Genomic DNA, 115343 nt, shown 5'->3' with positions numbered 1-115343 from the left:
ACGCGCACCTCACCCCCGTCCCGCAGCACACAGACGTCCTTCGCGCCCAGTTCCATGAGCGCCCGCAGCGCCGCGCCCGCCCTCCGCTTCGAGCGGGCCTCCAGGAACCGGCCGAGCAGGATGAGCGCGACCACCCCGGCGGCCACTTCGAGGTAGATGGCCGACGAGCTCCCCGTACGAGAGACGGTGAGGTCGAAGCCGTGCCGCATGCCCGGCATGCCCGCGTGCCCCCAGAACAGCGCCCACAGGGACCAGCCGAACGCGGCGAGTGTGCCGACCGACACGAGCGTGTCCATGGTGGCCGCGCCGTGCCGCAGGTTCGTCCAGGCGGCCCGGTGGAACGGCAGTCCGCCCCAGACCACGACGGGCGCGGCGAGGGTCAGCGACAGCCACTGCCAGTTGTCGAACTGCAGGGCCGGGATCATCGAGAGCAGGACGACGGGGAGGGCGAGGACGACGGAGACCGTCAACCGCTGCCGCAGGGCGGCGAGTTCGGGATCGTCGGCCGGCTCGGCTGCGGGCGTCTCCTCCAGGGGTGGCGGGGGCTCCTCGGCCGTGTAGCCCGTCTTCACCACGGTGGCGATCAGATCGGCGACCTGTATTCCTTCGGAATACGTGACCTTCGCCTTTTCCGTCGCGTAGTTGACCGTGGCGGAGACGCCGTCCATACGGTTGAGCTTCTTCTCGACGCGGGCCGCGCACGAGGCGCAGGTCATCCCCCCGATCGTGAGCTCGATCTCCTGGAGGGGCTCACGTGTGAGAGCCTCGGCGATGGTGCCGGTCATGTCCGCTCAGGCCTTGCCCACGAGCTCGAAGCCGGCCTCGTCGACGGCGGCGCGCACGGCGTCCTCGTCGAGCGGGGCGGTGGAGACCACGGTGACCTCGCCGGAGGCGGCCACGGCCTTTACGGACGTGACGCCGTCGATCCCGGAGATCTCACTGGAGACGGAACCCTCGCAGTGCCCGCAGCTCATTCCGCTCACCTTGTAGACAGTGGTGACGGTTGTGACGGTGCCGGCAGTGTCGGTCTGGGCTGTCATGGCGTTGCTCCTCATGGAGGCGGATGGGGCCTACGTGACCTCAATCATACCCCTAGGGGGTATGGGTTCGGCAAGAGGTCCGCGACCGGTCCCGGCAGGGGCTCCACAGCGAGGCCGGCCGGCGGTTAGCGTTCGCTGGACGGTGATCTTCCGGATGGGTCCGGTGGGTACGGGCGAACCCCGGGGGACCCGGGTGGAAGGGCGTGGGTGTATGCGTGCGGTGGTGTTCGAGCGGTTCGGGGAGCCGGCCGAGGTGCGGCAGGTCCCGGACCCGGCACCTTCGGAGCACGGGGTCGTGGTGCGCGTCGAGGCCACGGGACTGTGCCGCAGCGACTGGCACGGCTGGCAGGGCCACGACCCGGACATCACGCTCCCGCACGTGCCGGGCCATGAACTGGCCGGAGTCGTGGAGGCGACGGGGGACCGGGTGGGCCGCTGGCGCCCCGGTGACCGCGTCACCGTCCCCTTCGTCTGCGCCTGCGGCACCTGCCCCGCCTGCGCCGCCGGGGACCAGCAGGTGTGTGAGCGGCAGACGCAGCCAGGGTTCACCCACTGGGGGTCGTTCGCCGAGTACGCGGCACTGGAACGGGCGGACGTGAACCTCGTCGCCGTACCGGACGAGCTGTCGTCCGCCACGGCGGCCGCGCTGGGCTGCCGGTTCGCCACGGCGTTCCGGGCGGTGGTGACCCAGGGGCGCGTCGCGCCGGGGGAGTGGGTTGCCGTGCACGGGTGCGGCGGCGTCGGGCTCTCTGCGGTGATGATCGCGGCGGCCTCGGGCGCGCGGGTGGTGGCCGTCGACGTGTCCGCCCGGGCGCTGGACCTCGCCCGGAAATTCGGTGCGGCCGAGTGCGTGGACGCCTCCCGCGTTCCGGACACGGCCCAGGCCGTGCGTGACCTCACGGGCGGCGGCGCCCATGTCTCGCTGGACGCCCTCGGCTCACCCGCCACCTGCGCGGCCTCGGTGAACGGTCTGCGCCGCAGAGGCCGCCACATCCAGGTCGGCCTGCTCCCCTCCGCGACCGGCACCACCCCGGTCCCCATGGCCCGCGTGATCGCCCTCGAACTCGAACTCCTCGGCAGCCACGGCATGGCCGCCCACGCCTACCCGCCGATGCTGGAACTGGTCCGGACGGGCGTCCTGCGCCCCGACCTGCTGGTCACGTCCACGATCTCCCTGGACGCGGTCCCGGCCGCGCTGGAGGCGGTCGGTACGGCAGCGGGCGCCGGGGTGACGGTCATAGACCCGTGGAGCTGAGCGCCCCTGCCTCCGGGCGACCCCGGTGGACGGCCCACTCCGGGGCGAGAACCGCCATCCGCACGGCGTCGATCCACCCGCCGTCCTGCCACAGGGCTTCCCGCTCCACGCCCTCGGCCACGAAGCCGGCCTTCTCGTAGGCGCGCCGGGCCCTCGGATTGTGGACGAAGACCCACAGCGACACACGGTGCAGGCCGAGCCGCTCGAAGGCGTACCCGACGGTCAGCCGCACGGCCTCCGTACCGAGACCGCGGTCGCGTCCTCCGGGGCCGATCAGTATGCGGAAGGTGCAGTTGCGGTTGTGCCGGTCCCAGTCGAAAAGGACGGCCTCACCGACGAGTTCACCGCTCGCCCGGTCGACGACGCCGAGGTCGAGCCGGTCGGTCTGCTCACCGCGGGAGCCGTACCAGGAGCGCAGCCGCTCCTCCTCGAACTCCACCGCCGGGCTGCCGGTCAGCCGGATCACCTCGGGATCGGCCAGAATCCGCGTCATCACCGGGGCGTCCTGCGCGGTGAACGGCCGCAACAGGGCCTTCTCACCGGCGAGGACCGGCTTGACGGAGAAGTCGGCGGCCGGGGCGGAGGGCGTCGTATCGGAGCTCATCCCCGGATTCTCGGCACCGTGCGAATGGGGCGGCAACGGAATAACGGGGTGGCAGCGGAATGACGGGGTGGCAGCGGAACAACGTCCCGCCGTCGGGCCCCGTCACTCGGTCCTGCGCCCCCGGTTGCCGGGGCGGGAGGCCGCCCAGGCCCGTACGGTGTCCGCGTACCAGTACGGTCTTCCGCCCTCCACCTGGTCGGGCGGCGGCAGGAGCCCGTGCTTGCGGTAGGAGCGGACGGTGTCGGGCTGCACCCGGATGTGTGCGGCGATCTCCTTGTACGACCAGAGGCGACGGTCGGCCATCAGGGGCACCTCCTCCTGCGCGCCGGGCGTAGTGCCGGCGATCACCATGCCTGCTGACCGGTCAACGAGGGTGACCGGCCAAGGGGTGATGGCTGTGGAGGAGGTGTGACTCACGGGTCGCGGACATGCGACATCTGTGACAGAGCGATGCCCTTTGTGACACGAGTGATGAATTCGGCAACGACAGAGGCAGCGGCAACGTGCTCTCGCATCAACATGCTCTCGTACCACCGCCCGCAGTGTTACGCGCGTCGCGAGCGGGAGCGCCTATGCCCCGCAGGACCTCAGAAGCGCCCGGGTCCGCTGAGCGATCGGCAGCGGACGGTCCGGCTCGCACGGGTACATGTCCTGCGCCACGATCGCGAACAGATCCACGTCCAGCTTCTGAGCGGCGGCGAGTACGGGCTCCAGCGCGGGCACGCCCGCGGGCGGCTCGCACATCACGCCCTTCGCCACCGCCGGCCCGAACGGGATCTCGTTCGCCCGCACCTCGGCGAGGATCTCCGGGTCCACCTGCTTGAGGTGCAGGTACCCGATCCGCTCCCCGTACGTCTCGATGAGCTTGACGCTGTCGCCCCCGCAGTACGCGTAGTGCCCCGTGTCCAGGCACAGCGAGACGACGGAGGGCTCCGTGCCGTCGAGGAAGCGGCTGACGTTCTCCTCGCTGTCGATGTGGGTGTCCGCGTGCGGGTGCACCACGATCCGCAACCCGTACCGCTCGCGGACCTGACGCCCCAGCCGCTCGGTCAGTTGCGTCAGGTACCGCCACTGCTCGACCGTCAGCGTGTTCGGCTCCAGGACCCTGCCCGTCCTGTCGTCCCGCCAGAAGGAGGGGATGACGACGAGATGGGACCCGCCCATCGCCTGTGTCAGTGCCGCGATCCCAGAGACGTGCGCCCACGTCGACTCCCACACGTCCGGGCCGTGGTGCAGCCCGGTGAACACCGTGCCCGCCGACACCTTCAGGCCACGCTTCGACGTCTCCTCGGCGAGCACGGCCGGGTCGGTCGGCAGGTACCCGTACGGGCCCAGCTCGATCCACTCGTAACCTGCCGCGGCGACCTCGTCGAGGAACCGCTGCCAGGGGACCTGCTGCGGATCGTCGGGGAACCAAACGCCCCAGGAATCCGGGGCTGATCCGATCCGGATGCGGGAAAGTGGGGACTGAGGAGACGGCGACGTCATGGGCGTCAGCGTGAGGGGGCCAGGTGACGCGTGTCAAGGCATGGTCCGAATGTCCGGACAAAATGTTGACAGGGGTCTGTGCGCGAGGCTAGATCTTGGGTCACGAGGCCGGGCGTGGGATGCGTTGCGGTCCCGAGCGGCCCGTGACGTCGGGCCCAGATCGCCTCCGGCGCGGGAGGCCGCTTTGCTTTGGCAGGAGCGAAGTGCGAGCGATGACTCCCCGCCCGCTACGGCCCCGCGCCGGAGGTCCCCGACGTCGGGTGGACGGCGGTTCGCCGCCCGAGAGAACACCTTGCCGGTGCCCGTGAGGCCACCTGGCAGGCAGGCGCACCATTGAGACGTGGGCACGGCGGAGCCGTACCGCAGGTGGTGGATCTGCTTACATCCGGCCCACGTCGAGAACACAGGGGGATGCCGATGACCTCAACGACGAGGCTGACGGTCGCTCAGGCGCTGGTGCGGTTCCTGGCCGTCCAGTACACGGAACGCGACGGCGAGCGGCAGCGGCTGATCGGAGCCACCTGGGGCGTCTTCGGCCACGGCAACGTCGCCGGGCTCGGACAGGCGCTCGTCGAGTACGGCGGCGACATGCCGTACCACCAGGGCCGCAACGAACAGGCCATGGTGCACGCGGCGGTCGGCTACGCGCGTCAGTCGAACCGCCTGTCCACCCACGCCGTCACGACGTCGATCGGGCCGGGCGCCACCAACCTGGTGACCGGCGCCGCGCTCGCCACGATCAACCACCTCCCGGTCCTGCTGCTGCCCGGCGACATCTTCGCCACCCGCCCGGCCGACCCGGTGCTCCAGCAGCTCGAAGTCCCTTACGCCGGCGATGTGTCGGTCAACGACTGCCTGCGCCCGGTGTCGAGGTACTTCGACCGGATCACCCGCCCCGAGGCCCTGATCCCGGCCGCGCTCCAGGCGATGCGGGTGCTGGCGGACCCGGTCGACACCGGTGCCGTGACGCTGGCCCTCCCGCAGGACGTGCAGGCCGAGGCGTACGACTGGCCGCAGGAGTTCTTCGCCGAGCGCACCTGGACGGTGCGCCGCTCGGCCCCCGACACGCGTGAACTGGCCGCCGCGGTCGCGGCGATCCGCCAGGCCCGGCGCCCCCTCATCGTGGCGGGCGGCGGCGTCCACCACAGCCGCGCCGAGGAGGCGCTCGCCGAACTCGCCGACGCCACCCGCATCCCCGTCGCCTCGACCCAGGCGGGCAAGGGCTCCCTGCGCCACGACCATCCGCAGGACGTGGGCGGCATCGGCCACACCGGCACCGCCACCGCCGACGAACTCGCCCGCACCGCCGACCTGGTGATCGGCGTGGGCACGCGCTACACGGACTTCACCACTGCCTCCGGCACCCTGTTCACCGGCGAGGGCGTCCGCTTCCTCAACCTCAACATCGCGCCCTTCGACGGCCACAAGCTCGCCGGGCTCCCGATCGTCGCCGACGCGCGCGCGGGCCTGGAGGAGCTCACCCAGGCCCTCGAACTGCACGACCACCAGGTCGGCGACTCCTACGTCAGCGAGTACACCGACGACAAGCAGCGCTGGGAGTACCGCGTCGACGCCTGCTACGAGTGCGACGAGCCCGACGTCCGGCCCACCCAGCCCCAGGTGCTGGGCCTGCTCGACGAGATCGTCACCGAGGAGGACATCATCGTCAGCGCGGCCGGTTCCCTCCCCGGCGACCTGCACAAACTGTGGCGGACGCGGTCGAGGGACCAGTACCACCTGGAGTACGGCTACTCCTGCATGGGCTACGAGATCCCGGCCGCGATCGGCGTACGCATGGCCGCGCCCGGGCGTCCCGTGTGGGCGCTGGTCGGCGACGGGACGTACCTGATGATGCCGACGGAGCTCGTGACGGCCGTGCAGGAGAACATCCCGGTCAAGGTGCTGATCATCCAGAACCACGGGTACGCCTCCATCGGCGGCCTCTCCGAGTCGGTGGGCGGCGAGCGGTTCGGCACCGCGTACCGCTACCAGTCCGACGACGGCACGTTCACCGGCCCGCCCCTGCCCGTGGACCTCGCGGCCAACGCGGCCAGTCTGGGCATGCGGGTGCTGCGCGCGAAGACGGTGCGCGACCTGCGGGCCGCGCTCGCCGAGGCGCGGGCCGCCGACACCCCCACCTGTGTCCACGTGGAGACCCAGACGGCGGACACGGTGTCGGGCGCGCCCCCGGCCCAGGCCTGGTGGGATGTTCCCGTGGCCGAAACGGCGACGCGATCGTCGGCGGTCAAGGCCCGTGAGCTGTACGAACGACAGGTCTCCACTCGACGCCGCCATCTGTGAGGGACCACTCGCCCCCGCCGCCCCTACCCGTTCCCGTCCCTTCCCTGGGGGCTGCCGCCCCCAGGCTCCCGCTGGTCGGCCTGAACGGCCTCGTCCTCAATCGCCGGACGGGCTGGGGGTGCCTGGCCTCGGCCGAAAACCCCCAGCCGGAAGATCCCGGCCTCAGCCGGAAGATCCCGGCCTCAGCCGGAAGATCCCGGCCTCAGCCGGAGGGTCCCGGCCCCCGGCCGGAGGGTCCCGGCCCCCGGCCGGAAGGCCCCAGCCGCGGCCGGAGGGTCCCGGCCCCCGGCCGGAAGGTCACGGCCCTGGCTGGCAACCCCCGGCCCCGGTCGGCAAAAACCCAGTCCCGCCCTGCACATTCCAGCCCGCCCGCACACTCCAGTCCCGCCCTGCGCATTCCAGCCCCGCCCGCACCCTCCAGTCCCGCCCTGCGCATTCCAGTCCCGCCCTGCGCATTCCAGCCCCGCCCGCACCCTCCAGCCCGCCCGCACCTTCCAGCCCCTTCCGATCCTGCCGCACCCTCCAGCGCCGCCCTCACATTCCAGCCCCTCCGGCGTTTGAGGAGCGGGGGTCCGGGGCTGGCCCCCGAAACGGGGTCCGGGGCGGAGCCCCGAAGAGGGGCCGGGGTGCAGTCCCAAAGCCCTGGGGGTCCAGGGGCGCAGCCCCCTTGGCCGGGGTCGAAGGGGCGGCAGCCCCCGGGGATGGGACGGGTAGGGGCGGCGGGGGCGAGGCAACCCTCCAGCGCGTCCCACCCGGCCCCCATACCGCGATCGCAGTACACGCCGAGGAACCCGTACGCCTGTGGGATGTAGGCCACTTCCAACCGGGGGCGGCCTCGGCTGTCGGTGGGCGCGCTTACCGTTGACGCATGGATCTTCGACTGCCCGCATTGCGAGGCCCGAGGCGCTGGGCGGCGACGGCTGCGGCCGCCGCCGTCGCAGTGCTCGCCGGCACGGGCGTGTGGACGGCCGTCGCCTCGGACGACGCGCCGCAGGTGCACCGGGCCGACAGAGTGATGGCCATGGGCGGCGGGGTGAAGGTCGACACCTCGTACTTCACCGCGGGCTCGGGCCGCCGCCCCGCCGTGCTGCTCGGGCACGGCTTCGGCGGCAGCAAGGACGACGTACGGCAGCAGGCGGAGGACCTCGCCCGCGACGGGTACGCGGTCATGACATGGTCGGCCCGCGGCTTCGGTAAGTCGACCGGGAAGATCGGGCTGAACGACCCGGAGGGCGAAGTCGCCGACGTCTCCCGGCTCATCGACTGGCTGGCGAAGCGGCCCGAGGTCCAGCTCGACAAGAGCGGCGACCCGCGCGTGGGCCTCGCCGGCGCCTCGTACGGCGGCGCGATCTCGCTGCTGGCCGCCGGCTACGACCAGCGGGTCGACGCCATCGCCCCGGCGATCACGTACTGGAACCTGGCGGACGCCCTGTTCCCGAACGGCGTCTTCAAGAAGCTCTGGGCCGGCATCTTCCTCAACACGGGCGGCGGCTGCGACAAGTTCGAGGACCAGCTCTGCACGATGTACGACCGGGTCGCCGAGTCGGGGACACCGGACGCCGAGGCGGTGAAGCTGCTTCAGGAGCGCAGCCCGAGCGCCGTCGGTGAGCGCATCAAGGTGCCCACGCTGCTGATGCAGGGCCAGACGGACTCCCTCTTCCCGCTCGGCCAGGCGGACGCCGCGGCCAAGGCGATCCGCGCGAACGGCGCCCCCGTGGACGTCGACTGGATCGCGGGCGGGCACGACGGCGGCGACATGGAGGCCGACCGGGTGAACGCCCGGGTCGGGGCGTGGTTCGACCGCTACCTCAAGGACGAGTCCGGCGTCGACACCGGCCCCGCCTTCCGCGTCACCCGCACGGGAGGCATCGACTCCACCGACGGAGCCGCCCAGTTGCGGGGCGCGAGCGCGGACACGTACCCCGGGCTGGAGAGCGGCCGGCGGACCGTCGCCCTGAGCGGACGAGAGCAGGAGTTCGCGAACCCGGCGGGCGCCAACCCGCCCGCCGTGTCGGCACTGCCCGGCCTCGGTGGCGCCGGCGGTCTCTCCCAGCTGTCGTCGCTCGGTGTGGGCATCTCCCTCGACTTCCCCGGCCAGTACGCGCGGTTCGAGTCCCGGCCGCTGACGGACGGCCTGCGGATCACCGGGTCGCCCACGGTGACGGTGCACGTGAAGTCCTCCACGGACGACGCGGTGCTCTTCGGGAAGGTGTACGACGTCGGCCCGGACGGCCGGCAGCAGGTGCTGCCCGCACAGCTCGTGGCCCCCGTCCGCGTCGAGGACGCGAAGGAGGGCAAGGACGTCACGCTCACCCTGCCCGCCATCGACCGCGAGATCGAGCAGGGCCACCGGCTCCGCCTGGTCCTGGCCTCCACCGACCTCGGCTACGCGTCACCGGTGGCCCCGGCGACGTACGCCGTGTCCCTGAAGGGCGGTCTGAACGTCCCGACCGCGCCGGGCCTGTCGACCGCGGCGGCGCCCCTGCCGTCGTGGGTGTGGTGGCTGCCGGCGGCGGGTGCCCTGGTCGCGCTGGTACTGCTGCTGACCGGCCGCCGCCGCGGGACCGCCACGCCGGCCGACACGGAGCTGGCCGATGTTCCGCTCCAGATCACCGGCCTGAGCAAGCGGTACGCGGGATCGACCGACCGGTACGCGGTCCGGGACCTGTCCTTCCGCGTGGAGAAGGGCCAGGTACTCGGCCTGCTCGGTCCCAACGGCGCGGGCAAGACGACGACCCTGCGCATGCTGATGGGCCTGATCAAGCCGGACGGCGGCGAGATCCGCGTCTTCGGCCACGCGATCCGGCCGGGCTCCCCGGTGCTGTCCCGTGTCGGTGCCTTCGTCGAGGGCGCGGGCTTCCTGCCGCACCTGTCGGGCCGCGAGAACCTGGAGCTGTACTGGCGGGCCACGGGCCGCCCGTCCGAGGACGCCCACCTGGACGAGGCCCTGGAGATCGCGGGCCTCGGCGACGCCCTGTCCCGCGCGGTCCGCACCTACTCCCAGGGCATGCGCCAGCGCCTCGCGATCGCCCAGGCGATGCTCGGTCTGCCGGACCTCCTCATCCTCGACGAACCGACCAACGGTCTCGACCCGCCACAGATCCGCGCCATGCGCGAGGTCATGATCCGGTACGCGGCCGGCGGGCGTACGGTCATCGTCTCCAGCCATCTCCTGGCCGAGGTCGAGCAGTCCTGCACCCACCTCGTCGTGATGGACCGCGGGCGCCTGGTCCAGGCGGGCCCGGTGGGCGAGATCGTCGGCGCGGGCGACACCCTCCTCGTAGGCCTCGCCGCCGACATCCCCGACCCGCTCGTGGAGAAGGTCGCGGCCCTGCCGGACGTGGAGTCCGCGGTGCGGACGGAGGGCGGGCTGCTGGTCCGGCTGACTCCGGCGGTGACAGTCACGGCGGGTGCCATGGTGTCCGAGGGCGTACCCGAGGGCGCACCCGGCGGCGTCACCGAGCGGAGCGCCTCGCTGCTCGTCGAGCTCGTAAGGCTCGAAGTCCCTGTCGCCTCCCTCGGCGCCCATCGCCGGCTGGAGGACGCCTTCCTCACCCTGATCGGAGGTTCCGCATGAGCACGCTCACCGAGCCGAGCGAGGTGGCCTCCGGCTACCGGGCGGGCCGCACGCTGCCGCTGCGCGTCGAACTCGTACGCCAGCTGAAGCGGCGCCGCACCATGGCCATGGGCGGCATCCTGTTCGCACTGCCGTTCGTGCTGGTCGTCGCGTTCGCCATCGGCGGGAGTCCTGGCGACGACCGCGGCGGCCGGCTGACGCTGATGGACACGGCCACCGCGTCGGGCGGCAACTTCGCCGCGGTGAACCTCTTCGTGTCCGCCGGGTTCCTGCTGGTCATCCCGGTCGCGCTGTTCTGCGGGGACACCGTCGCCTCCGAGGCGAGCTGGTCGTCGCTGCGCTATCTGCTCGCCGCGCCGGTGCCCCGGGCGCGCCTGCTGTGGTCCAAGCTCACCGTGGGCCTCGGCCTCAGTCTGGCCGCGATGATCATGTTGCCGCTCGTGGCGCTGGCCGTGGGCACGGTGGCGTACGGCTGGGGGCCGCTCGCCATACCCACCGGCGGCAGCATCCCCGCGGGCACCGCCGCACAGCGCCTGGTCGTCGTGGTGGCGTACATCTTCGTGTCCCAACTGGTCACGGCAGGGCTCGCGTTCTGGCTTTCCACCAAGACGGACGCGCCCCTCGGCGCGGTCGGCGGCGCGGTCGGACTGACCATCGTGGGGAACGTCCTGGACGCGGTCACCGCCCTCGGCGACTGGCGCGACTTCCTGCCCGCGCACTGGCAGTTCGCGTGGGCGGACGCCGTGCAGCCGATCCCGGAGTGGGGCGGCATGATCCAGGGCACGGCGGTCTCCGTAACATACGCCCTCATACTGTTCGCCCTGGCCTTCCGCGGTTTCGCCCGGAAGGACGTGGTCTCCTAGGTCACCGGAGGATCACCCACCGGTCTCGACGGGCCCCAGCCGTGGCCGCTTCGCAACCCATCCGCAACCCCCCGTGCCGCACGTTCCGGCCCCCTCGCCCGTCACAGTCACAGATGTCGGCGTCAACGGACCAAGGGACCAAGGGACCAACGGACCAAGGGGGGCACGGATGCTGGAGCGGTACCGGGTACGACTCCGGGTACGACGACTGCGCGCCGGGCTGCTGGCGCTCACCGCGGCGGGCGGCCTGCTGCTCACGGGGTGCAGCGGGAGCGACGGCGGCGGCCACGGCTACTCGTCGGACAGCTCGAACAAGCGCGGCGGCTATGCCCCGGGCCCTGCCCCCGCCCCCGCCCCCGCCCCGGACGAGCAGTGGGGCGAGGACACCGGCGAGCAACGGGGCGACACCTCCCGGGAGTTCGCCCCGTCCCCCGACTATCTCTCCACGTTCGCGCTCGACGTCGACACCGCCTCGTACGGCTACGCGCGCCGCACCCTTGCCGAGGGGAACACGCCCGACCCGTCGACGATCCGGCCCGAGGAGTTCGTCAACAGCTTCCGCCAGGACTACCGGCGCCCCGACGGCGATGGCTTCTCCGTGACCGTGGACGGCGCCCGCACGGCCGGCCCCGACAGCGGGGACTGGTCCCTGGTCCGGGTCGGCCTCGCCACCCGGCCGCAGGAGGACGAGAGTGAACGGCCGCCCGCGGCGCTCACGTTCGTCATCGACATCTCCGGCTCCATGGGCGAACCGGGCCGTCTCGACCTGGTCCAGGACGCCCTCGACGTGATGACCGAGCGGCTGCGCGACAACGACTCGGTCGCGCTCGTGACGTTCAGCGACGAGGCCGAGACCGTCCTGCCGATGACCCGCCTCGGCGGACACCGCGACCGCGTCCACGACGCCGTCGACGCACTGGAGCCCACCGACTCGACCAACCTCGGCGCGGGCGTCGAGACCGGGTACGCCACGGCCGTCGAGGGCCGGCGCGAGGGCGCGACGAACCGCGTCGTCCTCCTCTCCGACGCCCTCGCCAACACCGGCGACACCGACGCTGACACGATCCTGGAACGCATCGCCGGCGCCCGCCGCGAGTACGGCATCACCCTCTTCGGCGTCGGCGTGGGCAGCGACTACGGCGACGCCCTGATGGAGCGCCTCGCCGACAAGGGCGACGGTCACACGACGTACGTCTCCACCGAGGACGCGGCCCGCACCCTCTTCAGCGAGGAACTCCCGCGCACCATCGACCTCACGGCGCGCGACGCCAAGGCCCAGGTGGCGTTCGACCCGGAGACGGTCGCCGAGTTCCGCCTCGTCGGCTACGACAACCGCCAGGTCGCCGACGAGGACTTCCGCGACGACCGCGTCGACGGCGGCGAGGTCGGCCCCGGCCACACGGTGACCGCCCTCTACGCCGTCCGCACCCGGCCCGGCGCCTCGGGCCACCTGGCCACGGCGACCGTCCGCTGGCTCGACCCGGACACCCGCACCCCGCACGAGGAGTCGGGCGACCTGGAGGCACGGGCCCTTCACGACGACCTGTGGACCGCACCCGAAGGCCTCCGGGTGGCCGCCGTCGCCGCGTACTTCGCCGACGCCCTCCGCCAGGGCGACAGCCGGAGCGATAGCCGGGGCGCACTCCCCGGACGGCCGTCGCTGCGGCAACTCGCCGACCGGGCCGAGGAGTTGGCGCGGGTCCGCGAGGACAAGGACCTGCACGGCCTCGCGGAGGCGATCGAGGCGGCGAACCCGAGGCACCCGGACTGAGACCGCCCTCCCGCCAGACGGCCGCCCTCCGTCAGACGGCGCCGGGCCGTTGCCCCACGCCGTGCAGCAACGTGTCGGCCACGAGCGCGGCCAGTGATTCCGGGTCCCGCCCCCGCGCGTCGTGCAACGCCTCCCCGATGAGCGCGTAGTACACCTGCCGCGTCCACTCCAGATCGGCGTCCGGGCGGAACAGCCCCTCGCGCTGGGCCCGCCCGAAGAGTTCGAGGCAGCGGGCGTTGACGCCGGCCCAGACGGTACCGGTGGTACAGGCCTGGGCCGCCGGGTGGCCGAGCGCGAAGCTCCACGCGCCCTTGACCCGCAGCACGTTCGCGGTGACCCGGTGCAGCGCCACGAGCGGGGGCGCCGTGTCGGGCCGGGCCTCCTCGATGGCCTCGGCGAGCTGCCGTTCGGCGGACTCGGTGAGCGCCTCCAGCAGCGCCTGACGGTTCGCGAACCGCCGGTGCACCGTCGTCCGGGCCACGCCCGCCGCCTCCGCGATCTGCTCCAGGGTGGCGCCCGGATCGGCCGCGAGCACCCGCTCGGCCGCCTCAAGGATCACCCGCACACTCCGCTCCGCGTCGGCCCGCAACGCCCGGCCCATGGGTGCCTCCATTCCGTCCGCCCACCGCTTCAGCCCGCAGCCTCAGCTCACTGCTTCGGCTCACTGCTTCATCCCACTGCTTCCGCTCAGACGATACGCCTGAGCTCCAGATCAGACAGTATCTGCATCATTTATGTTGCAGTTAATGGAAAAACCGCTACGCTCGTGTGGCAGGTAGCGGCGTCCTCAAGTCGCCTCCAAACCCTCTCCATGTCCTCTCCGTGTCCTCTCCCGAAGGGACCCCCATGCCTCTCGCCCTCGTCACCGGCGCGTCCTTCGGACTCGGCGCCGAGTTCGCCGACCAGCTCGCCGCGCGCGGCCACGACCTGGTCCTCGTCGCGCGTTCCCGCGACCGTCTGGAGGAAACGGCCGAGCGGCTGCGCACGGCGCACGGCGTCCAGGCCCACGTGGTGCCCCAGGACCTCGCCGAACCGGACGCGGCCGACCGAATAGCCCACGAGCTCGCGGCCCGTGGCCTCACCGTCGACGTCCTGGTCAACAACGCCGGCTTCGGCACCTGCGGCCGCTTCGAGGAGATCGACCCCCGCCGTGAGCACGACCAGCTGATGGTGAACGTCGTCGCGCTGGTCGACCTCACCCACGCCCTGCTGCCCGGCATGCTCCACCGCGGCTCGGGCGCCGTCCTCAACGTCGGTTCCACGGCGGGCTATCAGCCGAGCCCGTACTTCGCCGTCTACAGCGCCACCAAGACGTTCGTGCTCAACTTCTCGCTCGCGCTGAGGGAGGAGTACCGCGGCCGTGGCATCAAGGTCACCACCCTGTGCCCAGGCCCGGTGGAGACGCGCTTCTTCGAGACGATCGGCACCCGCCGGGCGGCCGTGGGCGGCAACTTCGCCGCACCCGAACCCGTCGTACGGGCCGCCCTGCGCGCCCTCGACCGCGACCGCGCCTACGTCACCCCCGGCCTGAGCAACCAGATCGTGGCGCATCTGACGCCCAGGCGCCCGCGCACCCTGGTCGCCGCGATCACCAAGCGAATCACCCGCCCGGTGCTGGAGCCGGAACCGGCGACACGGCCCGCCACCACATGACCGGTTACGGAGCGACGTACGGCAGCGCGTCAGCGCAGCCGTGACCGGGAGCCGTCATGGTCGTACGCAAGGACGTCAACGACCCTGGACTAAGGTCCCGGGCTTGCACAACGGGCGCCACCGGCTGTGGTGCTGTGTTTGCGTCCTGTCCCACGCTCCGGTTCGGGAGGTGGGGCTTGGGGAGGTTGACTGCGCCCCGCGTTGCCACAACTCCCGTGCAGGCGGCCTGCTCACCCCGTCCCTCAAGATCCGCCGCCAGGCGGTGACGACGAGGTGCGCGGCGGAGATCGAGGCGCTGTACGAGGGCTGAAGGGTCGAGCAGACGTTTGTCCGGCCGGAAAGCCGGGGCTGATCCGGCCAGTTGATTTTGGCGTGGCATTCGGGTGAATCGCCGAGTACCCGCGCGTTCCGTGGTTTCTTCATTCGACCATCCCTCGTTTACAGCCTGCAGCCCGTGGTGCGAGCCATTCGAACGTGACGGCTCGGTTTCATCCGTCATGGGTGCATGACCGTAAGGAAGGGAAACACGTGAAGGTCAGACAGAGCGCCGCCGTCGCCGGCGCGATCACGGCCATAGGCATGCCCGCCCCGGCCATAGCCGACGCGAAAGCCACGGGCTTCGCAGCCCACTCCGCGGGTTTCCGCGCCGGCAACGTGGTCCGGATTCCGGCTGTGTTCTGGCCGGCCTTGGAGCGTCCTCACGGCGCCGGGGTCGGCCTTTCCCCCTTCTACGAGCAGGAAGACAAAAGACTTTGCGACAGACCCTGAGCAAGGGAATGGTTGCGGCGGCGGCCGCGACGGGCATTCTGTCCCTGTACAACACCTCGGCGCTCGCGGATTCGAGTGCGAAGGGCGCCGCTGAGGGCTCGCCCGGTGTCCTGTCGGGCAACACCGTCCAGGCTGCCGTGAACCTTCCCATCAACGTATGCGGCAACACCGTCGAGATCGTCGGTGTCGGCAACTCGGCCTTCGGCAACTCCTGTGCCAATGAGTCGAATGAGTCCAAGTCCCGCGACGCCTCCCGCCACGGTGCCTCCGAGCGCGACGGCGGCAAGGGAGCGCGCGGTCCGGAATCGGCCGCTCGTCCGGCGTCCCACGGTTCCACGGGAACGAGTGGTACGTCGGGGGAGCGCGGTGCTTCGGAGGAGCGCGCCACGTCGGGCGCGGACAAGCCCTCGGGTGCCTCCGCGGTCGGTGAAACCCGCAACTCTCCCGGGGTCGGCTCCGGCAACCTCGTCCAGGTACCGGTGGACATGCCGGTCAACGTCTGCGGCAACAGGGTGGACGTGGTCGCCCTGCTCAACAGCACGTTCGGCAACAAGTGCGTCAACGACGCACCCCCGAAGGGCCACGCGAACCCGCCCGCGGACCACCCGGACAGCCCGGACGCCCCGGATGCCCCGGACACCCCCACCACTCCTGACACCCCGGAGACCCCGGACAAGCCCCGGCACCAGCCGCCGGGGACCTCCCGTGTGACTCCGCCCGAGCCGCCCACGACCCCCGTGGGCAAGCCCTCCGTCACTCCGCCGGCCATGGCGGAGACCGGCACCGAGGGCGTGCTCGCGGCCTCGGCCGCCAGCGCCGTGCTGATCGCGGGCGGTGCCCTCCTGTACCGGCGGAGCCGAGCGGCCTCCCACCGGTGACGCCACGGGTGCCGGACGCCCCGCGTCCGGCACCCGTTGCCCGCCCGGTCCGTCACTGGCCCCGGACGACGGTCTCCGTTCCGGCCAGCCGGGCCCGGCTCCCGGGCCGCGGAATCCGCGTACCCGGCACCCCCGAGTACAGCCGCCGCCGGACCCCTCGTACCAGCGTTCCCGCCGTGAACGTCGCACCGAGCACGAAGCGCATCGCGGGACCGAAGCCGGAGGCCGTCGTCAGGCCCGCGAGGAACAGTCCCGGCACCGACGACTCGAAGTCCCGCCCGACCGAGGGCGATCCGTCGGCCACGGCCGCAAGGCCTCCGCGTACGTCCTCCGCCAGCAGACCCAGCCGGTCGCAGGTGGCCTTGAACCCGGTGGCCGCGATGACGTGTTCGGTCTCCAGCGTCGCCGGCTCACCGCCCCGGCCCGCCATCTCCAGCCGTACGCGGCCCCCGGACTCGTGCGCGGACGTGATCCGCTGTCCCAGGCGCACCTCGACGACCGGCTCGACCCGGTCCCGTACCCACCAGGCGCCCGCCGGGCCGAGGGCCGTCGCCGCGATGTGCGTGCGCTTGGCCTCCGGGAGACGGTGGAACCAGGCCGGCCGCTCGGAGTAGAGCCAGTTGCGCCAGCCGATGCCCAGGCCGCTCTGCGGTGAGCGGACCGACTGCCACGGCGAGCGCTCCAGGGGCGCGGGAAGACCGTTCCAGACCAGACGTGGGGCTCGCACCAGCACCCGGGTCCGCGTGCCCTGTTCGGCGAGCAACGCGGCAGTCTCCAGAGCCGCCTGGCCGCCGCCGACCACCGTGACGTCCCGGCCCCGGAAGCGGTCGAGGTCACTGTGCTCGCTGCTGTGCGAGACATGCGCCGGCGGCAGGGACCGCAGCGCGGACGGTACTTCGATGAACGGGATGACACCGACGGCCAGTGCCACCGTCTTCGCGCGCAGCGTCTCACCGTCGTCCAGGACGGCCTCGAAGCCGCCGGGGCAGAAGTGGAGGGACTGCACCATCCGTTCGTCGACGGGCGGTACGGCGTGCTGTGCGAACCACAGGCCGTACGAGGCGAACATGTCCACCGGAATCGGCTCGCCGTGCCGGGCCGTGGTGCCCTGCTCAGCGCAGTACACCTCCAGGCGCCACTTGCCCTCCGGGTCGGAGAGGTTGGACGCCCACGGCTCCGACTTCAGGAACATGCCGCTGGGCATGTGGTCCCGCCAGGACGCCATGGGCCGCCCGACGACACGCAGGCTCAGGCCCGCGGCCGCGGCGTGGGCCGCGATGGACAGTCCGTAGGGGCCGGCGCCCACCACCAACAGGTCGTACATCAGAAGTTGCTCGCTCTCTCGTCATCGTTCCGGTAGGTCGGGGCGCCCGTCTGGCGTACGATCCGCACCTCGGGAGCGGGTCGGCGTTCCGACAGGCGACGGACCGCGTGCCGGCACCACAGCGCCCACAGCGCGAGTCCCGGCACGAGGTCGTCCCGGGCGTGCCAGGCGAGTTCGCGCCGGCGGCGCGGACGCAGCGCGGCCAGCGGCGCGTAGTTCTCCACGACGAAGTCCCGGCCGGGCAGCGGGCTGCCGTCCGGGACCGCGCGGTGGGTCAGATCCAGGTGCAGGGCGCGGACGACGTCCACTCCGGCCGTGTCCACGAAGAGCCGGAACTGGGCGCCGGGGCGCGGATTGAAGTCGAGCAGGTGGTACGCGCCCGCGCCGTCCCGGCGGAAGTCGAGGTCGAACACCCCCCGGTAGCCGAGCGCGCTCACCAGCCGCTCGGCCTGCGCCTGCACCTCGGGGTTCGGCGTCCAGCGGCCCACGGTGGTCAGGCCCGCGCCCGCCGGCCAGGCACGCTGCTTGCGACCGGAGCCGCCGCCGCGCACCACGCCGCCGCTGTCGGCGTACCCGTGGAAGAACCAGTCACAGTCCTGCCCGGGCGGCAGAAACGCCTGGAGCAGCAGTCGGCTGCCCGCCTCCTCCGTCCGCCGGAACAGCGCCTGCGCCTCGTCCGCCGAGCGCACCACCTGCGTGCTGCGCAGCCCCGTCCCGACGGGCACCCGCCACGGCCGGCTCCACTTCGCCACCACCGGAAGCCCCAGTTGCCACGCGAAGGCGGCGGCCTGGGCGGCGTTCTCCGGGACCAGCGTCACCGGATGCGGAACGCCCAGGCGCTCGCACGCGGCGGCGAGTTCCGCCTTGTCGGCCACCCGTTCGGCGAGGTCGGCGGGCTGGTCGGGAAGCAGATAGCCGTCCGCGAGTTCCGCGCGCAGCCGGGACACCGCGATGGCGCTCGCGTCGTCCATGGGGATGAGGACGGCGGGCCGGGCGATCCGGGCGGCCAGGCGGCGCAGGACGGCGGCGAACTCGTCGGGGGACGCGCCCGGCGGCGGCGGGGCGTGCGTGGCGGCCACGAAGCGCGACCGGGCGTGCGGACCGGCGGATTCGGCGACCACGTGCACCTCCACACCGGCCCGGCCGAGGGAGCGCACGGCTCCCAGCGTTCCGTGGTGGAAGGGATTCCGGTCGATCCGCAGCACAACTGCGGGGACGCGGGTGTCGAGCAGTGACACGGACGACTTCCTTTCGGGTCGTTCGGGACGGATCACCTGAGCGGGTGAGGGAGCCACCCGTAGGCCGGAGCTTCGGCTGGCGGAGTCCGTATTCATGTGACTGGGTGTCAGTAGGAGAACTGTGAGAAGCGAAGCGGCGGAAGCGAACAGCAGCGGGCGACAGCGCAGGAGCTGCGGAAAGGAGCGTGCATGGGCCCACAGCGACGGCGACCCCGAAGCGGACGGCTGGCGTGCGTCGCCGGTGTGGCCGCGTCGGTCGTGCTCGTCTCGGGACCCGGGAGCGCCGTCGGCGCCGGGCCCGTACCGGGCGGCGACCCTCCGGCATCCGCCCCGGCCGTGCCGGCGGCCCCGGCGGACCGACAGCAGCCGGTCGCGGTGCCGCCCCAGGTGCCGGTGTCATCGACACCGGTCACCCGGGCCGTGCCGCCTGTCCCGGCTGTCCCGCTGATTCGGCCGGTTCCGCTGGCTCCGCCGTTTCCGCCGTTCCCGCCATTCCCGGTCGCCCCGATGGCGCCGATGGTGCCGGGCAACCCCGACCGGCGGGTCCCGGCCTTCGGCGCCTACCTCGACTACGGCTCCCGGGGCGTGGCCGATATCGACCGGTTCAGCGACTGGCTGGGCGGGACCGAGCCGCGCGTGGGGCACACGTATCTGCCGGGCGACCGGTGGCACAACATCGAGGGCGCGCCGAGCTTCCTGGAGGTGTGGGCCGAGTGGCGCCGGCAGAAGGCCGGCCGGATGTTCGTCCTCAACGTGCCCATGATGGAGCGCAACGAGGAGGGCGTCCCCGACGACGAGGTCCGCCGGCTGCTGGGGCGCGGGGCGGCCGGGGAGTTCGACCACCACTTCCGCAGGCTGGCCGAGCGGCTCGTCAGACTGAAGGTGCCGGACACCGTCATCGTGCTCGGCTGGGAAATGAACGGCATCGTGTACACCCATCGCTGCGGGCCGGACCCGGAGAACTGGAAGCGGTACTGGAAGCGGATCGTCACGACGATGCGGTCCGTGCCGGGGCAGAGGTTCAGGTTCGACTGGGCGCCGAACCGCGGCCGGGACGCCGTTCCCTGGACCCAGTGCTACCCGGGGGACGACACGGTCGACATCATCGGCATGGACTCGTACGACCAGCCGAGCGGGCTGCCGTTCGACCAGCAGGTGAAGGAGCCCTACGGGCTCCAGGCACACGTGGACTTCGCGAAGGCCCGCAGGAAGCCCTTCTCGTATCCCGAATGGGGGCTGTTCCGCAACGGTGACAACGCGGAGTACATGAGGGGCATGCTCGCCTGGATGGACCGGCACAGGCCGCTGTACAACACGATCACCGACTACTGCCCGCACGGCGTGTGGCAGTGCGAGGCCAACCCGCAGGCGTCCCAGGTCTACCGTTCCGTGCTCTCCGGCCGCCCCGGCACCGTGCCGGAGCTGCCGCCCGTCGCCCCCACGCCGCCCGTCGACCCGACGCCGGTGCGCCCGCCCCACTGCACGCCGGTGGATCTGGGCGACTGGGTCGAGGACTGGCTCGGCGAGGCGCTCTGCCTGCGCTTCGGCTGGTGGCCGCGCGACGACTGACCCGGGGGCGGCGGGCCGGTCACGGCCCGCCGCCCCGCGTTCCCTGCGACGACGGACCAGCTTTCTGCCCCGGCTGCGAGCGGCCGCGGCGCAAACGGCCGCCGACAACAGCGGTGCCGTACGCCGCCGGGCGAGCAGGAGCCTCTGGTTGACCACGGTTTCCGGGCGCCAGTGGAGCTTGTACGGCTCGCTTCCGCGCAGCAGGCTCAGCACCTGGTGGCCGCCGCCGCTCGCGAGCTCGGCGCAGGCGTGCAGCAGCATCGTGGCGACGTCCGCCTTCCGCTCCCGCAGCCCGGGATGGGCGCCGTACAGATAGCCGCACGCCAACTCCCGCGACAGCAGGGTCACGTCGACGGCCAGGACGTCACCGTCGACACGGAACTCGGTCACCACGGCGTCCCCGGACCTCACCATCGGGCCGACCGAGCGGACCAGGTGCTCGTGGAACCGGGGCCGGATGTGCTCGGCGGTCACGCCGCGGCCCTGCCACTGCAACCGGTGCAGGTCCAGCATCGTGCGCAGGGCCGTGGCCACCTCGTCGTGCGGTACGGCACGCGGCTCGACACCGAGGTGGCCGAGCTTGCGGAGCTTGGCCCGGACACGCTGGGCCCGTGCGGCCGGCAGCCGCGTCAGCAGCTCCTCCATCGGCCAGGCGGGCAGCTCCAGGCACACCGAGTCGGCGACCCGCCGCCGGGGACCGCGCCACAGGTCGTACACGCGCTCCACGGCGGCACCGGGCCGCACCTCGCGGAAGTCGATCAGCGCGGTACGGGCCAGGGCGGACAGCTGCGAGGTCAGTGCCACGGCCCGGAGCGTGCCGGTCACAGCTTTCGCTGCGCGTCGGCGGCGGTGGCCGGGCCCGGCACGGACGCGGCCGGACCGGCGTCGGTCGCGCGCCGGGGGCGGACCAGCAGGAGCAGGCCCCCGAGCAGCCCGCCCACGCTGGCCCCCACCGGGCCCGTCACCGCCGCCGAGGTCGAGGAGGCCTCCATGGGCCGGGTGGCACGCGCGAACTGATGGAGCTTGACGTGTGTGCTGTCCTCGGCGTGGTTCGCGTGCCGTGTCAGGGCGCGCGAGACGGCGTTGGACATGTCGGCGGCCAGGTCGCGGCGCGTGGAGGTGGCCGAGACGGAGACCATGGGCGCGTTCGGCGAGGTCGCCGTCCGTACGCTGTCCCGCAGCGTCGCAACCGGCACTCCGGCCCACACCTGCGCGTCCCCGAGCACCGCGAGCTGCGTGGCCACGCGCCCGTAGGCCTGCGCGAAGCCCAGCGCGGCCTGGGTGTCCGACTGTTTCGAGGGCACGGCGACGACATAGCTCGTGGCCGTGTACGTCGAGGGCCTTACGGCGCCGTACGTGCCGCCGGCCACCCCGCCGAGCACGACGCCGGCCACCAGCAGGCACCAGGCAGGCAGGGCCTTCATACGGGCGAGAGCGGCGGTCGCCGGGGAGGGCCCGGGCGCACCTTCGGTCTTGTCGGCCTTGTCGACGGTGTCGGTCATCGGGTTCCTCCGTGGATACCCCGGCCTTCAGGCCGGGGAGGAAACGGACTTCTGCGGAGCAGGGCAAGAAGCGGAGTTTCGCCCTCGGGGCGAAAGGCCTCAGCGCGAAAGGCCGTAGGCTCGCCGCGCCGGTTCGGGGCGATGATCAAGCCTTGAGCCGGTCTACCGCCGGGCCGGCGGGAAGTCAGGTCTGTGGAGCCTGTGCAAGACCGATGGTTGGTACACCAACCCTGGCCGTTGATTCGGGTCGGCAACGGGCTGTGAAGCAGAAAGCTCAACCTGCGAAGGTTGAATTCCCCTGCTTCAGCTGGGGGAGAAGTCAAGCGGAACTCACTCCCAAGGACGAGGACGGGCTTCCGGAAGGCGGGCTGAGCGGCTCCGGGGGCGTGCCTGAACTTCCCCGGGGTCGCTCCGAGACGGCGGCCGCGTACACGTCCATGAGCTGGGCGGCGCTGCGCGTGATGCAGTAGTGCTGGGCGGCGGCGGGGACGGCCCGGGACCGCGAGCCCCGGGCACGGGCGTCCAGGAGGGCGCGTACGAACGAGTCGGCGTCCCCCGGCACGCGCCGGGAGCCGGGAGCCGTGCCCGGGGCGAGGTCCTCGACCGCCGGGCAGGAGACGTAGAGGACGGGCAGCCCGGCCGCCATGGCCTCCACGACGGCCAGCCCGAAGGCCTCCTCGGCGCTGGGCGAGGCGAGGACGTCCATGGCGGACAGCAGTGACGGCAGATCGGCGCCCGGGGAGCCGCCCGCCGGGCGCTCGCCGGTGAGCAGCACCCGGTCGGCGGTCCCCGCCTGGTGGGCGGCCCGCCGCAGCACGCTCTCCTCCGGGCCGCCACCGACCAGCAACAGCCAGACATCCTCGGGGAGCCGGGCGAGCGCCCGGACGAGGACGTCGAAGCGTTTGCCCGCCGTGAGCCGTCCGACGCCTCCGACGACGTACGCGTCCTCCGGCAGCCCGAGCCGTCTGCGGGTGCGTTCGCGCACCGCGGGGTCGAAGCGGAGGCGGGCCAGATCGATGCCGTTCGGTACGACCTCGATGCGCGGGCCCGGCACGCCCCACCGCCTCAGCCGTTCGGCGACCGTGGGGGAGACGGCGACGGTGGCGTGGCCCAGACGCTCACTGGCGAGGTACAGGGCGCGGACCCCGGCGGAGAGCCGGCGGCCCTCCATCTGTGACGTGCCCAGGGAGTGTTCGGTGGCGACGACGGCCCGCACACCGGCCAGGCGGGCGGCGATCCTGCCGTACACGCAGGCCCGGTACAGGTGTGTGTGCACGAGGTCGTAGCGGCCCGCGCGGATCAGCCGCACCAGGCGGGGCAGGGCCGTGAGGTCGCGGTTGCCGCCCATGCCGAGATGGGTGACGCGCACACCGTCGACGGCGAGGCCGGCGGCGACCGGGCCCGGGGTGGTGAGCGTCACCACATCGCACTCGACCGGCAGATGGCGCAGCAGCAGCCGGAGTTGCTGCTCCGCGCCGCCGACGCCGAGGCCGGTGATGATGTGCAGGGCCTTCACGTCGTCAGGCCCCCTCGACGGGGCGGCGGCGCAGCCGGTGCAGCCGGTGCTTGAGGAAGAGGCGTACGGAGGTGTCGTTCTCCCCGATGTGGATGCGGGGGAGGGCGTGGACGCCGTCCAGCGGGCCGGGGTCGACGGCGCAGGCGTAGCGGTACCCGGCGTCCCGTACGGCGTCCATGGCCCGCCGGTCGAGGGCCCCGTACGGGTAGCAGAAGCCCTGGACGTCGGTGCCGATCAGCTCGGAGAGCAGCGTCCTGCTGTCGGCGACCTCGGCGCGCAGCGTCTCGGTGTCGGCCTTGGTGAGGTCGACGTGGGTGAGTCCGTGCGAGCCGACCTCGATGCCCTCCGTGGCGGCGGCCACCCGGATGCCCTGCTTGCCGAGCAGGCGTTTGCGCGGGCCGAGCGGGTCCCAGGCGTTCTCGCCGTCCAGTCGCCCGGGGAGGACGAAGACGGTGGCCCCGAAGCCGTACTGGCGCAGCAGCGGCAGGGCGAGGTCGACGAAGTCCGCGTACCCGTCGTCGAAGGTGAGCCCCACCAGGTTCCGTCCCTTGCCGCGGGTCCGGGCGGCGAGCAGGTCGGCCATGCTCACCCCGCGCAGCCCCCGGCGGCGCAGCCAGCCCAGCTGCCGGGCGAGGCGGTCGGGGGAGACGGTGAGGCGGTAGGGGTCGTCGGAGGTGTCGCCCACGGAGTGGTACATCGCCACCCACAGGCAGGTGCCGAAAGCGGGTCTGGTGCGGGCGGTCGGCTCGGTCGGTTCAGCGGTTACGGGCATGTGGGAGCCTTCGTGTGACGGAACGGAGTGCGGGTGTGATGCCGCCGGCCCCAGTCCAGGCCAGCGCGACGAAGACGACGGACACGACTGAGCAGCCCAGGGCGAGCCCGAGCACGGGGGAGTCCACGCTGCTCGCGCAGATCAGCCCCGCCGTGCCGGCGAGCACGGCCGCCCGTACGGGCCTGCCGATGCCTGCCACCACCTGCCGGACCCTGATCGGCACCCCCCGGCCGCCCGCGCCGTGCAGCAGGAGCAGGGCCGTGACGGTGATCCCGGCGGCGTTGGCGGCGGCGAGCCCGCACACGCCCCAGCTGCCGGCGGTGAGGGCTCCGATCACGGAGGTCACGAGGATCCCGGCGGCCATCGCGGCGAGCGGATACCAGGTGGGCCGCCGGGACGAGAAGTACGAGCGGATGAGCGCGCCCACCATCGAGTGGCCCAGCAGCCCGAGGGCGTACACGCGCATCACGGCGGCGGTGGCGGCGGTGTCCTGGGCGGTGAACGCACCGCGCTGGAAGAGGAGTCCGGTGATCTGCGGCGCACACGCCACGATCGCCGCCGCGCCGAACAGCACGATGGACGCGACCAGCGTCAGGTCCTTCTCCACCCTCTTGCGCGCCCGCTCGATGTCGCCCTCGGCCAGTGCCTGCGCCACCACCGGGAAGGTGACGGTGCACAGCATCAGCGAGAACGTCATCGGGATCTGGGCCACCTTCTGCGCGTAGTTGAGGTGCGAGATGGCTCCGGCCGGGAGGGTGGAGCCGAGGAAGCGCTCGATGAGCACCTGGGACTGACGGCACAGCGCGAAGAGGAGGACCGTGCTGACGAGCGCGAGTTCCAGCGGGCGCTCCGGCTGTGCCGCCGCCACGGACGCGGTCGACTTCCGCCTCAACTCCCGCAGCAGCGAAGGAAGCTGGGCCAAAATCATCAGCGCGCCGCCCACCGCGACCCCGACCGCCGCCGCACGCACTCCCCAGGCCTTGCCCAGGGCGAACATCGCCGTGATGATTCCCGCGTTGTACGCCACGTAGATCGCCGCGGGTGCCGTGAACCGGCGGTGGGCCCGCAGCGCGGCGCTGCAGTAACCGGCGAGGCCGAAGGTGAACACACAGGTGGCGGTCAGCCGGGTGCAGTGCACGGCGAGCCCGGGATCGGACAGCCCCGGTGCGAGCACCGCCACCACGTACGGAGCTCCGGCGATCAGCAGGGCGGCCACCGCCGCGAAGGCCAGTGACAGCCGGGGCAGCGTGGTGGCGACCAGCGAGCGCACCGGATCGCCGGGGGCGCCCTGCGCGCGGCGGGCCACGGCCACACTGAGCATGGGCACCAGGACGAGGGCCATCCCGTCCTCGATGAGGAGGGTGGCCGCGAACTCCGGGATGGTCCAGGCCACCAGGAAGGCGTCCGTCTCCGAGCCCGCTCCGAACAGGTACGACAACGCCTGGTCGCGGCCGAGGCCCAGCATCGACCCGACGGCCGTGAGCGCGGCGGTGACGAGGGTCGCCCTGGCGAGGAACCGGCCGCTCGGCGGGGCCGCATCCGTGGACTCGGCGGTGGACCGGGCGGCGGGCACCGGCACGGACCCGGGCTCGGGCGCGGCCGCGGCACTGTCGGTCACCCGGGGAGGCGTCGCGGTCATGACGCTGCGGCCCCCTCCGGCTCGGCGGCACCTGCCGCCTTCTGACCGGACGTGCGCGAGGAGAACGCCGTGTCCGCGAGGGCCCACCACGCCACGAGCCCCAGGACCACACCGGTCAGCACGGTCGAGGGCCCGCCGATGTCGGCGTACGCGAAGTCGACCAGCTGCCACACGATCAGCCCGCACGCGACGAGGCCGCAGTCGAGCCCACCGGACCCGCTCGACGGCCCGCCGCCCGTACGCCGTGCCCTCGCCAGCCGCCGCAGGGCGTACACCAGCAGCGCCAGCCAGCTCCCCGCCAGCGCCAGCAACCCGATGAGCCCCTGCTCGCTCAGCACGAGCAGGTACATGTTGTGCGGTGACAGCAGCGGCTGCTTCCGGTACGCGACTCCGGCTCCCGCGGTCTCGCTCCCGGAGGACAGCGCCAGCGAGGCCCGCCCGTCCCGGTACTCGGGGAAGGACTTCAGTCCCACGCCGGTCAGCGGCTGTTCGCGCCACATGTCGACGGCCGCCGCCCACATCGTGTACCGGTCGTTGACCGACTGGTCGGGGGCGTCCGTGACCTGGGTGATGCTGCTCATCCGCTCCTGGAGCAGCGCCGAGCCGATGCCGAGCCCGCCCACGAGGATCACGCCGACGGCGGCGACCGCCGCGAAGATTCCCACGGCCCGCCGCAGCCCCGCCAGCATCACCTGGAGTCCGCACGCGAGGGCCGTGGCGATCCAGGCTCCCCTGCTGAACGACAGCGCGAGCGGCGCCACCAGCGCCACCGCGCACAGCGCGGCAGCCGTCCGCTGCCGGACGGTGCACGGCCCCAGGGCCAGCCCGACCGCGGACACCAGCCCGAACGACACGACCGTCGCCATTCCCATGACGTCCGTGGCCCCGAAGGTGCCCACCGCCCGGATGTCCTCACCCACGTAACTGGCCCCGGTCCCGGTGACGTACTGGTGCACGCCGACGGCCCCCTGCCACAGCCCCAGCCCGACGAACGACCAGGCCAGCAACCGGAAGTCCGCCCGGTCCCGCATGCTCAGCAGAACCGCCGCGGGCACCAGCACGAAGATCTGCAGGTACCGGGTGAGCCCGGTGAGCCCGGCCTCGGGCGTCACGGCCCCGGCCACCCCCACCGCGAGCCCGACGACGGGCAGTCCCAGCACCACCGCGGCCGTCCGGGACAGCGGCCGCCGGCGGTCCCGTACGAGACGGATTCCGCACCACAGCACCAGCAGCCCGGACACGGCGTCGGCCGCGTTCGCCCCGCCCTCGCCGCCGGGGGCGACGGGCAGTGCCAGCATGGCGATCACCGCCACCACCGGCAGGGCGGGCGACGCGGCACGGGGGAGGTACCACCCTGCGCGTGTGGGGCCGAGAGCTTGCGGGAGGGCCACGGCTCAGCTCCCCGTGGGACGGACGAGCGCGACCGCCGTGCGCAGCAGGATGCAGACGTCCTGCCACAGCGACCAGTCGTCGATGTACGCGTTGTCGAACCGTGAGCGGTCCTCGATGGAGGTGTCACCGCGCAGCCCGTGGACCTGGGCGAGGCCCGTGATGCCGGTCCGCATGCGGTGGCGGTCCGCGTAGCCCGGGTGGAGCTCGCTGAACTGGCCGACGAAGTAAGGCCGTTCCGGGCGTGGCCCGACCAGGCTCATGTCGCCGCGCAGGACGTTCCACAACTGGAGCAGCTCGTCCAGGGACGTCCTGCGCAGGAAGCGGCAGAACCAGCGCATCTCGTGCTCGTTCGCCACGCTCCAGCGGGTCGCGGCCTCGTGAGCGTCGGCCGGGCGGTGCGTGCGGAACTTCAGCAGCGTGAACGTCCGCCCGCCCTTGCCGATCCGCTCCTGCCGGAACACCACTCCGGGCCCCTCGCTCAGTCGCAGGACCACGGCGGTGGTGAGCAACAGCGGGCTGACCAGAAGCAGCAGCGCACCGGAGACGGCGATGTCCAGCGCCCGCTTGTGCAGGCCCTCATGACGTTCCGTCAACTGCAGTCGACGGCAGGTGAATCCGGCGAGGCGCTCACCGCCCCGGTCGTACGACGGCGACTCCGCGTCCACCTGCCACAGCGCGCACCCGGCGGCGGCCAGGGCCGCGAGCAACGGCCCGTGTTCGGTGCGGGGGCCCACGACGAGGACGGCCTGGACGCCGTTCTGGACGATCGCCCGCCGCACCTCCTCGTCGGTGGTGAGCACCGGCAGCCCCTCGTCCCCGGTCGGCTGGCCGGCGACCACGCCCACCGGCCGCAGCCCGCAGCCGGGGTGGCGCAGGAACGCGGCGGCCACGCGTTGCGCGGTCGCCGCGGGCCCGATCACCAGAGCCGCACCGGGCCTGCGCAGCAGCGCCCGGCGCCGCTGCCAGTGCACCGCGCCCCGGCCCGCGCAACTCGCCGCCGACTGCAGGGCGCAGCCGAGGACGAGGGTGCCGGCGGACAGCACATGGTCCGGGGAGTACGCCGCCACCGCCGCCGCGAGCACGGCCCAGCCGACGGCGATCCGCGCGCAGACGGCGGGCAGTTCGTCCAGCACCGCGGGCACGGCGGGCGGCCGGTACAGCAGGGCCCGCGCGTTCAGGCACACGACGGCCAGCAGTATCCCGGCCACCAGCAGCGGGCGCCACGGTGTCCCGGCGTCGGTGAGCGCGAGGGCGACGAGGAGCGCCGCGCCCGCGTCCACCGCGAGCAGCGCCAGCCGCGCGAGGTGCCTCCGCAGGGCGGGGCGTCGCGTGGCCGGGAACCGGGGCCTACCGGTGGTTCCGCGCGGAGTGATGACCGAGACAGTCGAGGATCCGTACTCCCTTGGCTGTCCGCCGGGGGAGGGAACGGTACTTTCCGCAGTCACGAGTGGATGGACTCCCTGTACTCGGTGGTTTCCCCGCAGGGGGTGTGCTCGACGGACGCGGAGCGCGGCGCGTGACCGGAGAGGGCCGCGCCTTCGCCTTTCGCACCGCTTCCGTCGCCCAGCAGTTCGAGGTAGACGTCCGTCACGGCACCCGCCGTGTGCCGCACGTCGTGGTTGGTCAGAATGTGACGGCGCCCCAGATGGCCGAGGGACTCGCGCAGCGGCGGGTCGAGCAGCAGCCGGGTCACCGTGCGGGCCAGCGCCGTCGGATCCTCGGCGGGCACGGGTTCCTGACCCGACGGAAGGCTCTCGCGGGCCCCGTCCACATCGGTGGCCACGACGGGCCTGCCGCACGCCATGGCCTCCAGCGGCGCCAGCGCCATGCCCTCCCAGCGGGACGGCAGGACCACGAGATCGGCGGCCTGGTACCAGGGCACGGCGTCATCGGCGGCGCCGGCGAACAGCACGCCGTCGGGGGCGAGCGCCCGCAGCGCCTCGGCGTCCGGCCCGTCGCCGACCAGCACGAGGCGGGCCCCCGGCACCTGCCGGACGACCGACCGCCACGCCGCCAGCAGGATGTCCTGCCCCTTCTGCCGGCACAGCCGCCCCACGCACACGACCAGGGGGGTGTCCGCACCGATCCCGGAGAGCAGCGGAATCCCGGCCCGTACGGCACCGAGCGCCGCGGGACGGAAGCGCCCCGGATCGACTCCGTTCGCGATCACCCGCCACCGGGCCCGTACTCCGGCCCGCTCCCCGGTGACCCGCTCGGCCTCGCTCACGCACACCACCCGGTCGGCCCAGCGGGCGCCCCACCGTTCCCACCTGAGGGCGAGTGAGGCGGTGACCCCGCCGACGGCCTCGAACGACCAGGCGTGCGGCTGGAACACGGTCGGGATGCGCCCGCGTACGGCGAGCCGCGCGGCCAGTCCCGCCTTGGCGCTGTGCGCGTGCACCAGGTCGGGCCGTACGTCCGCGAGCACGTGCCGCAGGTTCCGTACCTCCTGCACGAGCGTGGGCCCCGGCGAACGCGTCGCCTGCCAGTGGCGGACGTCCGCGCCGAGGACCTTCAGGCCGGAGGCGAGACCACCGTCCGGGCAGGCGACGGTGACGTGCAGTCCGTCGTCGAGTTGGGCCCGCATCAGGTCCGTCACGACCCGGGCCACCCCGCCGTCCACGGGCTGGGTGATGTGCAGGATGCGCGAAGGAGCGGCCGACGGAGACAGGTTCATGGGGGTTCCTTGCTGACGGACACGGTGCGGGACGGTGTGCGTCACGACCTGGCGTCCACGGCGACGAAGAGGGCTCCGACCCAGGCGGGGGCCCGTCGCGAGGCGATCCGGAACGTCAGCCGGTCACCGCCGCGCCGGATTCCCTCACGCAGATCGAGGACGTCGGAGTCGTAGCCGAACGTGTTCGGGTGGGCGGGAGCACGGTCCGGGCCGGCCCCGCCGAACTCGCTGATCGTCGAGTTCAGAACGTCGTCCTGGGGGTTGGCCGCGTCGCCCAGCGCGGTCTCGCCCTGGCCGCCGGCGGCCACGGTGAACGCGTCGCCCGGAGAGCCGCGGTCCCCGTTGTAGGCGACCAGGCCGACCCGCCCGCCCGCGCCCTCCGGGTACGCCATCTCCGACATCCGGACCTCCTGGTCCCGGTCGGCGGTGAGGGCGTCGAAGCCGTCCCAGATCGCCAGGTGCCGCAGCGGCTCCGACTCCTTCTCATACGCCACCACCAGCGTCCAGCCGCCCCAGGTGCCGGCCGCCGAGCGGCCCCTGGCCACGTTGATCTGCGCCACGGTGTAGAGCCCCGGACCGGTGGACCGCACCAGCGACGTGACGTCCGCGGAGGCCTGGAAGGCGTCCGCGCCGTGCTCCGCCTGGTGTCCGACCACCGAGTCCGCGAGCACCTCCTTGTACGCGCCGCCGGACTCCGCGATGAGCACCCGCCCGTTGTCCTCCGGCGGCTTCTGCTCCCCGACACGCAGGTTGCCGCCCCAGTACAGACGCGCGTACGTCACGCGCGCCTCCTTGGGCAGACGGAGCTCGCCGTGGCTGGAGTTGTAGGTGTTCGGGTCGCTGTCGACATCGACGTAGGTCATCTCGAAGTCGCCGTTCGCCGCCGCGCGGCCGTCGCGGGCGCCGGTACACGACGACGCGGCCGTTTCGCAGGTGACGGACGAGTTGGCCGCGCGTACGATCCCGCCGTGCTGCACCGCGCGGTAGCGCTGGGTGAACGGGATGCTGCGGGCCTCCGGCGCGGGCGGTGCGGCCGGCGCGGCAGCCGTGGAGCTGCCGGGTGCCCACATCGCCGTGAGGACGAGGACGCCCACAGCCGCACGGGGAAACAGCGGACCCAGGGAATGGCGCATGACCGGCGGTGCCCTTTCGGAACGGGTGACGGTGGCAGCAGCGGCACGCGTGCGGAGTGTCCGTGCTGAGGACTGCGTCGGGCGGTTCGCAACTCTAGTCACCAACCGGACAAAGACGGTGATATTCGATGAAAACTAATAAGTGTGTCGGAATCGTGAAACATGAAAATCCTTGGCTTCCCACGGGGGAGGGGCGGCCGGTGCCGTTCCGCCGAACGGGGACCGGGTCGCGGTAGGCCTGACGTATCGTCTGATCAGGCAGGACGCGGCGACCGAGGGAAGCGCGGGAGCGCCGGACGCGCGTGATCGGTTGCGGGAAGCCGTGAGCGCTTTCACGGTGGGCTCAAGACTTCAGCGCCCGCCGAAGGGAAGACCCATGCCTGCTCTGTCCGCACGGCACATCGCGTCCAGCGCGCTGTGCGCCGCCCTCCTGGTCGGGATCACCGGCCCCGCCGCAGTGGCGGCCGACTCGGCCCGCGAGCGCGGCCCTGCGGCGTCGGCCAATGCGTGGCTCTACCGTGAGGACGCGCTTCTCACGGAAGTCAGAAAGATCAACGGTGGCGAACTCGCCCCGGTCGCCGACCTGCTGGACGCCGTGCTCAAGGCGGACGACGGCCGACTGCCTCCCGACGAGGCCAGGAGACTGGGAGATGCCGCGAAGCGCGCACTGACCGAGGCGACCGCCAAGGCTCCGGCCCTCACGGCCACCCCGACGGCGACGGCCCCGACGACGAGTGTGCTGCCGCAGGCCCCCTCCGCCTCCGCGAGCGACGAACTGGACGCTGTGGGCGATGTGCTGGACGACGCGCTGGACCAGGTGCAGGACGTGCTGGACGACGTCATGGAGGCCGTCGACGAGCTCCTGGAGGGACTCACCTCCGGTACCGGCGACGTGCTTCCGCAGGCGGGCGACCTGCTGACCGCGCTGCAGGAGCTCGTCAAGGGGCTGCTCGGAAACGGCCTGGAAGGCGTGACCTCGTCCGATCCGGCGGTGTCCAGCACGCAGACATCGACATCGACGTCGACATCCACCGCGACACCTCCGGCATCGCCCGTCACACTCCCCGTGATCACGCCACTGCTGGAGGGGCTGCTGTCAATCCTGTGAGCGCCGTACGGTACGGCTCGTGCTGTCCAGTCGTGCTGTCCAGTCGTGGTGCCGGCTCCCTGGGCCGGCACCACGACTGCTGTTCTTCCAGCGATTGTCCCGGCATCCCGGTATCTCCGTCTTTCCCGTTCGCGGGGCCCGGTTTTCGGAGATCTCATATGAGGAATCCGTAATTTCCGGCACTCCGGTTTCCGCCCCGGCCAGGGATCGTTAGGCACGGCGACAGAATTCCCCTCCGGCGGCCTGCGTCGCCGAAGAAAGGAACATGATGAAGTCCCTGAAGGCTGCTGCCGCCGTCGTTACCGGATCCCTGCTCGCCGCCGGTGCAGCCACACCCGCGTTGGCCGCCACCGCTCCCGAGCAGGCGCCCACCTACAGCGCTCCCGACCAGGCGCCGGCCGGCTTCAGTGCTCCGGCCCAGGCCAACAGCGCTCCGGCTCAGGCACCTGTCGGCAACAGTGCTCCGGCTCAGGCGCCCGCCGCCAACAGTGCTCCGGCCCAGGCGCCTGCCGGCAACGCCGCTCCGGCTCAGGCGCCCACGGGTTACAGCGCTCCGGCTCAGGCGTCGGCCGCCGCCAACCCGGCTCCGGCTCAGGCGCCCGCTGCCAACCCGGCTCCGGCTCCGGCGTCCACGGGTTACAACGCCCAGGCCCAGACCAGTGCTCCGGCCGTGGCCAGTGCTCCGGCGCAGGCTCCGGCTGCCAACCCGGCTCCGGCTCAGGCGCCGGCTGCCAACCCGGCTCCGGCTCAGGCTCCGGCCGCCAACCCCGCCCCTGCCCAGGCGCCGATCGCCGGGAGCGTCCCCGACCTGGCGACCACCGACCTCAGCGGCGGCCTGACCACCCGTGTCCCCAGCGGCCTGACCGGTGGGGCCCAGGGCTCGCTGATCCCCACGGCGAAGGAGGCCGCGGCCGCGCTGAACGAGGCCAAGCCGGTGCACGGCAACCTGTGGATGTAGGGCTGAGCCCCGCAGTTCGGAGGGACGGCCCTCGGTGAGTTTCGAGGGCCGTCCCTCCGTATGTGCGGCCGGTGATGCCGGTCCGTGACGGATGCCGGTCCGTGACGTGGGTTCAGGTCCGTGAGGTGGGTTCATGGGGAAAGCCCCGGCGCTCGGAGTGCCGGGGCTTTCGGGGCGTGACGACAGACGTCAGCGGACGTGGCGCGCCTTCTTGGAGGACTTCTTCTCGTCCTTCTTCTCGTCCTTCTTCTCGTCGCCGTTCTTGCAGACGTTGCCGACGTTCGGGTTGAGAGCGCCGACCACGGTGACGGTGTTGTTGCACACGTTGATCGGCATTTCGATCACGGCCTGCACCACATTGCCGGACAGGACGCCGGGCGAGCCGATCGCCGCGCCCTTGGCGCTGGCGTCCGCCGTGGCGAGACCCGCCCCGCTGAGCACCACGGCACCCGTGCCGAGAGCAACAGCGCCAACCTTCGCGATGCGAGACATCACGTTCTCCTTATTGACTCGGTAAGTGCGGCAGCAGTACGCGCGACCGCACTGCCCGTTCAACGCGGCGACTCCGGACGAGTCACGACGATTGTGACCGGATCACCCTTTTGTACAGATCCTCGCGCGCGGTCGGCTCGACGTGATGCCGCGCTCGGCCACCTCGATACCTGCACAGAAGTTCCACAGCGCGCCCTTTCTCAGGAAACCGACGCGAGTTGGGCGTTTCATCCGATAAAAGTCATAACCGTCACCTACAGTCAACGACTGTGAGTGATCAGCCCGTCGCGGGCTGTGTCCACGTAAGGAACGGAGAGGTAATGCGCAAGTACCAGAAGGCCGCAGTCGTCGTGGCCATGCTCGGCAGCGTCAGCTTCCTGGGTGCCGGTGTCGCCACCGCGGGCGGGGACGGCAAGGTCAAGATCGACAACAAGCAGAACCAGGCGTGCAGCCAGAACGACTTCGAGCAGGGTCTCATCAACGTCGACGACGTCAACGTCAACGTCGGCGCCCTTATCGGCCTCGCCAACCAGGACAACAGTGAGCGTGAGTCCCTGCATTGCACCCAGATCGGCAAGTGATCGCCGCTCAGGTGATCTAGTGCCGCATCGGGGCGCCTCTGCCCTGTGCTGACATGACGCGCCGTTCGGATGCCCATCCGGACGGCGCGGTGTCGTTGTTCGCAGGGCGGTTGGCCGGACGTGGCCGCCCGCACTCGGCCGCCCGGTGTATGTGTACCGGCGCCACGACGTGCATTTTTTCAGGAAACTTACGCGATTGGGCGTTTCGCCTGTCAAAAGCCGCATAGCTGACTTACTTTAGCCACTGTCGGTGACCGGCCCATCGCGGGCTGTGTCTATCTGAGAACGGAGAGGTAATGCGCAAGTACCAGAAGGCCGCAGTCGTCGTGGCCATGCTCGGTAGCGTCAGCTTCCTGGGTGCCGGTGTCGGTCACGCTGCGGGCGGGGACGGCAAGGTCAAGATCGACAACAAGCAGAACCAGTCCTGCGAGCAGAACGAGGACACGCAGGGTCTCGTGAACGTCGACGACGTCAACGTCAACGTCGCCGCCATCCTCGGCCTCGCCAACCAGGACAACAGCGAGCGTAAGTCGCTGTCCTGCACGCAGGTCTTCTCTCTCGGCAAGAAGTGATCACTGATCAGGTGATCTAGGTAGTACTCGGGGCCCGGACCAGGTGTTCGGGCCCCGAGTTCTGTTCCGGTAAAGGAGAAGGTAGATGCTCAACTCGAAGAAGGTCGTGGTGGCAGTGGCGGCGGGACTCCTGGGGGGTTCCGCTCTGGTCGGTGGCGGTGCTGTCCAGGCCTTCGCCGCTGATGGCACCGGCAGGTGCGTCGACGACGGTCGGGGTCACGTTCGCTGCGAGGACGTGATCAAGCGTGATGCCCTCCCCGACTCGTACGAAAGCATTCAGGTCGTCAACAACTCGACGCAGAACTGCCCGCCTTCAAGCAGCGGGGCTACCTGTGTCAGTGACGTCGCCAAGTCCGGCAAGAAGTCCTGACGCCTCGTTGGTCGACGGGGTGCGGACGCCTCGTGGGTGCGCGTGTGGTGGTACGGCAATGCCACGACAATATCTTTTTTCAAGAAACTTACGTGATTGGGCGTTTCGCCCGTCAACTGCCGTAAACGGCACCTACAGTGATCGACTGTCAGTGACTGGTCCATCGCGGACTGTGTTTGCTTGAGAACGGAGAGGTAATGCGCAAGTACCAGAAGGCCGCAGTCATCGTGGCCATGCTCAGCAGCGTCAGCTTCCTGGGCGCCGGTGTCGGTCACGCTGCTGACGGGGACGCCAAGGTCAAGATCGACAACAAGCAGAACCAGTCCTGCGAGCAGAACGAAAAGAAGCAGGGACTCATCAACATCGACGACATCAACGTCAACCTCGCGATCCTCGGCATCGCCAACCAGGACAACAGCGAGCGCGAGTCGCTGACCTGCACGCAGCTCAACGACATCAAGTGATCGCTGATCACGTGATCTAGGCAGGGCTCGGGGCTCGGACCAGGTGTCCGAGCCCCGGGACCTGCCCCTGGTTTTTGCCGGTCCAAGTGTCCGGAACGACTCCGCCGTCCAGTCACGGGGGGTTGACCGTAAAGGAAAAGGTAGATGCTCAACTCGAAGAAGATCGCGGCGGTAGCGGCAGCGGGACTCCTGGGGAGCTTTGCTCTGGTCGGTGGCGGTGCCGTCCAGGCCTTCGCCGCTGATGGCGCCGGCAGGTGCGTCGAGGATGGTAACGGCCAGGTTCGCTGCGTGGACCAGGGCAAGTACAAGGTCACCACCGACAAGGCCGGAAACGTCACCGTCGTCAACAACTCGTCGCAGACCTGCCCGACTTCGCAGAGCCAGGTCAGCTGCGTCAGCGATGTCGTCGTCCCTGGCAAGAACTGACGTCCGACCGCGTAAGTCCTCCCCTCCCCGCAGCAGAGGATGGCCGGGACCCGATACCGGGTCCCGGCCATCCTTGTTCGTCCACCGGCCCGGAGGCGAAGCGGGCAACAGGTCTTTCATATGAATTCCAGGAACTTGGTCAGGGAGGGTTTCCATGGCAACCGGCCATTCGTTGGCCATGGCGAAGTGAGGCCGGGCATGCGATGCCTGGGAACTGAATTCCCCTCTGGTGACCGCGTGTTGCCGAAGAAAGGAACCCATATGAAGCAGCTGAAGGTTGCCGCCGTCCTTGCCGGATCCCTCGTCGTCGCCGGTGCCGCTTCGCCCGCGTTCGCCGCTCAGCCCGCGGACGTGGCGCTGCCGCTCAATGGCCTCAGCAACACGGCTGCCCAGGCCAAGAAAGGCACCGGCGCCCTCCCGGCCGGCGGCCGGACCAAGCACGGCAAGGGCGTGGCCAACCTGTCTCAGATCGTGCCCGGTGGCCTCCTGAAGGGGCTCCCGGTCGTCAAGTAGCGGTTCCGCCCCTCACGATGGGGCGCAGACATCCCTTTGTCCCTTGTGGGCCCGGAGGTATGACCTCCGGGCCCACAAGCGTGTCAGGAGTCCGCCGGACGGTGCACCCGGCGGTCTCTCCTCTGTTCCGCGTTCAGCCGACGGTGATCGGCTCGGGCTTCCGGTCGGCCAGCCGCTTCTCGTGGGCCACCGAGACGATGATGTCCCGCAGCCGCTCGGTGTACCGCCGCATGTTGTGGTACGCGATGTCGGTGTCGGGGTAGCGGCAGGCGAACCACAGGCCCTCGTGGAGCCGGTTGAGCCAGACGCACACCTGGTCGCCGTACGACACCCTCATCAGTCCGTAGACCGACAGCTCGGCCCAGCGGTCGGAGCCGGGCAGGCCACGGGCGTCGACGTACGAGACGATCGAGTACAGGTCGGGTGAGGTCGGGCGGAAGTCGGCGCCGAGCAGGCGCAGTACACGGGCCAGGGGAATGCGCGCCAGGGACCGGTTGGCCCGCAGCTCGGCCTGCACCGCCCGCAGGGCGCTCGCGAAGTCGGGTGTCCGGGTGAGGGGGACCTCAAGTGGTGCGCCGCCGACGTACCAGCCCACGGAGTCCGACCACCGGGACTTCACCCGGGTGTGGAACGGTACGACGGTGCGGTAGACGGACTCATCGCCGAGCTGGTGGACGATGAGGCTCGTGGCGGCCAGGATGCCGGCCGGACCTCCGCCGTAGGGCCGGCAGTACGACTCGAAGGCGGCGGCGTCGTCCGCGTCCACGAGCATCTCGTTCATGAGCCGCTGGGAGGGGAGCTCACCGCCGGGGGCCAGGCCGAGGTCGAGGGGGAAGTCCGGCAGCTTTCCGCCGCAGCGGTTGATGAACTCCCGCCAGCGGGCCACGACCTCGTGGGTGGCGTCGATCCGGTCCGCGTCCGCCCGCTCGATCTCGCAGAAGTCTACGTAACTGCCAGGCGGTGTCTGCTCCACGCGGCGGCCCTCCACGCCCGCCGTGTAGAGCTCGTGGATGTCGGCCGGGAGGCGCTGGACGGAGTACGAGTCCACGTTGCTGTGGTCGAAGGCCAGGTACACGCTGGTGCAGTCGTCCCGGACGACCGCCGTGTAGAGGAAGTTCGGCCAGCGCAGTGCGTCCGCCGTGACGTCGAAGCGGTCCTGGAGGTACTGGGCGACCTCCGTCGGGTCGGAGAAGTCGCCGATGACTTCGCGGTGCAGGGACACCGCGTCGGCGTCGAGTGTGAACCGGCGCATCTCGTCGTCGGATTCGCCGGTCCAGCGGAAGCCGCTGCGCAGCGTCTCGTGCCGGAGCGTCCAGCTGCGCAGTGCCTCTTGCAGGATGTCGAGATCGACCGTGCCCGGGATGTCGAAGGCCGTGCCCACCCAGGTCGGTACGAACAGGCCGTCATCCCGCACCGAGCGGACCGTTCTGATGTGCGACTCCTGGATGTACGCCGGCGGCCGCGAGTCCTCCGGCAGGCTCGCCGCCGCCTCGACCGTCGCCGGACTGAGCGTCCACTCGACGAGCCGTCCGGGTCGGATCTCGCAGCGATGCATGTCGGTGATGCGCACGGGTGTCTCCGTTCACGGGTGGGGCAGATCCGGTTCGACCGGATCAGTCAAGGGAATGCCGCGTCCGCGACGGAAACACACCGACACGTGCGGTATCCCGGCTTTTCAATGGATCGGGTGGCATGTCGAACAACGATGCTCAGCGGTTTTCGTCTCCGGCGGGCCGGTCATTGGCGCAAACGGATGAAGAAATTCGGTTCGGTTCCGGGAGCCTGGCCGTTGGCGTCCGCACCATGGGTACCGACCGACTGATCCGTATGTTCACCGATGAGAAGAAGGTTCGCGTGTTCGCGGCCGTGGCCCTCGGGGCGGACACCCCCGCCAGGGTCGGTGAGACGGCGGGCTGAGCGTCGCGTACGGGCACTTCCGGGAGCACGTACGGGAGGAGCGGGTACGGGAGGAGCGGGGCGGCCGGGAGGGTGTCGAGGGGTACGGCGCGGGGGACGAGCGGACCGAGGCGGTGCTGCGGACCTTCGTGCGCGACGGGCGTCTCGTACGGCTGCCTGCGCAGTGGCAGCGCAAGGTGGTCGTCATCCGGCACATCGCCGAGCGGACCTTCGAGCCCGGCATCGAGTACCCGGAGCGGGCGGTCAACGAGAAACTGCAGGTCTGGTGCGAAAACGCACCGGTCGACCATGTGACGCTGCGGCGGTATCCGGTGGACCTCGGGCACCTGCGGCGGCAGTTCGGCTTCTACTGGCGGGCCGCCCAGGCCTGATACGGGTTCGGGGTGGGCTTCGGGCCCGCTCAAGGGCCCCTTAAGACGTGCCCGGCAGGGTCGGCGTGGCCACCGGTCAGTGGTGGTGAGCGACGCGCGATTCTGTGAAGGGGAGACACCATGGGCACGGTTGCGAGCACCGCCGTGGGCGAGCGGACCGGACCGCTGGACCGGCTGCGCGCCCTCCATGCCGAAGGACGCCTCGCCGACGCGTACGACGAGGTGCCCGGTCTGCTGGCCGAGCTGGCCGCGGCGGGGAATCCGGCCGGGCCGCCCGCGCCCGACCTGGTGCGCGCCGGACAGCTGCTCGCCCGTCTCGACCCGGAGCAGGTGCTGCGCGAGCACCCCGGCACCGACACGTTCTCCGTCGCGGTCACCGGCCACTCCACCCTCAACGGGCTCAAGGCCCCGCTGACCGCCGAACTCGCCCGCCACGGAATGCTGCTGAAGCTGCACGAGGGCGACTACGACTCGTGGTACCGCGATCTCCAGGACACCGGCAGCGAGCTGTACGCCTCGGGTGCCGATCTGGCGCTGTGTGTGCTTGATTCTGAAATTGTCTTTGACGAGCTGCCGCATCCCTGGCTGGTGGACGATGTGGAGCGGGTCACCGTCGCGAAGCTGGCGCTGGTCCGGCAGCTCGCGGAGCGGTATGTCACGCACGGTGCCGGCACCCTGGTGCTCAACACCGTGCCGCTGCTGCGCAGCCGGCTGCGCAGCCTGGTCGACTCCCGGTCGCGGGCCCGGCTCGGGGTCGTCTGGCGGGAGTTCAACGCGGGGCTGCTGCGGCTGGCGGCCGAGCACGACCGCGTCCACGTCGTCGACCTCGATCCGCTGATCGCCTCCTCGGGCCCGGTCAACGAGCCGCGGCTCGCCGCCTACGCCAAGGTGCACCTCGGTGAGGAACTGCTGGCCGGGTACGCCCGTGAGGCCGGCCACCTGGCGCGTGCCCTGCGCGGGCGCACCAAGAAGGTGCTGGTGGTCGATCTGGACAACACCCTGTGGGACGGCATCCTCGGCGACGACGGCCCCGACGGCATCGCCGCCGCCACCACCTACCGCGGTGAGGCGTTCGGCCGCTTCCAGAAGGCCGTCGGCCAGATCGGCGCCCAGGGCGTACTGCTCGCGGTGTGCAGCAAGAACGACATCGAGCCGGTCCGCGCCGTGCTGGGCGACCACCCCGACATGGTGCTGCGCGACGGCGACTTCGTGCAGGTCGTCGCCAACTGGGACCCCAAGGACAGCAATCTGCTGGCCATCGCCCGCAAGCTCAACCTCGGTGTGGACAGCTTTGTCTTCGCCGACGACTCGCCGTTCGAGTGCGGTCTGGTGGCCCGGAGCCTGCCCGGTGTCGCCGTGGTCCGGCTCGACGAGGAACCCGCCCTGCACATCGAGCGGCTGCTCGCCGACGGCTGGTTCGACCTGCGGGAGCTGACCGCCGAGGACCGCGCCCGGGCGACGCAGTACCGCACCGAGGCGGCCCGCCAGGACCTCATGGAAAGCGCGGGCTCCATGGAGGAGTACCTCGCGGAACTCGGCGTCGAGGTCACCCTCTCGCCCGTGGCGGACCACGAGATCGCCCGGGTCTCCCAGGTGACGCTGCGCACCAACCAGTTCAACCTCACGACCGAGCGGCTCCAGCAGGCCGACGTACGGGCCCGGCGGGACTCCGACGACGGGCTGGTGCTGGCGATCCGCTCCGCGGACCGGTTCGGTGACAACGGGCTGGTCGGGGTCGTCCTGGTGAGCGGCGTCGGCGCGGACGGCGGCTGGCACATCGACAACATGCTGCTGAGCTGCCGGGTGTTCGCCCGCGGCATCGAAGAGGCCTGCCTGGCCGCCGTGCTGCGCGAGGCCGGGGAGCGCGGGGCCGGAGCCGTGCACGCCCGCTACCGTCCGACCGCGAAGAACCACCGGGTACGCACCCTGTACCCGTCCGTGGGCTTCTCGGAGACGGGCGAGGACGAGGACGGCACCGTGTCGTTCCGCCACGACCTGACCGGGGAGCAGCTGCCCACGCCGCCGGCACACGTCCGCCTGACGGCGGACTTCGGCCGGCCGGCGTCCTGAGGTGGGCGGCGGCATGGTGGCGCGGCCTGACATGCGAGGGCCTGGCATGCGGTGGCCCGGTATGTGGTGGTGGACCGTGCGCCGGGCGGCGTGGCGGGTGCGGCGGGGACCGCCACGTTCCTGGCGGACGGCTTCGGCGCGCTCGCCGTCATGTTCGGCATGGTTCCGCCGGTCTCCGTGGACCAGGCGAAGCAGTGGTGGCTCGGTGACGACGATCCCAGGTCTCTGGGCGGCATCCGCCCGCTCGACGCGCCGCCGGGCGCCCATCCGGAGCGACTGGTCGCCGACGCGCCGCTCTCCCCGGGCGAACGGGAGTTGTGGGCGCAGTTGGAGGGTCCCGGGCGGGTGGGGGAGGAGCCCGGCCGACGGGAGTGAGGCAGCCGCCTCGGCAGCCGAGAGAGGGGCGCCGGTGTCAGGGCCGACAGAGGACTGGTGAGGGAGCCCTGAGCAGGGGCCGGTGACGGAGCCGCCAGAGAAGCCGGTGACAGAGCCGTAAGCCGGGGCCGGGGACCGGGCCTTGGGTGACGGTCGCGACTGGGCCGTGAGTGACGCCGCGTCTGAGCCTTGGGTGACGGTCGCGACTGGGCCGTGAGCGACGCCGCGTCTGAGCCGTGGGTGACGGCCGCGACTGAGCCGTAAGCCGGGGCCGGGGACCGGGCCTTGGGTGACGGTCGCGACTGGGCCGTGAGCGACGTCGCGTCTGAGCCGTGGGTGACGGTCGCGACTGGGCCGTGATCGAGGGCCGCGACTGGGACGTCAGCGAGGGCCGCTGGCAGAGCCGTGAGCGAGGGCCGCGACTGGGACGTCAGCGAGGGCCGCTGGCAGAGCCGTGAGCGAGGGCCGCTGGCAGAGCCGTCAGCAAGGGTCGCGACCGGGCCGTGAGTAGGGGCTGCCGGTGGAGCCGCAAGAGGGGCTTTAGAGGCGGGTCCGACCATCGGCACGACAGCTCCGGCAGGCAGTGCGGCCTGCCGGTAGGTCAGCCGTTCGGCCGGTCGGTTCAACCGGTTTCAACGCGATACGAGGCGCTTCGAGGCAAGGGGAATGACGGTGGCGGAATTCGGTTCATTCGCGGAGCTCGTGCTGACACGGTCGGATGAACGCGGCGACGGTGACGCGTTCCTGTTCCTCGCGGACGGAGTCAAGGGCAAGGAACCCGAACAGCTGTCCTATCTGGGCCTGGACCGCGCGGCCAGGGACATCGCGTCCTGGCTGCAGGAACGCGGGCTGGCGGGGCGTCAGGTCCTGCTGCTCTTCCCGTCCGGCCTGGACTTCGTCAAGGCGTTCGTGGGCTGCCTCTACGCCGGGGCCGTCGCGGTGCCCGCCCCGCTCCCCTCCGAGCAGGGCCAACACTTCCGCCGGGTGTCCGGGATCGTCCGCGACGCCCGGGTCGGCGCGGTGCTGACCCTCGCCGAGCAGGCCCCCGAGGTGGAGGCGTGGCTGAAGTCCGAGGGCTTCTCGGACGTGGCCTGCCTGGCCACGGACCAGGGAACCGTCGGCGACGCGGGTGCCTGGCGCGACCCGGGACTGAGCCCGCAGGATCTGGCCTTCCTCCAGTACACCTCGGGCTCCACCAGCGAGCCCAAGGGCGTGATGGTGACGCACGGCAACCTGCTCGCCAACGAGGCGGCCATCGCCCGCTCCACCGGCAACACCTCGGAGTCGACTGTCGGCGGCTGGCTGCCCTTCTACCACGACATGGGTCTCATGGGGCATGTGCTGCAGCCGCTGTGGCTGGGCACCAAGGGCGTCCTGATCCCCCCGGTGTCGTTCCTGCGCAGGCCCGTCCGCTGGCTGGAGCTGGTCAGCGAGTACGGCGTGAACGCCAGCGCCGGCCCCAACTTCTCGTTCGACCTGTGCGTCCGGCGGATCACCGACGCACAGCTGGAGGGGCTGGACCTGTCGTCGTGGCGCACGGCCTGCAACGGCGCCGAGCCGGTCAGGGCCGAGACCGTCAAGGCGTTCACCGAGCGCTTCGGGCCGTACGGGTTCCGGCCCGAGGCCATGTTCCCCTGCTACGGCATGGCCGAGACCACGCTGCTGGTGACCGGCATCCCCAGGAACCGCGCCGCACTGCTGCGTGAGGTGGACGCGGCCGGTCTGGAGCGCGGTGTGGTGGAGGGCCCGTACCTGGGCGCTCTGCGGCGCACCCTGGTCAGCAGCGGCGTGGCACGGGCCGAGGACTTCGAGGTGCGGATCGTCGACCCCGAGACCCTGGTCGAGTGTGCTGAGGGGAAGGTCGGGGAGATCTGGGTGCGCGGCGCCAGCGTGTCCTCCGGCTACTGGGAGCGGCCGGAGGTGAACGCCGAGATCTTCGGCGCCCGGATCGTGGACCAGGAGGAACTCGGTACCTGGCTGCGCACCGGCGACCTGGGTGTCCTCGGCGACGGGGAACTCTTCGTGACCGGCCGGCTGAAGGAAATGGTCCTCATCAACGGCCGCAACATCTACCCGTACGACGTGGAGAGCGCCGTCCGCGCCCTGAACCCGGCGATCGGCACCGGAGCCGTCTTCGCCGTCGACACCGGCGGCCAGGAGCACCTCGTGGTGATCCACGAGATCCGGGCCGCCGCGGCGGGCGCGGACCTGAAGACCGTCACCGCCGAGGTCCAGCAGCACGTCGGCAGGGAGTTCGCCGTGCCGGTCGGCAACGTGCTGTTCGTCCGCCCCGGCACCGTACGCAAGACCACCAGCGGCAAGACCCAGCGGACGCTGATGCGGAAGCTGTTCCTCGAAGGCGCGGTCGGCGCCCTGCACTCCGTGCTGGACCCGACGGTCGCGGCGCTCGTCGAAGCGGGCGCGCAGGCCGCTCAGACCGACGGTCCGGCGCCGGCCGAGGTGGGCTGAGGCATGGAGCATCCTCCCTACCGCGTCGCGCAGGAGCTGGAGCTGCTGCTCGGCGATCCCGAGGACCCCGGCACGGACTTCTCCCACGCCCGCTGCCTGGAACTGGACGAGAACGAGGAGTTCCCGGGCGACATCTGCCGGGTGCTGGAGGACTGGGGCCTTCAGGAGTTCTACATCCCGGCCGAGCACGGCGGACGGCTCACCGACTACGAGACCGTCATGCAGGTCATGCGGGTGGTGGCCCGCCGCGATCTGACCGTCGCCGTCGGGCACGGCAAGACCTATCTGGGCGGGGTGTGCGTCTGGATCTCCGGCACCCCCGAGCAGGGCCGCCGGCTCGCCGCGGACATCCGCGCGGGTGTGCCCGTCTCGCTGGCCCTCACCGAGCGCGCCCACGGCAGCGACCTGCTCGCCGGGGACGTGCGGGGTGAGCCCGACGGCGAGGGCGGCTGGCGCGTCAGCGGCGAGAAGTGGCTGATCAACAACGCCACCCGGGGCAGCCTGCTCTCCGTCCTCACCCGGACCGGCCCGGACGGCGGGCCGCGCGGCTTCACCGTCCTGCTGGTCGACAAGCGGCCGCTGACCGAGGGCGAGCAGTACCGCTGCCTCGACAAGATCCGCACACACGGCATCCGGGGCGCCGACATCAGCGGCATCGCCTTCGACGATGCTCCGGTGCCGGCGGACGCGGCGGTCGGCGGCGAGGGCGGCGGCGTCGAGACCGTGCTCAAGGCGCTGCAGCTCACCCGCACCATGTGCGCCTCGCTGTCGCTGGGCGCGGCCGACCACGCGCTGCGTATCGCGCTCGACTTCGCCGAGCGGCGCGAGCTGTTCGGGCGGCGACTGGTGGACCTGCCGCAGGCCCGGCACGTACTCGCCTGCGCCGCGGCCGACGTACTGGCCGGGGAGGCACTGGCCACGGTGGCCGCCCGGTCCGTGCACACGATCCCCGACGAGCTGAGCGTGGCCGCCGCGGCCACCAAGTACCTGGTGCCCACCGGCACCGAGGCCCTGATCGGCGAGCTGACCCGGCTGCTCGGGGCGCGGGCGTTCCTGAAGGACGTCCACGCGCTGGGGATGTTCCAGAAGGTCGACCGCGACCACCGTATCGTCGGCCTCTTCGACGGCAACACCCTCGTCAACCTCAACTCCCTGGTCAACCAGTTCCGTTCGCTGGGCCGCGGCTGGCAGCGGGGCAGCGGCGACACGGCCGGTGCCGCCCGCGCGTTCGACCTCTCCGCGCCGCTGCCTCCGCTGGACCCGACACGGCTGTCGCTGGTGGCCCGGCGTGGCTCCGGCATCATGGCCACGCTGCCCGACTCGGTGGAGGCGCTGCGCTCCGAGGCCGCCCTGCGGCCGGAACTCAAGGGCGCGCTGGCAGCGGCGGAACGCCTGCTCGCCGCCACCGGCCGGGTCCACGAGGCCATGGACGCCTACCGCACGGTGGTCTCCGACGTTCCGCCCGCCGCCTTCGACGTCGCCCGGCAGTACAGCCTGTGCCTCGCGGGCGCCGCCTCCCTCGGCCTGTGGGCGCACAACCACCGCACCGCCAGCACGGGACGCACTGGAGCGCTCTGGAGCGACGGGGTGTGGCTGTGGCCCGTCCTCGACCGGCTGCTGACACGGCTGGGCGAGCCCGACGCGGGAGAGCCCGACGCCTACCCGCACCTGCTGGACCGGCTGCGGGCGACCCGCACCGCGGGCGAACTGTTCTCGCTGCTGCCGTTCCGGATGCACGGGGGCGCGAGCCCGCAGACCGAGGAATCCGACGCATCCCACGTATCTGACGCATCAGGCGACGGCGGTGACCGTCCGTCGGCCGCTGCCGCCGTATCCGCAGCCGCATCCGCACACACCGACACCCGGGCCGCCGTGGACGGCACCCGGACCTCCGAGGGGACGTCATGCTGAGTGATCCCGCGGTCGACCCGGCCGCGCACGAGGCGCAGGAGAGCGCGGTCCAGGCCCGGGTCGCCGAGCTGGAGAGCCGTTTCGGCGACCCCCACGACCCGGCCAACCCGCTCGGCACCGCCGGGCTGCTGGCCGCCGACGAGGCCGGGGAACTGCCCGCCGCCGGTGAGCGGCTCCTGGACGACCTGGTCCTCAACGCCGAGTTCGTGCCCGGCGAGTTCGGCGGGCGCCTTGACCGGCTGGACTCCCTCGCACGCGTGATGCGGCAGGTGTTCCGGCGCGATGTGGCGCTGGGCCTCGGCTACGGCATCACGTCGTTCATGGCCGCCGCCAACGTGTGGACGGCCGGAAACGAGGAGCAGCGGCGCAGGCTCGCCGAGCTGCTCCTTGGCGGCTCCAAGGTCTCCGTCGCCTACCACGAACTGGCCCACGGCAACGACTTCGTGCGCAACGAGTTCCGGGCCGACCCGGTACCCGGCGGCTTTCGGCTGCACGGCCGCAAGGAAGTCATCAACAACGCGGCACGGGCCGACGCCTTCGCCCTGTTCAGCCGCACCGACGACAGCCCCGGCAGCCGCAGCCACTCGGTGCTGCTGGCGGAACGGGACCAGCTCGACCAGGACCGCTTCAAGGTCCTGCCCCGCTACACCGCCGTCGGCGTCCGCGGCTGCAAGCTGTCCGGGCTGGACTTCACCGACTGCCCCGTACCCGACAGCGCCCTGGTCGGCGCGCGCGGCCAGGGCGTCGAACTGGCCCTGCGCTCCTTCCAGATCACCCGCAGCGCGGTGCCCGGCATGGCCATCGGCGCCCTCGACACCAGCCTGCGCACGGTGGTGGGATTCGCCGTCGGACGCCGGCTCTACCGGCGGTCGGTCATGGACATCCCGCACGCCTCCGCGACCCTCACCGGGGCCTTCCTCGACCTGCTCACCTGCGACAGCCTGGCGCTGGTCGGCACCCGGGCGGTGCACCTGCTGCCCGACGAGACCAGCGTGTACGCGGCGGCGGTGAAGTACCTGGTGCCCAAGATGCTCACGGACACCATGTACGACCTGTCGATCGTGCTCGGGGCGCGGTTCTACGTCCGCGAGGGCGAGTTCGGCATCTTCCAGAAGCACGTCCGCGACCTGCCGGTGCTCAGCCTCGGCCACGCCGGTTCGGCCGCCTGCCAGGCCACCATCATCCCCCAGCTCTCCCGGCTCGCCCGGCGCGCCTGGTTCTCGGGGGACGAGGCACCGCAGAGCCTGTTCCGCCCCCGGGAGCCACTGCCCGGCGGCATCCCCTTCGACCGGCTCGCCCTGGCCAGCGGCCGGGACAGCCTGAGCGCCTCCCTGGTCGCCGCCGCCGACGACCTGCCCAGCGGCTCCCCCGAGGAACTCGCGGTGCAGGGACTGGTGATGCGGATACTGGACGAGCTGCGGCAGATCCAGGAGGACAGCCTGAACCTGTCCCCCCAGGACCGCACCGCACTCGCCAGCCCGGCGAGCTTCGCGCTCGCCGACCGCTACGCGGTGTTCCTCGCGGCGGCGTCCGTCCTGGGCGTCTGGCGCGGGGCCCGCGACGGCGACGACCCCTTCCTGGCCGACCCTGCCTGGGTGGCCGCCGCACTGCACCGGCTGGCCCGCCGGCTCGGGCAGCGCCCGGCCGACCTGCCGCCCGGGTGCGAGGGCCGGGTGCACGAAGAAGTGCTCCGGCGCTTCCACGAACGCCGCAGCTACGACCTCTACGACACCCCGCTGGCCGGCTGACCGCCGCCCGCCCGGACCCGACGCGCCTTCACCGAGGAGTTGCACCATGTCTGTTCCCGCGACCGACCCCACCGCGAACACCGAGCCCACCGCCGAGTCGCTGAGCAGCTGGCTCGCCGACCGGATCGCTCTGTACCTCCAGCGGTCGCCGTCCGAGATCCAGCCCACCGTGCCGCTGGCCGAGTACGGGCTGGACTCCGTGGCCGCGCTGAGCCTGTGCGGTGACATCGAGGAGGACTTCGACCTCGTCCTCGAACCCACGGTGGCCTGGGACTACCCGACCATCGAGGCGCTGGCCGGTCACCTCGTCGAGGAACTTCAGTCCATGGAAGGCGGGAGCCGATGAGGCCCGTCGCCATCGTCGGCATCGACTGCCGCTTCCCGGGGGCGCCGGACGCCGGCGCCTACTGGGACATGTTGATGCGGTCCGGCGACGGGGTCGACAAGGTGCCCGGGCAGCGCTGGAACGCCCGTGAGTTCCACTCGCCCACCGGCGAGGACGGGCACTCCAACACCACCGAGGGCGGCTTCATCTCGGACCCGGACGCCTTCGACAACGAGTTCTTCACCGTCTCGCCGCGCGAGGCGGCGGCGATGGACCCCCAGCAGCGGCTGCTGCTGCAGTGCGCCTGGCGTGCCGTCGAGGACTCCGGCGTCGCACCGCAGCGGCTGGCCGGCACCGACACCGGGGTCTTCGTCGGCATCATGGGCAACGAGTGGGCGCAGCTCCACATGACCGACTACGCCCGCGTCACCGCCCAGCTCGGCTCCGGCAACGGCTACTGCATGACCGCCAACCGGATCTCGTACCACCTCGACCTCAAGGGCCCGAGCCTTGCGGTGGACACCGCCTGCTCCTCCTCGCTGGTCGCCGTCCACCTCGCCTGCAACGCCCTGCTCGCGGAGGAGTGCGACACCGCGATCGCCGCGGGCGTCAACGTGGCGCTCACCCCGGCACTCGGCATCTTCTACACCCAGGCCGGACTGTCCTCCCCCGACGGCCGGTGCAAGCCCTTCAGTGCCGACGCCGACGGCATCGGCCGGGGCGAGGGCGTCGGCGCGGTGGTGCTGCGCCGGCTGGAGGACGCCATCGCCGACGGCCAGCAGGTGTACGCGGTGATCCGCGGCACCGCCGTCAACCAGGACGGCCGCAGCAACGGCATCACCGCCCCCAACCGCTGGTCGCAGCAGGAAGTGGTGGCCGCCGCCTACCGCCGGGCCGGAGTCAAACCGTCCGAGGTCGCCTTCACCGAGGCCCACGGCACCGGCACCGTCCTGGGCGACATGATCGAGGTCAAGGCCCTCGGCCATCTGCACTCCGGCCGCTCCGGGCGCCCGATGTCCATCGGCTCCGTCAAGGGCAACATCGGGCACACCGAGGGCGCGGCGGGCATCGCGGGCCTCATCAAGGTCGCCCTGTCGCTGCATCACAAGGTGGTCCCGGCCAGCCGGTTCGCGGCCAAGGAGAACCCGGCCCTGAAACTGGCCAAGCAGGGACTGCGGCTCCTCAAGGCCCCGCTGCGGCTGCGTTCCGGGCCGACGATCGGGGGCCTGAGCAGCTTCGGGATGGGCGGCACCAACGCCCACGCCCTCCTGGAGTCCGCGCCCGCGCACGCCGTACGTCCCGAGACGGGCGAGCCGGAGTCCGGGCACACCGACAGTGGCGCCGCGGGTCTGGGCACCGGGGTCTTCACCCTGACCGCCCCCTCGCTGGAGGCGCTGCGCCGCAACCTGCTGGTGCAGGCCGATGCCGTACAGCGGCGCAGGACGCCGGTCGGGCCGCTGTGCTGGTCCAGCAACCGGGCCAAGACGGGGCACCGCCACCGTTTCGCGCTTCCTGCCGCGGACACCGGCGAACTGGCCGCGGGGCTGCGCGAGGCCGCCGCCGACGACGACCTGCTGACCCGGCTCTCCGACCGGCCCACGGGAAAGCCGCGGGTGGCGCTGCTGTTCACCGGGCAGGGCTCGCAGTACCCGGCGATGACCGCGCGTCTGTACCGGCAGTCGCCGCTGTACCGGCGGTTCCTGGACGAGGCCGACACGGCACTCGCCCCGCACACCGGCGGCTCGGTGCGCGACCTGCTGCTCTCCGGCGACCAGGCCGTGCACCGCACCGGCTGGACCCAGCCCGCGCTGTTCGCCGTCGAGTACGCCCTGGCGGCGAGCCTCACCGAACTCGGGGTGCGGCCCGCGCTGCTGCTCGGCCACAGCGTCGGTGAGTACGCCGCCGCCGTGCTGGCCGACGTCTTCCCGCTTCAGGACGCGGCCCGGCTGATCGCCGCCCGGGGCGCCCTCATGGAGGAGCTGCCCGAGGGCGGCGGGATGCTCGCCGTACGAGCTCCGCTCACCGAGCTGACCGAGCTCGTGGACGCGGAACCCCTGGTCGGGGTGGGCGCGGTGAACGGCCCCCAGGCCACCGTGCTCTCCGGGGACCTGGCGGCGCTGGAGCGGATCGAGGACGAGCTCGGCGGACGGGGCGTCAAAACCCGGCGGCTGGAGGTCTCCCACGCCTTCCACTCGCCGCTGATGACACCGATGCTGGACCGGTTCGCCGCGCTCGCGGACGAGATCGGCGGCGGCGTCCCCACGCTTCCGGTGTACTCCACCCTGCGCGGACGGCTGCTGGAGGCCGAGCCGATGGACGCCAAGTACTGGACCGAGCACATCAGCGCCCCCGTACTGTTCGGCGACGCCATGACGCGGCTGCTGGAGGCCGGGCCCACCCACCTGGTGGAGGTCGGCCCCCGTCCCGTGCTCACCCGCATGGCGCGTACCCTGCGCACCGTCGCCGGGGAGGGTGTCCACACCGTGGCTCCGGTGCCGGACGAGGAGGCCGACGGCCGGGCGTTCGCCGAAGCCGTGGCCGCACTCTTCCGCGGCGGGGTCGATCCGAACTGGGACAAGGCGTACCCGGAGGAGGAGCGGGTGGCGCAGCGGCTGGCGCCGTACGCGTTCTCCGACACCCAGCGGTTCTGGACCCGTACCCCCGTACGGGCCGCTGCTCCGGCGGACCTCGGCGTCGTGACCGACGCCGCCGCGCACACCGTGCGGCCGTACGCGCAGAAGCAGTCGCCCGCCGGGGGACACGGAGCCGTCCGGGCGTCCGTGCTGCCCTCCGCCGGAGAGGACCAGGCGGCGGATCCGGTGGCCCGTGCCGTGATCGAGGCCGTCGCGGAGGTCGGCGGATACGCGCCGGACGAGGTGTCGGCGCTCTCCCTGCTCTACGAGGACCTCGGCTTCGACTCGGTGATGGTCATGGAGCTGAAGGACCGGATCCAGGAGCGGCTGAGCGGGCTGGAGGAGATCAGCGTGCAGGATCTGCTGCCGCGGTTGTCGTCCGTCGGTGATCTCGTCGGTTATCTCCAGGACCGGACCGACTCGGCCGTGGCCTGACCGCTCCGCGAACCCGCCCCGCGAACCCGCCCCGCTCAAGGGGCGGTGGGGACGGGCGGGTTCGCTCGCCTTCTCCGCCCCGGATCGCCCCGTACCAGGAAGGACCCCTCTCATGCAGTCACCCGAGCAAGCCCCCTCACCCCCCGTCGCCCACCTCGCCGGGGTCGGTACCGCCCTGCCGGGCGACCCCGTCGACAACGCGATGCTCGCCCGGACGCTCGGCGTCAACGAAGAGTGGATCGACGTGTTCATCGGCACCCGGACCCGGCACTTCGCCCGGGACCTGGTCAGCGGTGAGGTGCGCTGGTCGCTCGCCGATCTGTGTGCGCGGGCCGCCGAGCAGGCGCTCACCGCGTCCGGACTCGCCCCGGACGAGATCGACTTCGTGGTCATGGGCACGGCCACCCCGGACCACCTCATGCCCGCCACCGTCAACCACGTCGCCGACCAGCTCGGCCTGGACCAGATCCCCACCTACCAGCTCCAGTCCGGCTGCGCCGGCGCCGTCCAGGCCCTGGAACTGGGCCGCACCCTCGTCACCGGCGGCGGGCACCGGGCCGGTCTGGTGATCGGGGGCGACGTCTGCAGCAAGCACCTGGACCTCGACCGGGACCTGTCCGGGGCGGCCCCCAGCGACCTCGTCAACTATGTGCTGTTCGGTGACGGAGCCGGTGCCGCCGTGGTCACCTCCGAGGCGCGCGGCGAGCGGCTCGCGCTGCGCGGCGTGCTGAACCGGTTCACGGGCCTCGGCCGGGAACCCGGCCAGGTCATCGACTGGTTCGGGCTCGCCGACCGGTACGACGACCGGCAGGCCGTACGGGAGGACTACAAGGCCATCGAGGAATCCGTCCCCGTCATGGCCGTGGAGATCCTCTGGGAGCTGCTGGAGGACCTCGACTGGTCCCCGGAGCAGGTGGACTTCCTGCTGCCGCCGCAGCTGTCCGGCCGGATGACACGACGGATCACCGAGCAGCTCGACCTGCCCGACGCCGTCGAGGTGTCCTGCGTCGCGGACACCGGCAACAACGGCAACGCCCTGCCCTTCCTCCAACTGGAGGGCCTGCTGGAGAAGATCGGCCCGGGCCAGCGCGCCCTGGCGGTCGCCGTCGAGTCCAGCAAGTGGATCAAGTCCGGTTTCGCGCTCGAAAAGATCTGACGTCCCCATCTGCCGTCCGCACGCACCCGCCCGGGAGGGCCGCACACCATGCACACCATCGACGACTTCGTCCGTCTCGTCCGGGACGAGCTCGGCATGCCGCTGGAGGAGCACCAGGTCTCCGTCGATCTCGACCAACTGCCCGAATGGGACTCGCTGTACCTGCTGAAGCTGGTCACCGCCCTGGAGCAGGCCACCGGCCGTTCGCTGCCCGTCGGCAAACTGCTGGAGGCCCGCAGCCTCGGTGAGATCCACCAGCTGGCGGCCGGGGCATGACCGGGTCCCGGCCGGACGGGACCCGGCCGGCCCCAACCCGGGTGCACCCCGAGCGCCGGCGCCGGCACACCCTGTACTTCCTGGAACACGCCGCCCGGCAGCGGCCCGTCCACCTCGACACCGACATCGACATGACCCGGATCGAGGCCCACCGGGCCGCCGCCCGGGCCACCGGCCTGCGCTACTCCGTCGTCACCTATCTGCTGCACGCCACCGGCCGTGTACTGCACCGCCACCCGGAGGCCAACGCGGCTCTGGTCCCGGCGCGGCTGTTCGGGCTGCGCGGACCACGGACCGTACGGTTCGCGGAGGTCACCGCCAAGCTGGCGCTGGACCGCACAGTCGGCGGAGAGCGGACCGTGCTGTCCGCGCTGCTGCCCGCCCTGGAGAGCGCCGGTCTGGACGACATCCAGCAGCGCGTCGACCGCTACCGCGGACCCGGCACCGAGGACCTGCCCGAGTTCCGCGGAGTCCGGCTGCTCGGCCGGCTGCCCGTACCGCTCGGGCGGCTCGCCTTCGCCGCCGCACTGCGCGACCCGCGCCGACGGCCGGAGATCTTCGGCACCGTCGCGGTCAGCTCGCTGGGCCACCGCCCGGTCGACGGCTTCCACTCCAGCGGCGGCACCGCGGTCACCCTGAACGCGGGCCGCGTCGCGGACCGGCCGGTCGTCCGGGACGGGCAGCTCGCCGTCGCCCCGGTGATGCGGCTCGGACTCACCTTCGACCACCGGGTCATCGACGGCGCCACCGCCGCCGACGTACTCGGTGACCTCAAGGACGCACTGGAGGGCTTCGATGACGGCGCGGAGGAGGACGGCACCCAGCTCCTCGCTCGGGGAGCCGGTTCGGATCTCCGGCCGTGACGGAGGTTGGGACCAGGTCCGCGCGGACCTGGAGGAGCACGCGGTAGCGGTGCTGCACGCCCGGCTCGCCGACTGGCGGCCGGACCGGGCGGGCGGCCCGCGCCTGCGTGCTCTGCTGGGCCGGGACTGGGACCGGTATCTGGAGCTGACGCACCCGCACGTGCGGATGCGGTTCGCCGCCTCCCGCGCGCTGCTGAAGTGCGCCGCCGCGGTGGCGCTGCGGGTGCCCCCACAGACCGTCGAACTCGGGTACGGCCTCACCGGCCGCCCCCGTCTGCGCGGCTGTGACGCGGTGGACATCAGCCTCAGCCACACCGAGGACCTGCTGCTCGTCGGGCTCTCCACCAAGGGACTGATCGGGGTGGACGCCGAGCGGGCGGACCGTCCCCTCTACACGCGCGGGCTGCACCGTAACGTCTGCACACCCCACGAGACGACCGCCCTGGAGCAACTCCCGCACCACCGGCGGGGCGCCGAGCTGGTGCGCCTGTGGACGCTCAAGGAGGCCTACAGCAAGGCCATCGGGCAGGGGCTGAGGCTCCGCTTCACCGAGTTCGGCTTCAGCGGCGACGACCGGCCCGTCAGGCTCCTGACCCCCGCAGGGGCGCCCGGCACCGGGGACGAATGGCAGTTCCGCACCTTCTCGGTCGACGGCGGTTACGTCGCCGGCGTCGCGGTGAGCGACAACGGCTTCGGCGGACCCCGGGACTCGGCGGCGCACGCCATGCTCGATCCGCTCGTGGTCGCGGCTGTATCCGAGGCGCTCGGCGACGACGCTGAACCCGAGGACGCGCCCGGGGGAGAGGACGACCTGCTGGGCTGGTGAGCGGGCGTCGTGCCCGTGTGGGCTGTCGGGGCCCACGGGGCCCACGGGGCCCACGGGGCCCACGTGGCTTAAGCCGTGCGACAAGCCCGCTTAAGGGACGGCGGGCAGCATCGGTTCAGAGGCGGGGCGCCCTGCCGGGAGACGTCCCCCGCTCCCGGAGGGCGCCCCGTCTCCCCCTCGTACGACCTGACAGTCCGCCCCGCAGCCGGTACGACCAGGAAGGCCTCCGAGCCGTCCGGGCCGCATCTCCCGGCGGTAGTGGCCCTCGCCTCCCGGAGGAGACGGAGAACAGCCGTGACTCCGCTCCCCCACCTGAAGAGAGGGGGGCTTCCAACCCGAAGGTTGCGGTCCAGCCCGAACCGATCCCTTTCGGGACAGAAGGAAAATATCACAGGCCAGGGAAGCGATTCCCCCACCGGCTGAAGCTGCCGGTGGTCCCCTCACCAGGAGACTGATGGACCACCTCGGAGAGCTAAAGGAATTCGCACAACTGCACGCCCGTGGCCAGGGGATCAGCGAACGCCAGGTCGCGGCCGTACTGCCCCGGATCACCAACGACGAGCCCGGACACCCCGAGTCCTGGGCGCGGGTGTGGACCGCCGAGGCCGACCGGCTGGCCTCCGCGGGCCGCCCGCTCGACGCCTGCCGCCGCTACGCCCTCGCCCGCTTCCCGTACCACGGCGACGACGACCGCAGGGAGGCCCAGGACAACTGCGTGCGGTCCTTCGACGAATGGCGCCGCCGGCGCGGCATCGACCGCATGGTCCTCAACCACCCGGACGGCACGTTCGCCTGCTGGGCGAGCGGACTCGACGCCCGCCGGCCACGGCCGCTCGTCCTGATCATGGGCGGCATCGTCAGCGTCAAGGAGCAGTGGGCGCCCCTCCTGCCCCGGCTCGCCCGCCTCGGTTACGCCGCGGTCGCCACCGAGATGCCGGGCGTCGGCGAGAACACCCTGCGCTACCACGCCGACTCCTGGCGGCTGCTGCCCTTCCTGCTCGACCAGCTGGCCGGGCGCGCCCGGGTGACCCGCACCTCCGTCCTCGGCCTCAGCTTCAGCGGCCACCTCGCGCTGCGTGCCGCGGCCGAGGACGCGCGCATCCACAGCATCCACACCGTCGGCGCCCCGGTGGCCGGGTTCTTCACCGACTCCGACTGGTGGCCCCAGGTGCCCGGCATCACCGTCGACACGCTGTGCCGGCTCACCGGGGCGCCCGACCACGACGAACTGCGGGCGCGGCTGAAGGACTTCGCGCTCGCCCCGGAGGTACTGCGCGCCGTCGACGTTCCGGTCGCGTACGTGGTCAGCTCCCGGGACGAGATCATCCCTCCCACGGAGCGTCAGCTGCTCGGCTCCCTGCTGCCCCACGTGCGCTTCAAGGAGTTCGACGACGTCCACGGTTCGCCGGCGCACCTGGGCGCCATGCGGAAGTGGCTGATCGGGTCGCTGCTGCGGGCCCGGTTCACGAACAGGGCCGGCCGGACCACGAGCCCGGCCGGCCCGTCCGGTCGGATCGCCGCCGGACACACGGGCGCCACCGAGGCCGGAGGGCACCCGCCGCGCGTGCCCTCGGCCGAGTGAACGACCACCTTCGCGCGTACGTCCCCGTGCCCGCTTCCGGCGCGTCCCCTCGCAACACCGACCCAAAGGTGGCTGCCATGCCTCTCATGTCCCCTGTGCCGTCTGTGTCGTCAGTGCCGTCCGTGTCGTCGTCCGTGTCGTCCGTGGCCCCGGTGGCCTCCGTGAAGACCCTCCCTTCCCCGGTCCCGGTGTTCGCGCCCTGGCGCGACACGACGCCGAGTCAGGCGCTGCCGTGGCGTTCCCTGGCGTCGCTGGGCCTCGAACCCGACGCGGGAGCCCGGCGTGCCGCTCCCGCTGCCGGTGGGTACCGGGGTGCACCGGACGTCGTCGAGTCCGCGCCGGTCCCGTCCCGCACCGCCTCCGACCACCGCCCGGTACGGCAGGAGGCCTGACCCGTGGCCCCCGCCCGGCGGCGGGCCACGGGCTGACGTCCGCTCGGCGCGGCGCCCGACGTCAGGCGGCGCCCGCCCGGGTGAGGGCGGGGGCAGCGGCGGGGGCTGCCGTTCCGATGAGCCACATGCCCGGCCGGACCTCGACCGCGTGGGCGGTGTGGGCGGGACGGCGGGGAGCGTCCGACGTCAGGCGGGCCGCGGTGCGGCGGATGTACTCCGCCCAGCGGCGGTCCCCGAGCCGTTCCGCGGCGCGCCGGCACTGCGCCAGCTGACGCATCGCTGCCTCCTTGCGGCCCTGCCGCAGGTTGACCAGGGCCAGCCCGTTCAGCGCCGCCACCACGCCCCGCGAGTCCCCTCCCGCCGAACACAGGGCCAGAGCCCGCCCGTACCGCCGCGCTGCGGCCCCCAGACGGCCCTGGCCGAGCAGGATGTCCGCCACACCGATACGGCAGCGCGCCGCCCCGATCCGGTCACCGGCCAGCTTGAAGGCGTGCTGGGCGTCGGTGTAGTGCCGCACCGCCCGGTCGGCCTCGCGACGCTGCCAGGCGAGGTCGCCCAGCGAGTACCGGATCACGGCCTCCGCCTCGGTGTCGCCGGCGCGCAGGGTGGCGTCCAGCGCGAGGCGGTGGGTCTCCTCCCAGTCCTCCCAGGCCGCGCAGGCGTGGAAGTACCCCTCGGCGGCCCCCGCGAGCTGCCACACCAGGGGCCAGAGCCCGGCCGCGTGCGTCTGCCGCACCATCTCCACCAGGCCCGTGGCCTCCTCGCGGAACCAGCGGTGAGGGTTGGCCCCGACGATCCTCTCGGCGTCCGGCTCCATACCCGTGGGTGTGGGTGTGGGTGTGGGTGTGGGTGTGGGTGTGGGTGCGGGTATGGGTGCGGGTTCGAGGGAGGTTCTCCAGTCCCTCCCGGGTGTGAGCCGCCGGTCCGCGTGGCGGGCCAGGGCCGCATACGTCCGGCCCAGCCGTTCGACGGTGTCGCGTCGCGTGCGGGCGCTGTCCGCCTCCCCGTCGACCAGGTCCGTGGCCAGCACCCGCAGCAGCGAGTGGAAGGCGTAACGGACCGTGTGTCCGTCGGTACGGGCCTCCAGCAGCTGGGCCCGTACGAGCTCCTCGGCCGTCTCCTCCGCCACCGAGCGGTCCGTGTCCAGCAGGGCCGCGGCGGTCCACACCCCGAAGTCGGGGGCCGGGGCCAGGGACAGCAGCCGGAATGCCCGCTGCAGCGCCGGGCCGACCTCCTGGTACCCCGTCAGCAGGCTGGAGCGGAGGTCGAGGTCGCCCTCGCGCAGGACGCCGAGCCGGGTCCGCTCGTCGCGCAGGCGGCCCGCGAGCGCGGCGGGCGTGGTGTGGGGGCGTGCCGTGAGGGCCGCCGCCGCCACCCGCAGTGCCAGCGGGAAGCAGCCGCACAGCCGGGCGATCTCCGCGACCGCCACCGGGTCCTGAGCCATCCGCTCGCCTCCCGCGGCGAGCAGCAGTTCCACGGCCTCGTCCGGCCGTACCGCGTCCAGCAGCAGATGCTCCGCGCCGTCGAGTGCGGCGGCACTGCGGCGGCTGGTGAGGATCACCGCGCAGTCCGCGGCGGCCTGGAGCAGCGGCCGTATCTGTTCCACCGACGCCGCGTCGTCCAGGACGAGCAGCAGCCGCCGCCCGTGCAGGGCCCGCCGCAGCCGGTCCGTCACCTCCTCGGGATCGGTCGACGGGGCGCCCGGTGTGTCGTCACCGAGGCGGCGCAACAGGGTCGCCCCGGCCTGTGCGGCACTCAGGGGGCGGCCCTGCGGTCCGCGCAGCCGCATCAGCAGCTGACCGTCCGGGAACAGGTCGGCGACCCGGTGGGCGAGTTGCAGCGCCAGCGAGGTCTTGCCCACGCCGGCCGACCCGGACACGGCCAGCACCCGCACCGGCCGGCGCCCGGCGCTTCCGCGCAACGCACGTTCCCCGCGGGCCAGTTCCTCGTGGCGGCCGACGAATCCGGGTGTCACGGCGGGCAGCACGGGGGCCGGACCGGGGGCGAACAGCGGCCTGCCCCCTTCCTGCCCGGTGTGCCCGGCCTGCCGCGCCTGCCCGGCCTGCTCGGTGTGTGTGGTCTGTGCGGTCGCGCGCCGGGAAGCCTCCGGGCCGCGTGCGGTGCTGCCGCCGTCCCGGCCCGTGCCGCTCGCACTCGTACCAGGATCAGCGCCAGTACCCACGGCGGTACCGGTACGGATGCCGGTACCGGGCGTACCGGGTGCAGTGCTCGTACCGGCCGTGTCCCGAAGGGGTTGCCAGTCCAGTGACGGATCCCGGCGCAGGATGCGTTCGTGCAGCCGGGCGAGGGCGGGGCTCGGCTCGACGCCGAGCTCCTCCACGAGGGAGCGGCGCAACTTGCCGTACACCCGCAGGGCGTCGGATCCACGGCCGGTCCGGTACAGCGCCACCATGAGGTGCGCGTGGAGGGTCTCCCGCAGGGGATGCTCGTTGGCGAGGGCCAGCAGTTCGCCGGCGAGCTCCTGGTGACGGCCCAGCCGCAGATCGGCGATGATCCGCTGTTCCAGGACCTCCATCCGCAGCTCGTCGAGGCGGATGGCGGCGGACTCCAGCCGTACGCCGTGCGGGATTCCCGACAGGGCGGGTCCCGTCCACAGGGCGAGCGCGTCGTGCAGCAGCCGGGAGGCATGGCCGAAGTCCCCCTCCTGATACGCCGTACGGCCCTCGGTCCGCAGCCGCTCGAAGCGGGGCAGGTCGAACTCCCCCTCGGGAACCTGCAGGAGGTAGCCGGGCGCCCGGGTCAGCAGCTCGCCGACGGATCCCTTGTCACGTCTACGCGCGTCAATACGCAGTTCATTTCTACGCGCGTCACTTCTACGCGCGTCAATATGCTGTTCATTTCTACGCGCGTCACGTTTGGCGATACCGTCACCGCCGTCGCCTTCGTCTCTTCCGTCGGCGAGCACCTTGCGCAGCTGGGACACGTACACCTGGAGCGTGGTGGTGGCGGTACGCGGCGGTTCCGTCCCCCACAGTTCGTCGATCAGGCTGTGCACCGGGACCACTTCGCCGGCGTGCACCAGGAGGGTGGCGAGCAGTGCGCGTGGTTTCGCCGCGGACGGGGTGCGGGGCGACAGGCTCACCGGCCCCAGTACCCGGAAACGCATCATGGGCTCCTTGATCATGGTGGCGCGAGGGCGGTCGGTCAGCAGTCCTGGAGCAGGACGGTGGAGGCGGTGCACAGAACCCGGCTGCCCTGGCTGAAGGCGAGCCGGGTGCGGACGGTGGGCCGTCCCGCGTCGTCGCGGACCGGATCCTGAGAGGTGACCGTGCAGGTCAGCGGAAGGTCGGCGTCCCCGAAACCGCGGAAGGACGCCCGCAACCGGGTCGTTACGGCGTGGGCGGGCCGCAGCCCGTGCTGTTCCGCGGCGACGAGCAGCGAGGCCTGCCGGGACGCCTCCAGGAACACCGGACCGGGGACGTGGTCCTCGGGACCGGCCCCGAAGATCTCGTGTCCGGGCTCCGGAGCCACGGGCAGCACGAACTCCCCGTGGGTGACCCGCAGCGGCGGACCCACGAGGACGTTCCGCGGACTGCCGCGCCCGACCAGTTCGGGCCGCACAGCGCGCTGTTCCGCCTTGGTCGCCCCACCCAGGGATGCAGGGGACAGCGGGCGCCGTGGCGCCGGTATGGCGCTCAGGAGGCTCTCCTGGCGGCCGTGCTCGCGGTGCGGCCGGTACACCTGAGGCGTCAGGAACTGCACCCGTGCGGAGGCGCTCCCGCAGCTGACGCCGTCGATCGCCACGTCGCTCCGGCAGTCGAGGCCACGCGGCACGCCGCCCACCACGTCCACGGGGGTCAGGGTGATGTCGAGCGTGATGTGGGCCGGGTGGCCGGTACGACGCCACGGGGCGAGGTCCAGGATGTCGAGCCCGCTGGAGACGAAGACCGCGGGGTGCTCGGGGGGAATCCGGAAGTACTGGTGGGCGACGAAGTGCGTGGCCTGGCACAGGGTCTCGGCGACGAAGAGCAGGTCGTGGAAGGTGTCCGGCCCGTCATTGAACGTCCCGTGCCGGCTCGGCAACTCGGCGGAGAGCGCGAAGTGCTGCTCCACCGGCGCCGTGGCGTCCAGCAGGAAGCCCTCCGGGGTGTTGGGTCTGTGCAGTAGGTGCAGCGGCGCGGTGAGCCCTGTCGGGCGTTGCGCGGACGCTGTGGGCTGAGACGTGAGAGCGGTGTCCATAGTCAGCTCCTTCTGCGGTTCCCCCGTGGTGCGCGAGGCATGCGGTCGGCGCGCACAACGCCACAGGGCGGTGGCGGGATTCCGCCACCGCCTCCACGGTGTCTTGGACCACTGGTATCGGCCTGTATCTGGCCTGGAGCCGGACTGGACCGCAGCGGGAATCAGCTGCGCGCAGTCGGGTTTTGTGATGTACGACGCGTTCTGTGCACTCTACGCGACCTGCTCCGCCAGCGCGGAGACCAGCGGATGGTCGCCGGGGAGCGGACCGGCCGCGCTCGCCCCGCCGGGCGACCCGAGGTCGGCGAACACCTCGGAGTCCGCCGTCCGGTACCCACTCCACTCGTCCGGGAGGTCGTCGTCGTAGAAGATCGCCTCCACCGGGCAGACGGGTTCACAGGCGCCGCAGTCGACGCATTCGTCCGGTTGGATGTAGAGCTTCCTCGGCCCTTCGTAGATGCAGTCGACCGGGCACTCGTCGATGCAGGCGCGGTCCTTGACGTCGACACAGGGCTGCGCGATCACGTACGTCATGCTGTCCCTCTCCAGGGATGTGGCGGTATTCGGCGGTTTACTGCTGTCTATGGCGTATCAGGTGGATCGGGTGGAACGGGCGGATCAGCCGACTACCGTCCAGGTGTCCCCGCCGGTCAGCAGTGCTGTGAGGTCGCCCTTGCCGTTCTGTTCGATCGCGTTGTCCAGTTGTTCGGACATCTGGTGGTCGTAGACGGGCCGGTCGACGGAGCGGAGGACGCCGATGGGGGTGTGGTGCAGGGTGTCGGGGTCCGCCAGGCGGGAGAGGGCGAAGGCGGTGGTGGGGGAGGTGGCGTGTGCGTCGTGGATGAGGATGTGTGCCTCGTTGTCGGGAGTCACGGTGACGACGCTCAGATCACCTGTGGCCTGGTCGCGTACAACGCCCTTGGCGAGGTCGGTGCCGAAGCGGATGGGCTGGCCGTGTTCGAGGCGGATGACGGCTTCTTCGGCCTGTTGTTTGTCCTTGATGGCGTCGAAGGCGCCGTCGTTGAAGATGTTGCAGTTCTGGTAGATCTCGACGAGGGCGGTGCCGGGGTGGGCGGCGGCCTGTCGGAGTACCTGGGTGAGGTGTTTGCGGTCGGAGTCGACGGTGCGGGCCACGAAGGACGCCTCCGCGCCGATCGCCAGCGACACCGGGTTGAAGGGTGCGTCCAGGGACCCCATCGGCGTCGATTTGGTGATCTTGCCGACCTCGGATGTCGGGCTGTACTGGCCTTTGGTGAGGCCGTAGATGCGGTTGTTGAAGAGCAGGATTTTGAGGTTGACGTTGCGGCGGAGGGCGTGGATGAGGTGGTTGCCGCCGATCGACAGCGCGTCACCGTCACCGGTGACCACCCACACCGACAGGTCGCGCCGGCTGGTGGCCAGGCCCGTCGCGATCGCGGGGGCGCGGCCGTGGATGGAGTGCATCCCGTAGGTGTTCATGTAGTACGGGAAGCGGGAGGAGCAGCCGATGCCGGAGACGAAGACGATGTTCTCCTTGGCGAGGCCGAGTTCGGGCATGAAGCCCTGGACGGCGGCGAGGATCGCGTAGTCGCCGCAGCCGGGGCACCAGCGCACTTCCTGATCGGACTTGAAGTCCTTCGCCTGGAGTCGGAGTTCAGTTCCCACGGAGCGTCTCCCGCAGTGTGTCGGCGAGTTGTTCGGCTTTGAACGGCATTCCGTTCACCTGGTTGTACGAGCGGGCGTCGACCAGATATTTCGCCCGGATGAGGGTGGCGAGCTGACCGAGGTTCATCTCGGGTACGACGATGCGCTCGTATCGTGCGAGTACCTCTCCCAGGTTCTTCGGGAAGGGGTTGAGGTGGCGCAGGTGGGCCTGGGCGATGGTTTCGCCGGTGGTGCGCAGGCGTCGGACGGCGGCGGTGATGGGTCCGTAGGTCGATCCCCAGCCCAGTACGAGGGTGTTCGCGCCGTGGGGGTCGTCGACGTCGAGGTCGGGGACGGTGATGCCGTCGATCTTGGCCTGTCGGGTGCGGACCATGTGGTCGTGGTTGGCGGGGTCGTAGGAGATGTTGCCGGTGCCGTCCTGTTTCTCGATGCCGCCGATGCGGTGTTCCAGGTCGGGGGTGCCGGGGATGGCCCAGGGGCGGGCGAGGGTGTGGGGGTCGCGTTTGTAGGGCCAGAACACTTCGGTGCCATCGGGCATCGTGTGGTTGGGGCCCTGCGCGAACTGCACGGTCAGGTCCGGGAGTTCGTCCAGCTCGGGGATGCGCCAGGGCTCGGAGCCGTTGGCGAGGTAGCCGTCGGAGAGCAGCATCACCGGTGTGCGGTAGGTCAGGGCGATGCGGGCTGCTTCCAGGGCCGCGTCGAAGCAGTCGGCGGGCGTGCGGGGCGCGATGACGGGGACGGGGGCTTCGCCGTTGCGCCCGTACATGGCCTGCAGCAGGTCGGCCTGTTCGGTTTTGGTGGGCAGGCCGGTGGAGGGTCCGCCGCGCTGGATGTCGATGACCAGCAGCGGCAGTTCCAGTGAGACCGCGAGGCCGATGGTCTCGGACTTCAGGGCGACGCCGGGTCCGGAGGTGGTGGTCACTGCCAGGGAGCCGCCGAAGGCGGCGCCGAGTGCGGCGCCGATGCCGGCGATCTCGTCCTCGGCCTGGAAGGTGCGGACACCGAAGTTCTTGTGCCTGCTGAGCTCGTGCAGGATGTCCGAGGCGGGGGTGATGGGGTAGGAGCCGAGGAAGAGCGGCAGGTCGGCTTGTTGTGAGGCGGCGACGAGGCCGTAGGCGAGGGCGAGGTTGCCGGAGATGTTGCGGTAGGTGCCGGCGGGGAAGGCGGTGGTGGCGGGGGCGACCTCGTAGGAGACGGCGAAGTCCTCGGTGGTCTCGCCGAAGTTCCAGCCCGCGCGGAAGGCGGCGATGTTCGCTGCCGCGATGTCGGGCTTCTTGGCGAACTTCGACTTCAGGAACTTCTCGGTGCCCTCGGTGGGCCGGTGGTACATCCACGACAGCAGACCGAGGGCGAACATGTTCTTGCTGCGCTCGGCCTCCTTGCGGGTGAGGTCGAACTCCTTCAGGGCCTCGACCGTGAGCGTGGTCAGGGGCACGGGGTGGAGGCGGTAGCCGTCCAGCGAGCCGTCCTCCAGGGGGGAGGCGGCGTATCCGACCTTCTGCAGGGCGCGTTTGGTGAATTCGTCGGTGTTGACGATGATCTCGGCGCCGCGGGGGAGGTCGTTGATGTTGGCTTTGAGGGCGGCGGGGTTCATGGCGACGAGGACGTTGGGGGCGTCGCCGGGGGTGAGGATGTCGTGGTCGGCGAAGTGGAGCTGGAAGGAGGAGACGCCTGGCAGGGTTCCTGCGGGGGCGCGGATTTCGGCGGGGAAGTTCGGCAGGGTGGACAGGTCGTTGCCGAACGAGGCGGTTTCCGAGGTGAAGCGGTCACCGGTGAGCTGCATGCCGTCACCCGAGTCCCCCGCGAAACGGATGATCACCCGATCCACCCGACGGACATCCTTGGTGCTGGTCCCGGCCGGCGGCGGCTCGGGTGCATCGATGTCCACGGCGTCTACCGTCACGAGACTCGTCTCCTCTGGCTCTCCGGTGTCCGGCCCGGCTGCATGCGCTGTCGTCCGCGCAGTCCGCGTCATCCGCGCTGTACGCGCTGACTCACCGGGACGCTAGGCAGCCGGACTTGCGGCAGGCCAAAGCGCACTCTCCGGCCGCCCCCACCCCGCCCCGCCGCGGCCCCGGACGATGTTTCCGAGGTACAGCAGCGGTTCAGCGGTTCTTCAGCGCGGGTCGAGACGCTCTTCCGGGCCGGTAGGCAACCTGACTCGGTGGTTTCTTCCCGTCGGTGGCAAGCACCGGACGGCTGCCCCGCCCTTCTGCCGTGCCCTGCCTCGGTCGGCCGATCACTCGACTTCCGGCCTTGCCACCGCAGGGTCACTCGACTTTCGGCCCTGCCACCGCAGGGTCACCCGACTTCCGGCCCTGCCCCGCAGGGTCGTCACCACCGCCTGAAGGAGCACACATTGGACGCGTCAGTTCCGGCCTCCCGCCGCACCCTGCTCAGACTCGGCGCCGTGGGCGCCGTGGGCGGCGCACTCGCCGCCGCCCCGCTGCCGGCGTTCGCGGCGTCCCGGTCCGGGGGCTCCCCGCTGCCGGGCACCCTCTCCGTCAATGCCCCGGGCGTGTACCCGGAGGGCGTCGCCTGGGATCCGCGGCGGAAGGCGTTCCTCGTCGGGTCGAGCGCGCAGGGCACGATCTCGGTGGTCAAGGCGGACGGTTCGGTGACTTTGCTGGTCGCCCCGTTCGCCCAGGTCTCGGTGCTCGGCATCACGGTGGACGCCGCCCGTAACCGGGTGCTGGCCGCCTACACCGACTACTTCTTCCGGCTGCTCGGCATGGTCGACCCCTCGCAGCCCCCGGTGTCCGGGGTCGGTGTCTTCGACCTGACCACCGGTGCCGTACAGCACCTGGTCGACCTGTCCGCCGGTCAGGCCGAGCCGCGCGCCAACGACGTCACCGTCGACGACGACGGCACCATCTACGTCACCGACACCGGGGTCGACACCGTCAGCGTGGTGAGCCGCGACGGCAAGGTGATCCAGGTGATCCAGGACGACCGCTTCGTCACCTCCGACACGGGACCGAACGGGATCGTCGCCCACCCCGCGGGCTTCCTCCTCATGGGCAAGTACGACGGCGGCCGGCTCTTCCGCATCGACCGTCCCCGGTCGGCGCGGCCGGTGGTCAGCGAGGTACGGCTCGACCGCGCACCGCTCTCCCTCGACGGTCTCGCGCTGCGCAAGGACGGCTCGCTGGTCGCCGCGGCCAACGACCTGTCGCTGTCCGGCGGACGCACGGGCAGGGACGCCGTCGTGGTGCTGCGGTCCACCGACAACTGGCGTACCGCGCGCACGGTGCAGGACCAGACCTGGCCGATCGAGGACCCCACGACCATCGCCGTGACCCCGTACGGCGACTACGTGGTCAGCGGCGGGCTCCGCGAAATCCTGACCGGCGTCCCCTCCGCCACGCCGGGCCAGTTCCACCTGCGCCGCCGCTGACGGCGCCTCAACGGGCGCCCGCACCGGCGTCCTCCCACCCGCGCCCCGTACATACGGCCCCGTACGCGGTGCTCGCCGCGTACGGCTCCGTACGCACCTCACCAGCTCAGAACTCCCGGGAGTCCCCATGTCACCCGTAGCCCACGACACCCCGCCGCCCGAAACGGCCCCGCCCCGCGGCCTGTTCAGCGCCCTCGCCCGGCTGACCGGCGCCCGGGCCCGGCTGCTGCTCGTCCTCACCGTGATCCTGCTGGCCGGGGCCGTCGTCCTGGGCAGCGGGGTGGCCGACCGGCTGCGCAGCGGCGGCAGCGGCGGCGTCGTCGACCCCGCCTCCGAGTCCTCGTACGCCGCGGACATCCTGGAGCGGGAGTTCCCCGGCGCCCGCCCCAACCTCGTCCTGCTGGCCCGGGCCGGCAGCGGGGTCGACGAGGCCGACGTGGCGCGTCAGGGACGGGAACTCGCCGCCCGCCTCGCCGACGAGAAGGGCGTCACCGGGGTCATCTCCTACTGGGACACCGGGGCACAGGCGCTGCGCTCCAAGGACGGCCGTGAGGCCCTGGTCGTGGCCCGGCTCACCGGGGACGAACTGGCGGCCGAGCGCACGCTGGAGGAGCGGATCACCGGGCACTTCGACGGACGGCAGGGTGACCTCACCGTCCGCGTCGGGGGCAGCGTCGCCGTCCAGCACGAGCAGCAGACCCTCATCAGCGAGGACCTCCTGCGGGCCGAGGCCATCGCGCTGCCGATCACGCTGATCATCCTCATGATCGTGTTCGGCAGCGCCGTCGCCGCCCTGCTCCCGCTGGGCATCGGCATCATCGCGATCCTCGGCACCAACGCGGTGCTGCGCGTCCTCACGTCCTTCACCGACGTCTCCGTCTTCGCGACCAACCTCACCACCGCCCTCGGCCTGGGCCTCGCCATCGACTACGCGCTGCTGATCGTGCGTCGCTACCGCGAGGAGCTCGGCCACGGCCGGGACATGCCCGGCGCGCTCGCCGTCACCCTCAACACCGCGGGGCGGACCGTGCTGTTCTCGGCCGCCACGGTCGCCGTCTCGCTCGCCGCGATGCTCGTCTTCCCGCTGTACTTCCTGCGCTCCCTCGCGTACGCGGGCATCAGCGTGGTGGTCCTGGCGGCCGTCGCGGCCCTGATCGTGCTGCCCGCGCTGCTCGCCGTCCTGGGCCGCCGGATCGACGCGCTGGACGTCCGCAAGCTGTTCCGGCGCCGCTCCCGCGAGCAGCGGCAGTCCACCGAGGCCGGGGCGGGCTGGGCCCGGCTGGCGCGGTGGGTCATGCGGCGCGCGCCCCTGGTGGCCACCGGCACCCTCGCCGTCCTGCTGCTGCTCGGCGCGCCCTTCCTGAACGTCGACTTCGGCACCGCCGACTACCGGCAGCTCCCCACGTCGGCCGATTCCCGGGTGGTGCAGCAGCACATCAACGACGGCTTCCAGGGCAACCCCACCGGAGTGATCGAGGTCGTCACCGAGCAGGCGACCCCCGCTGAACTCGGCAGCTACGCCGAGCGGTTGTCCCGGCTCCCCGAGGTTCTGCGGGTGGACTCCCCGACGGGCCGTTACACCGAGGGCAGGGCCGCCGGGCCCGCGCAGCCCGACCGCAGCTCCGGCACCGTCTCGTACCTCACGGTGGTGTCGGGTGTGGAGGCCGTCTCCGACGAGGGCAAGGACCTGGTACGGGACGTACGGGCGGTGGACGCGTCGTTCCCGACGTACACCTCCGGGACGACCGCGGCCATGATCGACAGTCAGGCGGCCATCGGGCGCGGCCTGCCGTGGGCCCTCGGCATCATCGTGCTCGCCACGCTGGTGCTGGTGTTCCTGCTCACCGGCAGTGTGCTGGTGCCCGTCCAGGCGGTGCTGCTCAACGCGCTCAGCCTGACCGCGATGCTGGGTGCCGTGGTGTGGGTCTTCCAGGACGGCAACCTCTCGGGGCTGCTGGACTTCACCTCGACCGGGAGCATCGAGACGGCACTGCCGGTCCTGATGTTCTGCCTCGCGTTCGGGCTCTCCATGGACTACGGGGTCTTCCTGCTCTCCCGGATCAAGGAGGAACGGGAGCGCACGCTCGACCACAAGGCCGCCGTGGTGGAGGGCATCCGCAGCACCGGAGGCGTCATCACCGCCGCCGCGCTCGTCCTCTCCGTCGTCATGGTGGCCATCGGCACGTCCCGCATCACCAACACGAAGATGCTGGGACTGGGGGTCGCCCTGGCGATCCTCATGGACGCGATGGTGATCCGCACGCTGCTCGTGCCCGCGGTGCTGTCGCTCACCGGGCGGGCGACCTGGTGGGCACCCGGGCCGCTGCGCCGGCTCCACGCACGGTTCGGCATCAGCGAGGGCGGCTCGGCACGCCCTGCGTCGGCACCGGACGCGACTGACGCGACCGACGCGCCGGACGCGGCAGCGGCGCGGGAGCCGGAGGAACCGGCGGCCGCGGTCGGCGCGGTGGCCGGGAAGTCGTCCGACTGACGGCTGCACCGACGTGAGTTCGGAGTGCGGGAGGACCTCCACGGGTCCTCCCGCACTCGCTTTGGCGGGGAGCAGCCGCTTTGGCGGGGCGCGCTTGCCCTGACGGGGCGCTGACGGGGCGCTGACGGGGCGTGCTTGCCCTGGCAGGGCACTCGCTTTGGCCGTGCGCATCCGCTTTGGCACGGCGCAAGCCCTCGTCGTTAGCGTCCGGAGCACCGCGTCAGGCGGACGCCGGAGCCACCCGGAGCAGCCCTGAACAAGGGGGGGACAGTCCGATGACAGCCACTCAACCGTCCGGGCCACGGTCGCGGTCGGTACGCCGCGTCGTACTGAGAGAAGGGAACGACATGGCAATCGACACGATCGTCGTCGACTACGGGGGCGTGCTGACGAACCCGCTCGTGGAGACCTTCGCCGCCTTCGCCGAACTGGCCGGGATCGACGCGGGCGACCTCGCCCAGGCGTTCCTGACGGCGACGGAACGCCACGGGGAGACGCCGATGGCCGCGCTGGAGACCGGCGCGATCACGGAGCGGCAGATGGTGGACCGAATCCTGGCCGAACTCCCCGAGGGGGCGGGCCGGATCCTGGCGGACGGGCGCAGCTTCGGCGAGCTGTGGTTCCGCGGCCGGCGACCCAACGAGCCGTTCCTGGAGTTTCTGCGCGGCCTGCGCGGCGACGGGTACCGGCTCGCCCTGCTCACCAACAACGTCCGCGAGTGGGAACCGCTGTGGCGCGCCCAGCTCCCCGTCGACGAACTCTTCGACGTCGTCGTGGACTCGCACCGGGAAGGGGTACGCAAGCCCGACCCGGCCATCTACCGCATCCTGCTCGAACGGCTCGACACCACCCCGCAGCACTGCCTGTTCGTCGACGACACGGAGGAGAACTGCACGGCCGCGGCCGAACTCGGCATCCGCTCCGTGCGGTTCGCCGACACCGACGGCGCCGTCCGCGAGATCGCGGCCCTGCTCGACCGCCCCCTGGCCATGGCCGCCGACTCCGCGAGAGGTGAGCTGAGATGACCGTTCCGGTTCTGGTCGTCGGCGCCGGGCCCACCGGGCTCACCGCCGCCGCCGTGTTGCGGGACCTCGGCGTCCCCTGCCGCGTCGTCGACCGGCGCCCTGGTCCCGGCATCGCCCCCAAGGGGCTGGTGCTGTGGAGCGGCGCCCTGGAGTGCCTGGACCGCCTCGGCGTCGCCGAGAAGATCGCCGAGACGGCGCTGCCGTTGACCGGGGGGTCCTACTGGTCGAACGGCCGGCGCCTCGCCGTGGCGCGCTTCGGCGGGCTGACGGGCACAGCCTTCCCCGGTCCCCTGTGCGTACCGCAGCCCGTCACCGAGCGGGCGCTGCACGCCCGGCTGACGGAACTCGGCGGCACCGTCGAGTGGGAGACCGAGGTCACGGCGGTCACGGTGAACCGTGGCGGTCCCGAGGAGTCGGTGACCGTGACGCTGCGCTCGGCCCGTGGCGAGGAGACCCTGACGGTGCCCTGGCTGATCGCCGCCGACGGCGCCCGCAGCCTGGTGCGTGACAGCGTCGGCATCCCCTTCGAGGGCCACACCTTCGACCGTATGTTCCTGATCGGGGACGGCCGGCTGGAGGGCGCGCCCGCCGAGGCCGAGGTGCAGCACCACATCGCACCGGACGGCGTACTGGTGATCGTCCCCCAGCCCGACGGCCACCGTGTCTTCTTCGACATGGAGCCGGACGGGCAGACCGAGCCGCCCACCGAGGAGTTGCTGCAGCGGCTCCTCGACGAACGCGGCCCGGGCGGGCTGCGCCTGCACGACACCTGGTGGGCCAGCCGCTTCCGCGTGCACGCCAAGGTCGCCCCGCGGTTCCGCGAGGGCCCGGTGCTGCTGGCGGGCGACGCGGTCCACGCCCACACCACCGCCGGCGGTCAGGGACTCAACACGGGTGTCCAGGACGGCTACGACGTGGGCTGGAAGCTCGCGAGCGTCGTACGCGGCGCCGATCCGGCGCTGCTCGACAGCTTCGAGTCGGAACGCCGCCCGGCGTCCGTCAGGGCCGTCGCGAACGGTGACCAGCAGACCCGGATGTGGCTGCTGCGCAGTCCGGCGGCGCGACTCCTGCGGAACACGGTGCTGCGGCTGCTGTCCGCCACCGGCCTGCTGGAGAAGAAGGCGATCCCCCTGCTCGCCCAGCTCGACCTGGACCACTCCACCAGTCCGGCGGTGGCCGATCTCGACGGTGCCCCGGACGTACCGCGCGCACTGCGGCTCGGCCGGCGCTCCCCCGACCTGGCCCTTGCTCCGGTGCACGGCACGACGGCGCGGTCGCTCCACGCCCACCTGTCGGCCGGCCGGCACACCGTGCTGGTGCACGGTGACCTGGCCGCCGGGGAACTCGCCGCGCGAGCCGCTGCCGTCGTGGGGGAGCGGGGTGCCGGGGACGTCGTGCGGGTGCTGTGGATCCAGCCCGCGAACACGGCTCCCGCCGAACTCCCGCAGGACGGCACAGGATTCGCCGTGGCACGGGAGGTGGACGACGCGCTCGGCGGAGCCGGTGCCCCGTGGTGCGCGTACCTGCGGCCCGACGGCGTCGTCGCGGCCCGCTCGGGCCCGGCGGGCCTCGACGCGCTCCTCTCCCAGCTGCCGTCCCTGCCGCCTCGTATCACCCCGGTACCGGCCTAAGGGCCTGTTCTGAGTTCCCCGCCTGCGCAGCGACGCCCGGCACGTGCGATCGGCGCACGGTGTCGCAGGGCAGGTGGCTCCGCCACATGACCTGCGACACCGCACGCCGATCGCACGCTCCCCCACCCTCGAACCGCGCTTCGCACGGCTCGGGCGGGAGGTACCCCCACTCCGCCGCTGCGCCCGCGCTTCGCGCGGACGACGGGGAACTCAGAACAGGCCCTGGGCCCTGACGAGGCTCAGCACACCGCTCGTGCTCTCTCCCTGGAAGGATCGACCCTGACCATGACCATCCCCATGTCCGCGTCCGCGTCCCTTTCCGCGCCCGCGTTCGCGCCCGTGTCCCCTCCCACGCCCCTCCCCGTGCCCGCCTCCACCCCCGCGACCGGGACGGCCCCGGTGCCACCCGGGAACGACCATGTGGAGCTGAGCTACGACGCGACCGTTCCACGCGCCCTGGTCCACAGAGCCTCGATAGCCGAGGTCTTCGTCACCGACTCGGCCGGGACGGGCGAGGACACCTTCGTCGTCGCCGCGCAGCTCCCGCGCGGCCATCTGATCGGCGAGAACTCCCCGCTGTACGACTTCAGCCTGATGGTCGAAGTGGTGCGTCAGGCAGGGGTCCTGATCGCCCACCGCCACCTGGAGGTGCAACTGGACTCCGCGTTCATCTTCCGGGACCTGACACTCCGTACCACCGCCTTCGAACCGCTGCGCATCGGCCGGCGGCCCGCCAGCGCGCGGATCACCGTGAGCGTGCGGACCCGGCGCAACAAGGCAGGCCGGCTGCAGGGGTTCAGCTTCCTCGGGGACATCGAGGTCGACGGACGGTCCGCGATGAAGGGTGAGGGCGGGCTGCTGATCCTGTCCAAGGCCGCCTACCAGGCCATGCGCAGCCGGCGGCTGTCGCCCGAGCACCCCGGCTTCCTGCTGCCGCGCTTCACGGCGGCGGAACCGTCCCACGTGGGACGGCGGGACGCCCGCAACGTGTTCATCACCGAACCCGTCGCCGACGCGGGGCAGTTCGCCTGCCAGTTGGTGGTGGACACCAGCCATCCGCACGTCTTCGACCATCCGCTGGACCATGTGCCGGGCCATCTGCAGATGGAGGCCGCGCGTCAGCTGGCCGTCGCCGCCGTCGCCCGGCTGCACGCCCTGGACCCCTACAGCCTGTTGGTCGCCTCGATCGCCACCGAATTCACTGACTACGCGGAGCTGGACCGCATCACCAGGCTGCGGGCGACCGTCGACGGATTCCGCTGGGACGAGGACCTGGGCACCTTCACCACTCCCGTCGTGGTGGAGGCCGTGCAGGAGGACACCATCACCACGGCCATGCGGCTGGAGGTGTCACAGTGGGTCTGAGAATTACGCAGTGGGTTTGAGAATTAAATGAACTCGTCACCGGAACCCTCCACTTCATGAAGTAAGGTTCCCGCCAAACAGATCGGCCTGATCGTCCGAGCTTGACGTGGGGAAGCTTCGTGATACGCATCCTGCTAGCCGAGGACATGCACATGGTTCGCGGGGCGCTGGTCGCCCTGCTGTCCCTGGAGGATGACCTGAAGGTGGTCGCGGAGGTCGAACGGGGTGACCACATCGTCCGTACGGCACTCGACTGCGACCCCGATGTCGCCATCATCGACGTCGACCTGCCCGGTCTCGACGGACTGAGTGCCGCGGCCCTGCTGGCCGAACAGCTGCCCTCGTGCCGCACGCTGATCCTCACGAGCCTCGGCCGGCCGGGGACGCTGCGCAAGGCGCTTGCGGCCCAGGTGGGCGGGTTCCTCCTCAAGGACGCGCCACCGGACCGACTGGCCGACGCGGTGCGGGAGGTCTCGGTGGGGAGGCGGGTGATCGACCCCCAACTGGCCCTGGCGGCCTTCGACAACGGCGAGAACCCGCTGACCCCCCGTGAGGTCGAGGTGCTGCGGATGGCCGCGGACGGAGCGGAGGCGGCGGAGATCGCCGCACGGCTGTTCCTCTCCGTGGGCACCGTGCGGAACTATCTGACAACGGTCGTTACCAAACTCAACGCGCGTAACCGGGTCGACGCGATCCGGGTCGCCCGGGAGAGCGGCTGGCTGTAAGGCGCCGGATTCGGGGGCGCTGCCGGCCGGTTCATCCGGCGGCGGGCCACCGGACCGGGGCCACCGCCCGCAGGACGAACCAGCCCGCCTCGTTCACCCCGGTCGACAGGCTGCCACCGATCGACGTCAGCCGGAACTGAAGGTTCCCCAGGCCGCTGCCGTCCGGGATCGCGGGCGCGCCGTCGGGGCTCTGCGCGATGGGCTGCACCCCGTCGTTGGCGATGGTGAGGACCAGCTCGCCCAAGGCCGTCGTCCAGCTTTCGAGCCGGCAGCGCTCCGCCTTGCTGTGACGCAGCAGATTGGTGATGGCCTCCCGGAGGACGGTCGCCATGATGGTGTTCACCTCGCCCTCGGTGGGCGCGCCCCGGAAGTCCGTCGTCACCTGGATACCGGCGGCCTCCAGCACCGACTGCGCCGACACCGCCTCCGTGGCCAGCGACATGTCCCGGTAGCCGCGGGCGACCGTGCGGACGTCGGCGAGTGCCTGGCGTGAGATCTCCAGGATGCTCTTCATCTCCTCCAGGGCGCGATCGGGAGTCGCGGGCACGAGGCGGCACGCCAGCTCGCTCTTGAGGGTGACCGCCGACAGGCTGTAGCCGAGCAGGTCGTGCAGGTCCCGGGCGAACCGCAGCCGTTCCTGGCTGACGGCCAGCCGGGCGAGCTCCGCCTGCGCCGCCTGTACGTCGACCACGAGCTGGGCGAGGCGGCTCAGCCCGTACACGATCAGGCCCGTCAGCACGGTGGAGACGGTGATGTCGGCCGAGTCCGTGGCACTCATACCGAGCATCGGCCCCGTGGCGGCCGCCGTCATGGTGATGAGCCCGAACAGCGGCCAGGCCAGTACGGGTCTGAGGACCAGCAGCAGGGAGGCACCCAGGAACCCGGCCATCTCGCCCCACCCGAGCCCCAGGGCGAACAGCGGCAGATAGGTCAGCACGGCCTGCAGGCTGAGGGTCCACCGGTACCAGCGGGCCCGGAAGTGCCGCAGGCGGTACGAGGAGTGGACCAGCTGGAGAAGGCCGATGAGGGCGAAGCTGAGACCCGAGACGACGAGGACGAACGCGCCCGGTTCCTGGGCCATGACGTTCAGGAAACCCACCAGGACGAAGCCGCACTCGACGATCACGACGACGCTCAGGGCGAGCCGGGGTGGCGGGGCGTTCAGGCCCAGTGCGCGCACGGCCGTCGAGAGGGCCGAACCAGCGGTGCCGGCGCCGCCGGTGGAGATGTCCCGAGGGGATGTGTCGGTGTCTCTCCCCGAGCGCGGCGCAGCTGCCCCCATGAACGTCCCCCACAACGCGTACCGGATCAAGTGCTCTCAGTTTAGGTGGAGTGGCTGAAATTCGAAGGGGGGAATGCGGGGCTCATGAACTAACTGTGGGAGAACTGGGAGAAGTTGATGACGGTTCGGGCGGTGTGCCCAGGATGAAGCCCCCGACGCTTGGCTCGATCCGCCAGTCCGTGCCGGTGGTGCGGGCGGCCAGTTCGATGTCGCCGCTGCCGAGGGCGCAGGAGGCCAGGCCCATCGCGGTTCCGATCAGGTACAGGTTCTGGATCACCGCGCCGACGTGCTTGAGCGTCAGCGCGTAGGGCAGGCCGCTGTACTTCCACGCCAGGCGGTGGATGCGCGAGGTGATGGTGATGACCACGGCGGGCGGCTCGGTCAGCCCGGCGGTGACCTGTGCCTCCGCGAGCCGCTCGGGCAGCGTCGGGTCCGTCTCGCCGTCACCGAGCCGCACCAGGCAGTGCTCCAGCGGGGCGTAGTAGTAGGTGCCCGGCGGGACGTCGGCGCAGTCCCGGACCGTGAGGTAGAACTCCAGCTCGTAGGCGTTGGCGCCACTGGGATACGGGCGGTCGCTGAACGACTCCGTGTGACCGCTGTCGTCGGGCGACTCGTACAGGCTGCGGATCCTGAGCGCCCGGTACAGGAACTCGCCGAGCACCGCGGCCGTGAGCCGGTCCGGGCCGAAGGAGCGGACGGTACGGCGCTCCTCCAGCACGGTGGTCAGCGGCGGGTCGCTCGCCGCCACCTCGGTCAGGGAGGGCCGGGCGAGGGGGAGACGCGGGCCGTCCGGCAGCGGCTTGACGGCCGGGGCGGGGGCCGTACGCTGGGCGAGCGGGTACGTGGCGCCGAAGTCCGCGTCGTGCCTGCCGAGCGTCGAGCGGCTGTGGAAGAACAGGTCGACGGCGGACCACGACAGCAGCGCCGGGTCCTGGTCCTCGGCGAAGTGCGGGACCGCGCCGCCGCCCGCCGGGGCGTCGCCCTGCGTGCCCTCCCCGGTGTGCGGCCGTTCCGCGGGGACCACCATGCCGGTCGCCAGCAGATGGGCGACGATGCCCGAGATCACCGGGACGCTCAGCGGTACGGAGGCCGCCATCTGGTCGATGGTGACCGGACGGCCGAGCATGCCGATCAGCCAGGAGACCTCCGGGCCGTGCACCACCACGCGATACAGCGACGCGGGGGACTCCAGGACGAAGCCCTGGCCCTCGCTGCGCAGGAACGCGAAGCGGGACAGCCGCACCGGATGGCACCGGTCGGCCGCGACCGGGCGGTAACGGGCCGACCGGGCGATCGGGACCACCGACATCAGCAGACGGTCGGACTCCTCCATGCTCAGCGAGCGCACCACCAGGTGCTGCAGCCGGTGCAGCACCGCGAGGATCTCCGTCTCCGGACCCCCTGAAGGAGGGTGCATGGAGTCGTCGGCCGTCAGCCCGGCCACCGCGTTGGCCAGCGAGATCGGGCCGAGGCTCATCCGGCGCAGCGTCTCACGCACCGACGGGCCCGCCCCGCGCAGCCGCACTTCCCCCCACCGTCCGGAGAGCACCACGCAGCCGCTCGGGCCGCTCGTATCCACCAGGACGTCCTCACGTAGCGACCAGAAGGAGACACAGCGCCTCTCGGTCTGCGCGGTCACGGCGGTGCTGAACGGGCTCACAACGGACATGGCGGCTCCTACGGTGTACCAGGCGACGGCGGTGGGGGACGCTGCGCGGCTCGGGCGGACGCGGATAGGCGGTGAGGGGGTGAGTCGAGCGGGCGGGGAGACGGTCAGGGGCAGGCCGTCAGGGACAAGCCGTCAGGGGGAGGAGACGAACAAAAGCGGACGGACAGGGGGCGGCGAACAGGGTCAGGCAAACACGGAAACGGCTGTGTGAGGGTGCACAGCCGTCGTGAGCTGATCGGCACTGATCGGCATACAGGATTGTTCGGGCATCGAGGGCACTAAGACAGTGTTCGTTTCACGGCTCCCATGTGAATCCGTCATGGGTCGCCACCTCGGTAATTCACATGCGGCCAATGAAGCGCTCACTGGGGCGGCGTGGGCCGAAGTGCCATCGTTGAGCGCCGAGGAAGCCGAGCGGTTGGGGCTGCCGAGTGGTACTGGCTGAAGGGAGAACCAGATGGAGATCCGGGTCCTGGGGCCGCTCGTCGCCCAGCTCGACCGTACGTCCGTGGTACCCAGCGCGGCCAAGCCCCGTCAGGTGCTCGCCCTGCTGGCCCTGCACGCGGGCCAGGTCGTGACCGTGTCCACCCTGCTCGACGAACTGTGGGGGGACGCGCCGCCGCGCACCGCGCCCGCCACGCTCCAGACCTACATAAGACAGTTGCGCCGCATGCTGGCCTCGGCCCTGGGCCCGGCCGCCGTGCGCGGCCCCAAGGACGTGCTGTGCACGCGCTACGGCGGCTACGCGCTGGACGTGGCGCACGCCGGTGACGCGGTGGAGTTCCAACAGCTGAGTGTGGCCGGGCAGATGGCGCTGCGCGAGGGAGCCACCCGTGAGGCCTCCCAGCTGCTGCACCAGGCGTTGGGGCTGTGGCGGGGACCCGCCCTGGCCGATGTACAGATCGGCCGCGCCCTGGAGATCGAGGTGGTGCGGCTGGAGGAGACCAGGCTCGGCGCCCTCGACGCCCGGATCGAGGCCGACATGCGGCTCGGCCGGCACGCCCTGCTCCTGGGCGAGCTGACCGCGCTGGCCGCCCAGCACCCGCTGCACGAGACCGTGCACGCCCAACTCATGCTGGCGCTCTACCGCTGCGGCCGGCCCTCCCACGCCCTGAGCGCCTACCAGCGGCTGCGCACCTCCCTGATCCGCGAGCTCGCCCTGGAACCGTCGATGCGGCTCCAGCGCCTGCACCAGGCCATCCTCCAGGCCGACCCGGCCCTGGAGTCACCGGACCCTCCGGCGGTCGGCGACGACTGGTCCACCCTGCCCCTGACGGCTGCTTCGGCCTGAGCCGGTCCACTCCTTTCGGAGCGTTTGGCGGTCCTTAAGCGCTGCTTGAGACGCTGCGTCCACCAGGGGCCCCGCTCATTCGGTGGCCACCGCGTACCGAGAGGAGATCGGGGCACTATGACGCGATACCTGAGGCGCGGTGGAACGGGCGACGCCAACCGCCTCCGTATGTTCTGCTTCCCCTTCGCGGGCGGCGGCGCCTCCATCTACGCGGGGTGGCAGCGTCGGCTGGGAACCCAGGTGGAGATACTGCCGGTACAACTGCCCGGCCGCGAGGGCCGGATGGCGGAGCCGCGCTTCACCGATCTCCCCGCGCTCGTCGAGGACCTGGACCGCGAGCTCGGCGACGAACTCGACCGTCCCCATGTGGTGTACGGACACAGCATGGGTGCCCTCATCGCCTTCGCCCTGGCCCAGTACCGCCAGGCCCGCGGCGAACGGCTGCCCCTCGCTCTCCTCCTCGGAGCCCACCGCGCCCCGCACCTGCCGCCCCCGCCGATCACCCACGGCTATGTGGCCGACGACAGCGAACTGGTGCGAAGACTCGCCTCCTTGGGCGGACTGCCCCAGGTGCTGCTGGACCGCCCGGACTGGCTGGCGGCTCTGCTGCCCGTCGTCAGGGACGACCTGCTGCTCTGCGAGGGTGCCGGGGGCGTGGACCGTACCCCGCTGCCGATTCCGTTGCACACCTTCGCCGGGGCCGACGACCGGCTGGTGACCGTCCCGGAGGTACGGGAATGGTCCCTGTACTCCACCCGGGACAGCGAGACCGTGGACGTGCCGGGCGGCCACTTCTTCATCAGGGAGCAGGAGACCGCCTTCCTCGACCGGCTCTCGGACGTGGTGAGCCGTTACGTCGACATCGTCGATCTGATGGGCATGGACCTGGTGGGCGCGCCGGTCGACTGACCGCCGGACCCGCACACGAAGCGGCGGCCTCTCCTCGAACACGTTTGGGGAGGGGGGCCTTTCGGTATTCCGGCGCGGCCGCCGTTTGCCGCCGCGCAAGCCGTACTTCAGCGGTGCTCCCTACGGTCACGTCGGCGCTGCCCTCGGGCGAGTGGCGGCGAACCGAACACCGAAGGAGGTGCCATGGAGATCCCGGTACGCCTGCGACAGGCCCGCTCCGCGCTGCTGCTGGTCTTTCTCGTCCACGGAGCGGTCTTCGCCCTGCTGGTCACCCGTATCCCGGCGATCCAGGATCGTTACGGCCTCAGCGACGCCCAGCTCCCGATGTTCCTCGCGGCCGTACCGGCCCTGGCCGGCGTCGGCAGCATCACCGTCTCCCGAGTGGTGCGCCGGGTTCCCGCCCCCGTGGTGGTACGCGTGATCCAGCCCGTGATCTGTCTGTGCCTGGTCGGGGTCGGGGCGGGCGAGACCTTCTGGCAGCTCGCGGTCTGCCTGGCCGTCTTCGGGCTGCTGGTGGGCGCCCTGGAGGCGAGCCTGAACATGACGGGCGTCGGGATCCAGCGCGGCTACGGGCGCAGCATCATGCTGGGCTTCCACGGCGCCGCCAGCCTCGGCGGCATCCTCGGCGCCGTGCTCGCCTGGGCCGGAGCCAACTGGGACCTGTCCCTGCTCACCCTCTTCGCCGGTTCGGTCACCCTGCTGCTGCCGGTCGCGATGTCGGTCGCCCCACGCCTGACCCGACAGGCGGACGCAGGGGCCGGACCGGACGGATCGGCCGGACCGGCCACGGAGCAGCACTCCCCGCAGTCCACTCGCCCGCGGGGAGTGCCCTGGAAGCCGCTGCTGCCGCTCTGCCTGATCATGGCCGTGTCCGTCGTCGCCGACTCCACCGCCACCAACTGGAGCGCCAAGTTCCTTGAGGACACCCTGAACAGCTCGGAGGCGATGGCGACCGTGCCGTACGCCCTCTACATGGCGGCCACTCTGGTGGGCCGCGGGCTTGGGGACGGCTGGGTGCAGCGGTGGGGAGCGGCGGCCGTGGTGCGGGCGGGCGCCCTGCTCACCGCCGTCGGGTTCGCCATCGTCGCCGCCGCACCTGAACCCCTGACCGGTGCCTTCGGTTTCGCCGTCCTCGGCGCGGGGCTGTCCGTGATCCTGCCCCAGATCTTCGTGATCGGTGCGCAGCGGCTGCCGGGGGCGCCGGACACCGCCGTGGCCCGCGTCAACCTCTTCAACTACGTGGGCTTCCTGATCGGCCCGCCCCTGGTCGGGGCCATCGGGGCGGCCGTCTCCTACCGGGCGGCCATGTGCGTGCCGCTGGTGCTCATCCTGAGCGTCGTCCTCGTCGCCCGGTCGCTGACTCCGTCGGACCCGGCCAAGTCCGTCTCCGTCTCCGTCTCCGACTCCGACTCCGATTCCGAATCGGGCTCGGGCACCGGCTCCGGCTCTGGCTCCAGTTCCAGTTCCGGTTCCGGTTCCGCCTCGCCCGTCCCGCGGTCCGAGGCGACCACGACAACCACCGGCTGAGGGACACCAGTTGACGGCTGACGGCTGACGGCGCCGGGTTCTCCCTCGCCGTCCGCCCGGAACCGTGCCCCGGCTGCCCGAGCGGCAGCCGGGGCACGGCCGTCTCCGCCCAGCCCGGTAACCCGTACCCCGGCCCCGTACCCCGGCCCGCCAGGTCTTTAGCCAGGCCAAAGCACCAGCGCCGACGATCACGGAAGGGCGGATTCCAGGACCCCGGCCGTGCGCCCCGCCGGACCGCAGACACCGAGGAGCAGCGATGACCGCGACCATGGTCGGTTCCCTCCCTGCCTCGGCGCTGATCGACGACGCCGTCGGCACGGAGAGCGCTCCCAGGGTCGACAACGCGGCCGAGGTGTGCCTGACGGCGGCCGTGGCCCGGCACCCCGACGCCCCGGCCGTACGGGACCGCTACGGGCGGTGGACCTACGCCGAACTCGACGCCGCCGCCGACTCCTTCGCCCGTGAGCTGGACGGCTACGGCATCCGGCTCGGCGACCGGGTGCTGGCCCGCGTCGACAGCATCCGGGAGTTCACGGCCGTGCTCTACGGCACCTGGCGGCGCGGAGCCGTCCTGGTGCCGGTCAACCCGGGCATGAAGGCCTTCCACCTGCGTGCCGTGCTCGCCGACTGCGGGCCCTCGCTGATCGTCGTCGACAGCGGGGAGCGCACCGGCGCCGACGGTCTCACCTGGCCGTCCGGGGTGCCGGTCGCCGTCGCCGGCGAGCTGGACCTGTCCGGACCCGCCGACCCCGCCGCCCGTGCCCAGGCCGTGGTCCCCGCCGACCGGCTCGCCCTGCTCGTCTACACCTCGGGCAGCACCTCGGCGCCCAAGGCGGTGGCCTGCCCGCACGGCCCCGTGGTGTTCGCCGCGCGCGCCATCCAGGCCCGGCTGAACTACCGTACGGACGACGTCGTGCTCACCGCCGTCCCCCTCTCCTTCGACTACGGCCTCTACCAGGTCCTGCTCAGCGCGCTGGCCGGCGCCGAGCTGCTGCTGTCGGGACCCGCCGACCATGCCCGGCTGCTGGGCTTCGCCCGGGACCACGGCGCGACCGTCGTACCGCTCGTGCCGTCGCTGGGCGAACTGCTGGTCAAGCTGGCCACCCGCGACCCGCGGCCCACCCGCGTCCGGCTGTTCACCAACACCGGGGCCGCCCTCAGCCCCTCGCTCACCGCCTCGCTCCGGGAGACCTTCCCCGGTGCGTCGGTGGCGCCCATGTACGGCACCACCGAGTGCAAGCGCATCACCATCCTGGAGCCGGACGGCGATCTCGCCCGCCCCGGCTCGGTCGGGCCCGCGCTGCCCGGCACCGAGGTGTTCGTCGTCGACGATGACGGACGGCCCCTCCCGACGGGTGAGACCGGCGAGATCGTGGTGCGCGGCCCACATGTGATGGCCGGTTACTGGAGGGCCCCCGAGCAGACCGCCCTGCACTTCCGGCAGGAGCGGGACGGTGGCCCGGTCAGCCTGCACACCGGTGACTACGGCCGGCTCGACGAGGACGGGCACGTCTATTTCCAGGGCCGCAGGGACGACCTGTTCAAACGGCGCGGCTCGCGGATGAGTTCCGTCGAGATCGAGGCCGCCGTGCTCGACATCGACGGCGTACAGGAGGCCGCGCTGCTCGTCCCGAAGGACGACCGTGACATGGCCCTCTTCGTCGTCCCCGAGACACCGGACGTGACCGGCGAACAGGTGCTGGCCCGCCTCGGGGACCGCCTCGAAGCGGCCAAGGTGCCCGACGTCTGCCATGTCCTGACCGCCCTGCCGCTCACCCCCACCGGCAAGACCAACCGCAAGGAGCTGCGCCGACAGCTCATGGAGGACACCGATGTCCGCTGACAAGAACCCCACGCGGCGCTCCGGCGACGACCTGACGCTCCGTCGGCTCGTCGACCGGTACGGCAGCCCGCTCTACGTCTACGACCTGGCCCGTGTGCGCACCGCCCTGGAGGACCTGCGCGCGTCCCTGCCCCAGCCGGCCCGTATCTACTACTCGCTCAAGGCCAACGCGCACCCCTGCCTCGTCTCCGAACTCCGGCGGGGCGGAGCCCGCGCCGAGGCGACCTCGCGGGGCGAACTGGCCGCGGCCCTTCGGGCGGGCCATTCGGCGGCGGAGCTGATGTACTCCGGCCCCGGCAAGGCCCCGGCGGAACTCGGCGAGGCCGTCGCGGCGGGCGTACGCACCTTCTCCGCCGAGTCGTTCGGCGACCTGGAGCGGATCGGGGCCGCCGCGGACGCCCTGGGTGTGACCGCGGACTGCATGCTGCGGATCAACGCCGCCGGCGCCCCCGGCCAGGACGAGCCGTGGATGACGGGCGGCCCGTCCCGGTTCGGCTTCGACCTCGACGAGCTGGCGGAGCACGGGGGCGCCCGGCTCCTGGTGAAGGGCGTGCGGATCATCGGCATGCACTTCGTCCCGCTCACCAACGCCGGGAACGAGCAGGTCCTCCTCGCCGAGCTGGCCCAGAGCGTGCGCACCGCCGCCCGGCTCCGGGACGAACTCGACATCCCGCTGCACCTGCTGGACCTCGGCGGAGGGTTCGCCGCCCCGTACGCGACCCCCGGCGAGCGGCCCGTCTACCCGGGGCTGCGCACGGCGTTGTGCGCCGTCCTAGACGAGCACCTCCCGGGCTGGCGGCACGGCGAACCGGTGGTCGCCTTCGAGTCCGGGCGCCATCTGGTCGGCGACAGCGGGCGGCTGGTCGTCACCGTCACCGATGTGCGGAACAGCCGCGGCAGGACCTACGCGGTGCTCGACGCGGGCGTCAACCATCTGGGCGGTCAGTCCGGCCTGGGCCGTCTCCTGCCGCTCTCCGCCCAGCCACTGACCGCCCCCGACCGCGTGGCGGACGACACGGGGGCCGGTGATGCGGGGATCGGTGACACGGGGACTGGCGACACGGGGGTCAGTGACACTGGGACTGGCGACACGGAGGCAGCCGAAGCGTCCTTCGTGACTCTCGCCGGGCCGCTGTGCACGCCCGCCGACGTGCTGTCCCGCGCCGTCGACCTGCCCGGGGTGAGCCCGGGCGACCTGCTGGTCTTCCCCAACGTGGGTGCCTACGGACTCTCCGCGAACCTGCTCGGGTTCCTCGGCCATCCGGCCCCCGTCGAGGTCGTCGTGGACGGCGGCGAGACCGTCTCCGCCACCCGCCTGACCCTGAGCCGCCGCACCGCCGAACCCCGCACCGAGCCCCTACCGAACCCCGCACCGCATCCGGTACGGAAGACACCACCTCCCTGACCGGGACGGCCGAGCCCCGGCCGAGCGGCACCCCAAGGCCCACAGCCCTTCCCGGCGCTGTGGGCCCGCCCCCGCCGGTTCAGGCGCCCTTTATCGGTGCACAAGGCGCTCCTGCAACGGTCGCCTGGCAGCCCGACACCCGACACGTCTGCGAAGTCCGAAACCCTGGAGGCCACACGATGGACACCGCCTCATCGCCGTCCGCCGAGACCGAGACCAAGACCGGGACGGAGCCTGGACTCCAGTACCCCTTCCACCGTCCCTCGGCCGTGGAGGTGCCGCCCGTCTACGAGGAGCTGCGCGCCAAGTGCCCGGTGGCCAAGGTCCAGCTGCCCACGGGTGACGACGGGTATGTGGTCAGCCGTTACGACGACGTCCGTACCGTCCTGGCCGACCCCCGCTTCAGCCGTGCCGCGATGCTGGCCGAGGGGGCCCCGCAGCTCACCCCGGCCCCGCCCGTGCCCGGCAGCCTGTTCACGATGGACCCGCCCGAGCACACCAGGCTGCGCAAGCTCGTCTCGCGTGAGTTCACCGCGCGCCGGGTGCAGAACCTCCGCCCCCGTATCCAGGAGCTCACCGACCAGCTGCTGGACGAGATGGAGAAGCAGGCCCCGCCACTCGACCTCAACCCGGCCTTCGCGTTCCCGCTGCCGGTGATGGTCATCTGCGAACTGCTCGGCGTTCCCTTCGAGGACCGGGAGAAGTTCCGCGGCTGGTCCGACGCCTTCGTCTCGCTCACCGCGCACACCGCCGACGAGGTGATGGCGCAGCGGATGTCGATGGTCCAGTACCTGGGCGAGCTGGTGCAGCGCAAGCGCGAGGAGCCCGCCGACGACCTCATGAGCGCCCTGGTCTCCGTGCACGACGAGGACGGCGACCGGCTCAGCGAGCACGAGCTGATCATCATGGGTATCACGCTGCTGGTGGCCGGGCACGAGACCACCGTCAGCATGATCGGCAAGTGTGTGCTGACGCTGCTGCGCCACCCCGAGCACCTGGCCGCGCTGCGGGAGCAGCCCGAGATGATCGAGCACGTGGTGGAGGAGCTGCTGCGGGTCAACCCCATCGGTGACGGCGGCCCGTTCCGCATCACCCTGGAGGACGTCGAGATCGGCGGCACCACCATCCCCAAGGGCAGCGGTGTGATCGCGGCGGTCGCCTCCGCCAACCAGGACCCGGACCGCTTCGGGGACGAGCCCGAGGCCTTCGACCCGTCCCGGTCCTCGGCCACCGCTCACGTCGCGCTGGGCCACGGCCCGCACTTCTGCCTGGGTGCCGCTCTCGCCCGGGCCGAGCTGCAGATCGCCATCTCCTCGCTGGTCCGCCGCTTCCCCAAGCTGAGCCTGGCCGACGAGGTCGACAACCTCTCCATGACCAGCGGCATGATGGTGCACGCCCTGAACCGTCTGCCCGTCACCTGGTGAACCACCGGCCCCGGTGAACGGCTCGCTGCCCGGGTTCCCCGACGGGAACCCGGGCAGCGGTCTGTCGTACGCCGTCCGGTGCGACGGATCAGTTGTGCGAGGCCGGCTGCTGCATGATGCGCTGGGCCACGGTCGGACCCGGCTCCTGCACCTGGAAGTACGCCCTGGCCAGCACCCGCTGCTGCAACGCCCGGTTGCCGTTCACGATCCGGTAGAGGGACCGGCGGCCCAGACCGCCCAGCCGGCCGTCGAGTGCGAAGAGCCGTTCCTGGCGCAGCTGGAGGGCACGCGAGAGACGTACCGCTTCCTCACGCGACTGCTGGAACTGTTCGCAGGCCCGTGTCAGTGCGTCCGCGCCGCCGCCGTCGGCCATCGCCTCCTCGACCAGCGGCGCCAGGGTGACCGCGTCGATGATCGCGTGGTTGACGCCCTGACCGAGGATCGGGGTCAGCGTGTGCGCGGCGTCGCCCATGAGGACCAGACCGGGCATGGACCAGCGGGGCACCACGGTGGTGAAGATGTCCAGCATCGAGGTGTCCGACCAGGCCTGCACCTCCTTGCGCACCGAGGCCGACAGCTCGGGGGCGAGCCGGTCCAGCTTCTCGTGCAGCGCGCTCAGCCCCTGGGCGCGCAGGTCCCTCAGACCGCCCTTGGCGATGTTCAGGCCCACACGCACGCTGTCCGGGTGGGTGGGGATGAACAGCCCGTGCTCACCGCCCCGGATGCGGATGCGGTACGTGTGGCTGTCCCACTCCTCGGGGAAGGGCAACCGCAGCCAGATGACGTCCCGGTCCAGCGGCTGCTTCTCGTACGCCAGCCCGGACATCTCCCGGACCTTGCTGAACCGTCCGTCGGCCGCCACCGTCAGGTCGGCCCGCACGATGAGCTCACCGTCGGGGGTGCGGGCGCGCACACCGGTCACCGGGCCGTTCTCGCCCTCCTCCCGGAGCAGGCCCACTGCGGTGGCCGACTGACGGAGCGTGAAACCGGAGTGCTCCCGTCCGACGTCGGCGAGGGCGGACAGCAGAGCGGGCTGGGGCAGCTCCACCGGGTAGGGGTGGGGGTAGGGGAAGTCGGAGAAGTCGACGTTCAGCACGGCGCTGCCGGCGTCGAGGATCTCCAAGTGGTGCACCTGCGCGTACGTTCCGTCGAGGCGGCCGAGCAGTCCGAGCCGGTCCAGCAGCCACACCGAGTCCGGGGACACCGACTCGCCGCGGAACGACCGGTTGAAGTGCCCGCTCTGCTCCAGCACCACCACGGACACGGAACGCTTGGCGAGCTCCACGGCCAGGGCGAGCCCGGCGGGTCCTCCTCCGACCACGCACACCTGTGCGGTCAGCTCTGCTGTCATCGTTTTGCCGCCCCTCCAGGGAAAGTCATGGTCGGTCGATCGTGGGACGGCGGACTAAAGCTCCCCTTGCAGCGGCCCGGCGACCGAGGCCGCGCACCCCAGCCCGGCGGCGGTCAGGGCACCCAGGTGAGCCAGAGGGCGCCATGCCGCTAGGGGCCGCGGGGAAACCAGGGGATACGGGGATACAGGGGGGAACCGCTGGGCGGGGCCGGCCGCCGCGGCCTGGGCGGGCGGAGAAATCCGACTCCTGATCATCACCGCATCGGGTGAATCGGCCCCCTGGTCGGCCCTCGCGGCACGGCGCTCCCGCCCCGGCATTTTGAGTTCAGGGTTTCCTGAATTCAGGAATTTGTGTACCGTCGGCCTCATGCTGTCCATCGCCTCGGACTCTGCCTCCGACACAGACACAGACACAGACACAGACACCGACACCGACATCGACACCGCCAGCGACATCGACGCCCTGGCCCGGTTCGGCCGTGCGCTCGCCGACCCGATCCGCTGCCGCATCCTGCTCGCCCTGCGCGAAGCCCCCGCACACCCGGCCGACCTGGCCGAGGAGCTCGACATCTCCCGCACCCGGCTGTCGAACCACCTTGCCTGCCTGCGCGACTGCGGCATCGTCGTCGCGGTCCCCGAAGGCCGACGCGTGCGCTACGAACTCGCCGACGCCCGCCTCGGTCACGCCCTGGACGACCTGCGCGGCGCGGTCATCGCCGTGGAGGCCGACCGCACCTGCCCGGACGCCGACGAGAAGGGATGCTGCTGATGATGGCGATTGCTCTCGGCCCGAGCCCGCAGCGCGCCACCCAACTGGCCCGTCGCATAAGGCTGCTGGTCGCCGTCACGATCACCTACAACGTGATCGAGGCAGTCGTCGCGATCACCGCGGGCACGATCGCTTCCTCCACCGCCCTCATCGGCTTCGGCCTGGACTCGGTCATCGAGGTCTCCTCGGCGGCGGCCGTCGCCTGGCAGTTCTCCACCGCCGACCACGCCCTCCGCGAAGCCCGCGAGAAGACCGCCCTGCGCGTCATCGCCGTCTCCTTCTTCGCGCTCGCCGCGTACGTCACCGTGGACTCCGTCCGCGCGCTGGCGGGCACCGGCGAGGCCCGGCACTCCACCCCCGGCATGGTGCTGGCCGCCCTGTCCCTGCTCGTGATGCCGTTCCTGTCGGCGGCCCAGCGCCGCGCCGGACGCGAACTCGGCTCCGCCTCGGCGGTCGCCGACTCCAAGCAGACCCTGCTGTGCACCTACCTGTCCGGCGTGCTGCTCGTGGGCCTGCTCGCCAACTCCCTGCTCGGCTGGTCCTGGGCCGACCCGATCGCCGCCCTGGTGATCGCCGCCGTAGCCGTCAAGGAGGGCCGCGAGGCGTGGCGCGGTGACAGCTGCTGCGCGGTACCGGCCGCCGGCACCGTCCCCCAGGTGCAGCAGAACGAGGTGCAACAGGACGCGTGCGGCTGCGGCCCGGGCTGCGCGTGCCGCGCCCCGCTGAAGGAGGTGGGCGTACGGTGACCGGCTGGGCCTGGACGGCACTCGCGCTCTACGTGGGGTGGCTGGCCGCCGCCTTCGGCGTCCGCTCGATCATCCAGCGCCTCCGTACCGGTGACACCGGCTTCCGCGGCCTGTCCCGCGCGTCGGGCCGGGCCGCCCGTGGGGCCGGAGTGCTCTTCGTCGCGGCACTCCTCGGCGCCGTCGTCGCACCCGCCGCGACCCTGGCCGGTCTGCCGGTCCTCGTCGAGGACGCTCCGGCCCTGTACGGCACCGGGACGGCGATCACCGTGCTCGGCATCATCGCCACGCTGATCGCGCAGGGAGCCATGGGAACGTCCTGGCGCGTCGGCGTGGAGCAGGGCGAACGGACCGCACTCGTCACGAGGGGCCCCTTCTCGTACGTACGGAACCCGATCTTCACCGCGATGGGCATCACCGGGACCGGACTCGCGCTCATGGTGCCCAGCGTCCTGGCCCTGGCTGCCCTCGTCGCGCTGGCTGTCGCCGTCGAACTGCAGGTACGGATCGTCGAAGAACCCTACCTACGGACGGTGCACGGCACGGACTACCTCACGTACGGAGCCACGACCGGGCGCTTCGTGCCCGGCGTGGGGCAGTTGAGGTCCGGCGAGAGGAGCCCGGACACCGAGTGACGATCAGGCGGGTATCCGCTCCAGCACTCCGCCCGCGAACACGTCGTACAGCGGCAGGGTCTCCAGGTGGACGTAGCCGATGTGGCAGTCGCAGAGGGCCAGCGGGCAGGCTCGGGGCCGCAGTGCCTTCCGGTAGGAGCCGTCGTAGAGGTTGCCCAGCTCCGAGCGGACGAAGTGGCAGCGGCGGACCGTGCCCTCGCCGTCCACCGATATGACGGACTCGCCCGTCCGGCAGGGCAGGCCGACGCTGCGATGCGCGTGGCGGCTGTACGGGAAGAGCGGGTCCAGGGCGGTCCACTCGTCCGCCTCGGCATCGGTGTACGTATGGCCCTCGGCGGCGTTGACCCACAGGTACACATGGGCGGGGAGGTCGGCGCGCAGGCGGCGCGCGTGCTCCAGGTGCTCGGGAAGGCCGACGACGCCGACGCTGTGGCGGACACCGCGGGCGGCCAGGTCGTGGCACTTGCCCAGGAAACGGTCGTACGGCGTCTGCCCGGGGTGGAAGGTGCACCACAGGGCGACGGTGTCCAGGTCGGCGTCGGCGAGCCAGTCCGTACGGCAGCTGAGATTGGTCTGGATCGCCACCCGGCGGATGTGCGGCAGCCGGCTCAGCTCCACGAGCGTCCGCCGGTACCAGGAGCGCACCAGGCCCTCGCCCCACGGCGTGAACAGCAGGGAGAGCTGGTCTTCGTGCTGCTCGGCCGCCCAGGCGGCGAAGCGCTCCAGCGCGGCGCGGTCCGCGGTCAGTTGGGCACGGCTGTCCCGTCGCTTGGCGAAGGGGCAGTACGGGCAGTCGTAGTCGCACGACGCCAGCGGACCGCGGTAGAGGATGGTGAGGTCCATGCTGGCTCCGTCACTTCGGTTCGTACGAGGACATGCGCTCCCGCACGGCCGGGGAGAACAACTCGGGCCCCAGCGCGTCGGAATGGGCCAGCCCCTCCGGGGACAGCCGCAGCACGCCCTGTCCCGCGGAGTCGTCCAGCCAGCCCCGGTCACCGAACCGCTCCACCTCGGAGGGGAAGTCGTCGGCGGCCGAGGTGCCGAAACGGGCCCTGTAGTCGGCGACGGGCATGCCCTCGGCCTGCAGCAGCGACTGCAGCAGATGGCGGCGCCGGGCCTCCCCGGCGTCCATCCGCCGGCCGAAGTCGGCGTGACGGAAGTCCTCGACCCCGCGGGCCGTGTAGTCGTCGATGATCCGGCGTATCTGGTGCATGTCCACGGCGTAGTCGAAGGAATAGTGCAGCGCGGAGGTGTAGGAGCGGGCGCCGCAGCCGAGGCCGACCATGCCGTCGGTCTGGCACGCGTAGTCCTCCCCGCCGGTGGTGGGGGCATCCGCGCGGCGGAACATGCGCATCGACACCTGTTCGTAGCCCCGCGCGAGCAGATGGTCGCGGCCGTGGCGGTACAGCCGCAGCCGCTGCTCGTCCCACTCGGCGTCGCCGGGCTCAGGCCCTAGGTGCCGGCCGAGACCGGTGAGCGGGCGGACGTAGAGGGGATAGAGGTACAGCTCCTCGGGCCGCCAGGCGAGGGCCGCGTCGAGGGAGTGGCGCCAGGATTCCTCGGTCTGGCCGTCGATGCCGTAGATGAGGTCGATGTTGAGGACGGGGATTCCGGCGTCACGGATCCTGGCGAGGGCTGCCTCGACGTCCGCCCGGCGCTGCGGGCGTACGGCCGTGCGCGCCTCGGTGTCGACGAAGCTCTGCACGCCCAGGCTCAGCCGTGTGGTGCCGCGCGCGGCCAGCACGGCCAGCCGGTCGGCGGTCGCGGTGGCGGGCGAGGCCTCCACGGACAGCGCGATCGCCGAAAGATCGGCGCCCAGGCCCTGTTCGGCCAGATCGCACAGTCGCTCCAGCTCGGCGGCCTCCAGGAACGTCGGGGTGCCGCCACCGAAAGCCGCGTTGGCGAACCCCGCCCCTTCGCCCAACGCCTCGCGCACCGCGGCCGCCTGACGTTCCAGCGCGTCCAGGTAGGCCGTGGTCAGGCCGTCGGGCGCCCCGATCCGGGTGAAGAGGTTGCAGAAGCCGCAGCGCACCTCGCAGAAGGGGATGTGGAAGTAGAGCGACAGGGCGTTCTTCGGCTCGTCCGCCCACAGGTCGCGCAAGGACGCGTCGTCCCGGCGCAGCGGGCGGTACGCGGTCTTGTGCGGATACGCGTAGACGTAGTGCTGGTACGGGCGGACGGCGGACGAGGCCGGGGTTTCGGTGATGGCTGCTTCGGAGATTGCCGTCTCGGAGATGGCCGTTTCGGCGCTGGTCATGAGGCCTCGTCGAGGAAGAAGTGGGCGTAGGGCACGGTCCAGACGACGTCATGGCCGATGCGGTGGCCGCTGTAGCCGTCCTCGCCGTACGCGGTGCCGTGGTCGGAGCAGACGATGGCGAAGCACGGGCGGCGGCTGCGGACGGCCGCGAAGAGCCGTCCCATGTGCCGGTCCACGTACTCAAGGGCCGCGGCGTGGGTGGCCCGGGAGTCGCCCGCATCACGGGTGGCGCCGGGCAGATGGAACCAGTTGGGCTGGTGCAGCGCCGACACGTTCACGAAGAGGAACAGACGCTGTTCCTGCGGGAGCCCGGCGACGACCTGCTCGGCGCGGGCCACCTGCGCCTCGAAGGACGTGGGGGAAGGCACTCCGAACTCGGGCTCCCAGTGGCTCTCCTGGAACATCCCGGGCAGGACGGAGCCCAGCGGTCCCCGCTTGTTGAAGAAGCCGACGCCGCCGATGCACACGGTGCGGTAGCCGGCGGCGGCCAGACCCGACACCAGGTCGGGCGTGTCGTGGACGAAGGTGTCGGGCGCGGTGGTCTCGCTGCCCTCGAAGCGGGCGGCGAAGAGACGTGGGTGCGGTCCCGGTGCGGCCGGTGTCGGCAGGAAGCCCGCGAACATCGCCTGGTGGGAGGCGTAGGTGAAGCTGCCCGGGGCGTGCCGGCGCTCCCAGACGCCGCCGGGCAGGTGCCGGGCGAGGTTCGGGATACGGCCGTCCGCCGCCAGTTCCTGGGCCACGTCGTAGCGGAGCGTGTCGAGCGTGACCAGCAGGAGGTCGTGACTGCCCACCACTTCGTTCATGTCGATCACGTCGTTCATGTCGTTCATGTCGATCGGCGGCGTCATGAGGGTGCTCCTTGCGCCGCGCGCGTCCGCGCGGGGGTTGTTTCGCACGTCGGTACGGGCGTCGTTTCGTGCGTCCGCGCGGGGGTCGCCTCGCTCATCCGCGCAGGGGTCGTTTCCCTCATCCGCGCGGTGGCGGGTCCGGCGGCGACCTGCGCGGCGTACGTGTCCAGGCCCTCGGCGCCGCTGCCGGGCATGCCGGTCAGACGGGGCAGCAGATCCCCGAAGGCGTTCACCTCGCCGACGGCGAAGCGGCGCCACCCGGTGGACGGCAGGACGTCCACGCCCACGCACAACGTGCCCGGGAAACACGCCGCCGCCCGCTCGGCGGCGTCCAGCACCTGGTCGAAGCCGCCGCCCGCGGCCCGGATCGCCTCGCGTGCCGCGTCCAGGTCACCGCGGGCGCCACCCAGGTGCAGATTCGTCATGGGGTGACGGCTGGTCCGCACGACGGCGTGCGTGGCGCGTCCGGCGACCACGACCACCCGGAGATCGGCGGCACGGCCGCCCAGCGAGGCCTTCGGCAGCCACTGCTCGACATGGAGTCCGTCCGGCGCCAGGGCATCGACGAGGGCGGCGACCTCGGGCTCCGAGGCGTACTGCCGCACCCGCAGGGAGTTGAAGAGCCGGCCGTCGGAGGCGGTCTCCACGGAGGTCGTCGCCCTGACCCGGCCGGGGCTCGCGACCGAGAGCGCCACGACACCGGACGCCGACGAACCGTGCGCCGGCTTCACGAACGCCCGCGAGATGCGCCCGGCCCTCAGCTTCTCCCGCAGCTCGTCCCAGCCGCCGAGCGGGCCCGTCAGAGCGGGAGGCACCGGGACACCCGCGGCGGCGAGCCGGGCATGGCAGCGCCGCTTGTCGAACATCACCGCGACGTCCTCGGCATCGGCGGAGGTCACCGCACCCGCACGGCGCGCCGCGCCCGTCACATCCCGGACCGCCGCCGTGAAGCGCCGGTACCAGAGGGCCGTTCCCTCCACCCGGGTGGGATCGTCGGTGTTCCGCAGCAGCCGGTCGACCTCGGCGTTCTCACCGGGCGAGTCGATCCGTACGAACTCGCCCGGCCGGAACGCGAACCGCCCGCGCAGCACATCGCGCCACGCCAGAACACGCGGTTCCGTGTGCCCCGCCGCGCGGACGGCGTCGGCGAACATCGTCGTCCGCCGGTTCTCCGGATTGCCGACGACGGCGAACCGAAGGCCGGTGCCGGGAGTGTGGCTACTCGGAGACAGCGACATAGCGCCACTCCTCGTTCTGCCGGCGATGCGGAGTCTGATGCTCGGACAGGTCCACCTCGGCCCCCGCTGCGCCGAAGGCCGTACGGACCCGGTCGGCCATGGCGTCACTCAGGAAGTGGTGGTGCAGGTCGAGCCACTTGAGATCGGTCAGCGGCTGGCCGCCGAGCAGGGCTTCGGCACCGCTGTCGGTGAGGGTGCCCATGGACAGGCTCAGCGATTCGAGCTGGGCGACGACGGGGGCCGCGGCGACGGCGATGGCGATCTCGTCCTGCAACTCGCTGTCCTGCAGCCCGAGATGCCGCAGCGCCGGGAACCGGCCGCCGGACAGGATCGGAGCGAGGTCGGAGACGGTCGCGTCGCCGCCGTAGTGCGACACCCCGAGCCACAGCTCCAAGTGCTCCAGAGCGGGCAGTTCGCACGCTCCGACGGCCCGCACCACCTGCGCGGGCAGGCCTCCCGACTCGAACCGCAGCACGCGCAGCGCCTCGTGGCGCACCGGGCGCAGCGACAGGGCCTCCTCGCCGAGCCCCTGGGAGTCGCCGCCGCGGACGCAGAACTCCTCCAGCAGCGGAAAGGCCTCCAGGACGGGGGTGACATCGGTGAGCTGCAGCCAGGAGATCTCACACTCCTCGCCGGTCACATCGGCCAGGAAAAGAGCGCGCAGCGCGGGGAAGCGCTCCGCGTCGGCCAGGATCAGCTCCAGCGCCGGACGCAACTCGGTGTACTCGCCGTCCCACCACGGCCCGATGACCAGAGCCCGTACATCCGGGCTCGGCACCCGGTCCATGAAGCTCCGCCACAGCTCGGGGAACGGCAGCTCCCCGGCCTCGTAGCAGTCCAGCCGCCAGGCCACGCCGTCCGCGGCCGGGAGCGGCTCCTCCCGGGGCTCCGGAAGAGAGAAGACGGGCAGCCCGTGAAAGGTCTCGAAGTGATCGGCGAAGGTCATGACCGCCTCATTCCGCGACCGCGGTGAAACGGTGGACGACGCCGTCGTCCTCCCACTCGTCGCCTGTCTCGGACAGGTCGACCTCCACGCCGGACGGCTCCAGCGCCGTCCGTATCCGCTGGGCCACCGGCTCCGTGACGAAGTTGTGGTGGAGGTCCAGCGAGTCCAGGTGGGTGAGCGGCTGGCCGCCGAGCAGCGCCGTCACGCCCTCGTCGGAGAGTACGCCGAGAGACAGGTCCAGCGAGGTGAGCTGGGCGACGACGGGGGCCGCGGCGACGGCGGTGGCGATCTCGTCCTGGATCTCGCTGTTGCGCAGGCCGAGGTGGCGCAGCGCCGGGAACTGCCCGCCGGCCAGGATCGGTGCGAGATCGGAGACGGTCGCGTCACCGCCGTACTCCTCCACACCGAGCCACATGTCGAGGTGCTCCAGCGCGGGCAGCTCGCTTGCGGCGACCCCGCGCACCACCTCGCCGGGCAGGCCTCCGGCCTCGAAGCGGAGGGTGCGCAGACGCTTGTGCCGGATCGCGGGGAAGCGCAGTGCGGTGCCGCCGCGGACCCCGAACTCCTCCAGCAGCGGATAGGCATCGAGGACCGGCGTCACATCGGACTGCTCGATCCAGGAGATCTCGGCCTCCTCCATCTCCAGGTCACCGATGAAGACAGCCTGAAGGCCCGTCAGCCGCTCCCGGGCATCGACCAGCAGCTGCACGATGACGCCGGAGTCGTTGTCGTAGGGCTCGTCCCACTGGCCTACGACTATCGCGCGGACACCCGCAGGGTCCACGGAGTCGAGGAAGCGGCCCCACAGGTCGCTGAACTCCTCATCCGAGCCGCCCCTGTAAGGATCGACGGCCAGCCGCCAGGCGACTGCGCCTGCCTCCGGCAGCTCCTGCTGCGCGCCGGGCACGGGGAAGTCGAAGGCCGGAAGGCCGTGCAGTTCCTGCAGATGCTCGACGCGGGACATATCGCTGGCCTCCAGAGGCGGATGAACGTGGTGCGCTGCCTGCGGAGAGTTCTACCAACCCGCACTGACAACGCCCTGCACGGGCCGCCCGGGTTCGTCGGGAGGCCGGTCCGAGGGCTGGCCCGGGGTCTGGTTCGGAGGCCGGTTCGGAGGCCGGTTCGGAGGCCTCGGAGGCCGGACAGGGGCCGGTCCGGGGGGCGTTGTCAGACCCCCCACGTAGCGTCGTGGTCATCGGGTCGGCGAGGCGCCGACGGCGAAGGGAGACACGCATGTACCGGCAGGGGGACGTCCTGATCGTGCCCATCGCGGAGGCGGTCGTGCCGCCGGGCACGGACCGGTTGCCACGGCAGCCGCGGGACGCTCGGGGAAGGCTCGTGCTGGCCCTCGGCGAGGTCACCGGACACGCCCACGCGGTGGTGGGGCCGGGCACCCTGGTCCGGGAGGCCGGGCCGTTCGGAGCCTCCTACCTCCATCTCCCGGACGGCGGGCGGGTGGTGCACGAGGAGCACGCCGCGATACCGCTGCCGAAGGGCTGGTACCGGGTGGTGCGGCAGCGTGAGTACGCGCCCGGCGCGGTACGCGTCGTGGCGGACTGAGGCAGAGGGAACAGAACGATGACGACAGCGACCCAACCCACACAGACCGACGCGACGACCACACAGTCCAACGCGACGACCGCACAGACCGACGTGACGGCGGTGTGGCGCGGGGTCGCGGCGGCGACCGGCCCGGCGGACCGCACGAAGGCGGAGGAAGGCGTGCGCCTGGCCTACCGGCTGGCGGGCCTGCCCGAGCCGGAGCGCATCGTCTGGGCGGGCTCGCCCCGCGAGGGGGTGGAGCTGGCCGCACGGTTCACGGCGGAGGGCACGGCCGGCCGCAGTGTCCGCGACGAGGTGCGTACGCGGCCGTGGGCAGCCGCACGCAAGCAGCTTGCCCACCGGCTCGGGCCGGCCGGCTGGGCCGAGCACTGGGCCTTGACGGGCGCTCAGCTGTGGGACACCACCGCCATGCTGACCGAGCGCATACGGACGGGCGTGGTCGAGGCCTCCAGTGGTGTGCCGGGAGGGGAGCAGCCCGTCCGTCTCATCATGCTCGACGCGGTCCTGGGACAGCACGACGCGCCCTGGCTGGCAGCCTTCGACGGCCAGGAAGGCGGGGAAGCGCTCGACGGAGTCGCCGCGGTCGCCCGCGCCGCGGGCTGGTGGTGGCCGTACGAGAAGACCGCGGTCGTCGCTGAACGCCCCGTGGAACTGCACCGCGACGAGGCAGGCCGGCTCGACCGCGGGGACGGCCCGGCACTCGCCTTCCCCGACGGGTTCGCGCTGCACGCCTGGCACGGTATGCCGGTACCCGCCGAGTTCCTCGACGGCCTCGCCACCCTGACCCCGCGGCGGATACGCGAGGAGGAGAACGCCGAGCTGCGCCGCGTGATGCTGGAGCACTACGGCTACGACCGCTACCTGGAGGAGTCCGGCGCGGAACCCGTGCAGCGGGACGAGGCCGGTGTGCTGTGGCGGATCGAACTGGAAGGGGACGAGCCCCTGGTGACGGTCGAGGTCATCAACTCCACCCCGGAGCCCGACGGCACCCACCGCACCTACTGGCTCCGAGTACCGCCCCGGACCCGGACCGCCAAGGAGGGCGTCGCCTGGACCTTCGGACTCGACGAGGCCGACTACACGCCGGAGAGGGAAACCTGAGCCGACTCCAGCGCGTCCGGGGCGATGGGGGTGAGATTGCCTCGGTGGTGGGTGCGGGCCGCTCGCGACGGCGCCGAGGGGCGCAGCCGGCGAGGCGGAGCTCGCGGATGCGTCCGCGCCTGAAGCCGAAGAGACCTGCACTGTCGCTGCTGTCGGTCGGGACGCCCGTCGTCGTCGGCGCGCCCGCCAGGTCGCCGTTGCGTCAACTCGCCGGTCGGCCCGGGGTCCTCGCGGTCCTCGACGAGCCCGACATCGATCCCACCGCGCTGGAGGAGACGCTGGCGTCCTCGCCGCAGGGGGCCGTGGTGATCCTGGACGACGCCGACCTGCTGCTGAAGACGAAGGCCGAGCCCGTCCTCACCCAGATCGCCAAGTCCGGCGCCGAGAACGGCCGGGGCCTGGTGATCGCCGGGCAGACCGACCGGCTCACCTCCGGCTTCTCCGGCTGGCACACCGAGGCCCGCCGCAACCGGTGCGGTCTGCTGCTGAAGCCGCAGAACATGAGCGACGGCGAACTGATCGGCGTCAAGGTGCCCCGCAGCCGCCTGGGCGCGACCCGCCCGGGGCGGGCGATCCTGCACCTGGGCGACGGCGTGCTGCGCACCGTCCAGGTCCCGGAGACGGTGCTCCCGCCGGCCGGGAGCTGAGGTCCCACGGCAGAGGGCTCCCGCCCCGGCGACGGCCGGGGCGGGAGCCCTCACGCATGACGGGACGCGGCCCGGATCAGTCCGATCCCTCCACGTAGCCGGGGTCGCGCACCGTTGTGCCCTCCGTCCCGTGGGGGACGGCGCCGTTGATCGCCCAGGCGAGACCGGCCAGTCCGATGAGGTTCGAGCTCTGGTCGATCCACCCCGCCGACCTCGCCCAGATGTTGGTGAGGCCCGGCAGCTGCTTCAGCACGTCCGGTGTCTTCAGCACCCCACCGGGTATGTTCAACAGCACGTCCTTGACCAGATCGCCCGGATTCTTGAACCCGGTGAACGACTTGATGGTGGGGACCACGCTCTTGATGTTGATCTGGATCGCTTTGAGGTCGTTGGTGACGCTCTTGAGGGTGTTCGCGATCCCGCCCAGCTTGGCGATCTTGATCAGGCCGACTCCGCCGAGCACCAGTCCCAGGCCGCTGAGGACCATGTCGAGCACATCCCACTCGCCCGACTGAATACTGTCGACGATGTTCATGATGAAGGGGATGGCGGCGGTGACCAGACTGGCGATCGTCAGGATGAGCCCGAGGCCCTGCAATCCGGGGATGAGCATGGCGATGATGCCCAGGGCGGCGCTGATGAAGCCGAGCACCTGCTTGAAGACGTCCTTGATCTTCTCCCACAGGCTCTTGCCCGGGACCGCCTCGCTCGTCGCCTCGTCCAGGGCGCGGGCCGCCGTCGAGGCGTCCGTCTCGCGCAGCTCCCGCGCGTCCTCGGCGAGCATGCGGGCGGCGTCGAGATCCCGCTGGGCGCTGTCGGCGTCCCCCCCCGCGCCGCGGACTGGTCGCTGCGGGCGTCCTCTATGGCCTGCCGCGCACTGCGCCGGGCCGCCTCGTCGTCCGGCGGGGGCGGCTCCGCCGCGTCCAGGCCGCTGATCACGGATCCCGCCGCGGCGGCCGCATCGGTGGCCCGCTCCAGCCGCTCCTTGGCGTCCCGTCCGTCGACCAGGGCGTTGTCGGCCTTGCGCTGATGGTCCCCCAGCTGGTCGGCGTACGTGTCCAGCGCGCGGGCCGCCATGTCGTACGAACTGTGCAGCTTCTCCACCTGTTGGGCCAGGTCCCCGAGCTTGTCCCGGAGTTTCTCCATGGCCTTGCCCTCGCCGATCTGGCTGTTCTTCAGGCCGCTGACGATGGGGAGCGCCTGGTCAGCGTCGTCAGCGACGGACCGGTACTGGCTCGCGAGCTTCCCGAGCATCTCCGCGTCGCCCGGCGTCGGGTCGTCCGAGAACCCGAAGACCGTCTCCCAGTCGGACACCGCTGGCCGCGCCATTGCCGCGCCCTCACTTTCCGTCTTCGTCCGTGCCCTGCGGGCTTTGTGCGGCCGGCACAGTCGTGCCCTTGCTCTTGACTTCCACGAAGCGCAGCGTCCCCGCGATGACGTCGAACACTTCGAAGAACTGGTCCTTGAGCCCCACATTGGGCGTGGAGCTGGAGACCAGCAGGTATTCCCGGCGGTTCGGGATCGGGAACAGCGTGTGCAGCAGCGCCGTGGGCACCGGCCTGCCCTTGTAGTCGATGTCCTCGATCGAGGCGATCCGCCCGACCGGCCCGACGCCCTCAAGCTCGACCAGATCCACCTCGCGCGGCGGGTACCCGCTGCTCTGCGGCCCCCCGGCCTGCATGCCCGCCCCGAACAGCACCTCGGCCAGATCCGCCGACTGGTCCTCCGGCACGGGCATCCGCAGCACGACGGACGTGGCGCTGAGCATCGTGTCCCCGCCGGGGAACCTGACCATCCCCGCAGCCTGGAGCGCCCCCCGGGCGTAGGCCTCGCGGGCGGTCCGGCGGGTGTCGCTGATCAGGCCGTCGAGCCGCTCGCGGGAGAGCTGCGGAACCCCCTTCGCCTGGTGCTCGATACGGCGGCGGATGGACGCGTCCCGGGTGCTCGGGTCGAGGTCCAGATACCACCAGGAGCCGGGGTAGCGCAGCTTGTAGTGCGCGGGCGCCCCCGTAGCCCGGTCCGTGACCGGATGCGTCATGACGCATGTCCCTTCTGCCAGCAGGCTCTCGTCAGGTCTTCTTGGAGTCGTCCAGCGCCTTGACGGTCTCGTCGTCCGTCTGCGTGAAGGCGTCGGAGATCTTCTTCGTGTTCTCGGAGAAGACCTTCACGTTGTCCTGCACCTTCTCGTGGCCCTTCCCCCATGCGTCGTCGAATTCGGCGAGGGCGTCGGCGAGCGTCGAATCGCCCACATCGTCCTTCGATCCGACGTTGCTGAGCCTTGCGGTGTTGTTGATCCGCTCCCCGATGTCCTCAAGTGACTTGACCGTCTCGTCCAGGTCCTCAAGAGGGACGCTGATGCGGGTCATCGGTTCCTCCTCTCCGGCCGCCGTCCGGTCCCGCCGCAGAAGGACGGGACCGGACACGAGGGCTCGTCAGCCGATGGAGCCGGATGTCTGGTCGTCGGTGTCGACGAACGCGTCGGCGACCTGCTTGATGAACTCGCTGACGCCCTGCAGGCCCTCGATCGCCTTTTCGGTGCCGTTCTTGTACTCCTCCCAGAACGGACGGAACTTGGTCTCGGAGCCCGGCGTCGCGTAGGCCGCCTCGACCATCTCGTCCATCTTGGTGTTGGCCTCGTGGAGGCTCTGCTGCATCAGCTCCTTCTGGTTCTGCAGCCAGGTCGACGCCTCCCGCATCTCGTCCGGGCTGATCCTGATGTTGCCGCCGGCCATGTCGGTTCCTTCTCTCGTTTCGGGTCGCCGCGGTTGCTGAGCCGCGTACACCGGGCTCTACGGGGCACCCGGCGGGGCGGTTCATGCCTGTTGCGGAACGGTGACGAAAGGAAGGGCCGACGCTGTGATCAGGCCTGGGACCAGGCTTCCTTGGCCGATGACAGGCTCTTCGGTGGACCGTGAGTGACGTTCCCTCACCGAGGGGCAGTAGACCGATACGGGGATCGGGGTCCGGAGCGCACAGTGCCGGGGTGGCGAGATCACCGAGGAAATGATCAACAACGCCAAGCAGACCAAAGGCCTCACCGGCCAGCCCTGACCCCGCGGCCGACGCCCCGCAGGAGACCTGCCTGCTGCGGGGCGCCTCGCCCCTCAGCGCCGCGCCCCTCAGCGCCGCGCACCGGGCCGCGTCCAACGCGACCAGCGGGTCCGTGAACTGTCCGAGGCGACCACCGCGACCGGGGCCACGGTGAGGGAACTGACCGCCACGGCCGCCGACATGGCGCTCCCGGCCGACCGCAGTGGGCTTGCCGCGGTCCGACAGGCACTCACCGGCCTCGTGGCCTTCTTCGCCGCGCTGTGGCCCGCTCTGCGGGAGTTTCGCGAGGCCGGGCAGTCCGTCAGGACCGAGACGGAGGAGAGGGCGCGGGTAGCGGCCCGCGAAGGCGAACTGGGCTTCCACGCACGCACATCGCGCCTGGCCGCAGCGTTGGTTGGGGCGGTCCACTATTTTGTCAAGCAGCCGCGCGGGTGACCACGATCGCGTCATCTCGGTGGTTGGGCCGAGCCGGGTGAGGTCAGCGCGGGAGCGGCTGACTTCCGAGCAAACGATTATATTAGGCCAATTCCCCTGATCACCTTTTAAATCTCTTTTGGTGATGAATCGTTCTGCTTGGGCAGCGTGCAGGCGAACCCGCACCCGACTGGAGAGGGGCCGCCAGCATGTCCGACTGGAAACACATCAAGGGGTCACTGGTACGGATCGCCGTGGGATCCAGGACCAACGTCTGGGGCGTCAACGCCGCCGGTGCGATCTACCGCTACACCAACAACGACGACAACCCCTGGATCAACATCCCCGGGTCGCTGTCCGACATCGGCGCGGGCGCCGACGGAACCGTCTGGGGCGTCAACGCCGCACACCAGGTCTACCGCTACACCGGTGACCAGGACACCAACAACTGGAAGCAGATCAACGGCTCGCTGGTGCGGATCACGGTGGGATCCAGGACCAACGTCTGGGGAGTCGACCCCGCTGGTGCGGTCTACCGCTACAGCAACAGTGACGCCAACCCCGCCAACCCCTGGATCAACATCCCCGGGACACTGTCCGACATCGGCGCGGGCGCCGACGGAACCGTCTGGGGTTGCAACGCCGCCAACCAGGTCTACCGCTACACCGGCGACCGGGACAGCAACAACTGGAAGGGGCTCAACGGCTCGCTCAAAGCGATCGACGTCGGCTCCCGCACCGCCGTGTGGGGCTGCGACCCCGCCGACGCGATCTACCACTACACCTACAGCGACACCACCCCCGCCAACCCCTGGATCAAGATCCCCGGGTCGCTGTCCGACATCGGCGTAGGCGCCGACGGCACGGTCTGGGGCGTCAACGCAGCCGGTGCGATCTACCGCTACACCGGCGACCTGCCCGGCTGACCTGCTGCCTGAGGCGAACCCTGGTGTGCCACGCAACGCCCCCCAGGCACCGCGTGGCACATCGTCGCTCGGGCGCAATTGCCAACGTGGCGAAGCCGTCTCCGACATTCTCCAAAGCCTGCTGAGGACGCGAGTGTTCGCCGACACCGCCCCGTCTCCCTTACCCACCACTCGCCCCAGCTCTCATCCCGTACGCCGTCGAGAAGGTGTACGTGCTACGGCCCCCGTCGGAGAATATGCGCGTGTCACGCCGGAGGACATCGTGCACGGTGAGCAGCTCATCCCTGGTGCGGACGACTGGGGCTATGGCCCTCCGTGCTACCTGACACCCGAGCGCGTCCGGATCGCTGCCGAGTCTCTGCCGTCCACTTCCTTTGAGACCTTGGTACAGGGAGTGACCCCAGAGGAGCTGTCCCAAGCGGACGTGTACCCACAGATCTGGAGTGATCTGAGCGCGTTGGACTACGTGCGCCATCACCATGAGTCGTTGTCCCCCTTCTTCGCCGCTGCGGCAGAAGAGGGTGACGCTGTGTTGGTATGGCTCGACTGATCTTGCCTCTATGCACCCACGAGCGAGTGATCCGCCGCAGAAAACTTCGACTCGTATTCGGAGTCCTCCCTTGATCGTCAGGGGAGGGGTCGGGACTTTGTCATACCCGGCGATATCCACTCTGAACAGCAAAAACGCCCTCCCGAAGGAGGGTGGAGAGTGGGCGCCCCCGGCAGGACTCGAACCTGCGGCCAAGCGCTTAGAAGGCGCCTGCTCTATCCACTGAGCTACGGGGGCCAGGTGTGGTGGCCTGTGTCGTGGTGCCCGGGTGTGGGCTGATCCGTGACGTTGCCGGGGACAAGGATAGGGCTCCCGGGTCCTTGTCCCTGTTGCTTCGCCTCCGTGGCTCAATGTGGAGGTTCGGTGAAGCGGTCCTGATAATCGCAGGCAGGTACGAATCGTGCACCGCTTTTGGCGTCTCGGGCATCGGGTGTTGTGTACTCGTTATGCCTGCGTCCCACTAGTCCCTTCCGTCCCTTGTGTTCTGTCGGCGCGCTGGCATGCTCATATGCTTCCGAATGGCCGTAAAATTGGGCATTCTTCGCATGTGGTGACCTTGGACGTACGGCCTCAGCTGCTCGACGCACTCTCCGCGCTGCGCGATCGTGTCGCCGCCGTGCGCTTTCCGCTGCCCCTGGCTGGGGCCCCACGGGCGCGTGCCAACCGCGACGAACTGCTCGCACAGCTCGACGACTACTTGGTGCCCCGGCTGAGGGAGCCCGAAGCACCGTTGCTGGCCGTCGTGGGGGGATCCACGGGGGCCGGGAAGTCGACACTCGTCAACTCGCTGGTGGGCCGGCGGGTGAGTGAGGCGGGCGTGCTGCGGCCCACGACACGTAATCCCGTGCTGGTGTGCCACCCCGAGGACCATCACTGGTTCACCGGGATGCGTGTGCTGCCCAACCTCACGCGCGCGCGGGTGCCCCATCAGGAGCCGGGGAACGAGCCCTTCCTCCTGGGCAGGGGCACCGATCCCTCCCTCATGGGCAGGAAGAACGAGCGGGTCCTGCGGATCGAGACCACCGAGACACTCCCGCCCGGGCTCGCGCTCCTCGACGCGCCCGACGTCGACTCCCTGATCGCTGAGAGCCGCGTCCTGGCCGCCGAGCTGATCTCCGCGGCCGACATCTGGGTCATGGTCACCACGGCCTCCCGCTACGCCGACGCGGTGCCGTGGCATCTGCTGCGCACCGCCAAGGAGCACAAGGCGACGCTCGTGACCGTTCTCGACCGGGTGCCCCACCAGGTGGTGGCCGAGGTGTCACGGCAGTACGGGGCGCTGCTCACCAAGGCCGGGCTCGGCGAGGTGCCCCGGTTCACCGTGCCCGAGCTGCCCGAGTCCGCATGGGGCGGCGGGCTGCTGCCGGCCACCGCCGTCGCACCGCTGCGCACCTGGCTCATCCAGCAGGTGACCGATCCGGGCGCCAGGGAGCAGGTGATGGCCCGTACGGCCCACGGAGTCCTCGACTCGCTGAGGGCGCGCATGCCCGAGCTGGCCAGTGCGGCCGCCGCCCAGTACGCCGCCGCCCTCCGGCTCACCGCGGCCGTCGACGCGGCGTACGACAGCGAGCACGCGCGCGTGAGGACGCGTTTGCAGGCCGGGGCTGTGCTCGCCGGGGACGCGCTCAAGCGATGGCGCAGCTATCCGCTCGACTGCACCGCCGGTGAACTCCTCGACGCCCTCGTAGAGAGCCTCTGCGCGCTGCTCCTGTGCGCCGTCACGGCCGCCGACGAGCGCGTCGAGGAGATCTGGCGGCGCGAACCGGCCGCGAAGGCGCCCGGGCTGGCCGGCGGCGACGCGGTGCTCGATGGCGCGGAGCACCGCATCGGGACGGCCGTACGGCGCTGGCGGCGCGTCCTGGAGGAGTACGCCGAGGAAGAGGTGCGCGACCTCGACCGGAGCGTCGCCCCGGACGCCGAGGTCGTGGCGGCGCTCGTGGCCACCGTCCTCCTGGGCGGCCGCCGGGCGCGGTCCGCGGGGGAAGGGCTCGCCGAGCGGATCAGTGCGCAGCGGGCGCTCCGGCTGCGCGACCGGGGCGGGCGGCTGCTCACCGAGTACCTCGACAAGGCGCTGTACGCCGAGCGTGAGCGGCGCCTCGCCCCGCTCGATGCGCTCGACGTACACCCGGAGCCCCAGGCCGAACTCATCGCCGCGCTGTCCGTACTGCAGAAGGAGAGGTGACCGCGGTGACTGCCGTCACTGACCGCACGGATCACGCCGACCACACCGGGGGCGAGGGCTCCGGGGGCGCCGGCGAGTCTTCCGGCAAAGCCACCAGCAAAGCCCCCGGCACATCCCCCGAGGAGGCATCCAAGATGGCTCCCAAGCGGCCCTCCGAGGATGACGATCCCGGAAACACCGTCCCTGTGGAGGGCGCTTCAGAAAACGGACGCCCTGTAGAGGGCGCCTCCGCGGGGCGACCGTCGGGCGAGAGCACCGGTGAGAACACAGGCCCTAAGAGCACAGGCCCCAAGAACGCGGGCCCCAAGAACGCAGGTCCTGAAAACGCCGGCCCCGAAGAGGACGAGAGCCGCACCCGCGCGCGCGTGAAGGACGACGACTCGCCCGCACGGGACGACGACTCCTCCGTGCTGGAGAAGTTCCGCAGGAAGGTCCGCTCACGTGCCCGTACCGAGCCCCCTGCGGACACCCGCCCACCCGCTTCCGTGGACCGCGACGACGAACCCACAGGCGACGAACCCGCGGGCGACGAACCCACGAGCGACGACTGGGACGACGGCCTGATCGCCCGGCGCGTGTCCGAGGAGGAAGCCGCCGAGCAGGCCGCGGCCATGGAAACGAGGCTCTCCGGCACGCCGGCGGTGCCCCCTCTCACGTACGACGGGCCGCTGCGGTCGCGGCTCGACGCACTGCGCGAGCTGGTGGGGCTCTCCCGGACGCGGCTGGACAGCAGGACGCTCGCCGAGGCGGGCCGTGTCCTGGACGAGGCGGCGGCGCGGCGCAAGCTCTCCGGGCAGCACACGGTCGTCGCCATCGCGGGCGCCACCGGCAGCGGCAAGTCGATGCTCTTCAACGCGCTCGCCGGAGTGACCATCTCGGAGACCGGCGTCCGCAGGCCCACGACGGCCGCACCCATCGCGTGCAGCTGGAGCGACGGCGCGGCCACGCTCATCGACCGGCTCGGCATCCCGGGACGGCTCCGCAGGCGCCCGATCCAGAGTCCGGACGCGTCGCAGCTGCGCGGGCTCGTACTGGTCGACCTGCCCGATCACGACTCCGCGGCCGTGCAGCACCGCGAGCAGGTGGACCGTGTCCTGGCGCTCGTGGACGCGGTCATCTGGGTCGTCGACCCGGAGAAGTACGCCGACGCCGTCCTCCACGAACGCTATCTGCGGCCCATGGCGGGGCACGCCGAGGTCATGTTCGTCGTCCTCAACCAGGTGGACCGGCTCCCGGGGGAGGCCGCCCACCAGGTCCTGGGCGATCTGCGGAGGCTGCTCGACGAGGACGGGATCCCGCTCGGGGACTACGGCGAACGGGGCACGACCGTGCTCGCGCTGTCCGCGCTCACCGGGGACGGCGTCGGGGAGCTGCGGGAGGCGCTGGGCCAGTTCGTGGCCGAGCGGGGCGCCGCGGGCCGCCGGATCTCCGCCGACCTGGACGCGGCCGCGTGGCGACTGCGGTCCGTGTACTCGACCGGGATGCGTACCGGGCTCAGCGAGGAGGCCCGCGACGAGTTCGCCGACCGGCTCGCGGACGCCGTGGGCGCCACCGCGGCGGGCGAGGCGGCCGAGCGCGCGTGGCTGCGCAACGCGAACCGCGCGTGTGGGACGCCCTGGCTGCGGCTGTGGCGGTGGTTCCAGGACTACAGCGAACTCCCGACCGGACGTGGCCTCCGCGCACCCGTGGACGAGGAGGCCACCGCGCGTCAGCGCGTCGAACAGGCCGTGCGCACCGTGTCCGAACGGGCCGTCTCCGGGCTGCCCGCACCCTGGGCCCAGGCCGTGCGCGAGGCGGCCGTGCGCGGTGCCCAAGGGCTGCCCGAGGCCTTGGACGAGCTGGCGGCACGGGACGGGACGCCGCAGGGCAGGCCGCCCCGGCCTGGCTGGTGGCCGGTCGCCGTGCTTGCCCAGGCGTCCATGACGATCCTCCAGGTCATCGGGGGGCTCTGGCTGGTGGCGCAGATCATCGGGGTCATGGCGCCCAACATCGGCGCGCCGGTGCTGCTGATGTCGATGGGCATCGTCGGTGGTCCGGGCGTCGAGTTGAGCAGCAGGCTGGCGGCGCGCGGCCCGGCCCGGCGATACGGGCTCGAAGCGGAACGAAAACTGCGGGAGGCGGCCGCCGGGTGCGGGCGGGCGCAGGTGCTGGATCCGGTGGCGGCGGAACTGCTGCGGTACCGGGAGGTGCGAGAGCAGTACGGCCAGGTGCTGGGGACCACCGTGGCCGTGCGGTGAGGGGCCGTGCGATGAGGACTCTGTGGTGAGGGGGCGTGCGGTGAGGGCCGTGCGGTGAGAGGGAAAGGCCTGCCGGGCAGGGGGAGTTAGCCCTTTCGGGTGACGGAGTTGTCCACAGGCCAGGGGTTGTGCACAGCGCTCGGCGGGCCCGGCCCGACGGAGGCAGTCTGATCTCGCGGCGACCACGGCGGACGCGGTCACCGCGGCAGACGCAGCCGTACGGGACGGGCCCGTACGCGTATCCCCCCGGCGTGGGCGCCGGGGCGAAGGAGGGGTTCGCGATGAACGAGACGACGCTGTGTGTGGTGGGGAACGTGGCCACCCAGCCGGTGTGCAAGGAGACAGCCACGGGCACGTCGGCCCGGTTCCGGCTGGCGGTGACGTCGCGGTACCTGGACCGGGAGAGGAACGAGTGGACGGACGGCCACACCAACTTCTTCACGGTGTGGGCCAGGCGGACGCTCGCGGTGAACGTGGCCTCGTCCGTGTCGCTGGGCGATCCGGTGGTGGTCCAGGGGCGGCTGAGGGTGCGGACCGAGCGGACCGAGCAGGGCGAGAGCCGCACCTGGGCGGACATCGAAGCGGTGGCGATCGGCCACGATCTCGCGCGCGGCACATCGGCGTTCCGCCGTGCCTCAAGAGGAGACACGGCAGCGGCGGCCCCCACTTCCTCCCGGCCCGAGCCCAACTGGGAGACACCGCCCGTGAGTCGGCCCGATCCACCGTCCCAACCGCAGCCGGAGCCAGCAGGGGTGACGTGACGGCAGTAGGTAATCGACCGGCCTGACCGGGCTGCGGCTTATTGGCGAATGCGTGGCGAAGAGTCCCGGAGAAAGTGTGGATAAGCGCAGCTCAAAGACTGTGTGAGCGATAACGATTACGAGTCGGATCGGTTATCCGACGAGATGACAAGGAAGAGCGGCGTGCCATCTCCCTAGGATGCCGGGACAGCCCACGGGTCTGATGATGCTGTCGTGGGACCCCACCCCCACCTGCCAACGGGTCCTGCTCGAAGGGGAATTCTGTGTTTTCTGTGTTCTCTGCGTTGTCCGCTCGCAGGCGAACAGGCCGGCGGCCGGCAGCCGCTCGCCTCGCGGCCGCGACACTGGTGTCCGGGCTCGTCGCGGCGGGTGTGCTCGCCGGCGCGGGCACGGCCGCCGCCGGGGAGACTCCGCAGGGCCCCGGCGGCGCGACCGCGACGATAACCGGCCTGAAGACCTACGGGACCGCTGTGATCCGCGAGGACGGCGAGGAACAGCAGGTCTCCGCGGGCCTGTTCGAGATGTCCGTCGAGGGCGGCGGCATGCTGCAGACCTACTGCGTCGACCTGTACAACCCGACGCAGCAGGACGCCAGGTACCACGAGACCCCATGGAGCGGCACGTCGCTGAGCGACAACAAGGACGCGGGCAAGATCCGCTGGATTCTCCAGAACTCCTACCCGCAGGTCAACGATCTCGCGGCGCTCGCCAAGAAGGCCGGGGCCGCCGGCCTCACCGAGCAGGACGCCGCGGCCGGCACCCAGGTGGCCATCTGGCGCTACTCGGACGGTGCCGACGTGGAGGCCGTCAACCCGCAGGCGGAGAAGCTCGCGGACTACCTGCAGAAGAGCGCGCGGAACCTGGCGGAACCCAAGGCCTCGCTGACGCTCGACCCGCCGGCGATCTCCGGCCGCGTCGGCGAGAAGCTTGGTCCGGTCACGGTGCACACCAACGCGGACTCCGTGACGGTCGCGCCCCCCGCGGCGGCGATGGCGGACGGGGTGAAGATCGTCGACGAGACCGGCAGGGCCGTGACCTCCGCGGGCAACGGCAGCCGGCTGTACTTCGCGGTGCCCGAGGACGCCGCGGCCGGCTCGGCCGAACTGACCCTGCAGGCCTCCACCACCGTCCCCGTCGGCCGCGCCTTCGCCTCCGAGACCCGCAGTCAGACGCAGATCCTCGCGGGTTCCAGCGAGTCGACGGTCTCCGCCGTGGCGAGTGCGAACTGGGCGGGGAAGGGCGCGATACCCGCGCTGTCCGCCGAGAAGAACTGCACCGCGGGCGGCGTGGACATCACGGCGGCCAACGAGGGGGACGAGCCCTTCACCTTCGAGCTCATGGGCATCAGGTACACGATCGACGCCGGCACGACCGAGACGGTGACGATCCCGCTGCAGGAGGACCAGGCGTACGACTTCACGATCAGGGGGCCGAACGGCTTCGAGAAGCGGATCAGGGGCGTGCTCGACTGCGCGACCGATACCGAGGCAGCCGAAGGCGGTGACTCGGTCCAGACGCTCAGCGAGCCGAGCCCCGCGACGGCGGGCATCGCGTCCACCACGGGCACGGACCTCGCCGAGACGGGCAGTTCCAGCGCGACCCTGCTGATCGCGGGCATAGCGATCGTCATGGTCGTGGTCGGCGGCGGGGCGATGCTCATGGTCCGCAAGACGAAGACGCCCCCGCAGGAGTGAGGAGAACCTCAGCGGGAGCGACCGAGCGGGACTGATCCTTGGCAACTCAACAGTGAGTGACCGTGCGGTGACCCACGTGAACGACGCGGCCCCGGTGCGCCTCCCAGGCGCCCGGGGCCGCGTCTTCCGCCCGCGACGCCCGCCCTCGTGGCCCCTGCATCCCCGCTACCATCCGGTTTCCGTCGAGGGCTGGCCGTGCGGCAAGATGGGTGGTACTGCCCACTGCCAGATTTCAAGCTGCCGGACGGTTTCTCTTGGCTGAGTACATCTACACCATGCGCAAGACGCGCAAGGCTCACGGCGACAAGGTGATCCTTGACGACGTCTCGCTGAACTTCCTGCCCGGCGCGAAGATCGGTGTGGTCGGTCCGAACGGTGCCGGTAAGTCGACGGTCCTGAAGATCATGGCCGGCCTTGAGCAGCCGTCGAACGGTGACGCCTTCCTCTCGCCCGGCTACAGCGTCGGCATCCTGCTGCAGGAGCCCCCGCTGAACGACGAGAAGAACGTCCTGGAGAACGTCCAGGAGGGTGTCGCCGAGATCAAGGGCAAGCTCGACCGGTTCAACGAGATCGCCGAGCAGATGGCGACCGACTACTCGGACGCGCTGCTGGAGGAGATGGGCAAGCTCCAGGAGGAGCTGGACCACGCGGAGGCGTGGGACCTGGACGCCCAGCTGGAGCAGGCCATGGACGCCCTGGGCTGCCCGCCCGGCGACTGGCCCGTCACCAACCTCTCCGGTGGTGAGAAGCGCCGTGTCGCGCTGTGCAAGCTCCTCCTGGAAGCGCCTGACCTGCTGCTCCTCGACGAGCCCACCAACCACCTCGACGCCGAGTCCGTGAACTGGCTGGAGCAGCACCTCGCCCAGTACAAGGGCACCGTCGTAGCCATCACCCACGACCGGTACTTCCTGGACAACGTGGCCGGATGGATCCTGGAGCTCGACCGCGGCCGCGCCATCGGCTACGAGGGCAACTACTCCACGTACCTGGAGACCAAGCAGACCCGCCTCAAGGTCGAGGGCCAGAAGGATGCCAAGCGCGCCAAGCGCCTCAAGGAGGAGCTGGAGTGGGTCCGCTCCAACGCCAAGGGGCGGCAGGCCAAGTCCAAGGCGCGTCTGGCCCGGTACGAGGAGATGGCCGCCGAGGCCGAGAAGATGCGGAAGCTGGACTTCGAGGAGATCCAGATCCCGCCGGGTCCGCGCCTGGGCAGCGTGGTCGTCGAGGTCAACAACCTCAACAAGGCCTTCGGCGAGAAGGTCCTGATCGACGACCTGTCGTTCACGCTGCCGCGCAACGGCATCGTCGGCGTCATCGGCCCGAACGGCGCGGGCAAGACCACCCTGTTCAAGATGATCCAGGGCCTGGAGCAGCCCGACTCCGGCACGATCAAGGTCGGCGAGACCGTCAAGATCTCCTACGTCGACCAGAGCCGCGAGAACATCGACCCCAAGAAGACGCTGTGGGCCGTCGTCTCCGACGAGCTGGACTACATCAACGTCGGCCAGGTCGAGATGCCCTCGCGCGCCTACGTCTCCGCGTTCGGCTTCAAGGGCCCGGACCAGCAGAAGCCGGCCGGGGTGCTCTCCGGCGGTGAGCGCAACCGTCTGAACCTGGCGCTCACCCTGAAGCAGGGCGGCAACCTGCTGCTCCTCGACGAGCCGACCAACGACCTCGACGTGGAGACCCTGTCCTCCCTGGAGAACGCGCTGCTGGAGTTCCCCGGCTGCGCCGTGGTCGTCTCCCACGACCGCTGGTTCCTGGACCGAGTGGCGACGCACATCCTCGCCTACGAGGGCGACTCCAGGTGGTTCTGGTTCGAGGGCAACTTCGATTCGTACGAGAAGAACAAGATCGAGCGGCTCGGTGCGGACGCGGCCCGTCCGCACCGCGCCACCTACAAGAAGCTGACCCGGGGCTGATCTTGCGGCACATCTACCGCTGCCCACTGCGCTGGGCGGACATGGACGCGTACGGCCACATCAACAACGTGGTCTTCCTCCGCTACCTGGAGGAAGCCCGTATCGACTTCCTGTTCCGCCCGGAGAAGGACTTCAAGCAGGGGTCCGTGGTGGCGCGCCACGAGATCGACTACAAGCGGCAGTTGGTCCACCGGCACAGGCCGGTGGACATCGAGCTGTGGGTGACAGAGGTACGGGCGGCCTCGTTCACGCTCACCTATGAGGTCAAGGACGCGGACCAGGTCTACGTCCGGGCCTCGACGGTGATAGTGCCGTTCGACTTCGAGGCGCAGCGGCCGCGCCGGATCACCTCCGAGGAGCGGGAGTTCCTGGAGGAGTACATGGACGACGAGGACGAGGCCGTCGCGGCATGACGGTGCTCCACCTCGCCGACGAGGGGGAGGCGGCGGACCTCGCCGCCTTCCTCGGACGGTTGATCCACTACGACCGGGCGGCCGTGGTGCGTCTGAAGGGCGCCGGGACGACACTCGCGGTGTTCGGCCGCCCGCCGTCGTTCGAGGTCCTCGCGATCCGGGCGGTACGGCTCGCGAAGCCGTACGAGAACGGGCTCGACGTCACGCTCGACTCGACCGTGTCCGCGGGTGAACTCCTGGACGCCATCGACGAGTCGGCGGCCACCACGGTGGTTCCGGCCGCGGTCACCGGGCCGCCGTGGGCGGGGGTGCTTCCCCCGCGCGGCAGCTGGCGAGCGGAGCCGGGGCTGCCGGCACCGGACGCGGTACGGGCGATGATCGCCGCCGCCGTGGCCGAATTCCGGTCCCGCACACAGGAGCTGGCACCGGAGCGGCGGACTCGGGCCGAGCTCGACAAGATCGGGCGGGAGATCTGGTCCCGGCCGATCGGTGACACCGGCCTTCCGGTACGGGCCGCGCACGCGGCGCAGGGGCTCGGCTTCCTGCGCCCCGCACGGGCGGCCGAGCGGCCCGGCGAGGAGCCGCTGAAGCTGTTCTCGTCCGGGGCGTGGCTGAGGCTGCGCACACCGTACGGGTCGATCGCCGTGCGCAGGGCGGGACTCGGGGCCCTGGGCGTCACCGTGCGCTGATGACCGGCGTGCTGATCACCGGGTGTGATCACCCGGTGTGCTGATCACTGGGTGTGCTGATCAACCGGTGTTTCGTGTGCTCTGCTCATGACTCGCTGTCGTCCGGCCACACGCCGATGTGGTCCCGTTCCAGTTCCAGGGCGACGCGGTCGCGCATGCTGAGGGCTTCCGTGTACTCGGTGGGGAGTTGGAGCCGGCCGGCCCGGTCGAGTGTGGCGTACTCGCGGGCGACGACCGCCTCCTGACCGGTGGCCGCGTCGATCTCGGTGCGGCGCAGGACCTCCGTCGAGGTGCGGCCGTCGCGGATGGCCACCGTGCGCCGGACCTCGCCCGCCACGGTCTGGTCGTGGGTGACGATCACGATGGTCGTGCCCAGGTGTTCGTTGGCCGTGCGGAAGGCGGCGAAGATCTGTTCGCCGGTGTGGGAGTCGAGTTCGCCGGTGGGTTCGTCGGCCAGCAGCACTTTCGGAGCGTTGGCCAGGGCGACCGCGATCGCCACGCGCTGCTGCTGACCGCCCGACATCTCCTGGGGGCGGCGGTCGCGGCAGTCGGCGACCTCCAGCAACTCCAGGAGCTCCAGGGCACGTTCGGAACGGTCCCGGCGGCGGGTGCGGGCCCCGCTCAGCTGCATGGGCAGGGCCACGTTCTGGGCGGCCGTCAGATAGGGCAGGAGGTTGCGGGAGGTCTGCTGCCAGACGAAGCCGACGATCTCCCGGCGGTAGCGGAGGCGGTCCTTGGCGGTCATCGTCAGCAGGTCGTGGCCGGCGACGCGGGCCGCTCCGGCGGACGGCGTGTCGAGGCCGGCCAGGATGTTCATCAGCGTCGACTTGCCGCTGCCGGACGAGCCCACCAGGGCCATCAGTTCGCCCTCGCGGACGAGGAGGTCGAGGCCCTGGAGCGCCTGCACCTCCACGCCGTCCGTGGAGAAGATCCTGACCAGGCGGTCACAGGTGATCAGTGCGTCGTGGCCGTAGGCGGGACGGTCCCGGCGGGCCGCCGCGCGGTGGGCGAGGTCGGCGAAGGTGGGGCCCGTACTGGTCATGGGACGACTCCCTCAGCGGTCGTGGGGTGACTCCGGCGGTGATGGTCCGGGGGGCTCCCGTGCTCGCCGGCCAGTATGCGCAGGCACGGTCGCCGCTGTCCCTGTCCGTCATCGGGGATCCCCCACCCTCAGCTCCCTCACCGAACCCCGCCTCCCGGTCCACCACGCCTGCGCCGCCGCGATGCCCGTCGTCAGGATCACGACGGCGAGGGCCGGGACCAGCAGGGACCACGGATCCGTCCGCAGGTGGGCGCCGGCCGGTGCGGAGTCCGTCGCCGCCGCGAGCGCGACCGTCGTCAGGTCGATGCCGGGGGAGAGGAGGCGGACGGCGGCCCACCCCGCGAGGGTGCCGCCCAGCGCGGCCGTCAGGGACTGCGGCAGGGACTCCAGGATCAGCAGACGGCGACCCTGGGCGCGGGTCAGGCCCATGGTGCGCAGACGGGCCAGGAGCGCGGTGCGTTCGGGGGCGGAGCGGATCAGGGTCAGCAGCAGGGCCAGGGTCGCGTAAGCGGCGCCCGCCGCCACCGCCGCCGTGTAGACGCGTTCGGCGCCGGCCTGGAGGGGCGAGTCGACGTAGCGTGCCCGGGCCTCCGACCGGAGGCGGACGTCGGCGTTCCCGCCGGTCAGTGCGCGCAGCGCGGCACCGTCCAGGTGGGAGCCGGTCACCAGCAGCGTGGTCGGGCTGGTCTTCCCGGCGGTGGGCTCGGGGAGGCCGGGGAGCCGGGCGCGGTCCACCACCAGGAAGTCCCCGCCCGGCGCGGCCGGAGTGGTCTCGCGCACCAGGGTGATCCGGAGGCTGACGAGGCTGCCGTCGTCCAGCCGTACGGAGAAGGGCCGGGTGCCGAAGCGGTCGGCAAGGGACGGCGACGCGAGGGCGGGCAGGACGTCAGACCGAGGCGAGCCCGTGGGCTTCAGCACAGCCTCCGGGAACGTGCCGAGAGCGGTCCGGCGTGCCAGCGACGCGTACGAGCCCGGGTCGACGCCGGCCAGGGTCACCGGTTGCGCACCGTCGTCCGGGGTCACGTTGTACGCGATGTTGACCGGGCTGACCTCCCGCACTCCGGGGCTCCGGCGGACCTGATCCGGCAGTGTGGCGGGCAGTGCTTGCAGTGCCTCGACGCGGGCGTCGGCGCCGGTCGCGGACAGCGCCGCACGGTCGCGTACGTCGGCGACCCCCGCGAGAACCGAGCCGCCGAAGGCGGCGGTGGTGAGGGCTGTCAGCAGGGCGAGCAGCGGGAGCACCGCGGAGACGGGCGTACGGCCGGCACGGGCCAGCGACAGGTACCCGACCGCGCCCCGCAGCCGCCCCACATGGCGCGCCAGGCGGCGCAACGGCAGCGGATACAGCCGCACCAGCACCAGCGCGGCGATGATCCCCACCAACACGGGTGCCAGTGAGACCAGGTGATCGCCCGACGCCCCCGACGCCCCCGAAGCGCCCAAAGCCTCAGAGGCCCCGGAGATCCCTGGGTCGGAGGACCCCGACCCGTCCGTCCCCCTCCGCCGCAGCGCCACCACCGCGCCCAGCGCGAGCACCATCAGCGTGACTTCGGCGACCGTGCGGCGCCGCGAGGGGCGTACGGAAGTCAGGTCCTCGCGTGCGCCGTGGACCCGTACGACGGCGTGGCGGGCCGCGGCGCTCAGGGGCAGTGCGGCGCAGGCGAGGAGCGTGACGGCCGCGGCCGCGACCACCGCGTGGGCGTAGCGCGTGGTGGGCACCGCGAGGAGGGCGACCACCAGGCCGGCCGCCCCCGCGGGCACCGCGACGACCGCCGTCTCGGCCAGCAGCCGTCCCGTGACACCGCGCAGCGAGCCGCCGCGGGCGCGCAGCAGGGCGAGCTCCGTACGACGACGGTCCGCGGCGAGGCCGCCCGCCATCAGCAGCACCACGGCCGCGACGGTTCCGGTGCCGAACGCGGCGACGGACACGAGAGGAGCGATGCCGTCGCGCAGGCGCTGGTGGGAGCGGAGCACCGTGTCCAGGCCGGTGTTCGCGTCGGCCGCCGGGTCGGTGGCCTGGCGCACCGCCAGCAGGCCGGGTCCCGACACGAGCGCGGCGAGTGAGGAGGAGAGGCCGGGCAGGTCGCGGGCGTTCAACGAGGTGGCGGAGGGGGCGAGTTGCCAGTAGCGCTCCGGGTCTCCCTGCGTTCTCAGCAGGGCGGGTGCCGCGTCCGGGGGCAGGAGCAGGGCGCCCAGCCAGTATGTGTTGGCGGGCGGAATCGCGTCGAGCTTCCGCATCAGGGAGGGGGTGCGCAGCAGGGGTTGCGTCGACCAGTACGCGCCCTGGGGCTCGCGCGGGGTGACGATGCCAGTGACACGCACGGCCAGCGGCTCCCGCAGCACGCCGGGGACGTGGATCACCGACCCCACCTTGATCCGCAGGCGCTCGGCGGTCTCGGTGGTGACGGCGGCCTCCACGGCGCGGCTGCGCGGGGTGACCGATCCGGTGGTGCGCGGCAGACGACCTGTGCTCAGCCGGGCATGGTCGGCGAGGCCGTTCTGCGCGACGAGTGACACCTGGGCGGGCAGCCCGCTGGGCCGGGGCAGCCAACGGTCCAGCGCCTCCTGGGGTTTGGTGGTGCGCACGCCGTACGACGACTGAGCGGGGTCGACGACCAGCGGCCGCTCGACGGCGGCCAGCACCCGTGCGTACTGCTCGCGCAGCGTGTCCTGACGAAGGGCCGACTCCCATTCGTCCGGCGGGAGTTCGGTCGTGGACTGCTGGGCGTAGAACTGCACGGTCGTCTGTTCGGCCGGGGCCTCGGCGACGGCGCTGCGCAGGCCCGCGTCCTCGTACCGGTCCACCGCGCGCGGGAAGGCCGCGGTCAGACAGGCGGTGAACGCGACCAGCAGGGTCAGCGCGCAGGCCGCCCCGGGCGCGGCCCGCAGCCGGGTCCGTACCCAGGGGGCCACGGAGGACGGTGCGCGTACCCGGGTGACGCGGGAAGTCCGGGAACTTGTGGAGGAGCGTGTACGCACCGCGTCACTCACCTCCCTGGCGCCGCAGCGTGCCGATCGCGTCCGGTCGTCGTGCCGCCAGCACGGCCGTGACCGCGAGCGGGGTGACCGTCACCGCGGCCAGCAGCAGGGCCACGGGGGCGACGGGCAGTTCCACCAGGACCTCGGGCACCGGCCGGGAAGCCTGCGGAGTGAGGACGATTCTGGGGATCACCGCCCGGGTGAGGACCGCGCCGAGGGCGACGCCGACCGTGAGGGCCACGGCCACCAGGACGCCCTGTTCGGCGGCGATGAGACGGGCCAGTTGCCGGCGCGGGGCGCCGAGCGCGCGCAGGACCGCGAACTCGTCGGCCCGCTCGCGCAGGGATCCCGCCGTGCTCACCGCGAACCCGACCGCGGCCAGCGCGGCCGCGACCACCGCCACCGCGGCGAACGCGGCCTCGGTACCCGCCCCGAACGGATCGTCCCGCAACCGGTCCGCGACCTCGTCCCTTACGACGACCTGCGACGGCTCGACATCGGGACGCGCCCGCACCTCCTCGGCCACCCGCCCGGCCGCACCAGGCACCGTCCGCAGCCACCACTCGGTCGGCTCGGAGGTCTCGCCGTCCCGTGCCTCCAGCACGCGGTTCACTGACCGGAGATCGACCAGCAGCGCCCCGCCGTCGCCGTCGCCGCCCTCCTCGGTCGTCGGCAGCGCCCTTACGCTCCGCACGATCCGTACCGGCACGGTCGAGTCCCCGAATCTGACGTCCATCCGCTGCCCGGTACCGGAGAGTCCGGCCGACGCG

At 71.6% G+C, this 115343-nt stretch carries 99 protein-coding genes, 1 tRNA gene and 1 pseudogene (2 of these 101 cut by a window edge); 60 read left to right on the top strand and 41 right to left on the bottom strand.

All coding sequences use genetic code 11. The features are described 5' to 3' along the window. Positions 1 to 785 carry the 5' portion of a cation-translocating P-type ATPase gene (locus tag E0500_RS02160; RefSeq protein WP_131570713.1) on the bottom strand. It extends 1459 nt beyond the left edge of the window, so only the first 785 of its 2244 coding nucleotides appear in the window; its start codon is at positions 783 to 785; its stop codon lies beyond the left edge, outside the window. A gap of 6 nt (positions 786 to 791) precedes the next feature. Continuing rightward, positions 792 to 1040 carry a heavy-metal-associated domain-containing protein gene (locus E0500_RS02155; protein ID WP_131570711.1) on the bottom strand — a complete coding sequence of 83 codons (249 nt, stop codon included), beginning with the start codon at positions 1038 to 1040 and terminating at the stop codon, positions 792 to 794. Between the two features lie 211 nt (positions 1041 to 1251). Between E0500_RS02155 and E0500_RS02150 the strand changes: the two genes are divergently transcribed. Beyond that, a complete protein-coding gene (locus E0500_RS02150; RefSeq protein WP_131570709.1) occupies positions 1252 to 2295 on the top strand; it encodes a zinc-dependent alcohol dehydrogenase family protein in 1044 nt (347 codons plus the stop codon). Here the strand turns inward: E0500_RS02150 and E0500_RS02145 are convergent. The 3 genes from E0500_RS02145 to E0500_RS02135 all read right to left on the bottom strand — a co-directional run bounded on the left by E0500_RS02145 (position 2276) and on the right by E0500_RS02135 (position 4387). Continuing rightward, a complete protein-coding gene (locus E0500_RS02145) occupies positions 2276 to 2899 on the bottom strand; it encodes a GNAT family N-acetyltransferase (protein WP_131570707.1) in 624 nt (207 codons plus the stop codon). The two genes, E0500_RS02150 and E0500_RS02145, sit on opposite strands and share 20 nt — an antisense overlap. Positions 2900 to 3001: 102 nt before the next feature. Then, positions 3002 to 3202 (bottom strand): AlpA family transcriptional regulator, encoded by a 201-nt coding sequence (locus tag E0500_RS02140; RefSeq protein WP_131570705.1) that lies wholly within the window; start codon positions 3200 to 3202, stop codon positions 3002 to 3004. A gap of 267 nt (positions 3203 to 3469) precedes the next feature. After that, positions 3470 to 4387, bottom strand: coding sequence for a sugar phosphate isomerase/epimerase (locus E0500_RS02135; RefSeq protein ID WP_131570703.1), 918 nt, complete (start codon positions 4385 to 4387; stop codon positions 3470 to 3472). 417 nt (positions 4388 to 4804) lie between these two features. On the opposite strand from E0500_RS02135, the gene iolD reads away from it, so the two are divergent. The 4 genes from iolD to E0500_RS02115 all read left to right on the top strand — a co-directional run bounded on the left by iolD (position 4805) and on the right by E0500_RS02115 (position 12899). Beyond that, positions 4805 to 6688, top strand: coding sequence for a 3D-(3,5/4)-trihydroxycyclohexane-1,2-dione acylhydrolase (decyclizing) (iolD, locus tag E0500_RS02130; RefSeq protein ID WP_131570701.1), 1884 nt, complete (start codon positions 4805 to 4807; stop codon positions 6686 to 6688). 868 nt (positions 6689 to 7556) lie between these two features. Further along, on the top strand, positions 7557 to 10265 hold the full coding sequence (locus E0500_RS02125) for an alpha/beta fold hydrolase (protein WP_131572178.1): 2709 nt from the start codon (positions 7557 to 7559) through the stop codon (positions 10263 to 10265). Beyond that, on the top strand, positions 10262 to 11128 hold the full coding sequence (locus E0500_RS02120; protein WP_131572177.1) for an ABC transporter permease: 867 nt from the start codon (positions 10262 to 10264) through the stop codon (positions 11126 to 11128). The genes E0500_RS02125 and E0500_RS02120 overlap by 4 nt, the downstream gene beginning before the upstream one ends. 169 nt (positions 11129 to 11297) lie before the next feature. After that, on the top strand, positions 11298 to 12899 hold the full coding sequence (locus E0500_RS02115; protein ID WP_181586843.1) for a VWA domain-containing protein: 1602 nt from the start codon (positions 11298 to 11300) through the stop codon (positions 12897 to 12899). A 31-nt stretch (positions 12900 to 12930) separates the two neighbouring features. Here the strand turns inward: E0500_RS02115 and E0500_RS02110 are convergent, their stop codons facing one another. Next, positions 12931 to 13500, bottom strand: coding sequence for a TetR/AcrR family transcriptional regulator (locus E0500_RS02110; protein WP_131561291.1), 570 nt, complete (start codon positions 13498 to 13500; stop codon positions 12931 to 12933). 245 nt (positions 13501 to 13745) lie between these two features. Here E0500_RS02110 and E0500_RS02105 point away from each other — a divergent pair, with 245 nt between their 5' ends. The 3 genes from E0500_RS02105 to E0500_RS44850 all read left to right on the top strand — a co-directional run bounded on the left by E0500_RS02105 (position 13746) and on the right by E0500_RS44850 (position 16198). After that, on the top strand, positions 13746 to 14552 hold the full coding sequence (locus E0500_RS02105; protein ID WP_131561289.1) for an SDR family oxidoreductase: 807 nt from the start codon (positions 13746 to 13748) through the stop codon (positions 14550 to 14552). Positions 14553 to 15080: 528 nt separating this feature from the next. After that, positions 15081 to 15320: a chaplin family protein gene (locus E0500_RS02100; protein WP_131561287.1), complete on the top strand. Its 240-nt coding sequence runs from the start codon at positions 15081 to 15083 to the stop codon at positions 15318 to 15320. After that, positions 15305 to 16198, top strand: a complete 894-nt coding sequence (locus tag E0500_RS44850; protein ID WP_220140426.1) for a chaplin — start codon at positions 15305 to 15307, stop codon at positions 16196 to 16198. The genes E0500_RS02100 and E0500_RS44850 overlap by 16 nt, the downstream gene beginning before the upstream one ends. Positions 16199 to 16250: 52 nt before the next feature. On the opposite strand, the gene E0500_RS02090 is transcribed toward E0500_RS44850, so the two are convergent. After that, positions 16251 to 17522, bottom strand: coding sequence for an NAD(P)-binding domain-containing protein (locus tag E0500_RS02090; RefSeq protein WP_131561285.1), 1272 nt, complete (start codon positions 17520 to 17522; stop codon positions 16251 to 16253). Next, positions 17522 to 18760: an ATP-grasp domain-containing protein gene (locus E0500_RS02085; RefSeq protein WP_131561284.1), complete on the bottom strand. Its 1239-nt coding sequence runs from the start codon at positions 18758 to 18760 to the stop codon at positions 17522 to 17524. The genes E0500_RS02090 and E0500_RS02085 overlap by 1 nt, the downstream gene beginning before the upstream one ends. 189 nt (positions 18761 to 18949) lie before the next feature. Between E0500_RS02085 and E0500_RS02080 the strand changes: the two genes are divergently transcribed. Further along, a complete protein-coding gene (locus E0500_RS02080; protein WP_181586842.1) occupies positions 18950 to 20329 on the top strand; it encodes a glycoside hydrolase family 26 protein in 1380 nt (459 codons plus the stop codon). 24 nt (positions 20330 to 20353) lie between these two features. Here E0500_RS02080 and E0500_RS02075 read toward each other — a convergent pair. The 9 genes and pseudogenes from E0500_RS02075 to E0500_RS02035 all read right to left on the bottom strand — a co-directional run. Next, positions 20354 to 21136 (bottom strand): annotated as a pseudogene (locus E0500_RS02075) (GNAT family N-acetyltransferase); the annotation flags it as partial. A 14-nt stretch (positions 21137 to 21150) separates the two neighbouring features. Further along, complete coding sequence (locus E0500_RS02070) at positions 21151 to 21831, bottom strand: lipopolysaccharide biosynthesis protein (RefSeq protein ID WP_399118416.1); 681 nt, start codon at positions 21829 to 21831, stop codon at positions 21151 to 21153. 319 nt (positions 21832 to 22150) lie between these two features. Beyond that, on the bottom strand, positions 22151 to 23347 hold the full coding sequence (locus E0500_RS02065) for a glycosyltransferase (RefSeq protein ID WP_131561282.1): 1197 nt from the start codon (positions 23345 to 23347) through the stop codon (positions 22151 to 22153). 4 nt (positions 23348 to 23351) lie between these two features. Further along, the gene (locus E0500_RS02060; protein WP_131561299.1) at positions 23352 to 24044 is read right to left on the bottom strand and encodes a polysaccharide deacetylase family protein; all 693 of its coding nucleotides are present in this window, start codon (positions 24042 to 24044) and stop codon (positions 23352 to 23354) included. Positions 24045 to 24102: 58 nt separating this feature from the next. Further along, entirely contained in the window at positions 24103 to 25758 is a 1656-nt protein-coding gene (gene murJ, locus E0500_RS02055; RefSeq protein WP_131561280.1) for a murein biosynthesis integral membrane protein MurJ, read from the bottom strand. Further along, positions 25755 to 27056 carry an O-antigen ligase gene (locus E0500_RS02050; RefSeq protein WP_131561297.1) on the bottom strand — a complete coding sequence of 434 codons (1302 nt, stop codon included), beginning with the start codon at positions 27054 to 27056 and terminating at the stop codon, positions 25755 to 25757. Before E0500_RS02050 ends, murJ begins: the two co-directional genes overlap by 4 nt. 96 nt (positions 27057 to 27152) lie before the next feature. Beyond that, the gene (locus E0500_RS02045) at positions 27153 to 28595 is read right to left on the bottom strand and encodes an exopolysaccharide biosynthesis polyprenyl glycosylphosphotransferase (protein WP_131561278.1); all 1443 of its coding nucleotides are present in this window, start codon (positions 28593 to 28595) and stop codon (positions 27153 to 27155) included. Then, a complete protein-coding gene (locus E0500_RS02040) occupies positions 28592 to 29827 on the bottom strand; it encodes a glycosyltransferase (RefSeq protein WP_131561277.1) in 1236 nt (411 codons plus the stop codon). The genes E0500_RS02045 and E0500_RS02040 overlap by 4 nt, the downstream gene beginning before the upstream one ends. 41 nt (positions 29828 to 29868) lie before the next feature. Next, positions 29869 to 30960 (bottom strand): DUF3344 domain-containing protein, encoded by a 1092-nt coding sequence (locus E0500_RS02035; RefSeq protein WP_131561275.1) that lies wholly within the window; start codon positions 30958 to 30960, stop codon positions 29869 to 29871. Between the two features lie 376 nt (positions 30961 to 31336). Here E0500_RS02035 and E0500_RS02030 point away from each other — a divergent pair, with 376 nt between their 5' ends. Next, entirely contained in the window at positions 31337 to 32068 is a 732-nt protein-coding gene (locus E0500_RS02030) for a hypothetical protein (protein WP_131561273.1), read from the top strand. Between the two features lie 265 nt (positions 32069 to 32333). Continuing rightward, positions 32334 to 33026, top strand: coding sequence for a hypothetical protein (locus E0500_RS02025; protein ID WP_131561271.1), 693 nt, complete (start codon positions 32334 to 32336; stop codon positions 33024 to 33026). 189 nt (positions 33027 to 33215) lie between these two features. On the opposite strand, the gene E0500_RS02020 is transcribed toward E0500_RS02025, so the two are convergent. Beyond that, entirely contained in the window at positions 33216 to 33518 is a 303-nt protein-coding gene (locus E0500_RS02020) for a chaplin (protein ID WP_131561269.1), read from the bottom strand. Positions 33519 to 33838: 320 nt separating this feature from the next. Between E0500_RS02020 and E0500_RS02015 the strand changes: the two genes are divergently transcribed. From E0500_RS02015 to E0500_RS01990, 6 genes are all read left to right on the top strand, one after another. Next, positions 33839 to 34099: a hypothetical protein gene (locus E0500_RS02015; RefSeq protein ID WP_131561267.1), complete on the top strand. Its 261-nt coding sequence runs from the start codon at positions 33839 to 33841 to the stop codon at positions 34097 to 34099. A gap of 296 nt (positions 34100 to 34395) precedes the next feature. Further along, positions 34396 to 34671: a hypothetical protein gene (locus E0500_RS02010; RefSeq protein WP_131561265.1), complete on the top strand. Its 276-nt coding sequence runs from the start codon at positions 34396 to 34398 to the stop codon at positions 34669 to 34671. Positions 34672 to 34756: 85 nt separating this feature from the next. Then, on the top strand, positions 34757 to 35041 hold the full coding sequence (locus E0500_RS02005) for a hypothetical protein (RefSeq protein WP_131561263.1): 285 nt from the start codon (positions 34757 to 34759) through the stop codon (positions 35039 to 35041). A 197-nt stretch (positions 35042 to 35238) separates the two neighbouring features. Then, positions 35239 to 35505 (top strand): hypothetical protein, encoded by a 267-nt coding sequence (locus E0500_RS02000; protein ID WP_131561261.1) that lies wholly within the window; start codon positions 35239 to 35241, stop codon positions 35503 to 35505. 144 nt (positions 35506 to 35649) lie between these two features. Continuing rightward, positions 35650 to 35931 carry a hypothetical protein gene (locus E0500_RS01995; RefSeq protein ID WP_131561259.1) on the top strand — a complete coding sequence of 94 codons (282 nt, stop codon included), beginning with the start codon at positions 35650 to 35652 and terminating at the stop codon, positions 35929 to 35931. 261 nt (positions 35932 to 36192) lie between these two features. Next, positions 36193 to 36444 (top strand): hypothetical protein, encoded by a 252-nt coding sequence (locus E0500_RS01990; RefSeq protein ID WP_131561257.1) that lies wholly within the window; start codon positions 36193 to 36195, stop codon positions 36442 to 36444. Positions 36445 to 36577: 133 nt separating this feature from the next. On the opposite strand, the gene E0500_RS01985 is transcribed toward E0500_RS01990, so the two are convergent. After that, a complete protein-coding gene (locus E0500_RS01985) occupies positions 36578 to 38014 on the bottom strand; it encodes a condensation domain-containing protein (protein WP_131561256.1) in 1437 nt (478 codons plus the stop codon). Between the two features lie 122 nt (positions 38015 to 38136). On the opposite strand from E0500_RS01985, the gene E0500_RS44845 reads away from it, so the two are divergent. The 15 genes from E0500_RS44845 (at position 38137) to E0500_RS01915 (ending at position 55793) form a co-directional block, all read left to right on the top strand. Beyond that, positions 38137 to 38361 (top strand): hypothetical protein, encoded by a 225-nt coding sequence (locus E0500_RS44845; protein ID WP_309504814.1) that lies wholly within the window; start codon positions 38137 to 38139, stop codon positions 38359 to 38361. Positions 38362 to 38474: 113 nt separating this feature from the next. Next, entirely contained in the window at positions 38475 to 38732 is a 258-nt protein-coding gene (locus E0500_RS44840) for a DUF2087 domain-containing protein (RefSeq protein ID WP_309504813.1), read from the top strand. Positions 38733 to 38852: 120 nt separating this feature from the next. After that, complete coding sequence (locus E0500_RS01975) at positions 38853 to 40802, top strand: HAD family hydrolase (RefSeq protein ID WP_131561254.1); 1950 nt, start codon at positions 38853 to 38855, stop codon at positions 40800 to 40802. A gap of 51 nt (positions 40803 to 40853) precedes the next feature. Next, positions 40854 to 41177 (top strand): DUF6059 family protein, encoded by a 324-nt coding sequence (locus E0500_RS01970; protein WP_309504812.1) that lies wholly within the window; start codon positions 40854 to 40856, stop codon positions 41175 to 41177. Between the two features lie 672 nt (positions 41178 to 41849). Then, on the top strand, positions 41850 to 43646 hold the full coding sequence (locus E0500_RS01965) for a fatty acyl-AMP ligase (protein WP_131561250.1): 1797 nt from the start codon (positions 41850 to 41852) through the stop codon (positions 43644 to 43646). A 3-nt stretch (positions 43647 to 43649) separates the two neighbouring features. Further along, positions 43650 to 45557, top strand: a complete 1908-nt coding sequence (locus E0500_RS01960; protein ID WP_131561248.1) for an acyl-CoA dehydrogenase family protein — start codon at positions 43650 to 43652, stop codon at positions 45555 to 45557. Next, positions 45551 to 47305 (top strand): acyl-CoA dehydrogenase family protein, encoded by a 1755-nt coding sequence (locus E0500_RS01955; protein ID WP_131561246.1) that lies wholly within the window; start codon positions 45551 to 45553, stop codon positions 47303 to 47305. The genes E0500_RS01960 and E0500_RS01955 overlap by 7 nt, the downstream gene beginning before the upstream one ends. A 46-nt stretch (positions 47306 to 47351) precedes the next feature. Further along, positions 47352 to 47651, top strand: coding sequence for an acyl carrier protein (locus E0500_RS01950; protein WP_131561244.1), 300 nt, complete (start codon positions 47352 to 47354; stop codon positions 47649 to 47651). Further along, positions 47648 to 50698: a type I polyketide synthase gene (locus E0500_RS01945; protein WP_131561242.1), complete on the top strand. Its 3051-nt coding sequence runs from the start codon at positions 47648 to 47650 to the stop codon at positions 50696 to 50698. Before E0500_RS01950 ends, E0500_RS01945 begins: the two co-directional genes overlap by 4 nt. 112 nt (positions 50699 to 50810) lie before the next feature. Beyond that, a complete protein-coding gene (locus E0500_RS01940) occupies positions 50811 to 51854 on the top strand; it encodes a 3-oxoacyl-ACP synthase III family protein (RefSeq protein ID WP_131561241.1) in 1044 nt (347 codons plus the stop codon). Between the two features lie 48 nt (positions 51855 to 51902). Further along, positions 51903 to 52130, top strand: a complete 228-nt coding sequence (locus E0500_RS01935) for an acyl carrier protein (RefSeq protein ID WP_131561239.1) — start codon at positions 51903 to 51905, stop codon at positions 52128 to 52130. Next, on the top strand, positions 52127 to 52993 hold the full coding sequence (locus tag E0500_RS01930) for a 2-oxo acid dehydrogenase subunit E2 (RefSeq protein WP_131561237.1): 867 nt from the start codon (positions 52127 to 52129) through the stop codon (positions 52991 to 52993). The genes E0500_RS01935 and E0500_RS01930 overlap by 4 nt, the downstream gene beginning before the upstream one ends. Continuing rightward, the gene (locus E0500_RS01925) at positions 52926 to 53819 is read left to right on the top strand and encodes a 4'-phosphopantetheinyl transferase superfamily protein (RefSeq protein ID WP_131561235.1); all 894 of its coding nucleotides are present in this window, start codon (positions 52926 to 52928) and stop codon (positions 53817 to 53819) included. The genes E0500_RS01930 and E0500_RS01925 overlap by 68 nt, the downstream gene beginning before the upstream one ends. A gap of 454 nt (positions 53820 to 54273) precedes the next feature. Then, positions 54274 to 55401, top strand: a complete 1128-nt coding sequence (locus E0500_RS01920; RefSeq protein ID WP_131561233.1) for an alpha/beta fold hydrolase — start codon at positions 54274 to 54276, stop codon at positions 55399 to 55401. 122 nt (positions 55402 to 55523) lie between these two features. After that, positions 55524 to 55793: a hypothetical protein gene (locus E0500_RS01915; protein ID WP_220140424.1), complete on the top strand. Its 270-nt coding sequence runs from the start codon at positions 55524 to 55526 to the stop codon at positions 55791 to 55793. A gap of 61 nt (positions 55794 to 55854) precedes the next feature. Here the strand turns inward: E0500_RS01915 and E0500_RS01910 are convergent, their stop codons facing one another. From E0500_RS01910 to E0500_RS01890, 5 genes are all read right to left on the bottom strand, one after another. Then, entirely contained in the window at positions 55855 to 58920 is a 3066-nt protein-coding gene (locus E0500_RS01910) for a BTAD domain-containing putative transcriptional regulator (RefSeq protein ID WP_399120133.1), read from the bottom strand. Positions 58921 to 58958: 38 nt separating this feature from the next. After that, entirely contained in the window at positions 58959 to 59993 is a 1035-nt protein-coding gene (locus E0500_RS01905; protein WP_131561229.1) for an AfsA-related hotdog domain-containing protein, read from the bottom strand. Between the two features lie 210 nt (positions 59994 to 60203). Beyond that, positions 60204 to 60524, bottom strand: a complete 321-nt coding sequence (gene fdxA / locus E0500_RS01900; RefSeq protein ID WP_131561227.1) for a ferredoxin — start codon at positions 60522 to 60524, stop codon at positions 60204 to 60206. An 84-nt stretch (positions 60525 to 60608) separates the two neighbouring features. Next, positions 60609 to 61634 carry a 2-oxoacid:ferredoxin oxidoreductase subunit beta gene (locus E0500_RS01895; RefSeq protein WP_181586840.1) on the bottom strand — a complete coding sequence of 342 codons (1026 nt, stop codon included), beginning with the start codon at positions 61632 to 61634 and terminating at the stop codon, positions 60609 to 60611. Beyond that, positions 61624 to 63537, bottom strand: a complete 1914-nt coding sequence (locus E0500_RS01890; protein ID WP_181586839.1) for a 2-oxoacid:acceptor oxidoreductase subunit alpha — start codon at positions 63535 to 63537, stop codon at positions 61624 to 61626. Before E0500_RS01890 ends, E0500_RS01895 begins: the two co-directional genes overlap by 11 nt. 456 nt (positions 63538 to 63993) lie before the next feature. Here E0500_RS01890 and E0500_RS01885 point away from each other — a divergent pair, with 456 nt between their 5' ends. The 6 genes from E0500_RS01885 (at position 63994) to E0500_RS01860 (ending at position 72268) form a co-directional block, all read left to right on the top strand. Next, positions 63994 to 65031 (top strand): SMP-30/gluconolactonase/LRE family protein, encoded by a 1038-nt coding sequence (locus E0500_RS01885; RefSeq protein ID WP_131571853.1) that lies wholly within the window; start codon positions 63994 to 63996, stop codon positions 65029 to 65031. Between the two features lie 127 nt (positions 65032 to 65158). Then, positions 65159 to 67522: an MMPL family transporter gene (locus E0500_RS01880; protein ID WP_131571850.1), complete on the top strand. Its 2364-nt coding sequence runs from the start codon at positions 65159 to 65161 to the stop codon at positions 67520 to 67522. Positions 67523 to 67869: 347 nt separating this feature from the next. Further along, entirely contained in the window at positions 67870 to 68547 is a 678-nt protein-coding gene (locus E0500_RS01875; RefSeq protein WP_131571847.1) for an HAD family phosphatase, read from the top strand. Further along, a complete protein-coding gene (locus E0500_RS01870; RefSeq protein WP_131571844.1) occupies positions 68544 to 70178 on the top strand; it encodes an FAD-dependent monooxygenase in 1635 nt (544 codons plus the stop codon). The genes E0500_RS01875 and E0500_RS01870 overlap by 4 nt, the downstream gene beginning before the upstream one ends. Positions 70179 to 70463: 285 nt before the next feature. Further along, positions 70464 to 71543, top strand: coding sequence for a ScbA/BarX family gamma-butyrolactone biosynthesis protein (locus E0500_RS01865; RefSeq protein ID WP_181586838.1), 1080 nt, complete (start codon positions 70464 to 70466; stop codon positions 71541 to 71543). Between the two features lie 119 nt (positions 71544 to 71662). Then, a complete protein-coding gene (locus E0500_RS01860; RefSeq protein ID WP_131569483.1) occupies positions 71663 to 72268 on the top strand; it encodes a DNA-binding response regulator in 606 nt (201 codons plus the stop codon). A 31-nt stretch (positions 72269 to 72299) separates the two neighbouring features. Here the strand turns inward: E0500_RS01860 and E0500_RS01855 are convergent, their stop codons facing one another. Both E0500_RS01855 and E0500_RS01850 read right to left on the bottom strand, forming a co-directional pair. Next, the gene (locus E0500_RS01855; protein WP_131569485.1) at positions 72300 to 73550 is read right to left on the bottom strand and encodes a sensor histidine kinase; all 1251 of its coding nucleotides are present in this window, start codon (positions 73548 to 73550) and stop codon (positions 72300 to 72302) included. Positions 73551 to 73632: 82 nt separating this feature from the next. Beyond that, positions 73633 to 75219 (bottom strand): SagB family peptide dehydrogenase, encoded by a 1587-nt coding sequence (locus E0500_RS01850; RefSeq protein ID WP_131569487.1) that lies wholly within the window; start codon positions 75217 to 75219, stop codon positions 73633 to 73635. Positions 75220 to 75676: 457 nt separating this feature from the next. On the opposite strand from E0500_RS01850, the gene E0500_RS01845 reads away from it, so the two are divergent. The 6 genes from E0500_RS01845 (at position 75677) to E0500_RS01820 (ending at position 83618) form a co-directional block, all read left to right on the top strand. Beyond that, complete coding sequence (locus tag E0500_RS01845; RefSeq protein ID WP_131569489.1) at positions 75677 to 76510, top strand: AfsR/SARP family transcriptional regulator; 834 nt, start codon at positions 75677 to 75679, stop codon at positions 76508 to 76510. 117 nt (positions 76511 to 76627) lie between these two features. Beyond that, positions 76628 to 77419, top strand: a complete 792-nt coding sequence (locus E0500_RS01840; RefSeq protein WP_258572590.1) for a thioesterase II family protein — start codon at positions 76628 to 76630, stop codon at positions 77417 to 77419. A 183-nt stretch (positions 77420 to 77602) separates the two neighbouring features. Next, positions 77603 to 78946 (top strand): MFS transporter, encoded by a 1344-nt coding sequence (locus tag E0500_RS01835; RefSeq protein ID WP_131569491.1) that lies wholly within the window; start codon positions 77603 to 77605, stop codon positions 78944 to 78946. A gap of 256 nt (positions 78947 to 79202) precedes the next feature. Continuing rightward, a complete protein-coding gene (locus tag E0500_RS01830) occupies positions 79203 to 80789 on the top strand; it encodes a class I adenylate-forming enzyme family protein (RefSeq protein ID WP_131569493.1) in 1587 nt (528 codons plus the stop codon). Beyond that, positions 80779 to 82194: an alanine racemase gene (locus E0500_RS01825; RefSeq protein WP_131569495.1), complete on the top strand. Its 1416-nt coding sequence runs from the start codon at positions 80779 to 80781 to the stop codon at positions 82192 to 82194. The genes E0500_RS01830 and E0500_RS01825 overlap by 11 nt, the downstream gene beginning before the upstream one ends. Positions 82195 to 82373: 179 nt before the next feature. Then, positions 82374 to 83618: a cytochrome P450 gene (locus tag E0500_RS01820; protein WP_131569497.1), complete on the top strand. Its 1245-nt coding sequence runs from the start codon at positions 82374 to 82376 to the stop codon at positions 83616 to 83618. 88 nt (positions 83619 to 83706) lie between these two features. Here E0500_RS01820 and E0500_RS01815 read toward each other — a convergent pair whose 3' ends face one another. Then, a complete protein-coding gene (locus E0500_RS01815; protein ID WP_181586837.1) occupies positions 83707 to 84969 on the bottom strand; it encodes an FAD-dependent oxidoreductase in 1263 nt (420 codons plus the stop codon). A gap of 436 nt (positions 84970 to 85405) precedes the next feature. Here E0500_RS01815 and E0500_RS01810 point away from each other — a divergent pair, with 436 nt between their 5' ends. The 3 genes from E0500_RS01810 to E0500_RS01800 are packed head-to-tail and all read left to right on the top strand — an operon-like array spanning position 85406 to position 87116. After that, positions 85406 to 85738 carry a helix-turn-helix transcriptional regulator gene (locus tag E0500_RS01810; protein WP_131563707.1) on the top strand — a complete coding sequence of 111 codons (333 nt, stop codon included), beginning with the start codon at positions 85406 to 85408 and terminating at the stop codon, positions 85736 to 85738. Next, on the top strand, positions 85738 to 86484 hold the full coding sequence (locus E0500_RS01805) for a cation transporter (RefSeq protein WP_131563703.1): 747 nt from the start codon (positions 85738 to 85740) through the stop codon (positions 86482 to 86484). The genes E0500_RS01810 and E0500_RS01805 overlap by 1 nt, the downstream gene beginning before the upstream one ends. Then, positions 86481 to 87116, top strand: a complete 636-nt coding sequence (locus E0500_RS01800) for an isoprenylcysteine carboxylmethyltransferase family protein (protein ID WP_131563702.1) — start codon at positions 86481 to 86483, stop codon at positions 87114 to 87116. The genes E0500_RS01805 and E0500_RS01800 overlap by 4 nt, the downstream gene beginning before the upstream one ends. A gap of 3 nt (positions 87117 to 87119) precedes the next feature. Here E0500_RS01800 and E0500_RS01795 read toward each other — a convergent pair whose 3' ends face one another. The 6 genes from E0500_RS01795 to E0500_RS01770 are packed head-to-tail and all read right to left on the bottom strand — an operon-like array spanning position 87120 to position 93369. Beyond that, the gene (locus E0500_RS01795) at positions 87120 to 87959 is read right to left on the bottom strand and encodes an STM4011 family radical SAM protein (RefSeq protein ID WP_131563701.1); all 840 of its coding nucleotides are present in this window, start codon (positions 87957 to 87959) and stop codon (positions 87120 to 87122) included. A 10-nt stretch (positions 87960 to 87969) separates the two neighbouring features. Then, positions 87970 to 89373 carry an STM4012 family radical SAM protein gene (locus tag E0500_RS01790; RefSeq protein ID WP_131563700.1) on the bottom strand — a complete coding sequence of 468 codons (1404 nt, stop codon included), beginning with the start codon at positions 89371 to 89373 and terminating at the stop codon, positions 87970 to 87972. Further along, entirely contained in the window at positions 89370 to 90176 is an 807-nt protein-coding gene (locus E0500_RS01785; protein ID WP_131563706.1) for an STM4013/SEN3800 family hydrolase, read from the bottom strand. The genes E0500_RS01790 and E0500_RS01785 overlap by 4 nt, the downstream gene beginning before the upstream one ends. Positions 90177 to 90217: 41 nt before the next feature. After that, on the bottom strand, positions 90218 to 91459 hold the full coding sequence (locus E0500_RS01780; RefSeq protein WP_181586836.1) for an STM4014 family protein: 1242 nt from the start codon (positions 91457 to 91459) through the stop codon (positions 90218 to 90220). Beyond that, positions 91440 to 92405 (bottom strand): STM4015 family protein, encoded by a 966-nt coding sequence (locus E0500_RS01775; RefSeq protein WP_131563699.1) that lies wholly within the window; start codon positions 92403 to 92405, stop codon positions 91440 to 91442. Before E0500_RS01775 ends, E0500_RS01780 begins: the two co-directional genes overlap by 20 nt. A gap of 7 nt (positions 92406 to 92412) precedes the next feature. Then, on the bottom strand, positions 92413 to 93369 hold the full coding sequence (locus E0500_RS01770; protein ID WP_131563698.1) for an STM4015 family protein: 957 nt from the start codon (positions 93367 to 93369) through the stop codon (positions 92413 to 92415). A gap of 269 nt (positions 93370 to 93638) precedes the next feature. Between E0500_RS01770 and E0500_RS01765 the strand changes: the two genes are divergently transcribed. From E0500_RS01765 to E0500_RS01755, 3 genes are all read left to right on the top strand, one after another. Further along, complete coding sequence (locus E0500_RS01765) at positions 93639 to 93965, top strand: hypothetical protein (protein ID WP_131563697.1); 327 nt, start codon at positions 93639 to 93641, stop codon at positions 93963 to 93965. Between the two features lie 18 nt (positions 93966 to 93983). Continuing rightward, positions 93984 to 95069 carry a DUF6745 domain-containing protein gene (locus tag E0500_RS01760; RefSeq protein ID WP_220140423.1) on the top strand — a complete coding sequence of 362 codons (1086 nt, stop codon included), beginning with the start codon at positions 93984 to 93986 and terminating at the stop codon, positions 95067 to 95069. A gap of 107 nt (positions 95070 to 95176) precedes the next feature. Continuing rightward, the gene (locus E0500_RS01755; RefSeq protein WP_258572587.1) at positions 95177 to 95716 is read left to right on the top strand and encodes a hypothetical protein; all 540 of its coding nucleotides are present in this window, start codon (positions 95177 to 95179) and stop codon (positions 95714 to 95716) included. Between the two features lie 76 nt (positions 95717 to 95792). Here the strand turns inward: E0500_RS01755 and E0500_RS01750 are convergent, their stop codons facing one another. The 4 genes from E0500_RS01750 to E0500_RS01735 all read right to left on the bottom strand — a co-directional run bounded on the left by E0500_RS01750 (position 95793) and on the right by E0500_RS01735 (position 98448). Further along, positions 95793 to 96500, bottom strand: coding sequence for a hypothetical protein (locus E0500_RS01750; protein ID WP_131563696.1), 708 nt, complete (start codon positions 96498 to 96500; stop codon positions 95793 to 95795). A gap of 555 nt (positions 96501 to 97055) precedes the next feature. Further along, the gene (locus E0500_RS01745; protein ID WP_131563695.1) at positions 97056 to 97754 is read right to left on the bottom strand and encodes a hypothetical protein; all 699 of its coding nucleotides are present in this window, start codon (positions 97752 to 97754) and stop codon (positions 97056 to 97058) included. A 31-nt stretch (positions 97755 to 97785) separates the two neighbouring features. Next, the gene (locus tag E0500_RS01740) at positions 97786 to 98082 is read right to left on the bottom strand and encodes a DUF6317 family protein (protein ID WP_131563694.1); all 297 of its coding nucleotides are present in this window, start codon (positions 98080 to 98082) and stop codon (positions 97786 to 97788) included. Between the two features lie 66 nt (positions 98083 to 98148). Next, entirely contained in the window at positions 98149 to 98448 is a 300-nt protein-coding gene (locus E0500_RS01735; protein WP_131563693.1) for a WXG100 family type VII secretion target, read from the bottom strand. A gap of 469 nt (positions 98449 to 98917) precedes the next feature. On the opposite strand from E0500_RS01735, the gene E0500_RS01730 reads away from it, so the two are divergent. The 3 genes from E0500_RS01730 (at position 98918) to E0500_RS01720 (ending at position 100657) form a co-directional block, all read left to right on the top strand. After that, complete coding sequence (locus E0500_RS01730) at positions 98918 to 99202, top strand: hypothetical protein (protein ID WP_131563692.1); 285 nt, start codon at positions 98918 to 98920, stop codon at positions 99200 to 99202. 188 nt (positions 99203 to 99390) lie between these two features. Continuing rightward, positions 99391 to 100107 (top strand): tectonin domain-containing protein, encoded by a 717-nt coding sequence (locus E0500_RS01725; RefSeq protein ID WP_131563691.1) that lies wholly within the window; start codon positions 99391 to 99393, stop codon positions 100105 to 100107. Further along, the gene (locus E0500_RS01720) at positions 100070 to 100657 is read left to right on the top strand and encodes a YfbM family protein (protein ID WP_309504802.1); all 588 of its coding nucleotides are present in this window, start codon (positions 100070 to 100072) and stop codon (positions 100655 to 100657) included. Before E0500_RS01725 ends, E0500_RS01720 begins: the two co-directional genes overlap by 38 nt. 164 nt (positions 100658 to 100821) lie before the next feature. Here the strand turns inward: E0500_RS01720 and E0500_RS01715 are convergent. After that, positions 100822 to 100894 (bottom strand) — tRNA-Arg (locus E0500_RS01715). Between the two features lie 310 nt (positions 100895 to 101204). On the opposite strand from E0500_RS01715, the gene E0500_RS01710 reads away from it, so the two are divergent. The 7 genes from E0500_RS01710 to E0500_RS01680 all read left to right on the top strand — a co-directional run bounded on the left by E0500_RS01710 (position 101205) and on the right by E0500_RS01680 (position 110552). Then, entirely contained in the window at positions 101205 to 102839 is a 1635-nt protein-coding gene (locus tag E0500_RS01710; protein ID WP_131563690.1) for a dynamin family protein, read from the top strand. 365 nt (positions 102840 to 103204) lie between these two features. Continuing rightward, positions 103205 to 105076 carry a GTPase gene (locus E0500_RS01705; protein WP_399118393.1) on the top strand — a complete coding sequence of 624 codons (1872 nt, stop codon included), beginning with the start codon at positions 103205 to 103207 and terminating at the stop codon, positions 105074 to 105076. A 281-nt stretch (positions 105077 to 105357) separates the two neighbouring features. Then, positions 105358 to 105837: a single-stranded DNA-binding protein gene (locus E0500_RS01700; protein WP_131563688.1), complete on the top strand. Its 480-nt coding sequence runs from the start codon at positions 105358 to 105360 to the stop codon at positions 105835 to 105837. 263 nt (positions 105838 to 106100) lie between these two features. Beyond that, on the top strand, positions 106101 to 107531 hold the full coding sequence (locus E0500_RS01695; protein WP_131563687.1) for a TQXA domain-containing protein: 1431 nt from the start codon (positions 106101 to 106103) through the stop codon (positions 107529 to 107531). A 254-nt stretch (positions 107532 to 107785) separates the two neighbouring features. Beyond that, positions 107786 to 109450: an energy-dependent translational throttle protein EttA gene (gene ettA, locus E0500_RS01690; RefSeq protein ID WP_131563685.1), complete on the top strand. Its 1665-nt coding sequence runs from the start codon at positions 107786 to 107788 to the stop codon at positions 109448 to 109450. 2 nt (positions 109451 to 109452) lie between these two features. Then, positions 109453 to 109863 (top strand): thioesterase family protein, encoded by a 411-nt coding sequence (locus tag E0500_RS01685; protein WP_131563684.1) that lies wholly within the window; start codon positions 109453 to 109455, stop codon positions 109861 to 109863. Continuing rightward, positions 109860 to 110552, top strand: a complete 693-nt coding sequence (locus E0500_RS01680; RefSeq protein ID WP_131563683.1) for a hypothetical protein — start codon at positions 109860 to 109862, stop codon at positions 110550 to 110552. Before E0500_RS01685 ends, E0500_RS01680 begins: the two co-directional genes overlap by 4 nt. Positions 110553 to 110637: 85 nt before the next feature. Here the strand turns inward: E0500_RS01680 and E0500_RS01675 are convergent, their stop codons facing one another. The 3 genes from E0500_RS01675 to E0500_RS01665 form a co-directional block, all read right to left on the bottom strand. Next, positions 110638 to 111594, bottom strand: coding sequence for an ABC transporter ATP-binding protein (locus E0500_RS01675; protein WP_131563682.1), 957 nt, complete (start codon positions 111592 to 111594; stop codon positions 110638 to 110640). A gap of 108 nt (positions 111595 to 111702) precedes the next feature. Beyond that, a complete protein-coding gene (locus E0500_RS01670) occupies positions 111703 to 114507 on the bottom strand; it encodes an ABC transporter permease (RefSeq protein WP_131563681.1) in 2805 nt (934 codons plus the stop codon). A gap of 70 nt (positions 114508 to 114577) precedes the next feature. Beyond that, positions 114578 to 115343: the 3' end of an ABC transporter permease gene (locus E0500_RS01665; RefSeq protein ID WP_165935004.1), read on the bottom strand. It continues 2585 nt past the right edge of the window; the window shows 766 of its 3351 coding nt (coding positions 2586-3351); its start codon lies off the right edge, out of view; its stop codon occupies positions 114578 to 114580.

The organism is Streptomyces sp. KM273126, from assembly GCF_004337435.2.
Classification (GTDB): domain Bacteria; phylum Actinomycetota; class Actinomycetes; order Streptomycetales; family Streptomycetaceae; genus Streptomyces; species Streptomyces acidicola.
The sequence above is the reverse complement of the archived record's forward strand: the minus strand, read 5'-3'. Positions and strand labels throughout refer to the sequence as shown.

Excerpts from the sequence above, each read along its gene's own strand:
- E0500_RS02155 (WP_131570711.1), bottom strand. The coding sequence starts at position 1,040 with ATGACAGCCCAGACCGACACTGCCGGCACCGTCACAACCGTCACCACT.
- E0500_RS02150 (WP_131570709.1), top strand. The coding sequence starts at position 1,252 with ATGCGTGCGGTGGTGTTCGAGCGGTTCGGGGAGCCGGCCGAGGTGCGG.
- E0500_RS02145 (WP_131570707.1), bottom strand. The coding sequence starts at position 2,899 with ATGAGCTCCGATACGACGCCCTCCGCCCCGGCCGCCGACTTCTCCGTC.
- E0500_RS02140 (WP_131570705.1), bottom strand. The coding sequence starts at position 3,202 with ATGGCCGACCGTCGCCTCTGGTCGTACAAGGAGATCGCCGCACACATC.
- E0500_RS02135 (WP_131570703.1), bottom strand. The coding sequence starts at position 4,387 with ATGACGTCGCCGTCTCCTCAGTCCCCACTTTCCCGCATCCGGATCGGA.
- iolD (WP_131570701.1), top strand. The coding sequence starts at position 4,805 with ATGACCTCAACGACGAGGCTGACGGTCGCTCAGGCGCTGGTGCGGTTC.
- E0500_RS02125 (WP_131572178.1), top strand. The coding sequence starts at position 7,557 with ATGGATCTTCGACTGCCCGCATTGCGAGGCCCGAGGCGCTGGGCGGCG.
- E0500_RS02120 (WP_131572177.1), top strand. The coding sequence starts at position 10,262 with ATGAGCACGCTCACCGAGCCGAGCGAGGTGGCCTCCGGCTACCGGGCG.
- E0500_RS02115 (WP_181586843.1), top strand. The coding sequence starts at position 11,298 with ATGCTGGAGCGGTACCGGGTACGACTCCGGGTACGACGACTGCGCGCC.
- E0500_RS02110 (WP_131561291.1), bottom strand. The coding sequence starts at position 13,500 with ATGGGCCGGGCGTTGCGGGCCGACGCGGAGCGGAGTGTGCGGGTGATC.
- E0500_RS02105 (WP_131561289.1), top strand. The coding sequence starts at position 13,746 with ATGCCTCTCGCCCTCGTCACCGGCGCGTCCTTCGGACTCGGCGCCGAG.
- E0500_RS02090 (WP_131561285.1), bottom strand. The coding sequence starts at position 17,522 with ATGTACGACCTGTTGGTGGTGGGCGCCGGCCCCTACGGACTGTCCATC.
- E0500_RS02080 (WP_181586842.1), top strand. The coding sequence starts at position 18,950 with ATGGGCCCACAGCGACGGCGACCCCGAAGCGGACGGCTGGCGTGCGTC.
- E0500_RS02070 (WP_399118416.1), bottom strand. The coding sequence starts at position 21,831 with ATGACCGACACCGTCGACAAGGCCGACAAGACCGAAGGTGCGCCCGGG.
- E0500_RS02060 (WP_131561299.1), bottom strand. The coding sequence starts at position 24,044 with ATGTACCACTCCGTGGGCGACACCTCCGACGACCCCTACCGCCTCACC.
- murJ (WP_131561280.1), bottom strand. The coding sequence starts at position 25,758 with ATGACCGCGACGCCTCCCCGGGTGACCGACAGTGCCGCGGCCGCGCCC.
- E0500_RS02050 (WP_131561297.1), bottom strand. The coding sequence starts at position 27,056 with ATGCTGGCACTGCCCGTCGCCCCCGGCGGCGAGGGCGGGGCGAACGCG.
- E0500_RS02040 (WP_131561277.1), bottom strand. The coding sequence starts at position 29,827 with ATGAACCTGTCTCCGTCGGCCGCTCCTTCGCGCATCCTGCACATCACC.
- E0500_RS02035 (WP_131561275.1), bottom strand. The coding sequence starts at position 30,960 with ATGCGCCATTCCCTGGGTCCGCTGTTTCCCCGTGCGGCTGTGGGCGTC.
- E0500_RS02030 (WP_131561273.1), top strand. The coding sequence starts at position 31,337 with ATGCCTGCTCTGTCCGCACGGCACATCGCGTCCAGCGCGCTGTGCGCC.
- E0500_RS02025 (WP_131561271.1), top strand. The coding sequence starts at position 32,334 with ATGATGAAGTCCCTGAAGGCTGCTGCCGCCGTCGTTACCGGATCCCTG.
- E0500_RS02020 (WP_131561269.1), bottom strand. The coding sequence starts at position 33,518 with ATGTCTCGCATCGCGAAGGTTGGCGCTGTTGCTCTCGGCACGGGTGCC.
- E0500_RS02015 (WP_131561267.1), top strand. The coding sequence starts at position 33,839 with ATGCGCAAGTACCAGAAGGCCGCAGTCGTCGTGGCCATGCTCGGCAGC.
- E0500_RS02010 (WP_131561265.1), top strand. The coding sequence starts at position 34,396 with ATGCGCAAGTACCAGAAGGCCGCAGTCGTCGTGGCCATGCTCGGTAGC.
- E0500_RS02005 (WP_131561263.1), top strand. The coding sequence starts at position 34,757 with ATGCTCAACTCGAAGAAGGTCGTGGTGGCAGTGGCGGCGGGACTCCTG.
- E0500_RS02000 (WP_131561261.1), top strand. The coding sequence starts at position 35,239 with ATGCGCAAGTACCAGAAGGCCGCAGTCATCGTGGCCATGCTCAGCAGC.
- E0500_RS01995 (WP_131561259.1), top strand. The coding sequence starts at position 35,650 with ATGCTCAACTCGAAGAAGATCGCGGCGGTAGCGGCAGCGGGACTCCTG.
- E0500_RS01990 (WP_131561257.1), top strand. The coding sequence starts at position 36,193 with ATGAAGCAGCTGAAGGTTGCCGCCGTCCTTGCCGGATCCCTCGTCGTC.
- E0500_RS44845 (WP_309504814.1), top strand. The coding sequence starts at position 38,137 with ATGTCGAACAACGATGCTCAGCGGTTTTCGTCTCCGGCGGGCCGGTCA.
- E0500_RS01975 (WP_131561254.1), top strand. The coding sequence starts at position 38,853 with ATGGGCACGGTTGCGAGCACCGCCGTGGGCGAGCGGACCGGACCGCTG.
- E0500_RS01960 (WP_131561248.1), top strand. The coding sequence starts at position 43,650 with ATGGAGCATCCTCCCTACCGCGTCGCGCAGGAGCTGGAGCTGCTGCTC.
- E0500_RS01955 (WP_131561246.1), top strand. The coding sequence starts at position 45,551 with ATGCTGAGTGATCCCGCGGTCGACCCGGCCGCGCACGAGGCGCAGGAG.
- E0500_RS01950 (WP_131561244.1), top strand. The coding sequence starts at position 47,352 with ATGTCTGTTCCCGCGACCGACCCCACCGCGAACACCGAGCCCACCGCC.
- E0500_RS01945 (WP_131561242.1), top strand. The coding sequence starts at position 47,648 with ATGAGGCCCGTCGCCATCGTCGGCATCGACTGCCGCTTCCCGGGGGCG.
- E0500_RS01940 (WP_131561241.1), top strand. The coding sequence starts at position 50,811 with ATGCAGTCACCCGAGCAAGCCCCCTCACCCCCCGTCGCCCACCTCGCC.
- E0500_RS01935 (WP_131561239.1), top strand. The coding sequence starts at position 51,903 with ATGCACACCATCGACGACTTCGTCCGTCTCGTCCGGGACGAGCTCGGC.
- E0500_RS01930 (WP_131561237.1), top strand. The coding sequence starts at position 52,127 with ATGACCGGGTCCCGGCCGGACGGGACCCGGCCGGCCCCAACCCGGGTG.
- E0500_RS01925 (WP_131561235.1), top strand. The coding sequence starts at position 52,926 with ATGACGGCGCGGAGGAGGACGGCACCCAGCTCCTCGCTCGGGGAGCCG.
- E0500_RS01920 (WP_131561233.1), top strand. The coding sequence starts at position 54,274 with ATGGACCACCTCGGAGAGCTAAAGGAATTCGCACAACTGCACGCCCGT.
- E0500_RS01910 (WP_399120133.1), bottom strand. The coding sequence starts at position 58,920 with ATGCGTTTCCGGGTACTGGGGCCGGTGAGCCTGTCGCCCCGCACCCCG.
- E0500_RS01905 (WP_131561229.1), bottom strand. The coding sequence starts at position 59,993 with ATGGACACCGCTCTCACGTCTCAGCCCACAGCGTCCGCGCAACGCCCG.
- fdxA (WP_131561227.1), bottom strand. The coding sequence starts at position 60,524 with ATGACGTACGTGATCGCGCAGCCCTGTGTCGACGTCAAGGACCGCGCC.
- E0500_RS01880 (WP_131571850.1), top strand. The coding sequence starts at position 65,159 with ATGTCACCCGTAGCCCACGACACCCCGCCGCCCGAAACGGCCCCGCCC.
- E0500_RS01875 (WP_131571847.1), top strand. The coding sequence starts at position 67,870 with ATGGCAATCGACACGATCGTCGTCGACTACGGGGGCGTGCTGACGAAC.
- E0500_RS01870 (WP_131571844.1), top strand. The coding sequence starts at position 68,544 with ATGACCGTTCCGGTTCTGGTCGTCGGCGCCGGGCCCACCGGGCTCACC.
- E0500_RS01865 (WP_181586838.1), top strand. The coding sequence starts at position 70,464 with ATGACCATCCCCATGTCCGCGTCCGCGTCCCTTTCCGCGCCCGCGTTC.
- E0500_RS01855 (WP_131569485.1), bottom strand. The coding sequence starts at position 73,550 with ATGGGGGCAGCTGCGCCGCGCTCGGGGAGAGACACCGACACATCCCCT.
- E0500_RS01850 (WP_131569487.1), bottom strand. The coding sequence starts at position 75,219 with ATGTCCGTTGTGAGCCCGTTCAGCACCGCCGTGACCGCGCAGACCGAG.
- E0500_RS01845 (WP_131569489.1), top strand. The coding sequence starts at position 75,677 with ATGGAGATCCGGGTCCTGGGGCCGCTCGTCGCCCAGCTCGACCGTACG.
- E0500_RS01840 (WP_258572590.1), top strand. The coding sequence starts at position 76,628 with ATGACGCGATACCTGAGGCGCGGTGGAACGGGCGACGCCAACCGCCTC.
- E0500_RS01835 (WP_131569491.1), top strand. The coding sequence starts at position 77,603 with ATGGAGATCCCGGTACGCCTGCGACAGGCCCGCTCCGCGCTGCTGCTG.
- E0500_RS01830 (WP_131569493.1), top strand. The coding sequence starts at position 79,203 with ATGACCGCGACCATGGTCGGTTCCCTCCCTGCCTCGGCGCTGATCGAC.
- E0500_RS01825 (WP_131569495.1), top strand. The coding sequence starts at position 80,779 with ATGTCCGCTGACAAGAACCCCACGCGGCGCTCCGGCGACGACCTGACG.
- E0500_RS01820 (WP_131569497.1), top strand. The coding sequence starts at position 82,374 with ATGGACACCGCCTCATCGCCGTCCGCCGAGACCGAGACCAAGACCGGG.
- E0500_RS01815 (WP_181586837.1), bottom strand. The coding sequence starts at position 84,969 with ATGACAGCAGAGCTGACCGCACAGGTGTGCGTGGTCGGAGGAGGACCC.
- E0500_RS01805 (WP_131563703.1), top strand. The coding sequence starts at position 85,738 with ATGATGGCGATTGCTCTCGGCCCGAGCCCGCAGCGCGCCACCCAACTG.
- E0500_RS01795 (WP_131563701.1), bottom strand. The coding sequence starts at position 87,959 with ATGGACCTCACCATCCTCTACCGCGGTCCGCTGGCGTCGTGCGACTAC.
- E0500_RS01790 (WP_131563700.1), bottom strand. The coding sequence starts at position 89,373 with ATGACCAGCGCCGAAACGGCCATCTCCGAGACGGCAATCTCCGAAGCA.
- E0500_RS01785 (WP_131563706.1), bottom strand. The coding sequence starts at position 90,176 with ATGAACGAAGTGGTGGGCAGTCACGACCTCCTGCTGGTCACGCTCGAC.
- E0500_RS01780 (WP_181586836.1), bottom strand. The coding sequence starts at position 91,459 with ATGTCGCTGTCTCCGAGTAGCCACACTCCCGGCACCGGCCTTCGGTTC.
- E0500_RS01775 (WP_131563699.1), bottom strand. The coding sequence starts at position 92,405 with ATGACCTTCGCCGATCACTTCGAGACCTTTCACGGGCTGCCCGTCTTC.
- E0500_RS01770 (WP_131563698.1), bottom strand. The coding sequence starts at position 93,369 with ATGTCCCGCGTCGAGCATCTGCAGGAACTGCACGGCCTTCCGGCCTTC.
- E0500_RS01765 (WP_131563697.1), top strand. The coding sequence starts at position 93,639 with ATGTACCGGCAGGGGGACGTCCTGATCGTGCCCATCGCGGAGGCGGTC.
- E0500_RS01760 (WP_220140423.1), top strand. The coding sequence starts at position 93,984 with ATGACGACAGCGACCCAACCCACACAGACCGACGCGACGACCACACAG.
- E0500_RS01755 (WP_258572587.1), top strand. The coding sequence starts at position 95,177 with ATGCGTCCGCGCCTGAAGCCGAAGAGACCTGCACTGTCGCTGCTGTCG.
- E0500_RS01750 (WP_131563696.1), bottom strand. The coding sequence starts at position 96,500 with ATGCTCGCCGAGGACGCGCGGGAGCTGCGCGAGACGGACGCCTCGACG.
- E0500_RS01745 (WP_131563695.1), bottom strand. The coding sequence starts at position 97,754 with ATGACGCATCCGGTCACGGACCGGGCTACGGGGGCGCCCGCGCACTAC.
- E0500_RS01740 (WP_131563694.1), bottom strand. The coding sequence starts at position 98,082 with ATGACCCGCATCAGCGTCCCTCTTGAGGACCTGGACGAGACGGTCAAG.
- E0500_RS01735 (WP_131563693.1), bottom strand. The coding sequence starts at position 98,448 with ATGGCCGGCGGCAACATCAGGATCAGCCCGGACGAGATGCGGGAGGCG.
- E0500_RS01725 (WP_131563691.1), top strand. The coding sequence starts at position 99,391 with ATGTCCGACTGGAAACACATCAAGGGGTCACTGGTACGGATCGCCGTG.
- E0500_RS01700 (WP_131563688.1), top strand. The coding sequence starts at position 105,358 with ATGAACGAGACGACGCTGTGTGTGGTGGGGAACGTGGCCACCCAGCCG.
- E0500_RS01680 (WP_131563683.1), top strand. The coding sequence starts at position 109,860 with ATGACGGTGCTCCACCTCGCCGACGAGGGGGAGGCGGCGGACCTCGCC.
- E0500_RS01675 (WP_131563682.1), bottom strand. The coding sequence starts at position 111,594 with ATGACCAGTACGGGCCCCACCTTCGCCGACCTCGCCCACCGCGCGGCG.